This is a genomic window from Pseudomonas sp. GW821-FHT07F01, from assembly GCF_059418825.1.
In genome coordinates this window covers 230,440-323,172 of record NZ_JBWKQO010000007.1, presented here as the reverse complement: position 1 = coordinate 323,172, position 92,733 = coordinate 230,440, and the positions used below count along the sequence as shown (strand labels likewise).

Annotated in this window: 95 protein-coding genes and 1 pseudogene (1 of these 96 only partly in view); 41 read left to right on the top strand and 55 right to left on the bottom strand. The window is 63.4% G+C overall.

The features are described from left to right. The first annotated feature begins 344 nt into the window (after window positions 1-344). Window positions 345-1,319, top strand: a complete 975-nt coding sequence (locus AC07R1_RS26575) for a 2-hydroxyacid dehydrogenase (RefSeq protein WP_011059355.1) — start codon at window positions 345-347, stop codon at window positions 1,317-1,319. 89 nt (window positions 1,320-1,408) lie between these two features. Here AC07R1_RS26575 and AC07R1_RS26570 read toward each other — a convergent pair whose 3' ends face one another. Next, the gene (locus tag AC07R1_RS26570) at window positions 1,409-2,356 is read right to left on the bottom strand and encodes a DMT family transporter (RefSeq protein WP_015634221.1); all 948 of its coding nucleotides are present in this window, start codon (window positions 2,354-2,356) and stop codon (window positions 1,409-1,411) included. A 154-nt stretch (window positions 2,357-2,510) separates the two neighbouring features. Here AC07R1_RS26570 and AC07R1_RS26565 point away from each other — a divergent pair, with 154 nt between their 5' ends. The 3 genes from AC07R1_RS26565 to AC07R1_RS26555 all read left to right on the top strand — a co-directional run bounded on the left by AC07R1_RS26565 (window position 2,511) and on the right by AC07R1_RS26555 (window position 6,036). After that, window positions 2,511-3,386, top strand: a complete 876-nt coding sequence (locus AC07R1_RS26565; RefSeq protein ID WP_194237183.1) for an AraC family transcriptional regulator — start codon at window positions 2,511-2,513, stop codon at window positions 3,384-3,386. A 496-nt stretch (window positions 3,387-3,882) separates the two neighbouring features. Beyond that, a complete protein-coding gene (locus AC07R1_RS26560) occupies window positions 3,883-5,157 on the top strand; it encodes an OprD family porin (RefSeq protein WP_495111107.1) in 1,275 nt (424 codons plus the stop codon). Between the two features lie 51 nt (window positions 5,158-5,208). Beyond that, entirely contained in the window at window positions 5,209-6,036 is an 828-nt protein-coding gene (locus AC07R1_RS26555; protein WP_019093376.1) for an acid phosphatase, read from the top strand. Here the strand turns inward: AC07R1_RS26555 and AC07R1_RS26550 are convergent. The 12 genes from AC07R1_RS26550 to AC07R1_RS26495 form a co-directional block, all read right to left on the bottom strand. Continuing rightward, entirely contained in the window at window positions 6,033-7,082 is a 1,050-nt protein-coding gene (locus AC07R1_RS26550; protein ID WP_495111106.1) for a YncE family protein, read from the bottom strand. The genes AC07R1_RS26555 and AC07R1_RS26550 overlap by 4 nt on opposite strands. Continuing rightward, on the bottom strand, window positions 7,082-9,517 hold the full coding sequence (locus tag AC07R1_RS26545) for a TonB-dependent siderophore receptor (protein ID WP_015634217.1): 2,436 nt from the start codon (window positions 9,515-9,517) through the stop codon (window positions 7,082-7,084). Before AC07R1_RS26545 ends, AC07R1_RS26550 begins: the two co-directional genes overlap by 1 nt. A gap of 297 nt (window positions 9,518-9,814) precedes the next feature. Then, the gene (locus AC07R1_RS26540) at window positions 9,815-11,518 is read right to left on the bottom strand and encodes a bifunctional metallophosphatase/5'-nucleotidase (RefSeq protein ID WP_011059348.1); all 1,704 of its coding nucleotides are present in this window, start codon (window positions 11,516-11,518) and stop codon (window positions 9,815-9,817) included. 141 nt (window positions 11,519-11,659) lie between these two features. Further along, the gene (locus AC07R1_RS26535; RefSeq protein WP_011059347.1) at window positions 11,660-12,304 is read right to left on the bottom strand and encodes a MotA/TolQ/ExbB proton channel family protein; all 645 of its coding nucleotides are present in this window, start codon (window positions 12,302-12,304) and stop codon (window positions 11,660-11,662) included. A gap of 28 nt (window positions 12,305-12,332) precedes the next feature. After that, window positions 12,333-14,573, bottom strand: coding sequence for a TonB-dependent receptor family protein (locus AC07R1_RS26530; RefSeq protein WP_019093373.1), 2,241 nt, complete (start codon window positions 14,571-14,573; stop codon window positions 12,333-12,335). 43 nt (window positions 14,574-14,616) lie between these two features. Next, window positions 14,617-15,384, bottom strand: coding sequence for an energy transducer TonB family protein (locus AC07R1_RS26525; RefSeq protein WP_011059345.1), 768 nt, complete (start codon window positions 15,382-15,384; stop codon window positions 14,617-14,619). A 4-nt stretch (window positions 15,385-15,388) separates the two neighbouring features. Continuing rightward, on the bottom strand, window positions 15,389-15,796 hold the full coding sequence (locus AC07R1_RS26520; RefSeq protein ID WP_011059344.1) for an ExbD/TolR family protein: 408 nt from the start codon (window positions 15,794-15,796) through the stop codon (window positions 15,389-15,391). A 168-nt stretch (window positions 15,797-15,964) separates the two neighbouring features. After that, window positions 15,965-16,954: a FecR family protein gene (locus AC07R1_RS26515; protein ID WP_161466214.1), complete on the bottom strand. Its 990-nt coding sequence runs from the start codon at window positions 16,952-16,954 to the stop codon at window positions 15,965-15,967. Beyond that, window positions 16,951-17,529 (bottom strand): RNA polymerase sigma factor, encoded by a 579-nt coding sequence (locus AC07R1_RS26510; RefSeq protein WP_495111105.1) that lies wholly within the window; start codon window positions 17,527-17,529, stop codon window positions 16,951-16,953. The genes AC07R1_RS26515 and AC07R1_RS26510 overlap by 4 nt, the downstream gene beginning before the upstream one ends. An 11-nt stretch (window positions 17,530-17,540) precedes the next feature. Continuing rightward, window positions 17,541-17,867, bottom strand: coding sequence for a DUF3325 domain-containing protein (locus AC07R1_RS26505; protein WP_047283981.1), 327 nt, complete (start codon window positions 17,865-17,867; stop codon window positions 17,541-17,543). After that, window positions 17,868-19,451, bottom strand: a complete 1,584-nt coding sequence (locus tag AC07R1_RS26500; protein WP_495111104.1) for a PepSY-associated TM helix domain-containing protein — start codon at window positions 19,449-19,451, stop codon at window positions 17,868-17,870. It abuts the gene before it with no gap. Then, the gene (locus AC07R1_RS26495; protein ID WP_053149073.1) at window positions 19,448-19,753 is read right to left on the bottom strand and encodes a DUF3649 domain-containing protein; all 306 of its coding nucleotides are present in this window, start codon (window positions 19,751-19,753) and stop codon (window positions 19,448-19,450) included. Before AC07R1_RS26495 ends, AC07R1_RS26500 begins: the two co-directional genes overlap by 4 nt. A 219-nt stretch (window positions 19,754-19,972) precedes the next feature. Between AC07R1_RS26495 and AC07R1_RS26490 the strand changes: the two genes are divergently transcribed. From AC07R1_RS26490 to fecA, 3 genes are all read left to right on the top strand, one after another. Then, complete coding sequence (locus tag AC07R1_RS26490; RefSeq protein WP_019093370.1) at window positions 19,973-20,461, top strand: sigma-70 family RNA polymerase sigma factor; 489 nt, start codon at window positions 19,973-19,975, stop codon at window positions 20,459-20,461. A gap of 8 nt (window positions 20,462-20,469) precedes the next feature. After that, window positions 20,470-21,435 (top strand): FecR domain-containing protein, encoded by a 966-nt coding sequence (locus tag AC07R1_RS26485; protein WP_053156423.1) that lies wholly within the window; start codon window positions 20,470-20,472, stop codon window positions 21,433-21,435. Window positions 21,436-21,637: 202 nt separating this feature from the next. Next, window positions 21,638-23,998 (top strand): TonB-dependent Fe(3+) dicitrate receptor FecA, encoded by a 2,361-nt coding sequence (fecA, locus tag AC07R1_RS26480; RefSeq protein WP_495111103.1) that lies wholly within the window; start codon window positions 21,638-21,640, stop codon window positions 23,996-23,998. 70 nt (window positions 23,999-24,068) lie between these two features. Here the strand turns inward: fecA and AC07R1_RS26475 are convergent, their stop codons facing one another. Together AC07R1_RS26475 and AC07R1_RS26470 are read right to left on the bottom strand one after the other, a co-directional pair. Further along, on the bottom strand, window positions 24,069-24,476 hold the full coding sequence (locus tag AC07R1_RS26475) for an HPF/RaiA family ribosome-associated protein (RefSeq protein WP_011059335.1): 408 nt from the start codon (window positions 24,474-24,476) through the stop codon (window positions 24,069-24,071). Between the two features lie 213 nt (window positions 24,477-24,689). After that, window positions 24,690-25,637 (bottom strand): LysR substrate-binding domain-containing protein, encoded by a 948-nt coding sequence (locus AC07R1_RS26470; protein ID WP_011059334.1) that lies wholly within the window; start codon window positions 25,635-25,637, stop codon window positions 24,690-24,692. A gap of 135 nt (window positions 25,638-25,772) precedes the next feature. Here AC07R1_RS26470 and AC07R1_RS26465 point away from each other — a divergent pair, with 135 nt between their 5' ends. From AC07R1_RS26465 to AC07R1_RS26455, 3 genes are all read left to right on the top strand, one after another. Beyond that, the gene (locus tag AC07R1_RS26465) at window positions 25,773-27,149 is read left to right on the top strand and encodes an L-serine ammonia-lyase (RefSeq protein WP_093404674.1); all 1,377 of its coding nucleotides are present in this window, start codon (window positions 25,773-25,775) and stop codon (window positions 27,147-27,149) included. Between the two features lie 63 nt (window positions 27,150-27,212). Then, the gene (locus AC07R1_RS26460) at window positions 27,213-28,508 is read left to right on the top strand and encodes a serine/threonine transporter (RefSeq protein ID WP_401261465.1); all 1,296 of its coding nucleotides are present in this window, start codon (window positions 27,213-27,215) and stop codon (window positions 28,506-28,508) included. Window positions 28,509-28,726: 218 nt separating this feature from the next. Continuing rightward, window positions 28,727-29,044, top strand: coding sequence for a DUF3509 domain-containing protein (locus AC07R1_RS26455; RefSeq protein ID WP_011059331.1), 318 nt, complete (start codon window positions 28,727-28,729; stop codon window positions 29,042-29,044). Here the strand turns inward: AC07R1_RS26455 and AC07R1_RS26450 are convergent. Further along, window positions 29,041-29,541: a phosphate-starvation-inducible protein PsiE gene (locus AC07R1_RS26450; RefSeq protein WP_011059330.1), complete on the bottom strand. Its 501-nt coding sequence runs from the start codon at window positions 29,539-29,541 to the stop codon at window positions 29,041-29,043. The two genes, AC07R1_RS26455 and AC07R1_RS26450, sit on opposite strands and share 4 nt — an antisense overlap. 266 nt (window positions 29,542-29,807) lie before the next feature. Between AC07R1_RS26450 and AC07R1_RS26445 the strand changes: the two are divergent. Beyond that, window positions 29,808-30,062: pseudogene (locus tag AC07R1_RS26445) on the top strand (YebG family protein); the annotation flags it as partial. A gap of 135 nt (window positions 30,063-30,197) precedes the next feature. Here the strand turns inward: AC07R1_RS26445 and AC07R1_RS26440 are convergent. The 3 genes from AC07R1_RS26440 to AC07R1_RS26430 form a co-directional block, all read right to left on the bottom strand. Further along, the gene (locus AC07R1_RS26440; RefSeq protein WP_103289899.1) at window positions 30,198-30,650 is read right to left on the bottom strand and encodes a hypothetical protein; all 453 of its coding nucleotides are present in this window, start codon (window positions 30,648-30,650) and stop codon (window positions 30,198-30,200) included. A gap of 11 nt (window positions 30,651-30,661) precedes the next feature. Beyond that, on the bottom strand, window positions 30,662-30,916 hold the full coding sequence (locus AC07R1_RS26435) for a hypothetical protein (RefSeq protein WP_041774068.1): 255 nt from the start codon (window positions 30,914-30,916) through the stop codon (window positions 30,662-30,664). 79 nt (window positions 30,917-30,995) lie between these two features. Beyond that, the gene (locus tag AC07R1_RS26430; protein ID WP_011059327.1) at window positions 30,996-32,015 is read right to left on the bottom strand and encodes a Leu/Phe/Val dehydrogenase; all 1,020 of its coding nucleotides are present in this window, start codon (window positions 32,013-32,015) and stop codon (window positions 30,996-30,998) included. Window positions 32,016-32,197: 182 nt separating this feature from the next. Here AC07R1_RS26430 and AC07R1_RS26425 point away from each other — a divergent pair, with 182 nt between their 5' ends. Both AC07R1_RS26425 and AC07R1_RS26420 read left to right on the top strand, forming a co-directional pair. After that, window positions 32,198-33,001, top strand: coding sequence for a SirB1 family protein (locus AC07R1_RS26425; protein ID WP_011059326.1), 804 nt, complete (start codon window positions 32,198-32,200; stop codon window positions 32,999-33,001). A 229-nt stretch (window positions 33,002-33,230) separates the two neighbouring features. After that, complete coding sequence (locus AC07R1_RS26420) at window positions 33,231-33,698, top strand: GNAT family N-acetyltransferase (protein WP_019093362.1); 468 nt, start codon at window positions 33,231-33,233, stop codon at window positions 33,696-33,698. 13 nt (window positions 33,699-33,711) lie between these two features. Here AC07R1_RS26420 and AC07R1_RS26415 read toward each other — a convergent pair whose 3' ends face one another. From AC07R1_RS26415 to hmgA, 4 genes are all read right to left on the bottom strand, one after another. Then, complete coding sequence (locus AC07R1_RS26415) at window positions 33,712-35,079, bottom strand: MFS transporter (RefSeq protein WP_103289898.1); 1,368 nt, start codon at window positions 35,077-35,079, stop codon at window positions 33,712-33,714. A gap of 138 nt (window positions 35,080-35,217) precedes the next feature. Continuing rightward, window positions 35,218-35,856 (bottom strand): maleylacetoacetate isomerase, encoded by a 639-nt coding sequence (maiA, locus tag AC07R1_RS26410; RefSeq protein WP_019093360.1) that lies wholly within the window; start codon window positions 35,854-35,856, stop codon window positions 35,218-35,220. Window positions 35,857-35,868: 12 nt separating this feature from the next. Continuing rightward, window positions 35,869-37,173: a fumarylacetoacetase gene (gene fahA / locus AC07R1_RS26405; protein ID WP_011059322.1), complete on the bottom strand. Its 1,305-nt coding sequence runs from the start codon at window positions 37,171-37,173 to the stop codon at window positions 35,869-35,871. Window positions 37,174-37,176: 3 nt separating this feature from the next. Then, complete coding sequence (gene hmgA / locus AC07R1_RS26400) at window positions 37,177-38,481, bottom strand: homogentisate 1,2-dioxygenase (protein WP_011059321.1); 1,305 nt, start codon at window positions 38,479-38,481, stop codon at window positions 37,177-37,179. Between the two features lie 167 nt (window positions 38,482-38,648). Here hmgA and AC07R1_RS26395 point away from each other — a divergent pair, with 167 nt between their 5' ends. Further along, window positions 38,649-39,443 carry an IclR family transcriptional regulator gene (locus tag AC07R1_RS26395; protein WP_011059320.1) on the top strand — a complete coding sequence of 265 codons (795 nt, stop codon included), beginning with the start codon at window positions 38,649-38,651 and terminating at the stop codon, window positions 39,441-39,443. 10 nt (window positions 39,444-39,453) lie between these two features. Here AC07R1_RS26395 and AC07R1_RS26390 read toward each other — a convergent pair whose 3' ends face one another. The 9 genes from AC07R1_RS26390 to AC07R1_RS26350 all read right to left on the bottom strand — a co-directional run bounded on the left by AC07R1_RS26390 (window position 39,454) and on the right by AC07R1_RS26350 (window position 50,434). Beyond that, a complete protein-coding gene (locus AC07R1_RS26390; protein WP_495111102.1) occupies window positions 39,454-42,009 on the bottom strand; it encodes a LuxR C-terminal-related transcriptional regulator in 2,556 nt (851 codons plus the stop codon). Between the two features lie 261 nt (window positions 42,010-42,270). Next, the gene (locus AC07R1_RS26385) at window positions 42,271-43,638 is read right to left on the bottom strand and encodes a DUF1329 domain-containing protein (protein WP_495111101.1); all 1,368 of its coding nucleotides are present in this window, start codon (window positions 43,636-43,638) and stop codon (window positions 42,271-42,273) included. Between the two features lie 24 nt (window positions 43,639-43,662). Next, the gene (locus AC07R1_RS26380; protein WP_019093357.1) at window positions 43,663-45,453 is read right to left on the bottom strand and encodes a DUF1302 domain-containing protein; all 1,791 of its coding nucleotides are present in this window, start codon (window positions 45,451-45,453) and stop codon (window positions 43,663-43,665) included. A 497-nt stretch (window positions 45,454-45,950) separates the two neighbouring features. Then, window positions 45,951-46,310, bottom strand: coding sequence for a hypothetical protein (locus tag AC07R1_RS26375; RefSeq protein WP_019093356.1), 360 nt, complete (start codon window positions 46,308-46,310; stop codon window positions 45,951-45,953). Window positions 46,311-46,493: 183 nt separating this feature from the next. Continuing rightward, window positions 46,494-47,405 (bottom strand): SDR family oxidoreductase, encoded by a 912-nt coding sequence (locus AC07R1_RS26370; RefSeq protein ID WP_492617722.1) that lies wholly within the window; start codon window positions 47,403-47,405, stop codon window positions 46,494-46,496. Between the two features lie 138 nt (window positions 47,406-47,543). After that, the gene (locus AC07R1_RS26365) at window positions 47,544-48,446 is read right to left on the bottom strand and encodes an alpha/beta fold hydrolase (RefSeq protein ID WP_495111100.1); all 903 of its coding nucleotides are present in this window, start codon (window positions 48,444-48,446) and stop codon (window positions 47,544-47,546) included. Next, complete coding sequence (locus AC07R1_RS26360; protein ID WP_495111099.1) at window positions 48,446-49,228, bottom strand: class II aldolase/adducin family protein; 783 nt, start codon at window positions 49,226-49,228, stop codon at window positions 48,446-48,448. The genes AC07R1_RS26365 and AC07R1_RS26360 overlap by 1 nt, the downstream gene beginning before the upstream one ends. A gap of 143 nt (window positions 49,229-49,371) precedes the next feature. After that, window positions 49,372-50,058, bottom strand: a complete 687-nt coding sequence (locus tag AC07R1_RS26355; RefSeq protein ID WP_011059312.1) for an LrgB family protein — start codon at window positions 50,056-50,058, stop codon at window positions 49,372-49,374. Then, the gene (locus tag AC07R1_RS26350) at window positions 50,048-50,434 is read right to left on the bottom strand and encodes a CidA/LrgA family protein (protein ID WP_011059311.1); all 387 of its coding nucleotides are present in this window, start codon (window positions 50,432-50,434) and stop codon (window positions 50,048-50,050) included. The genes AC07R1_RS26355 and AC07R1_RS26350 overlap by 11 nt, the downstream gene beginning before the upstream one ends. A 98-nt stretch (window positions 50,435-50,532) precedes the next feature. Between AC07R1_RS26350 and AC07R1_RS26345 the strand changes: the two genes are divergently transcribed. Beyond that, entirely contained in the window at window positions 50,533-51,429 is an 897-nt protein-coding gene (locus AC07R1_RS26345) for a LysR family transcriptional regulator (RefSeq protein WP_011059310.1), read from the top strand. Here the strand turns inward: AC07R1_RS26345 and AC07R1_RS26340 are convergent. Continuing rightward, the gene (locus AC07R1_RS26340) at window positions 51,410-51,865 is read right to left on the bottom strand and encodes a flavodoxin (protein WP_015634186.1); all 456 of its coding nucleotides are present in this window, start codon (window positions 51,863-51,865) and stop codon (window positions 51,410-51,412) included. The genes AC07R1_RS26345 and AC07R1_RS26340 overlap by 20 nt on opposite strands. 154 nt (window positions 51,866-52,019) lie before the next feature. On the opposite strand from AC07R1_RS26340, the gene AC07R1_RS26335 reads away from it, so the two are divergent. Together AC07R1_RS26335 and AC07R1_RS26330 are read left to right on the top strand one after the other, a co-directional pair. Then, window positions 52,020-52,478, top strand: coding sequence for a PAS domain-containing protein (locus tag AC07R1_RS26335; RefSeq protein WP_011059308.1), 459 nt, complete (start codon window positions 52,020-52,022; stop codon window positions 52,476-52,478). A 68-nt stretch (window positions 52,479-52,546) separates the two neighbouring features. Beyond that, the gene (locus AC07R1_RS26330) at window positions 52,547-53,152 is read left to right on the top strand and encodes a hypothetical protein (RefSeq protein WP_093404705.1); all 606 of its coding nucleotides are present in this window, start codon (window positions 52,547-52,549) and stop codon (window positions 53,150-53,152) included. 11 nt (window positions 53,153-53,163) lie between these two features. Here AC07R1_RS26330 and AC07R1_RS26325 read toward each other — a convergent pair whose 3' ends face one another. Then, window positions 53,164-54,105, bottom strand: a complete 942-nt coding sequence (locus tag AC07R1_RS26325) for a MerR family transcriptional regulator (protein ID WP_495111098.1) — start codon at window positions 54,103-54,105, stop codon at window positions 53,164-53,166. Between the two features lie 211 nt (window positions 54,106-54,316). Here AC07R1_RS26325 and AC07R1_RS26320 point away from each other — a divergent pair, with 211 nt between their 5' ends. The 6 genes from AC07R1_RS26320 (at window position 54,317) to AC07R1_RS26295 (ending at window position 57,429) form a co-directional block, all read left to right on the top strand. Further along, window positions 54,317-54,886: an antibiotic biosynthesis monooxygenase gene (locus tag AC07R1_RS26320; protein ID WP_011059305.1), complete on the top strand. Its 570-nt coding sequence runs from the start codon at window positions 54,317-54,319 to the stop codon at window positions 54,884-54,886. Window positions 54,887-55,062: 176 nt separating this feature from the next. After that, the gene (gene folM, locus AC07R1_RS26315) at window positions 55,063-55,773 is read left to right on the top strand and encodes a dihydromonapterin reductase (protein WP_072443025.1); all 711 of its coding nucleotides are present in this window, start codon (window positions 55,063-55,065) and stop codon (window positions 55,771-55,773) included. A 23-nt stretch (window positions 55,774-55,796) separates the two neighbouring features. After that, window positions 55,797-56,357 carry a GTP cyclohydrolase I FolE gene (gene folE / locus AC07R1_RS26310; protein WP_047283950.1) on the top strand — a complete coding sequence of 187 codons (561 nt, stop codon included), beginning with the start codon at window positions 55,797-55,799 and terminating at the stop codon, window positions 56,355-56,357. Window positions 56,358-56,359: 2 nt separating this feature from the next. After that, window positions 56,360-56,740, top strand: coding sequence for a dihydroneopterin triphosphate 2'-epimerase (gene folX / locus AC07R1_RS26305; RefSeq protein ID WP_047283949.1), 381 nt, complete (start codon window positions 56,360-56,362; stop codon window positions 56,738-56,740). 60 nt (window positions 56,741-56,800) lie between these two features. Next, window positions 56,801-57,094 (top strand): DUF1244 domain-containing protein, encoded by a 294-nt coding sequence (locus AC07R1_RS26300; protein ID WP_011059301.1) that lies wholly within the window; start codon window positions 56,801-56,803, stop codon window positions 57,092-57,094. Continuing rightward, the gene (locus AC07R1_RS26295) at window positions 57,091-57,429 is read left to right on the top strand and encodes a HopJ type III effector protein (RefSeq protein ID WP_019093350.1); all 339 of its coding nucleotides are present in this window, start codon (window positions 57,091-57,093) and stop codon (window positions 57,427-57,429) included. The genes AC07R1_RS26300 and AC07R1_RS26295 overlap by 4 nt, the downstream gene beginning before the upstream one ends. Window positions 57,430-57,576: 147 nt before the next feature. Here AC07R1_RS26295 and trxB read toward each other — a convergent pair whose 3' ends face one another. Continuing rightward, the gene (gene trxB, locus AC07R1_RS26290) at window positions 57,577-58,539 is read right to left on the bottom strand and encodes a thioredoxin-disulfide reductase (protein ID WP_011059299.1); all 963 of its coding nucleotides are present in this window, start codon (window positions 58,537-58,539) and stop codon (window positions 57,577-57,579) included. A 310-nt stretch (window positions 58,540-58,849) separates the two neighbouring features. On the opposite strand from trxB, the gene cysZ reads away from it, so the two are divergent. Continuing rightward, window positions 58,850-59,599: a sulfate transporter CysZ gene (cysZ, locus tag AC07R1_RS26285; RefSeq protein WP_047284159.1), complete on the top strand. Its 750-nt coding sequence runs from the start codon at window positions 58,850-58,852 to the stop codon at window positions 59,597-59,599. A gap of 45 nt (window positions 59,600-59,644) precedes the next feature. After that, window positions 59,645-60,925 (top strand): glycosyltransferase family 4 protein, encoded by a 1,281-nt coding sequence (locus tag AC07R1_RS26280; RefSeq protein WP_047335715.1) that lies wholly within the window; start codon window positions 59,645-59,647, stop codon window positions 60,923-60,925. Here AC07R1_RS26280 and AC07R1_RS26275 read toward each other — a convergent pair. The 3 genes from AC07R1_RS26275 to AC07R1_RS26265 form a co-directional block, all read right to left on the bottom strand. After that, entirely contained in the window at window positions 60,922-62,025 is a 1,104-nt protein-coding gene (locus AC07R1_RS26275; RefSeq protein ID WP_011059296.1) for an NADH:flavin oxidoreductase, read from the bottom strand. The genes AC07R1_RS26280 and AC07R1_RS26275 overlap by 4 nt on opposite strands. Before the next feature lie 187 nt (window positions 62,026-62,212). After that, complete coding sequence (locus AC07R1_RS26270; protein ID WP_015634175.1) at window positions 62,213-62,695, bottom strand: glutathione peroxidase; 483 nt, start codon at window positions 62,693-62,695, stop codon at window positions 62,213-62,215. A 121-nt stretch (window positions 62,696-62,816) separates the two neighbouring features. Continuing rightward, window positions 62,817-63,302 carry an FKBP-type peptidyl-prolyl cis-trans isomerase gene (locus AC07R1_RS26265; RefSeq protein ID WP_047283947.1) on the bottom strand — a complete coding sequence of 162 codons (486 nt, stop codon included), beginning with the start codon at window positions 63,300-63,302 and terminating at the stop codon, window positions 62,817-62,819. Between AC07R1_RS26265 and AC07R1_RS26260 the strand changes: the two genes are divergently transcribed. Genes AC07R1_RS26260 through yihG form a run of 3 tightly spaced genes read left to right on the top strand, consistent with a single transcriptional unit; the run spans window position 63,271 to window position 66,671 of the window. Next, window positions 63,271-63,609 carry a DUF3565 domain-containing protein gene (locus AC07R1_RS26260; RefSeq protein ID WP_011059293.1) on the top strand — a complete coding sequence of 113 codons (339 nt, stop codon included), beginning with the start codon at window positions 63,271-63,273 and terminating at the stop codon, window positions 63,607-63,609. The genes AC07R1_RS26265 and AC07R1_RS26260 overlap by 32 nt on opposite strands. 56 nt (window positions 63,610-63,665) lie before the next feature. Next, window positions 63,666-65,765 carry a phosphate acetyltransferase gene (gene pta / locus AC07R1_RS26255; RefSeq protein WP_019096051.1) on the top strand — a complete coding sequence of 700 codons (2,100 nt, stop codon included), beginning with the start codon at window positions 63,666-63,668 and terminating at the stop codon, window positions 65,763-65,765. Next, window positions 65,766-66,671, top strand: a complete 906-nt coding sequence (gene yihG, locus AC07R1_RS26250; RefSeq protein WP_011059291.1) for a 1-acylglycerol-3-phosphate O-acyltransferase, YihG family — start codon at window positions 65,766-65,768, stop codon at window positions 66,669-66,671. It abuts the gene before it with no gap. Window positions 66,672-66,792: 121 nt separating this feature from the next. On the opposite strand, the gene cysN is transcribed toward yihG, so the two are convergent. The 3 genes from cysN to AC07R1_RS26235 all read right to left on the bottom strand — a co-directional run bounded on the left by cysN (window position 66,793) and on the right by AC07R1_RS26235 (window position 70,601). Further along, entirely contained in the window at window positions 66,793-68,691 is a 1,899-nt protein-coding gene (gene cysN, locus AC07R1_RS26245; RefSeq protein ID WP_495111097.1) for a sulfate adenylyltransferase subunit CysN, read from the bottom strand. A gap of 9 nt (window positions 68,692-68,700) precedes the next feature. Then, the gene (gene cysD, locus AC07R1_RS26240; RefSeq protein ID WP_011059289.1) at window positions 68,701-69,618 is read right to left on the bottom strand and encodes a sulfate adenylyltransferase subunit CysD; all 918 of its coding nucleotides are present in this window, start codon (window positions 69,616-69,618) and stop codon (window positions 68,701-68,703) included. Window positions 69,619-69,842: 224 nt separating this feature from the next. Further along, on the bottom strand, window positions 69,843-70,601 hold the full coding sequence (locus AC07R1_RS26235) for a Nif3-like dinuclear metal center hexameric protein (RefSeq protein ID WP_019093347.1): 759 nt from the start codon (window positions 70,599-70,601) through the stop codon (window positions 69,843-69,845). Between the two features lie 102 nt (window positions 70,602-70,703). On the opposite strand from AC07R1_RS26235, the gene algW reads away from it, so the two are divergent. The 3 genes from algW to AC07R1_RS26220 all read left to right on the top strand — a co-directional run bounded on the left by algW (window position 70,704) and on the right by AC07R1_RS26220 (window position 74,790). Then, window positions 70,704-71,858, top strand: coding sequence for a Do family serine endopeptidase AlgW (gene algW, locus AC07R1_RS26230; RefSeq protein ID WP_011059287.1), 1,155 nt, complete (start codon window positions 70,704-70,706; stop codon window positions 71,856-71,858). A gap of 85 nt (window positions 71,859-71,943) precedes the next feature. Then, window positions 71,944-74,049: a TonB-dependent siderophore receptor gene (locus AC07R1_RS26225; RefSeq protein ID WP_495111096.1), complete on the top strand. Its 2,106-nt coding sequence runs from the start codon at window positions 71,944-71,946 to the stop codon at window positions 74,047-74,049. A gap of 12 nt (window positions 74,050-74,061) precedes the next feature. Further along, window positions 74,062-74,790 carry a DUF4198 domain-containing protein gene (locus AC07R1_RS26220; protein WP_495111095.1) on the top strand — a complete coding sequence of 243 codons (729 nt, stop codon included), beginning with the start codon at window positions 74,062-74,064 and terminating at the stop codon, window positions 74,788-74,790. A 33-nt stretch (window positions 74,791-74,823) separates the two neighbouring features. On the opposite strand, the gene hisC is transcribed toward AC07R1_RS26220, so the two are convergent. The 10 genes from hisC to AC07R1_RS26170 form a co-directional block, all read right to left on the bottom strand. Next, the gene (gene hisC, locus AC07R1_RS26215; protein WP_011059284.1) at window positions 74,824-75,876 is read right to left on the bottom strand and encodes a histidinol-phosphate transaminase; all 1,053 of its coding nucleotides are present in this window, start codon (window positions 75,874-75,876) and stop codon (window positions 74,824-74,826) included. A 2-nt stretch (window positions 75,877-75,878) separates the two neighbouring features. After that, window positions 75,879-77,207 (bottom strand): histidinol dehydrogenase, encoded by a 1,329-nt coding sequence (gene hisD / locus AC07R1_RS26210; protein WP_011059283.1) that lies wholly within the window; start codon window positions 77,205-77,207, stop codon window positions 75,879-75,881. Window positions 77,208-77,361: 154 nt separating this feature from the next. Further along, window positions 77,362-77,997: an ATP phosphoribosyltransferase gene (hisG, locus tag AC07R1_RS26205; protein WP_011059282.1), complete on the bottom strand. Its 636-nt coding sequence runs from the start codon at window positions 77,995-77,997 to the stop codon at window positions 77,362-77,364. A 129-nt stretch (window positions 77,998-78,126) separates the two neighbouring features. After that, window positions 78,127-79,392: a UDP-N-acetylglucosamine 1-carboxyvinyltransferase gene (gene murA, locus AC07R1_RS26200; RefSeq protein ID WP_011059281.1), complete on the bottom strand. Its 1,266-nt coding sequence runs from the start codon at window positions 79,390-79,392 to the stop codon at window positions 78,127-78,129. Between the two features lie 22 nt (window positions 79,393-79,414). Beyond that, the gene (locus tag AC07R1_RS26195) at window positions 79,415-79,654 is read right to left on the bottom strand and encodes a BolA family protein (RefSeq protein ID WP_011059280.1); all 240 of its coding nucleotides are present in this window, start codon (window positions 79,652-79,654) and stop codon (window positions 79,415-79,417) included. Window positions 79,655-79,770: 116 nt separating this feature from the next. Further along, on the bottom strand, window positions 79,771-80,079 hold the full coding sequence (locus AC07R1_RS26190) for an STAS domain-containing protein (RefSeq protein ID WP_011059279.1): 309 nt from the start codon (window positions 80,077-80,079) through the stop codon (window positions 79,771-79,773). Continuing rightward, on the bottom strand, window positions 80,076-80,729 hold the full coding sequence (locus AC07R1_RS26185) for an MlaC/ttg2D family ABC transporter substrate-binding protein (protein WP_011059278.1): 654 nt from the start codon (window positions 80,727-80,729) through the stop codon (window positions 80,076-80,078). Before AC07R1_RS26185 ends, AC07R1_RS26190 begins: the two co-directional genes overlap by 4 nt. 11 nt (window positions 80,730-80,740) lie before the next feature. Beyond that, window positions 80,741-81,208, bottom strand: coding sequence for an outer membrane lipid asymmetry maintenance protein MlaD (mlaD, locus tag AC07R1_RS26180; RefSeq protein WP_011059277.1), 468 nt, complete (start codon window positions 81,206-81,208; stop codon window positions 80,741-80,743). Further along, window positions 81,208-82,005, bottom strand: a complete 798-nt coding sequence (mlaE, locus tag AC07R1_RS26175) for a lipid asymmetry maintenance ABC transporter permease subunit MlaE (RefSeq protein ID WP_011059276.1) — start codon at window positions 82,003-82,005, stop codon at window positions 81,208-81,210. Before mlaE ends, mlaD begins: the two co-directional genes overlap by 1 nt. Next, a complete protein-coding gene (locus AC07R1_RS26170) occupies window positions 82,005-82,814 on the bottom strand; it encodes an ATP-binding cassette domain-containing protein (protein WP_011059275.1) in 810 nt (269 codons plus the stop codon). The genes mlaE and AC07R1_RS26170 overlap by 1 nt, the downstream gene beginning before the upstream one ends. 264 nt (window positions 82,815-83,078) lie before the next feature. Between AC07R1_RS26170 and AC07R1_RS26165 the strand changes: the two genes are divergently transcribed. The 10 genes from AC07R1_RS26165 to AC07R1_RS26120 all read left to right on the top strand — a co-directional run bounded on the left by AC07R1_RS26165 (window position 83,079) and on the right by AC07R1_RS26120 (window position 90,149). Then, window positions 83,079-84,053 carry a KpsF/GutQ family sugar-phosphate isomerase gene (locus tag AC07R1_RS26165; RefSeq protein ID WP_011059274.1) on the top strand — a complete coding sequence of 325 codons (975 nt, stop codon included), beginning with the start codon at window positions 83,079-83,081 and terminating at the stop codon, window positions 84,051-84,053. Next, the gene (locus AC07R1_RS26160) at window positions 84,053-84,577 is read left to right on the top strand and encodes a KdsC family phosphatase (protein WP_011059273.1); all 525 of its coding nucleotides are present in this window, start codon (window positions 84,053-84,055) and stop codon (window positions 84,575-84,577) included. The genes AC07R1_RS26165 and AC07R1_RS26160 overlap by 1 nt, the downstream gene beginning before the upstream one ends. Window positions 84,578-84,586: 9 nt before the next feature. Continuing rightward, window positions 84,587-85,159: an LPS export ABC transporter periplasmic protein LptC gene (gene lptC, locus AC07R1_RS26155; RefSeq protein WP_011059272.1), complete on the top strand. Its 573-nt coding sequence runs from the start codon at window positions 84,587-84,589 to the stop codon at window positions 85,157-85,159. Beyond that, complete coding sequence (gene lptA, locus AC07R1_RS26150; RefSeq protein WP_011059271.1) at window positions 85,146-85,691, top strand: lipopolysaccharide transport periplasmic protein LptA; 546 nt, start codon at window positions 85,146-85,148, stop codon at window positions 85,689-85,691. Before lptC ends, lptA begins: the two co-directional genes overlap by 14 nt. After that, window positions 85,691-86,416: an LPS export ABC transporter ATP-binding protein gene (gene lptB / locus AC07R1_RS26145; protein ID WP_011059270.1), complete on the top strand. Its 726-nt coding sequence runs from the start codon at window positions 85,691-85,693 to the stop codon at window positions 86,414-86,416. Before lptA ends, lptB begins: the two co-directional genes overlap by 1 nt. A 182-nt stretch (window positions 86,417-86,598) precedes the next feature. Continuing rightward, window positions 86,599-88,092, top strand: a complete 1,494-nt coding sequence (locus AC07R1_RS26140; protein ID WP_011059269.1) for an RNA polymerase factor sigma-54 — start codon at window positions 86,599-86,601, stop codon at window positions 88,090-88,092. Between the two features lie 125 nt (window positions 88,093-88,217). Next, window positions 88,218-88,523 carry a ribosome hibernation-promoting factor, HPF/YfiA family gene (gene hpf / locus AC07R1_RS26135; RefSeq protein ID WP_011059268.1) on the top strand — a complete coding sequence of 102 codons (306 nt, stop codon included), beginning with the start codon at window positions 88,218-88,220 and terminating at the stop codon, window positions 88,521-88,523. A gap of 12 nt (window positions 88,524-88,535) precedes the next feature. After that, the gene (gene ptsN, locus AC07R1_RS26130) at window positions 88,536-89,000 is read left to right on the top strand and encodes a PTS IIA-like nitrogen regulatory protein PtsN (protein ID WP_011059267.1); all 465 of its coding nucleotides are present in this window, start codon (window positions 88,536-88,538) and stop codon (window positions 88,998-89,000) included. A gap of 2 nt (window positions 89,001-89,002) precedes the next feature. After that, window positions 89,003-89,860 (top strand): RNase adapter RapZ, encoded by an 858-nt coding sequence (rapZ, locus tag AC07R1_RS26125; RefSeq protein ID WP_011059266.1) that lies wholly within the window; start codon window positions 89,003-89,005, stop codon window positions 89,858-89,860. Between the two features lie 16 nt (window positions 89,861-89,876). Beyond that, a complete protein-coding gene (locus tag AC07R1_RS26120) occupies window positions 89,877-90,149 on the top strand; it encodes an HPr family phosphocarrier protein (protein WP_011059265.1) in 273 nt (90 codons plus the stop codon). 29 nt (window positions 90,150-90,178) lie between these two features. Here AC07R1_RS26120 and AC07R1_RS26115 read toward each other — a convergent pair whose 3' ends face one another. The 4 genes in view from AC07R1_RS26115 to AC07R1_RS26100 are tightly spaced (at most 34 nt apart) and all read right to left on the bottom strand, a layout consistent with a single transcriptional unit that may run on beyond the window. After that, window positions 90,179-91,072, bottom strand: a complete 894-nt coding sequence (locus tag AC07R1_RS26115; RefSeq protein WP_495111094.1) for a ZIP family metal transporter — start codon at window positions 91,070-91,072, stop codon at window positions 90,179-90,181. A 34-nt stretch (window positions 91,073-91,106) separates the two neighbouring features. Further along, window positions 91,107-91,718 (bottom strand): superoxide dismutase, encoded by a 612-nt coding sequence (locus AC07R1_RS26110; RefSeq protein WP_019095665.1) that lies wholly within the window; start codon window positions 91,716-91,718, stop codon window positions 91,107-91,109. A gap of 1 nt (window position 91,719) precedes the next feature. After that, window positions 91,720-92,169 (bottom strand): DUF2753 family protein, encoded by a 450-nt coding sequence (locus AC07R1_RS26105; protein WP_011059262.1) that lies wholly within the window; start codon window positions 92,167-92,169, stop codon window positions 91,720-91,722. A 28-nt stretch (window positions 92,170-92,197) separates the two neighbouring features. Next, window positions 92,198-92,733: the 3' end of a class II fumarate hydratase gene (locus AC07R1_RS26100; RefSeq protein ID WP_041115976.1), read on the bottom strand. The gene runs 841 nt beyond the window's last position; 536 of the gene's 1,377 nt are visible here — the last part of the coding sequence; the start codon falls outside the window, past its right edge; its stop codon occupies window positions 92,198-92,200.

Here is a 92,733-nt window from a genome sequence, read left to right as displayed (position 1 = left end):
AGCCAGCTCCTACACGATGTACGCCCCTCCCCCAAACGCCGGCCCATCCCCCGTAGGAGCCGGCTTGCCGGCGAAGAAGCCCGCACATCCTGTGCAAACCTGGATGCCGCCTTCGCTGGCAAGCCAGCTCCTACACGATGTACGCCCCTCCCCCAAACGCCGGCCCATCCCCCGTAGGAGCCGGCTTGCCGGCGAAGAGGCCCGCACGTCCTGTGCAAACCTGGATGCCGCCTTCGCTGGTAAGCCAGCTCCTACACATGCAGGCTCGTGGCGGGGTGCTTTGGTGGCGGCGGCAAAAATGTTAGCTTGCTTGGCATTCTCCCCGCCTGACGAGCCTTCGCGCGATGAAAAAGACTGTACTTGCCTTCAGCCGCATCACCCCCGAGATGACCGAACGCCTGCAACAGGATTTCGAGGTCATAGTGCCCAACCCCAAGCACGGGGACATCGCCGCGCAATTCAATGAAGCCCTGCCCCAGGCCCACGGCCTGATCGGTGTCGGCCGCAAGCTGGGCCGTGCGCAGCTGGAAAACGCCGCGCGCCTGGAAGTGGTGTCGAGCATCTCGGTGGGCTACGACAACTACGACCTGGCCTACTTCAACGAACGCGGGCTGATGCTCACCAACACCCCGGACGTGCTCACCGAAAGCACCGCCGACCTGGCCTTCGCCCTGCTCATGAGCAGCGCCCGCCGAGTGGCCGAGCTGGACGCCTGGACCAAGGCCGGGCAATGGCAGGCCAGCGTCGGCCCGGCGCTGTTCGGCTGCGACGTGCACGGCAAGACCCTGGGCATCGTCGGCATGGGCAACATTGGCGCGGCCATCGCCCGCCGTGGGCGCCTGGGCTTCGGCATGCCGATCCTCTACAGCGGCAACAGCCGCAAGGCGGCCCTGGAGCAGGAGCTGGGGGCGCAGTTTCGCAGCCTGGAGCAACTGCTGGCGGAGGCGGATTTCGTCTGCCTGGTGGTGCCGTTGAGCGAAAAGACCAAGCACCTGATCAGCCACCGCGAACTGGCGCTGATGAAGCCCAGTGCAATCCTGGTGAACATTTCCCGCGGGCCGGTGGTGGATGAACCGGCGCTGATCGAAGCCTTGCAGAAGGGCCAGATCCGTGGCGCCGGCCTGGATGTGTACGAGAAGGAACCGCTGGCGGAGTCGCCGCTGTTCCAGCTGAAGAACGCAGTGACCTTGCCGCACATTGGCTCGGCCACCCATGAAACCCGCGACGCCATGGCCGCGCGCGCCATGAGCAACCTGCGCAGTGCCCTGCTGGGTGAGCGGCCGCAGGACCTGGTCAACCCGCAGGTATGGAAGGGCTGACCACCCACGGCCTATCCCCTCTGTAGCCGCTGCCAAGCCTGCGAGGCTGCGAAAAGGTCCGCAGGACCTTCAGCGATAGCCCGGCAGAATCAGGTCGCCCGGTTTTGCGACGGCTGCGCCGCCGTTCGCAGCCTCGCAAGCTCGGCAGCGGCTACAGAGGCAGGCACAGCCTTGGGTTTACGGAACACCAGGACGTTGCCCAGCATCACCAGCACCAGCCCGGCCAGCGCCGGGGCGGTCCATTGGTAGCCTTCGACAAAGGCCGAGACGTTCAACGCCACTACCGGGAACAGCACGGTGCAGTAAGCCGCGCGCTCCGGGCCCATGCGCCCCACCAGGGTCAAGTAGGCGGTAAAGCCGATGACCGAGCCCGGAATCACCAGGTACAGCAATGAGCCGATGTAGCGGGTGCTCCACTCCACATCGAAGGCGATGCCCTGGAACAGGCAATACACCGCCAGCATCGTCGCGCCGTAGGCCATGCCCCAGGCATTGGTGGTCAACGGCTTGAGTCCGGCTTTTTGCTGCAGGCTGGACAGCATGTTGCCCGCCGAGAAGCACAAGGTGCCCAGCAGGGCCAAGCCCAGGCCCAGCAGGGTTTGCGGGCTGGCACTGTGGCCCACCAGCTCCGGCCAGAACAGCAGCCCCAGCCCCAGCAGCCCCAGGCCGCCGCCCAGCAGCACGTTGCGAGCGATCTTCTGGCCGAAGAACACCCGCGCATTCAGGGCGTTCCACAGGGTAGCGGTGGAAAACACCACCGCTACCAGGCCACTGGGAATCCATTGGCTGGCGTGCAAAAAGCACATGAAGTTGATGCAGAACAGGCACAGGCCCTGGGCCAGGCAGATCAGGTGACCACGACGGTTCATCGGCTGCAGCTTGCGGCTGAGCAGCAACAGGACGAACAGCACCAGGGCCGCCAGGGCGAAGCGATAGACGATGGACACCGGAATCGCCACCACCCCCAGTTGCAGTTTCAGGGCGATCCAGGTGGTGCCCCAGATCAGCACGGTCAACAGGTACAGCGATAGGTTCATGGCGCGACTCCTTTGTCAGGAGTGCAGTGTCACGCCCCGCCGGCCTTGCGCGCTTGCACAAACTTGCGCTTTTTATCCGCCCGGGGCTGGCAGCCCACGGGCTACGGAGTAGCATGCAGAACACCGGCAGCCGCACCCATGTTGACGCCCCACCATGCACGCACTGGATACCCTGCAAGTCTTCCAAGCCCTGAACCGCTCGCCCAATGCTCGCCTGGAGCACAGCGCCGAGCTCGGTGACGGCTTGTCCGCAGCCTTGTGGAGCAACCATCACGACGCCCAGGAGTACGAGGCCCCCAGCCATCACACCCTGTCCTGCTACCTGGCCGGCGGCACCGGCACCTTCCGCCGCGACCAGCCGGGCAGCAAGGGCGGCCCGGGCAAGTTGTGCATCCTGCCCGCCGAGCACCAGTCGGCCTGGGTGATCAACGGTGATATTCGCCTGGCCCATCTGTACTTCAGCCCGGAGCAGTTCGCCCTGGGCTGCGTCACCCTGCTGGATCGCGAGCCCCGGGAACTGCAACTGCGCGAAAGCACCTTTCTCGACGACCCCGAGCAGACCCAGCGCTTTGCGCAGTTGGTCCGCCTGAACTGGGACGAACCCGGCGAGCGCCTGCTGACCAGCAGCCTGGCCCACGAGATGCTCAGCCATGCCCTGCTCAATCAAGTGGGCCAGCGCCAGGGGGCCCGGCTCAAGGGCGGGCTGGCCGCACACCAGCGACGGCTGCTGGTGGACTACATCGACAGCCAGCTGGACGCGCCCCTGAGCCTGGGCCAGCTGGCGGGGTTGTGCGCCCTCTCCGAATACCACTTCGCCCGCATGTTCCGTGCAAGCTTCGGCCTGCCGCCCCACCAATACCTGCTAGCCCGACGCCTGAGCCGGGCCCGGCACCTGCTGCGCACCACCGCCCAGCCTCTGGGCGACATTGCACTGGCCTGTGGTTTTGCCAGTGCCAGCCACTTCAGCAATCGCTTCCGGCACGCCCTGGGGGGCACGCCGGGAGACTACCGCCTGGCGTTCCTGCGCTGAGGCCAGGGTTACCCAAAACCCGCCTCTGCATGCTCCTTCTTATGCCAAAGCCCAGGCTGACACGCCTGAGTCAGTGAACGGTTAAAGTTCCTTACTTAAATAAGACAATTCTTACAAGCCAATTAAAAACCCCCTACATATCTCTCTCAGAAAGATCACGCCCGGCAAGTTCTTATATGACACTCAAGAACATAACCAGGTAATTATTTTAATATTTTATTTATCACTTCATTCATGGAGCTGATGATTATTGTTTAAGCCCAGCTTCAACTTAGTCTTCGAACCTTGAGTGCCAGGCATTCCATAAATACCCACCCCCTTACAGGAGCCAATTACCTGAAATACCCGGCAGACTCTTGCCCACAACAATTGACACACAACTTTCACCACACCCCTGAGGCAATCCAACCTTCAACCATTGGGTCCTTGAACAAACCAGCAACAACTAAGCCGTTAATCGCCTTACTCCAAAACAACAAAAACAGAGGACGATGAAATGCTTTCACAAAGTTTGCCACGGCAATGGGTCAGACACTCGCCCCTGCTGTGTGCCTCGATACTGGCCATTCCGGTAAAAGCCGAACTGCTCGAGGACAGCAGCGCACGCCTGGAACTGCGCAACTACTACTTCAATCGGGACTACCGCGAAGGCACTGCCCCTACCCGTGAAGAATGGGCGCAAGGTTTCCTCTTGCGCCTGGATTCGGGGTTCACCGAAGGCAGCCTCGGCGTCGGTGCCGACGCCATCGGCATGCTCGGGATCAAGCTGGATTCCGCTCCTGGCCGGACCGGCACCGGGCTGTTGAAGGTGGCACGCAATGGCCGGGCAGAGGATGACTATTCGAAACTGGCCCTGGCCGGCAAGCTCAAGACCAGCAAGACCCTGTTCAAGTTCGGAACCCTGGTACCGCCGGTACTGCCGACACTCAGACCCAATGACGGCCGCCTGTTTGCGCAGATGTTCGAAGGCGGGCTGCTGACCTCCAATGAAATCGAAGACCTGGAGTTTACCGCCGGGCGTCTGAGCCGGGTCCTGCAGCGCAACGCCACGCAGTACACACCGCTGACCCTGAGCCCCTTGAACCGGCGCTTCGAGAAACTGGGGGCCACCGCGGAACACTTCGACATGGCGGGCCTCGACTATCGGTTCCGCAAGCAATGGCTGGCTCGCGTGCATGTCGCCCAGCTGCAGGATATCTACCGCCAGCAGGTCTTCACCCTGGTCAACAAGAGCCCCTGGGGAGCGGGGACGTTCAGCAGCGATCTGCGCTTGAGCCTGATGAACGACTATGGCAATGCCAAAGGCGGCAAGATCGACAACCGCGCCCTGCAGGGGTTGCTCGGCTATGCCTATAAAGGCCACAGCCTTGGCCTGACTTATCAGCGAATGTTGGGGGACACCGGTTATGCCAACATCCTGGGTACCGATGCCAACTTGATCAACTTATCCGTACTGGGTGACTTCGCCAATGCCAAGGAGCGCTCCTGGGCACTTCGTTATGGCTATGACTTTGCCAACCTGGGCTTGCCGGGCCTGACTATCAATAGCCGCTATATATCCGGCAGCCATGCCGAGATAACCGGCAGCCAAAGAATTGGCAAGTCATGGGAGCTGGATAATGAATTGCGTTATGTCGTGCAACAAGGCCCGCTGAAGAACTTAAGTGTACGCCTGCGCAGTGCGCTCTATCGCTCCAACTACGCCAAGAACTTCATTCGCGACACTGATGATACGCGACTGATGTTCAACTACACCTGGAATATCAAGTAAGCAGACCACCAGAACCGATGTAACGGATCAAATGCCTAGAGGACTATCTCCATGCAACGTCTATTATCGAAAAGTTTGGCCAGCCTGTTGTTTTTAAGCCTGTTCAACCCGGTCGCGGCGAAACAGCCCCTGCAAGCGCAAAGCGTCCCGGAGTTCCGACCGGGTTACTTGATCGGTTATCTGAAACAGCAGGATCTGCCCGACAGTCTGTCGCTGTTGCCGCCCCCTCCTGCGGTGGGGACCCCAGCCTTCGCTCTGGACCAGAGCATGGCCGAGAAAAACCAGGCCTTGCGGGGCAGCAAACGCTGGGAGTTGGCCGTCAGCGATGCCAACCTGAAGTTCCCTGCCGCCGCGCAGACATTCTCCTGTGCCCTGAATGCCCCGATCAGCGAACAGCTGACACCTACGCTGTACAGAGTCCTGCGGCGGACCCTGGCCGACGCCGGGCTGGCCACCTACAGCGCAAAGAAGCGCTACCAGCGCACCCGGCCCTTCGTCTACAACCAGCAACCCAGCTGCACCCCGGAAGACGAGGCGAAACTGGCCGCAGATGGTTCCTACCCATCGGGCCACAGCGCAATCGGCTGGGCCTGGGCGCTGTTGCTGAGCGAACTGTCCCCCGAGCACGGCAATGCGCTCTGGGCCCGCGGCCGGGCCTACTCGCAAAGCCGCATGGTGTGCAACGTGCACTGGTACAGCGATATCCGTGAAGGCCGTGAAATAGGCGCGACCACCGTGGCACGCTTGCACGCCGACCCGACCTTCCAGGCCGATTTCGCCGTCGCCCGGCAAGAGTTGCTGGCCGTTCGGGCCCAGGGCCTGACCGCCGGCGCTGACTGTGCAGCGCAAGCGCAGGCCCTGGCACTTGACGCCGACTAGGGTGCCAGGGTGAGAACCTTGAAGGTATTGGCATGAAACAGCGGGTCCGGCTTGGGTTCAGCCGGGCTCGCGGCCGGTTGGGTGAAGTCCATTGCCGCCAGGTAGACCCGCCGGGTACGCGGGTCGAACGCCATGTTGTAGGCCATGGGCTGGGTGCTGACGCTACCCAGGAGCTGGTAGCGGTCGGCATCGAGCTGGGCGACGACGCTGAGGTTGGCGTCCACCCCGCTGGCGATCAGCAAGCGCTGGGCCTGCGGGTCGTAGGCCAGGGCGTTGACGTCCCGGGTGATCGGCAGGCTGGCCTTCAGCGCACCGTTGTCGCGGTCGAGCACCAGCAGCACTGGCCGCTCACCACGGCAAGCGACGAACAACCGCCCCCGTTGTTCATCCTGGGCCAGGGCACTGGGCCGCGGGCAGTCGGGATACTGCCAGCGGTCCAGGACCTTGAAACTGCTGGAGGACAACCGCGCGACGATGCCCTCATCGCGCATCGGCAGAAAGAAACTGCCATCGCCCTTGAGCAGCAACGGGTCGATCTTCTTCACCGCCAGCTCATGGGCGGCGGTGATGCGCTCTTCTTTGGGATCGAAGACGAACAGGGTGGAACGGTCGGCCCGGCGCCCGCTGACAATGATCACCTGCCCGGTGTGCGGCTCGTACACCGCGCTGTTGAGGTTGCTCTGGGTCACGGTGATGCGCTTGAGCGGCTTGAATGTGGATAACTCCACCACCCCCAGGCTGCCGTCGGTGTTGAGCACCAGCAGGCGGTCCAGCTCCGGTACCAACACCACACCATTGGCGCCCCGGGACTGTTCGAGGGTGCGCACCGGGCGCTGCTTGTCCACATCGAACACGCTCAGGCCGTTTTCCCGGCGGGCCAGGAACAGGTAGGGCCGGGTCGGGTCCAGGGCGATGAAGCCCCAACTGCTGCCGGAACCCGGCAGCTGCACTTGCTGTTCGCGGTGGTACAGGCGCTCATCCGCCGGCGCGGCCGCCTGGGCCATGCCACAGAACGCCAGGAGCACACTCAGGGCCAGGGCTTTCATCAGAACTCCAGGGTGCTGGAGAGCGACACTTGGCGAGCGTCCCCCAGGGACACGAAGTACTTGCTCACCGAGGAGGTGTAGTAGGTCTTGTCGAACAGGTTCTTCACGTTGAGCTGAAACTTGACCTTCTGCCCTTCGACCTTGGTGTCGTAGGTGGCGAAGGCATCGGCCACGGTGTAGCCCGGCAGGTCGAAGCTGTTGGGCGCATCCCCGGCGCGCTCACCGACATAACGGGCACCGGCGCCGACCCGCAGGCGGTCACCGCCGATCAGGCTGCCGAAGTCGTAGACGGCCGACAGCGAGCCGGTGTTCTTGGCCACGTTCTGCAGTTGCTTGCCCTTGTACTGGGTGTCCTTGGTCACTTCGGCGTCGGTGTAGGCGTAGCTGCCGATCAGGCTCCACTGGTCGGTGAGCTGCCCGGTCAGGTCCAGCTCCAGGCCCTGGGAATGCACTTCACCGGCCACGCTGGTGACAGTCTCGGAGGCCGTGGCGGTGGTCACCAGCACGTTGCGCTTGGTGATGTCGAACAACGCCGCACTGGCGGTGATGCGCCCTGGAATGTCGAGCTTGGCCCCCAGTTCCCAGGACTTGGCTTCTTCCGGTGCGATGGAGCCGTCCAGCACCACGCTGCCGCCGGCCAGCTGGGCAATGCTGGAGTTGGGTTTGAACGACTCGGTGTAGCTGCCGTAGAACGACAGCTGGTCGGTGTAGCGGTACACCAGGCCGGCGCGGGGCACGAACTTCTGCCCGTTGCTGTCGGTATTGGCGTGGAACGGCCGGCCCTTGCCCGCGTACTGGTCGTATTCCTGGAAACGCCCGCCGCCCACCAGGATCCATTGGTCGGTGAGGTGGATGGCATCCTGGAAGAACAGCGAGTCACTGCGCAGCAGGTCGGTCTGGTCGCTGTCCGGGGCGCTGACGTTGGTCCCCGCCACTTGCTGGCCGTACACCGGGTTGAGGTAGTTGAAACTGGTGTTCTTGCCGCGGATCAGGTCGGCGCGGTAGATCTTGCGGTACTCGTCGTCCAGGCCGAACACCAGGTCGTGCTGCATCCCGCCCAGTTGCACCTTGCCTTCCAGGCTGACGGTGGCATAGCGGTCGGTGGTCAGGGCATTCTTGGTACCGTCCATGGTCCGGGTCAGGGTGCCGTTGGCGTTCACCGCAGTCAGGCGCACCTGGCTGGCGTCGTAGGTTTCACGGTTCCAGCTGTAGCCGAAGTGGGCCTTCCAGTCGTCGCTGAGCTCGTGATCGACCTCGAAACGATACAGATCCGAACGCCCTTCCATGTTGTTGAATGGCTCGTCCAGGCGCCGGGTGGCCGGGATGTCCAGCGGGTGGTTGGTCTTGGGGTCGATGGCCGTGCCGCGGTCGAACGGGGTCAGGAATTCGCGATGCTCATAGGCCAGCAGCACCTTGGTGCGCTCGCCGTACCAGGCCAGGGACGGCGCCACCAGGGATTCGCGGTGGGTGCCGAAGTTGCGCCAGTAGTCTTCGTCTTCGTGGTCCACGACCAGCCGGTAGGCCAGCCCGGAATCCCCCAGCGGCCCGGTGGTGTCCAGGCTGCCGCCGCTGCCGTTCTTGCCCGAGCCGTAGGTCGAGCCGCGCACGGTCAGGGCCGTGGACTGCTGCAACTCGGGTTTCTTGCTGACGATATTGATCACCCCGCCCGGGTCCTGGATGCCATAGAGCAGGGAAGACGGGCCCTTGATCACTTCCACGCGCTCGGCCGTGGCGTTCAGGGCACGGCCCTGCACCACCGGCATGCTGTCGCGCATGATCGAGCCGTTGCGGTTGTCGCCGAAGCCGCGCAGCAGCACCGCGTCCTGAGTGCCGCCCAGGGTGTTGGTCTGGGTGATGCCACTGACGTTCTTCAGGGCGTCATCCAGGTTGCGCGGGGTCTGGTCGCGCAGCACCTGGGCCGGGATCACGTTGATGATCTGCGGGATTTCCTGGTTCAGCGCCTGGGAGCGGGCCACCGAGGTGGTGGCCGGCGGCTGGTAGCTGGTGCTTTCGTCGACACCCTGGGTGGTGATGCTGGAAGTCCCCAGGTTCAGCCCGGCACCTTGGGGCAGGGGTTCGAGAACCAGGGTATGGGCGTCGCTGCGGCGATAGGTGAAACCGGAATTGCCCAAGAGACGCTGCAAGGCCTGCTCGGCACTGAGCTGGCCGGTGACGGCCGGGGCCTTGAGGTTGTAGGGCGCCTCGTCGGTGTAGACCACGCTGATCCCGGTGACCCGGGTGAAATCGCTCAGGGCCTGGGGTAGCGGCTTGGCCGCGATGGCGAAGTTGAACAGCGCACTGTGCTGCTCGCTGCCGGCCTGGGCCGCCAATGCCACGCTCAGGGGCAGCAGGGCCAACCCCGAAACCACCAGCGCCGAAGCGCCGAACCACCGTTTGACCGAACCGTTTACCGCCGAATTTGCCCTGGACTTCATGCTGGAGACTCGTGTGTAAAAGCACCGTGAATGCGAATTAGTCGCACTTTCAAGCACTACACGTATGTCGTAGGCAAAGACCTCAGCATTTTTTTGAAAATATTTTCAGGGCGGCGAAAACGCCCCCGCCCGATGCATCCCCTGTAGCCAGTGCCGCAGGCTGCGATCGGGCTGGGCGGCACTCCGACGAAGATCGAGGCGCTCGTGAGGCCGCAGGAGGTTTGACGGGAGACCGTCAAGCAAGGCCCTGCGGACCTTTTCGCAGCCTCGCAGGCTCGGCAGCGGCTACAGCGCTCGTTACAGGGATCGCTGGATGCGCCCGGCACTGGTGCTGGAGCCCACGGGCTTGCCCTGCTGGTCCATGTCCTTGAGGTAGTGCAGCATCGCCTCCAGGTCGCTGACCCCCAGGTCGCTGCGGTTCAGGCCGCTCTTGAACAGGCTGAAGCGGTCGCCGCCATCGGCCAGGAAGCCGTTCATCACCAGCCGGTAGTTCGCGCCGGCCTGCAGCGGCTTGCCGTTGAGGCGCACGCTGCCGGGGACGACACGGCTGTCCGGCGGGCGCTTGGGGTCCCAGCGATAGGTGAAGCCCTGGGACACTTGCAGGATGTTGGCATCGTCCGCGCCCTTCCATTGCTGGTTGAGCACCTGTTCGATCTGCCGGCCCGTGAGGTCGAAAGCGATCAGGTTGTTGTTGAACGGCTGCAAGGTCGCCAGTTGCCCGTAGTTGACCCGGGTCTGCCCGGGCTCCAGGGCCAGGTCGCTGCGAATGCCGCCGGTGTTCATGAAGGCGATCTGTGCGCCATTGGCCCGGCCGCCGGCCAGATGCGCGTCGGCAATCAGGTCACCGATGGGCATTTCCCCGGCCGCGTCGGCCCGCCGGGCAATCGGCGAGGCGGCAATCGCCCCCACCGGCTTGAGCAGCACCTGGTTGCTACGGGCCTCGACCTCCTGTTGCAACTGCGCCAGGGCCGGGTCCTGTGGATAACGGGCCGGATCGGCCAGCAGGTTGAGGGCCTGGATGCTCGCCACCCGGTGCTGGCCCGGGGTCACTTGCAGGGTCAGGTGGGTCAGCAGGTGGCCGTAGGAATTGCCCTGGGTCACCAGCAGCGGCCCGACCTTGCACAGGTAGCCCTGGTGCGAGTGGGCGCTGATCAGCACGTCCACCGCCGGGTCCAGGCGCTTGGCCACGTCGACGATATCGCCGCCGAGCTGCGAGCAGTCCTGCTTGTCGAACGGCTCCGGGGTCGAGCCGCCCTGGTGCACCACGGCGACGATGGCGTTGACACCCTGGGCATTGAGTTCGGGGATCAGCTTGTTGATGGATTCGGCTTCGTCGGCCACCTGCAAACCGCGCATGCCCTTGGCGCTGACCACCGAGGCCACGTCCCGCAGCACCGCACCGACAAAGGCCACCTTGACCCCGCGCACCTCTTCGATGCGGTAGGCCGGCAGCAACGGCTTGCCGGTGTCGCTGTCCAGCAGGTTGGCCGCCAGGTAGGGGAAGCCGCTGCCGGGGTAGTTCGGGCGGAACTGGCAGGCCTTGTCCGGCCGCGACGACTGGCAGCCGCCATTGAGCTGGCGCAGGAACTCGGCCTTGCCGTTGTCCAGTTCGTGATTGCCGATGGCGCTGAGTTTCATGCCCATCTGGCGCAGGGCGTCCAGGGTCGGCTCGTCGGCCCACATGGCCGACAGCGGCGGGCTGCCGCCCACCAGGTCGCCGGCGCCGATGAACAGCAGTTGCGGATCCTGCTGGCGCAGTTGGGCAAGCATGCCGCCCAGGGTAGCGATGCCGCCGGCCGCAAGCTTGCGCACGCCGCCCGGGGCCTGGGGGTCCTTGTAGCTGAAGGGGTTGGCTTGCAGGTAGCCGTGCAGATCGTTGATGGCGACGATGTTCACCGCCACCGGTTGCGGCGGTTCAGACAGCGAGCTGCAACCGGCCAGGGTGACCAGGGCCAGGGTCAGTGCCCCCAGCATCCGGGGCATGGGACGAAGACGGGACATGAAAGAAATCCTTGGTAGATCAGCGAAAAAAAGCCGCTGGCGCAGGCCGATCAGACAGAGAACAGCGCTGGGAACAGCGCCGGCTTCGCCGTCGATCGCAGCCCGTGCCCGCGGCAGCGGCAGCGGCTACAGGTCAGGTCATCAGGCAGGTTGCAGGCTGCCGTGGACCACCTGGGGTGCTGGCGGGGCCTTCAGCGCGGTGCCCATGCCGGCGCGCAGCAGCAGGATCTTCAGGTGGTCGGTGATGCGCTCGACCCGGTCCTGGAAGTGGTTGTGGAAGATCATGCTGCCCAGGGCAATGGCGATCCCCAGGGCCGTGGCATACAGCGCGGTGCCGATGCCCTTGGACACTTCGCCCGGGTCGCTGACGCCGGTCTCGGCCAGGGCCTTGAAGGTGTCGATGATCCCCAGGATGGTGCCCAAGAGGCCCAGCAAGGGCGCAGCGGTAACCACGGTTTCCAGCAGCCACAGGCCATGCATCAGCTTGCTGCGGGTGGCGATGTAGATCGACTCGCTGAGGTCTTCCAGGTCCTTGTGGCTGGCCAGCCCCTGCTTGTGGGCAAACAGCTCGGCGACCATTTCCAGGGGCAGGCTGTTGCGCTCGCGCAGCGGGGCGGGCAGATCGTCGACGCTGTGCATCTTCGGGTTGAGCACGGTCTCCAGTTTCTTCGCCTGGCGCAGGCTGAAGCTGAAGTAGATGCCCCGCTCCACCGCGATGAAGGCGGCAATCGCGGCAGCGCCGTACATGGTGTAGAAGGTGATGTCGTGCAGCAGATTCATGTCCATCGTCATTTCCTCTTGTGCCTGAATCGAATCAGAACGCAGCTTCCAGGGAGACCATCGCGGTGCGTTCTTCACCCACGTTGTAATAGGCGGTGCTTGGCGCCAGGCCATTGGTCCTTACCGAGTTGAAAGACACGGTGCGTACCGACGCCAGGTATTCCTTGTCGAACACGTTGAGCATCGAGAAGCGCAGGGTCGCGGACTTCAGCACCTTCTTGTCCACCGGCAGGTGGATACCGGCATTGAGGTCGAACACGGTGCGTCCGGAGATCTTCTCGTCGTTGGTCAGGTCGCCGTAGAAGGCGCCGACGTACTTGCCCACCACGTTGCCGTAGTAGAGCGAATCGTCGTAGCCCAGGCTCAGGTTGAACATGTTTTCCGGAACGTTGGTCAGCTGTTTGCCGGACGTCGGCAGCAGCACGTTCTTGTTGGTCAGGTCATCCATCTGCTCGGACTTGGTGTAGGTGTACGAGGCGTAGTAGTTGAAGTTGTGCGGCAAGCGGCCGCTCCACTCCAGCTCAAGGCCACGGTTCTTCACTTCGCCGACGTTGGCCACGACGTAGTCGCCATTGAGGTCGGTGGTGGAGATCTGCCGGTCCTTGAAGGTGATGTAGAACAGGGTCGCGCTCAGGGCCATGTTCTCCTCGCTGTAGCGCCAGCCCAGTTCCTGGTTCCAGCTCAGCTCGGGCTTCAGGCTGATGGAATCACCCTTGTTGTACAGCACGTAGTTGGGCGGCGTGCGCATGTTGCGGGTGACGTTGTAGAACGCCTGGTTGTTCGGGTCCACCTGGTACTTGGCGTTGAAGCTGGGCAGGAACTCGTGGTACTTGGCGTCGCGTTTTTCCGGCTTGTCGGTGAGGCTGCCCAGGTTGTTGCCATCGCGCTCAACGTACTGGTAGGCCAGGGCCCCGGTGAGGGTCAGGTCCGGGGTCGCCTGCCAGGTGTCCTGCACCCAGAGTTTCTGCGCCGGGGTCACGGTGTACTGGTGGCGGCCCTGGACCGTCGCGCCATTGCGGTCCACCAGTTGGTCGGAGCCGTTGTAGTCGCCCCAGACGTTTTCCGGAGCGCCGTTGCCCTTGATGCCGATGAAGGGCTGGGTCTGGCGCTGGCGGGCGCGCTCGTACCAGTAGCCGACGTCCAGGCTGTGCTCTTCGTTGAGGTCCCACTTGAGCTTGGTGGTCATGCCGGGGCGCCAGGTCTCGGTCCACGAAGGCCGGTAGTAGGTGCCGCTGGGCAGCCCGCTCAGGTCATAGTTGCCGGCCCGGCTGGAGGTGCTGGACAAGGTGGTGGCGGTCTGGCCGCTGAAGCTGCCGCCGTTGGACCAGACGTAGTACGGGTTGAAGGTCAGGCTCAGGTCGTCGCGCAGCTGGAAGCGCTGGGTCACCGAGGCGGTCACGCTTTCGAAGGGGTTGCGGTTGAGCTTGTAGGACTGGGACACGCTACCGTTCTTGAACACGGTGCTTTCCGAGTAGTCCAGGCGCCGGCCCTGGGTCTGGAACTGGGACTTGCTGACGCTGTTGTAGTTGTAGTTTTCCTGCAGGTTGTATTTGACGATGGCGTTGGTGGAGTTGCCGTTGCCGTCTTCGAACAGGGTGTTCCACTCGATCTTGTCGGCCCGCAGGGTGCCCTTGCCCTTCCACTTGTCACCTTCGGTATGGGACGCCGAGACCCAGGTCTTGAAGCCCCCAAGCTCGCCGGTGTTGAGGCGGGCAAAGGATTTGCGCAGGTTGTTGGAACCCACAGACTGCTTGACGAACACCCCGAAATCCTTGGTCGGGCGCACAGTCACCAGGCCGATGTTGCCACCGCTGGAACCGATGTGCGGGCCGTCGGCTTCGGACGAACCCTGGGTGACGAAGACTTCACTGAAGTTCTCCGGGTCGCCCATCAGGTTCGGGTAGATGCTGTAGTCCCCCGAGTCGTTGATCGGGAAACCGTCGGCGGAGAGCCCGACCTGGTCGGAGTTCATCCCGCGCATGGTGAAGTTGGTGCCGCTCAGGCCCGAGGCGTCGGTGCTGGAAACGTTGATCCCCGGGGTGTACTTGAGCTTGTCCACGGCGTTGGCGGTGGGGGCCATCTGATCCATGGCCTCCTTGGTCACGGTGGAGCGGCCCTTGGCGCTTTCTTCCTTGATCATGTGGCCGTTGCCCAGGGTCTGTTTACCGGCAACGTTCACCGAACCTACGTCCACGGTATCGTCGGCCAAAACCAGTGGCGCAAAACTGCCCAGGCCCGATGCCAGAAGCAGGGCATAAAGTTTATTGATTTTCACGGGTCAATCCCTTGCTTACAACTTTCGTTAATAGGTGATGGGTTTATTCCACGTTGTAACTAAAGGTCGCGGTAAAACGTTGCTTGTTCTTGCCGGAGAACGCGTCCGAGGGAAACGGCGAAACTTTCTCCACGCGGCGCAAACTGGTTTGCGCCGCGCGATTGAGCAACATGTTCGGCGCCTTGTTTTCGATGCCACTGTCGAGCACGTTGCCGGCCCGATCGACTTCCAGCCAGATCACCACATCGCCCTGGGGACGTTGCAGCGAGGCCTCGCGGCCGCTGGGGTATTGCTTGTGCTTTTCCAGTTCCTTGCGCAAAGCGGCGGTGTACAGACTTTCCTTGATTGCACTGCTGGGCGCCGCGGGCGCGGTGGCCGGAGCAGGTACGGGAGCCGGTGCGGCCACCGGTTTCGGCGCAGCGGCCACTGCGGGCTGCGGCGCGGTGGGGGCGTTCTGGGCCACGGCCGGGGCCGGCTTGGGTGGCGCAGGCTTGGCCACCATGGGCTTGGGCACCGGCGGCTTGGGCTTGACCACCGGCTTGGGTTTCGGCGGCTCGATCACCAGCGGTTCTTCCTCCGGCACCACCTGCGGCGGCTCGGGCTCGATGGGCAACGGCTCAGGCGGTGGCGGTGGTGGCTCGGCCGCCGCCAGCAGTTCGGCGGCATCGACCAGGGCGATTTCCACGGTGCTTTCGTCATACACCGGCTTGATCTGCAACTGCTGCAACTGGCTGGTATAGATCACCAGCAGCAACAGGCCAGCCGGCAGCAGGCACGCAAGCAACTTGCGAGTTCTATAGAGACTGAACATGGCGTCAGGACTTGCGTGTAGCGATGGAGACGGAAGAGAAGCCATTGCCCTTGAGCAAGTCCATCACCGAAACCAGGCGTTTAACTTCCACGCCCTGATCGCTGTTGATAATGATCACCAACTTTTCACTGCTGTCGTTCAACACTTTGAGTTGCGCCAGCAATGCACTTTCATCCAGGTCCTGGCCATCGAGTTGCAGGCGCTCTTGCAGACCCAGGGTAATCACTGCCTTGTTTTGCGGCTTCAACTGTTGCGCGGTACTGGCGACCGGCAACTGCGTCTTGATCCCTACGGCCGGGATCACGTTGAGGCTGATGAGTACGAAGAACACCAGCAGAAACATCATCACATCGATCATCGGAATGATCTCGATATGAGCTTTTTTCTTTTTAGCTACATCCCAGCTGCGCATCGTCTTGCTCCCGCTTCAGCTATCCCTCCCTTGTGAGAGCTGAATCACAACCCTCGCCGATCCTGACCATGTGCTCAGGAATGCGCAGATCATCCCCGTCTGATGTAACGGTTTGGTGACAGAACGGAGTGATAACGATGAATGTTCGGGAGCTCTGGGACGCGGTTCTCAGCGCAGGACGATGAACCTCCCGAGCACCCGATGCTGCTGGAAGCCGAGCACCGCCTGCAGTGAATCGAGGACCACCTGCGGGTCCTTGCTGGAGAAACTGCCACTGATGCGCCGCGCCGCCAGTTCATCGTTGAGCAGCAGGATACGCCCGGGGAAATAGCGCCGCAGGTCGTCCACCACCTCGGCCAGAGGCGCGTGGTAATAGTTCAGCCAGCCCTGGCGCCAGGCCAGTTGCGCCTCACTGTCGACAGCGTGCAGCGGGGCCGCAACGCCATGTCCGTAGGCCACTTGCTGCCCGGCGCCGAGCACCTGCTGCGCCGCGCCCTTGGCCGGCGTGACCCCCACCCGGCCGGACAGCACCGTGACCTGGGCCCCGCCCGGCTGCAGGCGCACTTCGAACTGGGTGCCCAGCACCCGCGCCTCCCCCTCTTGCGCGTCCACCACAAAGGGCTCGCCGGTGTGGCTGACGCTGAAGAAACCGGCGCCGCGACGCAGCTGCACATGCCGCTCGCCGCGGCTGAAATCCACGGCAATGGCGCTGTCGGCATCCAGGGTCACCTGGCTCTGGTCGGCCAGGATCAGGGTGCGCACCTGGCCCGGCGCGGAAACGTAGTCGGCCCCCAGGTCATCGACCCAGCGCCCGGGCTGCCAGCCGGCGCCCAGGGCCACCGCCAGCAATACACTGGCGGCCAGCGCCAGCCCCGCCGACCAGCGCCGCCGGGCCCGGCCCCTGGCAGCATCCATGGAACGCAGCAGGCCGTGCAGGGCAAAGGCGTCTTCATCGGCCAGGGTGCGCGCCGGCTGCTCGCTCAGCTCCCACACCACCTGGGCCTGGGCATAGGCCTCGATATGCGCGGGGTCGGCCTGCAACCACTGGCTGAAGGTGGCCTGGTCGCCACTGCTGGGCTGATCGTGGAGCAGGCTCAGCCAGGCCAGCGCGGCCTGCTCCTGAGCGGGCGTCGGGCAGATACTCGTGCGGTGGTTCACGGTGCATTCCTTGGCGTGCGCGTGCACGGGGCTTCCCGCAGGCTGGCCTTGCAGGCTTCGAGGGCGCGCATCATATGTTTTTCCACGGCGCTTTGGGACAAGCCCATGGCCTTGGCGATCTCGGCGTACTTGCGCCCGTGGATGCGGTTGAGCAGGAAGATCTGCCGGGTGCGCTGCGGCAGGCTGCGCAGGGCCGCTTCGACATGCCGCAAGTCTTTGCCGGCTTCCAGCGCCGCCAGGGGCTCGCTGCCCTGGTTGTCCTGCTGCTCTGGCAGCCAGCCTTCATTGACCCGCACTCGCGCGCCCTCGCTGCGCAGGTGGTCGATGGCGATATTGCCGGCGCAACGCAGCAGGTAGGTGCTGAGTTCCTCGACCTGCACCAGGGGCCGGCGCCAGAAGCGCAGGAACAGGTCCTGCACCAGGTCGGCGGCGGTAGCCCGGCAACCGACCCGGCGGCTGACCAGGGCCTCCATCTGCGAACGCTGGGACAGGAACACCTGGAGAAAATGCGCACGGCTGCCCTGCGGATCAGGGTGATCCCCCTCGGCAGGCTCCGGTGGCAGGGTGCTCATCATCGTCGGTCCGCTCAGAAGTGGGCCAGGGCCGCGACCGGGCTGGCCAGCAGGCTGGCCCCCGCCATCGTCAGCACCAGGCGCGGCCGATAGGGCAACAGCAGCACCAGCAGCAAGGCGCTGAACATCAGCACCGCGCACCACTGCACCAGCCCCAGGCTCCAGCCGGTGCCCTGCACTGCTGCTGCCAGCGACAGGCCCAGCAGCATCCAGCCGCCCAGACGCAGGCCGTGGCGGCGCAGGGCCGAAGGCTTGTGCCCGAGCAGCTCGCCGTGATGCCGGTCCAGGGACAGGCACAGGCCGGTAAAACCGGCATAACAGAGCAACAGCACCAGGAGCATTCAATTCACCTCGGTTTCAGGAGCCGGCGGGCGTTGCCGGGGCACCCGGGGCGTGGCTGTGGCGGCGGTCCCCGCGCGATGCAGCTTGCGCGCCGCCCAGGCCAGGAACAGGCCACTGCCCAGGCACGCCAGGTCGAAACTCGCCATGGCCCAGTCGCCCCGGACCATGAAGCCATCCATCAGGCTCGGGCTGGTGAGCACGCTGAGCACCGGCACCCCGGCGAACAGCAAGGCGCCAAGGCCCAGTTGTTCAACCCAGGCGCGACGGCCAGGGCGGACGCAGGCGTGCAACAGGCTCAGGCCCCAGGCCCAGAAGAAGCTGTTGACCTCCCAGTCGGCGCGTTCGGCGAAGCCTGCGGGCAACAGGCGGTTGGCCCAGAAGAACGCCGCCACCGCCAGCAGCAGCCCAGCCATGCTGGCGATGTTCAACACTTCCACCAGGCGCAGTTCGAAAGGCTGGGCGGCACTCTTGGCATGCTTGAGCTGGCGCTTGCCCAGCCAGATCACCAGCCCGGTGCCGATCATCGCGGTGCTGGCCAGCCCACAGAGGAAGTACAGCCAGCGCAACACCGGCCCGGCGAAGCGACCCATGTGCAAGCCATAGAAGCTGCCGCCGATGGCCAGCGGCAGGGATTGCTCGGCAGAGGCCTGCAACGGCTGGCCGGTCACGCCGTTGAACGCCACTTGGCTGCCGAAATCCCGGGCCACCCGGTCGGCTTCATGGCGAAACACCTGCACCGAGGCATTCAGGTCCCCCGGGTAACTGACTACCAGGCGCTGCGCATGGCCGCCCGACCAACGTTCCCGGGCCTGCTTCAGCATGGGTTCGAGGGGGGCCAGCGGGGCACTCTGCCCGGCGGCCGAGGCAGCGGCAGCAGCGGGCCGCAAGTCCTCGAAGAAGGCATCGGAATCCCCTTTGTAGGCCACCAGGATGCTCGCCGGCATGACCATGTACATGAAGATCACCAGGCTGCTGTAGGTGATCATCAGGTGAAACGGCAGCACCAGCACGCCCACCGCGTTGTGCCCGTCGAGCCAGGTGCGCTGGCCCTTGCGCGGGCGGAAGGTGAAGAAGTCCTTGAAGATTTTCTTGTGGGTGATGATGCCGCTGATCAGCGCCACGAACATCACCATGGCTGCCATCGTCGACAGCCATCGGCCCCAGGGATAGGGCATCTGCAGCTGGAAGTGGAAGCGGTAGAAGAACTCGCCGCCGCGGGTGTCGCGCACCTGCACTTCGCTGCCGGTGGCCGGGTCCAGCAGTTTCTCGGTGAAGGCACCGCGCTCGCCGGGTTTGCCGGGCGCCTGCCAGCCCACCGACAGGCTCGGCTGGCGGGCATCGGGCAGGCCGATGAACCAGCGTTGCGCGCCCTGGGCATGGCGTTCCAGGTAGCGTTGGGCCAGCCCCAGGCTGGCATCGGCATTCAGGACCCGGGCCGGCGCCTCCGGCTGCATCCAGTGGGTGATCTCATCCTTGAAGTAGGACAGGGTCCCGGTGAGGAAGATCGCAAACAGCAACCAGCCGAACAGCAGCCCGCTCCAGGTGTGCAGCCAGGCCATGGACTGGCGAAATCCTTCCTTCATAGCAGGGCCACCCAGTAGGCGCTGCCGGCGACCAGCGCCAGCACCAGGCTCGGCAGCAACAGACCCAGCCAGGCCTGCCAGGCACTGCGACAGGCAAAGCACCAGAGCACTGCCACCAGATAGAACAGGAAGGACGTCATCATTCCGCTGACCACGGCATCGGCCCTGGGCAGGGGCAGCAGCAAGGTCAGGCAGACACTGCCCAGCGCCGCCAGCAGATAGCCCCCCAGCACCGCGGCGAATACCCGCGAAGCCACCGCCAGACGATAGGAAGCGGAAAGACCGCCAGCCTTGCTTTTCATGTTTCGACCTTGACGCGAGGGGAGGTCCGGCACAGCACACAGGCGGCCGGGGGAAGTAGGCGGGCCAGTTTAATGATAAATATTCTCATATGCAAAAAGCAGCGACGAACCCGATGCAAACCCGTCGGTCCGGCCTGATTGCCGAATGCCATGTCGCCCCACTACAATGCGAACAATTCTTGTTCTCTTATGCGCCATCTCGGTGCAGGAGCGTCCGGCTTGTCCCACACCGCTACCGTCGAAGGCCTCTACCAGGCCCATCACAGCTGGTTGAACACCTGGTTGCGGCGCCGGCTCGGCTGCCCCCACAGCGCCGCAGACCTGGCCCAGGACACCTTCATCCGGGTACTCAGCGCCCGGGAAACACCGGCCCTGATCGAGCCCCGGGCGTTTCTCACCACCATCGCCAAGCGCGTGCTGTTCAACCACTACCGGCGCCAGGACCTGGAGCGGGCCTATCAGGAAACCCTGGCGCAGATGCCTGAACAGGTGGCGCCCTCCGAGGAAGAGCGGGCCATCATCCTGCAAACCCTGATGGATCTGGACAGCCTGCTCGACGGCCTGCCGCGGCCGGTCAAGCGAGCCTTTCTGCTGTGCCAGCTGGACGGCCTGACCTACGGCGAAATCGCCCGGGAGCTGAATATCTCCATCGCCACGGTCAAACGCCACCTGAACAAAGCGGCCATGCGCTGCTACTTCGCCCTGTGAGTGCCTCGATGAACCCACACCTCAATGGCCAGCCCGATTTCAGCAACCAGGTGGCCGAACAGGCCGTGCACTGGCTGATCGAAATGCAGGGCGGGCCCTTGAGCGCGCGCCAGCAACAGGCCTGGCAGCAATGGCACGATGCCCACAGCGAACATCAGCGGGCCTGGGAGCATATCCAGCGCGTCAACCAGCGCCTGCGTGGCCTGTCTTCGCCCCTGGCCCACGCCGCCCTGAACGCGCCGAAATCCGCCAGCCGGCGCCAGGCACTGAAGCTGCTGCTGATTCTCGGCGCCGGCTCGGCCGCCGCCTGGGGCCTGCGCGAACACAACCCGCTGCCGCCACTGCTGGCGGATTACCGCAGCCCCCTGGGGCAGCGGCGCAAACTGCAACTGAGCGACGGCAGCCAGTTGCAGCTCAATACCAGCAGCGCGGTGGATGTGCGCTTTGATGGCCAGCAACGGCTGATCCGCCTGCTGGAGGGCGAGATCATGCTCACCAGTGCCCAGGATGCCCGGCCGCTGCGGGTGCAGACCGCACAAGGGCAGGTAAGCCCGCAAGGCGCGCGGCTGAACCTGCGCCAATTCAAGGACTACACCCAACTGGCGGTGTTCTCCGGAACCGTCGGCGTGACGCCCCTGGACTACGCCACAACCCCGCCCCAGGTGGCGGCCGGGCAGCAACTGAATTTCACCGGCAACAGCTGGCAAGCTCCCCGGGCCCTGGATGCCGGCAGCGGCGCCTGGAGCGAAGGCATGCTGGTGGCAGCGCACATGCGCCTGGCGGACTTTCTCGACGAACTGGGGCGCTACCGCCGCGGCCAGCTCAACTGTGATGCGCAGGTGGCGGACCTGCTGATTTCCGGCAGCTACCCCCTGGATGACAGCGAGCGGATTCTCGACCTGCTGGAGATCAGCCTGCCGGTCAAGGTACGTCGCTTCACCCGCTATTGGGTCACCGTCCAGGCCCGCGCCTGACGGCACTCTGTCGCTGCTGCCGCGGGCTACAACCGGCTCCGCAGGGGACGCGCCCTTGACCCGTGCCGCACCCAAGCCCCCGCAAACCAATCGCCGCCCGCCCCGGCATCGAAAAAAAACCACCGCCCATGAGCCGTTTCCCCAGGTTCAAGTGACAGAGAAGGAAAGCCACCTTGATTCCCCCTTCTCAGGACCCACCTTCATGACCGAGCAACCCACCTGCCTCACGCCTCTGGCCCGTACCCTGCGCCACTTGCTGCTGGGGGCCAGCCTGAGCCTGGCCAGCCTGCCCCTGGTCCAGGCCGCCGAGGCCCAGGCCCAGAGTTATCACATCGCCCCGACCTCGCTGGAAAACGCCCTGAACCAGTTCGGCCGGCAAGCCGGGGTGCTGATCTCTTTCGGTTCACACGTCACCAATGGCGTGCAAAGCCGTGGCCTGCAAGGCCAGTACAGCCCGCAGGAAGGCCTGAACGTTCTGCTGCAAGGCACCGGCCTGCAAGCCCGGGCCGAGGGCAGCAATGCCTTCAGCCTGCAACCGGCCAGCCCCGAGGCCGCTGCGCAGCCGCTGCACCTGGGCGCCTCCAGCGTGGTCGGCGACTGGCTCGGCGATGCCCAGCAAAGCGATGTGTTCGAGCACCCAGGGGCCCGGGACGTGATCCGTCGCGAGGAGTTCGAACGCCAGGGCGCCACCCAGGCGCGGGACGTGCTCAATCGGATTCCCGGGGTCAACGCACCGGACAACAACGGCACCGGCAGCCACGACATGGCGCTGAACTTCGGCATCCGCGGCCTCAATCCGCGCCTGGCCTCGCGCTCCACGGTGCTGATGGACGGCATCCCGGTACCCTTCGCCCCCTACGGTCAGCCGCAACTGTCGTTTGCCCCCATCAGCATGGGCAACATGGATGCCGTGGACGTGGTGCGCGGTGGTGGCGCGGTGCGCTATGGCCCGCAGAACGTCGGCGGCATCGTCAACTTCGTGACCCGGGCAATTCCCGACGCGCCGACGGTCAAGGGCGGCTTCCAGACCGAAACCAGCCCCTCCTCCAGCCATGACGGCTTCAAGACCACCGGCAACCTGCTGGCCGGTGGCACCGCCGACAACGGGCTGGGCGGCGCCCTGCTGTACTCCGGCACCCGCGGCGGCGACTGGCGCGAACACAGCGACACGCAGATCGACGACCTGATCCTCAAGGGCAAGTACCAGCTCGATGAAGCCAACAGTTTCAATGCCATGGCCCAGTACTACGAAGGTGAGGCGGACATGCCCGGCGGCCTGAACGTGGCGGACTACAAGGCTGACCCGTACCAGTCGACCCGCCCCTACGACAAGTTCTGGGGCCGGCGCACGATGTTCAACGTCGGCTACCGCTACCAGGAAGACCGCCGCGAATTCACCGTCAACAGCTTCTTCACCAAGACCCTGCGCAGCGGTTACCTGGACCAGGGCAGCTTCCTCTCCCTGTCGCCTCGCGAATACTGGGTACGCGGCCTGGAAACCCGTTTCGCCCAAGGCTTCGACCTGGGGGACAGCAGCCACGAAGTGGGCGTCGGATACCGCTACATCAACGAAGCCGGTCATGAACTGCGCTATCGCACGCCGCTGACCGCCAACCAGCAACTGCCCACCAGCAACAGCCGCAATGACCGCGACACCCGTGGCGGCACCGAAGCCCATGCGTTCTTCGTCGATGACCGGATCGATATCGGCAAGTGGACCCTGACCCCGGGCATCCGCTATGAGATGATCGAGTCGCAGCAGAGCAACAACCTCACCCACGTCAAATACAAGGGTGACTACAACACCGCGCTGCCGGCGCTGAATGTGATGTACCACCTCAACGAGAGCTGGAACCTCTACGCCAACACCGAAGGTTCCTTCGGCAGCGTGCAATACAGCCAGATGCCCAACCGCGTGGCCAGTGGCGAGGTCAAGCCGGAGAAAGCCCGCACCTGGGAACTGGGCACCCGCTATGACGACGGCACCCTGCGGGCGGAGATCGGCGCTTTCCTGATCAACTTCGACAACCAGTACGACAGCAACCAGACCAACGACACGGTGATCGCCCGGGGCGAGACTCACCACCAGGGTATCGAGAGCAGCGTCAGCTACGCCCTGGATGGCCTGGCCCCGGCGCTGGCGGGCTTCGATGTCTACGCCACCTACGCCTATGTCGATGCCACCATTCGTGAAGACGGCCCGAACAAGGGCAACCGCGTGCCCTTCTCCTCCAAGCACAAGGGCACCCTGGGGGTGAGCTACACCGAAGGCCCGTGGAAGCTCAACCTCGACAGCAGCTACCAGAGCAGCCAGTTTGCCGACAATGCCAACACCCGTGCCGAAAGCGCCGATGGCAGCACCGGGCGCATCCCCGGCTACATGCTGTTCAGCACCCGCGCCGGGTATGACTTCGGCCCGCAACTGTCGGACCTGAACGTGGCGGTGGGGGTGAAGAACATCTTCAACCACCAGTACTTCACCCGTTCCTTCGACGACAACAACAAGGGCAAGTACGTAGGCGAGCCACGCACGCTCTATGTGCAGACCTCCGTGGCGTTCTGATTAATTTTCCCCAAAAAGCAAAACGGGCCTGCAATGCAGGCCCGTCCGGTTGGGGGGTGAAACTCGGCCGTCAGCTATTGAGTGCGGCCTGTTGGTTCTCCAGGAATTCTTCTTCGAGCAGGGCATCTGCCTCGCTGCCATCGGCTGTGGGCACCGCTGCCGCACGTTTGCCGCGCAATTTGCCGAACATGTGCTCCAGGGCACTTTCCAACTTGACGGTGGCGCCGTCGAGGGCCTGCTCCAGGGTGTCGGCCTTGTGGGTCACGGAAACCGGTTGGTGACCTTTCGGACGGGCTTCCAGCTGGCAGCGCATATCGTCCGGACCCGACTTGCCGCCGTTCTCGTCCCGCAGGTGGACCACTACCCGGGTCAGGTCTTCTTCGTAGCGTTCGAGCGTGCTTTCAACGGTGCTGCGCACCCACTCCTCCATCCGAAGGCTGCTTTGAATATGGTTATCGCTATGGACTTGGATTTGCATAGTTCTTCCCTTATTTCAGCTTGCTCGTAAGAGGGTCAAGGCAATGCGTATGAACCTGCATTTCGTGACCTCTTGATTACACAATTAGGCACGGCGACGAACATTTCAACCCCTTAAAAAAGATAAATATTCATACGCAAATAAAGCCGGACAAACCGCAAAGGCGCTGTTAAGGTCGGGAGTTAGCCCGCCCTATGCGTCAGTCAAAACCGCTCACAGCTGCCCCTCGCCCAGAGGGTGCAAGCCGCGAAAGATCTCCGCTTCCTCCACCAGCCAGTCATGCACCGCGCGTACGCCCGGATGGCTCAGTGCGCCCGGCGCATAGAGCAGCACGTAGCGTTTGTGGTTGGGCACCGCCAGGCCGAAAGGCACGATCAGGGTGCCACGCTCCAGTTCGTCATTGAGCAGGGTGCGCCGGGCAATCGCCACGCCCATGCCGGCAATCGCCGCCTCGATGGTCAGGTGGTTGCGATTGAAGGTATGGCCACGACGCACGTCCGCGCCCTCGAAGCCGATGGCATTGAGGTAGAACTCCCACTCGGCGTATTCATAGCTGCCGCGCCAGGCGGTGATGTCGTGCAACAGCGCAAAGTGCGCCAGGTCCGCCGGACCGTGCAGCGGCGGGCGCCCACGCAGCAGGCTCGGGGCGCACACCGGGAAGATCTGCTCGTCCAGCAACGCGGTGGACTGCAAGCCGGGGTAGCTACCGTCGTTCAGGTCGATGGCCAGGTCGAAGTCGCCCTCGTGCAGGGCCACGCTGCTGTCTTCGGCCACCAGCCGCAGCTGGATCTCCGGATAACGCTGCTGCAGGCGCGGCAGGCGCGGAGTCAGCCACTTGCCGAGAAACGACGGGATCGAGCGCAAGCGCAAGGTCCCCCCGATCATCCCCGCATCCAGGCGCCGCAGTTCCGCGTCGATGCTGCCGTAGGCCTCGCTCACCGTCAGCGCCAGCCGCTGGCCTTCGGCACTCAGTTCCACCCCCCGGGGCCGCCGGTGAAACAGGCGAAAACCCAGGCGTTCCTCCAATTGGCGGATCTGCTGGCTGACCGCCCCTGGCGTGATGTGCAGCTCTTCGGCACACCGGGTGAAAGACAGGTGCCGCGCGGCACAGGAAAACACATGCAGCCAGACATAGGTCTGGGCATGAAATTGTCGGCTCATCGTTTAGCCCTGCTAAAGGATCTCTTAGGAAGTTTCGTTGGTCAGTGCTGACCGAGGCGGGCAGTATCGCCGACATTGCGCTTGGCCTACAAAAAATGGCAGCGATCCACCTTCCATTGCTTGTAAGGCTTTAGCATGGCTATCAGTGTTTTCGATCTCTTCAAAGTCGGTATCGGCCCCTCCAGCTCCCACACCGTGGGCCCGATGCGCGCCGCCGCGACCTTCGCCCAGGCGCTGTTCGAGCAGGGCCTGCAAGACCAGGTGCAGCGGGTACAGATCCGTCTCTATGGTTCGCTGTCCGCCACCGGCGTCGGCCATGCCACCGACCGCGCCAGTGTCATGGGGCTGATGGGTGAATGGCCAGACAGCATCGACCCCACCAGCATCAACCCGCGCATCCAGCAGTTGCGCGACAGCGGCCAACTGCTGCTGGGCGGGCACAGCCCCATTGCCTTTGACTGGCAGCAGGACCTGCTCCTGCTGGACGAAAGCCTGCCCTACCACCCCAACGCCATGTCCCTGACCGCCTTTGGCGAGCAGGGCACGCTGCTGGAGCAGACCTACTACTCGGTGGGTGGCGGCTTCATCATCGAAGCGGCCCAGGTCGAGGCTGGTGCCGAAACCACCACCGGCGTCCAACTGCCCTACGACTTCAACAGTGCCGCTGAACTGCTGGCCCTGTGCAAGACCCATAAGCTGCGGGTCGGCGAACTGATGCTGGCCAATGAACGGGCCTGGCGCAGCGACGCCGAGATCCGCAGCGGCCTGCTGCACATCTGGTCGGTGATGCGCGAATGCGTGGAACAGGGCCTGCGCCACGAAGGCATCCTGCCCGGCGGCCTCGACGTACCCCGCCGCGCCGCCAAGCTGCACCGCAGCTTGCTGGAAATCGGCAAGCCGAATGTCATCACCTCGACCCTCTCGGCCATGGAGTGGGTCAACCTCTATGCCCTGGCCGTGAACGAGGAAAACGCCGCCGGCGGGCGCATGGTCACCGCGCCCACCAACGGCGCGGCGGGGATCATCCCGGCGGTGCTGCACTACTACATGAAGTTCAACCCGCAGGCCTGTGACGACGACATCCTCAACTTTTTCCTCGGTGCCGCCGCCGTGGGCATCCTGTGCAAGAAGAACGCCTCCATCTCCGGCGCCGAAGTCGGCTGCCAGGGCGAAGTGGGCTCGGCCTGCGCCATGGCTGCCGCCGGGCTGGCGGAGATCCTCGGGGCGACCCCGGAGCAACTGTGCAATGCCGCGGAAATCGGGCTGGAGCACAACCTCGGCCTGACCTGCGACCCCGTAGGCGGGCTGGTGCAGGTGCCCTGCATCGAACGCAACGCGATTGCCGCGGTGAAGGCGATCAACGCCACCCAGATGGCCCTGCGCGGCGACGGCAAGCACTTCATCTCCCTGGACCGGGTGATCCGCACCATGCGCGATACCGGCGCCGACATGCATGACAAATACAAAGAGACTTCACGGGGCGGCCTGGCGGTGAGCTGGGTGGAATGCTGAGGAGCCTTCCCTGACCGTCCGCACTACGTGAGCCCGAGCAAAAATAATAACGAGGCGATAACGATGACCGATGTACCGACACCTGCTGCCCAAAACCCTGCTGTAGCCACACCCCGCGACACCACCAGCGCCCGCCAGGGCTGGAGCAAGCACGACACCACCTGGATGCTCGGCCTGTATGGCACCGCCATCGGCGCCGGCACCCTGTTCCTGCCGATCAACGCCGGGGTTGGCGGCTTCTGGCCGCTGATCGTGCTGGCGCTGCTGGCCTTCCCCATGACCTTCTTCGCCCACCGCGGCCTGACCCGCTTCGTTCTTTCCGGGCGCTCCGGAGACATCACCGAAGTGGTCGAGGAGCATTTCGGGGTCGGCGCCGGCAAGCTCATCACCCTGCTCTACTTCTTTGCCATCTTCCCGATCCTGCTGGTGTACAGCGTGGCGCTGACCAACACCCTGAGCAGTTTCATGGAACACCAGCTGCACATGACTCCACCGCCGCGGGCGCTGCTGTCGCTGCTGCTGATCCTCGGCCTGATGGCCATCGTGCGCTGCGGCCAGGGCGTGATCGTGCGGGCCATGAGCCTGCTGGTCTACCCGTTCGTCGCCGCGTTGCTGCTACTGGCCCTGAGCCTGATCCCCAACTGGAACGGCGCGTTCTTCGCCTCGGCCGGCGAAGGCATGCCCCTGCCGCTGTTCTTCAAGACCCTGTGGCTGGCGATCCCGGTGATGGTGTTTTCCTTCAACCATTCGCCGATCATCTCGGCCTTCGCCCTGGATCAGAAGCGCCATTACGGCCCGCAGGCCGAAGCCAAGAGCAGCGGTATCCTGGCCACGGCCCACGGCATGATGGTGCTGACAGTGATGTTCTTCTGCTTCAGTTGCGTGCTGGCCCTGTCGCCGGCGGACCTGGTAGCGGCCAAGGAACAGAATATCTCGATCCTGTCCTACCTGGCCAACCACTTCCAGACCCCGGTGATTGCCTATGCCGCCCCGCTGATCGCCCTGGTGGCCATTACCAAGTCGTTCCTGGGCCACTACATCGGCGCCAGCGAAGGCTTCCAGGGCCTGATCGTGAAAAACCTGCGGGGGCGCTCGCTGTCCTCCAACAGCCTGGAAAAGATCACCGCGCTGTTCATGATCCTCACGTGCTGGGCCGTGGCCACCTTCAACCCGAGCATCCTGCGCATCATCGAGACCATGGGCGGACCGGTAATCGCCTGCCTGCTGTTCCTGATGCCGATGTATGCGATCCGGCGGGTGCCTTCACTGCGCCAGTATTCGGGCCAGTTGTCGAACCTGTTCGTGGTGCTGATCGGGCTGGTCGCACTGTCTGCGATCATTTATTCAGTCGTGCCCTGAATCGGACCGGGATAAAAAAAGCGGACCTCGTGGTCCGCTTTTTTGTCCCCGTATTCATTGCCCGGCGCGTTTCCCGGCATGTCCCTTGCTTTGTCCCGGGGGAGGAATACGGACGTTGGCCACCCTCGGCGAACGACTGGCCAGTGGTCCGGAATCGCGAACTAATTCCGCGCCCTGCCGGTCAATGACTGCACGATCCAATCAGGCGGTGACGCATCATGGACAACCCTTTTCAACTGATTACCGACACCTTCACCCCGCAATACCAGGTCAACCTGAGCATCCAGGGCCTGGACGGCAGCATCATGCTGACCTTGTCCGAAGGTGGCCGGGTGGTGGCCAAGCGCATGATCAGCGCGGCCCAGCGCAATGACCCGCAGCGCATCAAGCGCCTGGTGCAAAGCATTCAGTTTGGTATCGCCATCGAGCAGGGCCACAGTGCCGTGGCCATTCTCGAGGCCATGACCAACGGCGACAGCCTGGGCCTGCCGCCGCCCACCGGCCAGAAGCTCGCGCCGCCGGCCCTGAGGTTCTAGAGCTCGCCCTTCTCCACTTCCGGGTGTTCGCCGGAGCCCGCGCCGATCTTGCGCTGCGGATGCTCGATCTTCACCGAAGGGAACTGCGACGAGGCGTAGCGCACCACCAGGATGGCGAAGGCCAGCAACAGGATGCCGCCGCACAGGTAGATGATGCCCAGGTCCGGCGGGTTGTGGTGCGAGACGTTGGAAATCAGCAACCGGGTCAGCGCGGTGATCGCCACGTAGATCAGGAAACGCACCGGCATGTGGTTGGTCTTGAAGTAGATGCCGACCATCGCCCCCAATTCCAGGTAGATGAACAGCAGCAGGATGTCATCGATCTTGATGTGGCCCACCTCGATCATCTGCAAAAATTCCATCACCGCCGCCCAGGCGGTCACCGCACCGATGGCGAACAGCGCCAGGTAGTGGAACGACTCGACGAACAGGTTGCCCAGGGATTCGGCCAGCTGGTGGACGTTCTGCCGCAGGTTCTCGGCCCAATTGATTTTCACGATGGTTTTTCCTTAGGTCGTTTCGACCGGATGATGCGGATTGGACGTGACGGTTGTTCTGCATGCAGAAAAAAGGCCAGGAGCCTTCAATGAGATGGTGGCCGCCGGCAACGAGGCACGGCCTGGTAACAATCGGCCCGGGAAAAAAATTGCGTCTACATTAAAAAGCCACTATCCAAGGGAAAAGGTTTCGCCTATTCTCTCGACCTGTATATAGATACAGTGTTTATACAGACCCATTATCGTGAAGGCATGTGAGGTGGTGAATGGCCGTCGAAGTGGTATACCGCAGCAGCCGAGATCTGGAGCGCTTGTTCATGGATAAAGCCGAAGCTGACCGTCATGACAAAATGCTCGAACTGGCTGAATTGCTCGCTGAAGTGTTGCACAAAGCCGTGCCGTCGCTGAGCGAACAGCAGGTGGAAGAAGCCGGGATCTACATGGCGAAGAACCGCGATGTGTTCGCCAAGGCGTTCAAGAGCCAGCCGGACGCGTTGTCCGAGTTGCTCAGTGCCCCTGCTCCCGTAGTGGAGGCTGTGGCAGAGCCGCAACCTGTTGAAGCCGAGGCGCCAGCCAAACCGGCGAAAGCGGCCAAGGCCGCAAAATAGGCTTTACGCGAATTGAATAAGCCCTGTGCCCCTGGCACAGGGCTTTTTTCATGCCTGCGAGGGCAAGAGTGGCACTTGTGCGGTGGCCGGTTCAAGCGCTGTCGCCCCAGGCGGATCAGGCAATTCGATAGCGTTGCGATGCAGCAGGGAAGTGATCTTGCCCAGGAAGGCCAGGGGCATCTCAGTCGAGTCGCCATACAGGTCAACCATTCCCACCTCAACTGCGCTGTCAACGATGCAGGAGAACGCCTCGACCTCTTCAGGCGCTATCAAGGCGACAAGCTCCTGGGGCCAATCATCTCCGCGACCATTGAGTGCCAGCAGCGCCCCGGCTCTCTCCCACGCCAGTAGATCGCCCTTTGGCGGGTAGCCCTCAAGGTGCTTTATCAACTCATCGATGGACGGGTGAGCAATGCCTTTTCGTTCGCAGTAAACCGCCAGGCATGCCGCTGCGTACAACTGCAGTTGCCTGATGGAGCAGCCAGTCAATGGTGGGGCCATATCTGGCGCTGTCATTGCGCGACGTCCCAGACCCTGGAGCCTGCGGAACAAAAACCTGATGCGATATCCATGGCTTCCAGAATTCGGTCCTCCAGCTCTTCTGATGCGCCAGGGCGGAGTGATGCCAGATGCTTGTATACGGCCTCTGCGCAAAAGCCCTTGTCCCGGTATGCCACAAGAACATCACGAACCGCCTGAAAGTCCGCCCCCGCCCGCAACAGGCAGGACAACTGCTCATCCAGCCCGGTCTCCAGCGCTTCACGCATCGTCGATACATTCCTTGTCAGTGGGCACTTCGCAGCCGGATGGTACACAGAGCCTGGCCAAGGGTTAAGGCAAGAATGCCTAGCGGTACAGCACCCGTTCCGCCAGTTCATCGGCCACTCGCGCCGGGGAGCGCTTTTCGGCCTGGGCGTGGGCGAAGATTTCCGTCAGCCGCTGGCTGATCTTCGACAGGTGGGCGGTGATGACCGGCAGTTCCGTGTTGCGGTGCTTGAGGGACACATAGATCAGCCCCCCGGAATTGATCACGTAGTCCGGCGCATAGAGAATCCCGCGGCGCTCCAGTTGATCGGCCACCTGCAGGTTGGTCAGTTGATTGTTGGCCGAACCCGCCACCGCCGAGCAGCGCAGTTGCGCCACGCTGAGGCTGTTGAGCACCGCCCCCAGGCCGCAGGGTGCGAGGATGTCGCAAGGGGTGCTGAGCAGAGAATCGTTGGCGATGGGATGGGCGCCCAGTTGCTCCATGGCCAGTTGCACCTTGCCGGCATCGATATCGCTGACCAGCAACTCCGCCCCGGCAGCGTGCAACTGCTCGGCCAGGGCATAGCCGACATTGCCCAGCCCCTGGATCGCCACCCGCAGGCCTTCCAGGTTGTCGCTGCCCAGGCGCGCCATGGCGGTGCTGCGAATGCCGGCGAACACTCCCATGGCGGCATGGGGGGCCGGGTCGCCCGCGGCACTGGTGCTGGTGACGTAACGGGTCTGCTGGGCGATGCAGTCCATGTCGGCCACCGAGGTGCCGCTGTCGATGGCGGTGATGTAGCGCCCGTCCAGTTGCTCGACGCATCGGCCGAAGGCTTCGAACAGGGCGGCGCGGCTTTCCACATGGGCGGGGCGGATGATCACGGCGGTACCGCCCCCCTGGGGCAGGCCGGCCAGGGCGGCCTTGTAGCTCATGCCCTGGGCCAGGCGCGCGGCATCCGTCACGGCACTGCTGTCGTCGGGGTAGGCGAGGTAACGACAGCCGCCCAGGGCGGGCCCCAGGCGGCTGTCGTGGATGGCGATCACTGCCTTCAACCCGGTACAGGGGTCGACGCTGAGGTGCAGCGATTCAAGGCGGGTGCTGTGCATGAGAGCGAACATCGACGGGCTCCCGAATCACTTCTTGTAGACGCCAGTATAGGCTTGCGCCTGGAATTTGCTGCGCCGCGCAGGAATAAGCCCCGGGGTTTTGCAGGCTTTGGGAAATAACCTGCTACCACGCATTTCAACACTGGACGAAGCTTCGTCACGAGGCTAAAACGAGGCATCCGTCGGAGATCGAGATGAACCCGCGCCAAGCTTTTTTCGCCTGTCTGCACCGCTCGCCACCCGCCCTGCTGGAAGCTGCCCTGTGGATTGCCGCCGAGCATGATCCCCAGGTGGTGCCCGGCCTGTTGCTGGAGGAGTTCAAGCAACTGCAGCAGCAAGTGGGCAGCAGCCTGCCGACGCTGCCGGCGAACGAGCTTGGCCAACCGCTGTTGCGCCGGCTCAACGACCTGGGTTTCCAGCAGGACGAACACCTACCCCTGCGGCCCCAGGCGGCGCTGATGGACAAGGTCCTGGAGCGTCGGCGCGGCCAGCCCCTGGCCCTGGCCCTGATCGCTCTGGAACTGGCGCAGCGGCTGCAGGTGCCGCTGGCGGGGGTGAACTTTCCAGGGCACTTCCTGCTGCGGGTGCCCGGTGCCGACCACCTGCTGGACCCGTGCGGCGGGCGCCGGCTGTACCCCAACGATTGCCGGGAACTGCTGCAACGCCAGTACGGCGCCCATATCAAGCTCAGCGCCGAGCACCTGGCCAGCGCCGAACCGCTGCAGATGTTCCAGCGCCTGTCACGCAACCTGCGCCAGTTGCACCTGTCCTACGACGACCACCTGGGGGCCCTGATCAATGCCGAACGGGTCCTGGAAATCGGCAACGGCAGCGCCGCCGACTACCTGGCCCGGGCCAGCCTCTACCAGCGCCTGGAATGCCCGAATGCCGAACGCTTCGACCTGGAGCACGCCCTGCTGCTCAGCGACGACCCGATCCAGCGCCTGCGCCTGACCGAACGCCTGGGGCACCTGCCGCCCAACACCATCGTGCACTGAATCCCCCGCTGTTTCGCGCCTGCCGTGCAACAAGGCCCGCCGCCCTTCTGCCTGCTGCAAGGATGAAAAAGCATGAACAGCGCCGAACGCTTCCTCCAGGATTTCCACCCGCGCCACCCCGGCACCACGCCAACGGCTGGGGGCTGTTGCTGATCCAGGCCAGGGCCGCATGACAGCAGCGCCCGGGCTCTGGCAGGATGGGCGGCTAACCCCAGGGAACGGACACAGCATGCTCATCAGAAAAGCCCACGGCGCCGACGCACAACGGGTCTTCGACATTCGCAACCAGGCCATCAACCAGCAGTGCGCCGGCCACTACCCCGAAGCGGACCTCCAGGTCTGGACAGCTGGCGAACTGAGTGACTACTTCATCGAAGTGGTGGAAAACACCGGCCATGTCGCGGTCATCGACAATCAGGTGACCGCCAGCGGCATGCTCGACCTGGCGACCGGGCAGGTCGACGCGGTGTTCGTCGACCCGGCCTACATGGGACGCGGCATCGGCCGCAAGATGATGGAGTACCTCGAAGAACGGGCGCTGGAAGCCGAGTTGCCCCACCTGATCCTGGATTCGACCCTCAACGCCGCCGACTTTTATCGCCGCTGCGGCTTCGTCGGTGAGCGCATCGCCCAGTACCAGTCGCCCCGGGGCCTGACCCTGGCCTGCGTGCCGATGATCAAGCACCTGGCACGCTGAACCCCCCTGCCCCTCAGGACTTGAGCGGCGCCTGCCGTTGCGCGGCCGGCCCCGCCTCACCCGAGGCCGACGCCAGGGGCGAACGCACCTGGATGATCAACAACGCCGCAAGCAGGGCCGGAATCGCGCAGAAGAAGAAAATCTGCTGCACCGGAATATGCATCGCCAGCAGCATGCTGCCGAACAGCGGACCGAGGATCGAACCGAAACGCCCCACGCCCAAAGCCCAGCCGGTGCCGGTGGCGCGTACCTGGGCCGGGTAGAAGTTGCTGGCGAAGGCATTCAGGGTCAACTGGCCACCGATGATGCAGAAGCCCGCGGCAAACACGAACACCACCAGGTAGCGCGGGTTGTCGTGGTTCAACCCCAGTAGCACGGTGCACAGTGCGGCGGCGCTGAGCACCGCGGCCAGCAGGCGCACCTTGCGTTTCAGGCGGTCGGCGAACCAGGCCATGCAGATCGCGCCGAGGGTGCCAGCGAAGAGGAACATCGAAGTCACCAGGTTGGCCTGCTTCAGGGCCAGGCCACTCTCCAGCAGCAGCGTCGGCAACCAGCTGATCATGAAATACAGCAGGATCAGGCTGACGAAAAAGGTCGCCCAGATCAGCAAGGTCGGCCGTGCATAGCCGTGGCGGAACAACTCCAGCACCGTGAGCTTGCTGTCCGCCTGCTCACCGCTGTTGAGCACTGCGGCCGGCGGTTGCCAGTCCGGGAGCATCTGTGCGGTGACATTGCGCAACCGCGCATAGGGCGGCGCGTCCCGCAGCAGGCGCGGCAGCGATTCGGGCAGGCGCCAGAGCAGGAAAGGAAACAGCAGCAGCGGCGTGATGCCGCCGGCGAGGAACACCGCTTCCCAGCCAAAGCGATCGATGAAGCCGGCGGCAACGAAACCACCCGCCGCGCCGCCAAAGGAGAAACCGCAGGCGGCCAGGGTCACCATCAGGGTGCGCAGGCGCGGCGGCGAATATTCGGACATCAGCGCCATCGCGCTGGGCATCGCCCCGCCCATGCCGATGCCACAGATAAAACGGGCGGCCATCAGGCTTTCCAGGGAATTGGCGAACACCATCAGCACCGTCAGGCTGGCGTAGATCAGCACGCAAACGAGCAAGATCCGGCGCACGCCAAAACGGTCGGCCAGGGGCGTCACCGCCAGGGACCCCAGGGTCAGGCCCAGCAGGTTGGCGCTGAACACCGGGCCGAAGGCGGCCTTCTCCAGCCCCCAGTCCTGGGCCAGGGCCGGCACCACATAGCCCAGGACCTGGGCGTCGTAGCCATCGGTGACCAGCAGCAAGGCGAGAAGCAACAAGAGCAACCACTGGTAGCGGGACACCGGGCGGGCGTCGAGCGCAGCACGAAAGCTGGCAATCTGATTTTGCATCGCAAGGTACCTGTTCGGTTTTTTATGGTTATGGGCAGCAATGTTGCGCAGGTCACAGGCGGTGACCGCTCAGGCCCCGTTGCGGGGCCTGGGTGATGCGGATGCCACGCTGCCCCGGATACCGGGCAGCGTGCGGGTTCAGGCTGGCGTATCCGGCTGGTTGGCCGGGTGCGCGGCCTGGAACGCCGGGTGCTCGGCGGCCAGGGCCGCGACCCGGAGGATCCGCGGATAAGCGTCCAGGGACACCTTGAAACGCTCGGCCGCATACAGCTGGGGAATCAGGAACACATCGGCCAGCCCCGGCTCATCGCCAAAACAGAAGCCCTGGTCGCCGATCAGTTGCTCCAGGGCCGCCAGCCCCTGGCTGATCCAGTGGTCGATCCACACCAGCAGTTGCGCTTCCTCATGGCCCCATTCCCGTAGCAGGTTCTGGGTGCTGGAGTTGTGCAGCGGATGAATGTCGCAGCCGATGATCGCGGCAACCGCCCGTTCCCGGGCGCGGCTGACCAGGTCCGTGGACAGCAGCGGCACCTGTGGATAACGCTCCTCCAGGTACTCGATGATTGCCAGCGACTGGATCAGCAGGTCGCCGTCATCGGTCCGCAGGGCCGGCACCCGGCCCTGCGGGTTGATCTCCAGGTACTCCGGCTGGCGATTCGCACCGCCCTTGGGCACCAGCAGATTGACCGGTATGGCCTGGAACTCCAGGCCCTTGAGGGCCAGAGCGATGCGCACCCGGTAGGACGCAGTAGAGCGGTAGTAGGTATAGAGCTGCATGAGGGCTCTCCCTTAACGTGCCGGCTGGACCGTGCCGCGGCATTCGCCGAAGCCGATGGAGGCGAAACCCTCACGGCTGCAACGCCCGCGCAGGATGATTTCATCGCCGTCCTCGAGGAACTTGCGCACCTCGCCGGACGCCAGTTCGATGGGTTTCTTGCCGCCTTCGGTGATCTCCAGCAGGCTGCCGAACTGGCCGCTCTCTGGGCCGGACAAGGTGCCCGAACCGAACAGGTCGCCGGCCTGCAACTGGCAGCCGTTGACGCTGTGGTGCGCAACCATCTGCGCCACGGTCCAGTACATGTACCGGGTGTTGCTCAGGGTCAGGCGGTGTGCCGGCAGGCCCTGCTCGCGCATGGTGCGGGTGGTCAGCAACACTTCCAGTTCGATGTCGAAGCCACCGGCGGCCTGGTCGCGCTTGTCCAGCAGGTACGGCAGCGGTTGCGGGTCGCCTTCAGGGCGCGGGGCCTGGGCCTGGCGGAACGGCTCCAGGGCCTCGGCGGTCACCACCCAGGGCGAAATGCTGGTAATGAAGCTTTTCGACAGGAACGGGCCCAGCGGCTGGTATTCCCAGGCCTGGATATCCCGCGCCGACCAGTCGTTGAGCAGGCAGAACCCGGCGATGTGTTCGGCGGCGTCGCCAATGGCGATGGGCTCGCCCATCTCGTTGCCCTGGCCGATCCAGATGCCCAGCTCCAATTCGTAGTCCAGGCGCGCGCAGGGGCCGAAAGTCGGTTCGGACTGCCCGGCCGGTAGGGTCTGGCCCTTGGGCCGGCGCACGTCGGCACCGGAAGTACGGATAGTGGAGGCGCGACCGTGGTAGCCGATCGGCACGTACTTGTAGTTGGGCAGCAGCGGGTTGTCGGGGCGAAACAGCTTGCCGACGTTCTGCGCGTGTTCGATGCCCACATAGAAGTCGGTGTAATCGTTGATCTTGGCCGGCAGGTGCATCTGGCAGTCCGCGGCCAGGGGCAGCAGTTTCGCCCCCTGGGCCTCGATCTTGCCGCGCAGGCTGCTGCCTTCGCCGAGCAGTTCCAGCAGGCGTTCGCGCAAGGCGACCCGGGCCGGGCGGCCGAGTTCGAAGAACGCATTCAGCTGGCCGCCACGGGCCGCCTGCACCGCAGCCTGGGCCTGGCCTTCGAACAGCCCGGCATCCAGCGCCGCTTCCAGGTCGAAAATCTGTTCGCCAATGGCGACCCCGCTGCGGGGCGCCGAACCCTGGGTGCTGAAGACGCCCAGGGGCAGGTTCTGCAACGGGAAGTCGGGGTGACCGTTGGCGGACTCGACCCAGCTACGGGTGATGGTGGGCAAGGTCATGGGTTATCTCCGATTCGGGTTGAAGGTGACGGGCAGCGAGGCCCAGCAAGCATCGTAGTCGTTCTGCAGCTCTGGGCACTCCAGGGCGAACTGGCTCGGGCGCAGCACCTGGCTGGTCTCGAACATGAAGGCCATGGTGTTGTCGATCTTGGCCGGCTGCAACTGGGCGTTGATCGCCTTGGTGCAGGTCTCGCCGTCCGGGCCGTGGGCGCTCATGCAACTGTGCAGCGACGCGCCGCCGGGCAGGAAGCCTTCGGCCTTGGCATCGTAGGCGCCCTGGATCAGGCCCATGAACTCGTTCATCAGGTTGCGGTGGAACCACGGTGGACGGAAGGTGTTCTCGGCCACCATCCAGCGTGGCGGAAAGATCACGAAGTCCAGGTTGGCCAGGCCCGGCACGCTGGTGGGCGAGGTCAATACGGTGAAGATCGACGGGTCCGGGTGGTCGAAGCTGACGGTGCCAATGGTGTTGAAACGACGCAGGTCGTATTTGTACGGCACGTTGTTGCCGTGCCAGGCCACCACGTTCAGTGGCGAGTGGTCGAGCTCGCAGCCCCAGAGCTCGCCGAGGTACTTCTGGACGAGCGTGGTGGGCTGGCGCAGGTCTTCGTAATGAGCCACGGGGGCCAGGAAATCCCGGGGGTTGGCCAGGCCGTTGCTGCCAATCGGCCCAAGGTCCGGCAGGCGCAGCGGCGCACCGTGGTTCTCGGCGACGTAGCCACGGGCTTGCGGGTCCAGCAGTTCTATGCGGAATTTCAGCCCGCGAGGCAGCACGGCGATTTCCAATGGCTCCAGGTCCAGCATGCCCAGTTCGGTGACGATGCGCAGGCGGCCCAGCTCCGGCACCAGCAGCAGCTCGCCATCGGCATTGAAGAACACCCGCTCCATCGAGCGGTTGGCACGGTAGTGATAGACGCTGATACCCGCCGGCTTCTGCGCAGCCGAGTTGGCCACCATCGCCACCAGGCCGTCGATGAAATCGGTGGGCTCGCTTGGAATCTGCAGGGGGCTCCAGCGCAGTCGGTTGGGGGTGACCTCACCCAGGGGGCCGCCTGCCAGCTGGCGCGCAAGCTTGGCGAAAGCCGGGTGCTTGGCCGAGGGCTGGATGCGGTACATCCAGGTACGCCGGGCTTCGCTGCGGGTCATGGTGAAGGCGGTGCCGGAAAACAGTTCGGCGTACAGGCCATAAGGGGCTTTTTGCGGGGAGTTCTGGCCGACGGGCAGCGCCCCTGGCAGGGCCTCGCTGGCAAATTCGTTGCCGAAGCCCGATTGGTAGCTGAGGGCCGACGCCGAAGAATCGAGGTTCATGGAGCCTCCTGGAAGTTGGAATAGGCAGGGGCCCACCACTCCCTCACAAGAGCTATCGGCACGCCTGGGTTATTTTTATCGTAATCCAATTACGCATAACGTAATTTGATTGCCCAGGAGCGTCAAGCTATAAAGACCGCCACTTGTCACGGGACCCCAATGCCTCCATGGAAAAGCCGCGCAGCATCAGCGACAGCACCGGTAAACAGAAAGTCCGCTCGGCCGAGGTCGGTACCGACATCCTCAAGGCCCTGGCCGAACTGTCGCCGGCCACTTCCCTTTCGCGCCTGGCCGAACATGTGCAGATGCCGGCAAGCAAGGTGCATCGCTACCTGCAGGCCTTGATTGCCAGCGGCTTTGCCGAACAGAACAGCGCCACCAATCACTACGGCCTGGGCCGCGAAGCCCTGCGGGTAGGCCTGGCCGCCCTGGGCAGCATGGACGTACTGAAAGTCGCGACCCTGCCCCTGGCGGAACTGCGGGACGAATTGAACGAAACCTGCTTCCTCGCGGTGTGGGGCAACCAGGGCGCGACGGTGGTGCATATCGAACCGGCGGTGCGGGCGGTGACCGTGGTCACTCAACTGGGCTCGGTGCTGCCACTGCTCAGTTCATCCACCGGGCTGGTGTTCAACGCCTACCTGCCACAGCGCGAAACCCTCGACCTGCGCCAGCAGGAACTGGCAACCGGCAGCCCCCACGCCCTGGCCGACAAGCAGGTGCACGATGCCCTGGCCGAGCAGATTCGCCAGCGCGGGCTGCACCATGTCCACGGTTTGCTGATGCCCGGTGTCGATGCCCTGTCGGCGCCGGTGTTCGATGCCACCGGCAAAATCGCCGCGGTGCTGACCGTGGTAGGGCCGACGTCGCTGTTCCACGCCGATGAACATGGGCCCGCAGCCCAACGTCTGCTGGCGGCCAGCTCTGCAGTGAGCTGGCGCATGGGTTATCAGCCGCAATAACCGCTAGCGCTCAACTCATCAGCCCCAGGGCCTGGGCCTTGGCTACCGCCTGGGTACGCCGCTCCACCCCCAGTTTGCTGTGAATCCGGCGCCCGTGGGTCTTCACGGTATGCAGGGAAATGAACAATTGCTCGGCGATCTGCTGGTTTGAACAGCCCTGGGCGATCAGTTGCAGCACTTGCAGTTCCCGCAGGCTGAGCAGGCTTTCGCGGTTTTCCAGGGGGCCTGCCGATGACGGCGTCTGCAGCGCTTCCCCCGCAGCCAGCAAGAGTGGTTGCCGCAGGCGCAGTTCGTGCAGTGCCTGCGGCAGGTTGCATCGCTGCACTAGTGCCTGCCCGGCCTGCAATGCTTCCTGCGCCAGCGCCGGGTTGCCTTGCAGGTGGGCGACCTCGGCCAGGGCCAGTTGCACCTCGGCCTCCAACCCCTGCATGCCGTGGCGTTGGGCCCGGGCCAGCAGCCCCTGCAAGGTAGCGATCGGCGCCTGGGCCCGCCCCAGGTGCACCTCGGCCAGCACCAGCAGGTATTCGATCCCCGGAATCAACTCCAGGGTGGCCGGTGGCGCCTGTAGCGCCTGGGGGCCGCGAAAGTGCCGGAGCAAGCGGCTCAAGGCCTCCTGAGCCAGCTCCGGTCGCCCCTGTTGCAGCCAGAGCTGGCTGCTGACCTGCAACAGCACGCCCCGGTACACCGTGTCGGGAATCTGCCGCTGCTGCATCAGCCGCTCCGCATCCCGCAGGCGTACGAAGGCCTGGGCATAATCACCCTGGTTGGCCGCCAGTTGGGCCTGGCCGAGGAAACCATACAAGGCACGCTTGTCGTGGCTCAGCAGGCAATCCTCGAGGCCGCTGCGAAAGTAGCCGGCCGCCTGCTCTGCATGCCCCTGGCGCAAGGCCAGGCGACCGAGACGCAGGGCGATGCGACCGAGCAGCGGGGTCGCCCGCAGCGCCTGCATCGACAAGCGCTCACAGACCTGCTCCAGCAGGCTCTGGGCCCGATGCGGCGCGCCCCTTTGCTCCAGCAACTGGGCATGGTCCAGTTCCAGCAGGCCTTCGAACAGCTGGGCATCCTGGGCCCGGGCCAGGCACAGGGCTTCACGATTGAGGGCCTGGGCCACATCCAGCTCCGCACCCAGCAGGGCCTGCTGGGTCAGCCCCGACAGGCACAGCAGGCGGGTGGTCCAGGCGCTGTCCGCCAGCTCATCCAGGGCCTCGATAAAATGCTGCCGCGCCGCCGCCATCCGCCCGCTCAGGTGCAGCAGCCAGCCCTGCTGTGCCTGCCAGCGGGCCAGCAACTGACGCTGCTGCGCTGCCGAGGGCTGGGGGGCGAACCGGGCCATCTGCGCCATGCACTGCCCCGCCTGCTCGAAGCGCCCGGCAAACAGCATGGCCGCAACCAGCAGCCCCACCAGGTGCGGCGACACCAGCAAGAGTTCGCCACCGTGGCGCTCATGCAGTTGCAGCAACAGCAGCGCATTGTCCTGCTGGAACAGGAACTCGAAACTGAAATGCTCCAGCAGGCTGACCGCGACTTCATACTCTTGGGCCCGCAGCGCCTGCTCAAAGGCCGACTGCCAATCCTCCTGGGCAATGAACCACTGGCAGGCCCGGCGATGCCAGGAGCGCCCGCCCGGCCAGGCCTCGTCGCGCATCAGCCGGGCCAGCGGCGGAAACACCTGGAGCCAGTCGCCGCCACCGTCCCAGGGTTCGATGAAGCAGGCCATGTCCTGCAGGGTCCGCAGGTACTGGGCACCCTCCCCGACGCCGAACAGATGCTCGCACAGCTCGGCGTTGAAACGTGGCAGGTGCGCCAGTACTTGCCAGACTTGCGCCAGCTCCGCCGGCAGCACGCTGAACAGCTCGTGCTCCAGGTACTCCAGCAAGGTATTGGGGCGCCCCGGCTTGCAGGGCTGAATCGTCAGCTCGCTGCCTTCCAGCAAGGCAATGCGCACCCCGGCGCACCAGCCGCCACTGCGTTGCAGAATGCGACTGGCGGTCTGCGCACACAGGGGTTGCGGCAGCCGTTGCAGCAGTTGCTCGATCTCGGTCTGGCTGAATGCCAGTGCCGGGCCGTCCAGCTCGAACAACTGATCGTCCAGCAGCAGGCGTGGCCAGTTGCACAGGGGCCGGCGACGGCAACCCAGCCACCAGGTCAACTGCGGGTTGTCCAGGCTCAGCAGGCGATCGAGCAGCAGGTCCAGGTCCGCAGCCGCGACCCGGCAATAGTCATCGATGAAGATCCAGGCCGGCGCCTGCAGGTGCGCCAGGTGCTGCAGCACCGTGGCTTCGTCATCGCGCTCCAGCCCCAGGGCCTGGGCCAGGGCAGCGCACAGCCCCTGCGGGCTATGCCGCCCGCCGGACAACGGCAACCAGCTCACCCGGCAGGTCTCCGGTGCCTGTTGCAGGCACTCAGCCAGCAGCGCCGTCTTGCCGCTGCCGGCAGGCGCGCAAAGCAGCTTGACCCGCGCACCGGAGGCCAGCAACGGCGCGCTCAGGCGGCTGCGGGAAAAATGATGGGAGGACAAACGGGGCATGAACCCGGGACGCTCTGGACAACGAGTCATGGCGGTCATTGCGGCGTGCCTTTTTATAGTTTTAGCCAGCGTAGCCCCACCCTAGCCCCGACCTCCCGGCCAGTTGAAGAAGTATTCAGCAGGCTGATCAGCCCCCATAAAAAAACCGACCAGGCAGTCGGATAACTGCCAGTCAAGAGGAACGCAGTATTGCCGCGACTGTGGCGAGCAAGCTCGCTTGCCAGGACTGGCCGCCATAAAAAGCCGCACGCCCCAAGAGCGTGCGGCTCGACCATTGCTCCACTGCAACCCAAGAGGCGCCTAGCGCACTCCGCTGGCGCGCAGGGCCGCCGGGGTGTAGTCGGCCGCCTTGGCGGCAAAGCCGAACTCCAGGCTGTGCTTCTCTTCGTTCTTCATGCCCAGGGCCAGGTAACGGCCGGCGTTCAGGTCATACAGGGCCTCCAGGGTGTAGGCCGGTACCTGGTGGTCGTAGTAGTACTGCACATGACCTTCGGCTACCCGCCACAGTTGGCCGCGTCCGTCATAGTGGTCCACCAGGGCCACCTGCCAGCTGTCCTCGTCGATGTACATGTGCCGAGTGGCGTAGATGTGCCGCTGGTTGGGCTTGACCGTGCCCACCACTTCCCACACCCGGTGCAGTTCATAGCGGGTCAGGTCCTGGTTGATGTGCCCGGCCTTGACGATGTCGTCGTACTTGAGGCTCGGGGAATCCAGCTTGTAGCTGTTGTAGGGGATGTACATCTCCTTCTTGCCCACCAGCTTCCAGTCGTAACGGTCGGGAGCACCGGAGAACATGTCGAAGTTGTCCGAGGTGCGCAGGCCGTCGGCGGCGGTGCCCGGGCCGTCGTAGGCCACTTGCGGGGCGCGGCGCACGCGACGCTGGCCCGCGTTGTAGATCCATGCCGAACGCGGTTCCTTGACCTGGTCCAGGGTCTCGTGGACCAGCAGCACGTTGCCCGCCAGCCGCGCCGGGGCGGTCACCGACTGCTTGAAGAAGTTCTGCACGTTGGCCGCCTTGGCCGGATCCAGGTCCGGGATCAGTTGCGGCGCCGCCACCTCTTCCTCGAAACGGATCGAGGTGTAGCTGCCGTTGGTCTGCGGGGTGACCTGGGTGACGATGCGCTTCTGGTTGCCGCCGTGATAACGGGTCAGGTGGTTCCACAGCACCTCGATGCCGTTCTTCGGAATCGGGAAGGCGTAGTAGCGGTTGCCGGTAAAGTTGGCCAGGCCGTTGCCGTCGTTGGTAGTGGTCACGCTCAAGGCGCTGCGCTTGGCCGACTCGTAGATCTCGGGTGGCAGGCCGACGCTGCGGTGAGTGGGGTAGACCGGGATCCGGTAGCTGTCCGGGTAGCGCTTGAACATCGCCACCTGGCCGTCCGAAAGCTTGTCCTTGTATTTGTCCACCGTCGCCGCGGTGATGATGAACAGCGGTTTTTCATTGGCGAACGGGTCGGCGAGAAAGCCCTTGCTGTCCACCGCCCCGGCATTCTTGGGAATGCCTCCGGTCCAGGCCGGGATCGAGCCGTCGGCATTACCGGCTTTTTCCGCACCCACCGGGGTCAGGCTGGTTCCCAGCTTGGCGGCTTCTTCCGGGCTCACGGCGGCCATCAGGTTGGCCGCCCACAACCCCAGTGCCAGGGCGCTGCATTGCAGAATCATCTTGCGCATTCAAATGCTCCTTCTTGTGCCGGTTCAGAAGTTCACGCCAAAGCTCAACGCGAGGAAGTCCCGGTCGGTCAGGGTGTTGTAGCGCCCGCCAAAAAAGTCGGTGTAGCTGAGGCTGGCGGTGTAGGTGTTGCGGTAGTCGGCATCCACGCCAACGCTCAGGGCCTTGGCGCCCTGGTTGAACAGGCCGTTGGGACCGTAGCCGTTGACGTCATGGGACCAGGAAAGGTTGGGCTTGAAGTTGATGCCGGCGATCACGTTGCTGTAGTCGAGGATGGCCCGGGCGCGATAGCCCCAGGAGGTGGCCGTGACGAAACCGTCGGTGTCGCCCCCATAGCCGTATTGGCCGTACACCGAGTCCCGGCCGTAGCGCAGCTTGCTCTTGTCTTCCAGGCCTCCGACGTGGACCACTGCCGCCTCGCCCACCAGGGTCAGGCGGTCGGCCCCCAGCACCTGATCGAAGAACTGGGTCATGGAACTCTGGATCTGAGTGATTTCCTTGCGCCGGTAGCCGGTGTTGTCGGCCCCCATGGCGGTCTTGATCGGCGACGCCGCGCCCCCGGAAATAGGGTTGAGCAGGGCCAGGGTCAGGTCGTTGGTGTTGACCTGCACCGGCGCGTTGGGCCGATAGCTGATCTCGCCGGTCCAGGCGGTGCCGGTGGGCAGGGTGGTGGAGAAACTGGCGCCATACAGGCGGATGTCTTCCGGGTATTCGAGGTAGTACTGGCCACGGCCAAGCATCACGCTTTGCACCAGGCCACTGCCAGAACCCGGAACGATGCCGTTGGCGACGCCGGCAATCGCGCCCAGGGTCGCCGGACTCACATTGGCGGTGGTGGTACTCACCACCGGGCTGCGGGAGTGGTAGTTCATGAAGTACAGGCCGTACTCGGTGTCATCGCCGAGCCAGCGCAGGGCGGCGCCCCACTGCCCGGAGTCGCGGGCATCACGATCACCGCCGCGGGGCAGGATCACCCCTTCGCGGGTCACCTGGAAGCCCTGGCCGAAGGCCGCCGCCACCGGCTGCAACGGCGCGATGGCCGGGCTGCCGACGGTGTAGCCGGTGGTGCAGCCATCGGCCACCACGTCGTTGCCGAAGAAGGTGCCGCAGTTGTCCACCACGGTCTGGTCCCACTCCAGCTGATAGAAGCCTTCCACGGTCAGCTGGTTGGTCAGGCCCTGGGAAGCGAACAGCATGTTCACCGGCACCAGGCCTTCCTTGATTTCGGCGCCGGGGCGGCGAAAGGCCGAGACGTCCACAGGGTTGATGCTGTTGATGGAGTTGCCGATGAAGGTGCTCTCGCCCCAGCTGACCACCTGCTTGCCGGCACGCACGGTACCCGGCAGGTCGGCAATGGAATAGTTGTGGTAGACGAAGGCATCGAGGATCTGCGCCCCCGATGACTTGGCGCCCTCCTTGCGGTTGTGGTCGCTGATGGGCTTGAACTCGCGGTCTTCGTCCTTGAGCTCGAAGTCGTACCAGTACTTGCCGCGAACGAAGACCCCGGTGTCGCCGTACTTGAGTTCCAGGTCATGCAGGCCCTTGAAGATCTTCGAGAAGGTTTCGCCCTTCTTGAAGTTCAGGCGGCCATCGTCGCCGGTGGACGACTGGGCGGTACCGCCATTGACCGTTCCGACGAAGGCGCGGTCGGCATTGCGCATGCCCCAGCTGGCACCAACCGATAGCGACGAGTCGAACTGCCCTTCGATTTCCCCGATGTTGAACGACACCGCCTGCGCCTGGGCGCAGCAGCCCAGCGCCACCGCAACGGCCAGCGCCTGCGGTTTGAAGATGGCGCGCATTGTTATTCTTGTCATGCGTCTTCCCCGGTGAGTGACAGGAGGCCTCACCCTACTGCCGGGGTAGCACGGTCGATAAGCGCACCAAGGAGGTATTCGCGCTGTCACTCGAAGGGATTAGTGCCCTTGCCATCACGGCCGTTCAAGGGGTTATCCAGCGGCTGGATGCAGGCTTATCAGGGGCGTCGATGCAGGGGGATGACCGGGGCGAAAAAACGCTCAGACTGTTGCTCAGGCTGTAACAGTCCTTGTCCTGAATCGCTATTTTTCCGTACCCGGCCAGGGCTTATTCTTCACTCGCAGTCACGGCAAACAACCGCTTGCCACTGACCTTGCAAGTACCGGGCACGAACTGTTCCCGGGAATGATTTCCAGCCGCTTGAAGGCGTGTGATTCAAGCTGCTGCCCCTGGTTCACCGACGTTGATTTTGTAGCTCCTTGATCTAACGTCTTGCTTCGGCCGCTGCTCTTGCAGCGGCCTTTTTTATGCCTGGAACACCAGAGGAAAGTGGCAACTACGCCGCGTCGTCCTCGCTCTCGTCGTAATGAAACTTGTGCAGCAGACGGTGCGCCACTGGGGACAGGATCAAGCCCAGGGTGGCAGCGAAGACCAGGTTGGTATAAAGCCCGTAGCTGGCAAAAAACAGTTTGCCACCAGGGGTTTGCGGCATGTTGATGGGGCCGATGCCGCCGAGGATCATGGCCGCGTCATACAAGGCGTCATGGAAGGAAATGTCTTGTTCGAAGTACAGCAGGCCGCTGATACCCAGCAGCACCGAGAAGATGATCAGCGCCAGCACCACCAGCCCATGCATGCATAAACGGCGGATGAACAGCAGCCGCGACAATACCGGCTGATCCTTTGACTCATACATATGCAGCACTCCCTGTTCGTTCGCGGACCGTCGAGCATAGTGACGAACGCTGCAGGAGTAAAACCGCCGGGGCCAGGGCCCGGCGGGGTGATGCATCCAGTGCTGAAAACCCGGCGCACTTAGCGCTAGAAGCCGGCCCCTATCACCCTGGCACAGGCGATAGGGGATGGACAAAGGGGCGCTTCAGAGGGCGTACTTTTGCAGATTCTGCATCATCTCCTTCAACGCCTCGATATTGTCCTTGGGGTGAGCCGCGCCCTCGAAGTCGCAGATCTGCTGCCAGTGGGCCGCCACGTCTTCCGGGGAAAAGCCCTGGCGAGGATCGAAGCCGGCGCCCAGGCTGCGCTCCCAGCGCACCTTGCCGATCCAGCCGCCGCCCACTTCGAACAGGCCGGAGGTTTCCTGGCACTGCTCGCTGCCCAGGTACACCACCAGCGGGCTGACCAGTTCGGGCTTGAGCTGCTCGAACACCTGGGGCGGAATCAGCCCCTCGGTCATCCGCGTACCGCCGGTGGGCGCGATGGCGTTGACCAGGATGTTGTTCTTGCGCCCTTCGATGGCCAAAGTCCGGGTCAGGCCGTACAGGCCGAGCTTGGCCATGCCGTAGTTGGACTGGCCGAAGTTGCCATAGATGCCCGAGGTGGAAGCGGTGAAGATCACCCGGCCATACCCCTGGTCGCGCAGGTATGGCCAGGCGGCGCGGGTGACCTTGTAGGCCCCCTCGACATGCACCCGATACACCAGGTCCCAATCGGCGTCCTCCATCTTGTGGAAGGTCTTGTCCCGCAGGATCCCCGCGTTGTTGACCACCACATCGACCCGACCAAACACATCCAGGGCGTTCTGCACGATCTTTTCACCGTCGGTGACCGAGTCATGGCTGGCTTCGGCGATACCGCCGGCCTCGCGGATCTGCGCCACCACGCGGTCGGCGGCCGAAGCGCTGGCGCCTTCGCCCTGGGCCGAGCCGCCGAGGTCGTTGACCAGCACCTTGGCGCCGTGCCGGGCGAACAGCAGTGCATGGGCCCGGCCCAGGCCACCGCCGGCCCCGGTGACGATCACCACTTTATCTTCCAAGCGCACAGACTCACTCATACCGAACTCCAGCAGGGCCAATGGACAATGCTTCGAGTGTCAGGCAGCCAGCCTTTGGTCACAATAAAAACGTTTTGACCTGAATGGTGCGCAATAAGGCAGCGGGATAATCGCCTTGCCCGCTCAAGGCCGCGGGGTTCAGGAACACGCCAACCGTGATGATGGCGACAGCAGATTGTCGCGAAACTCCAGGTAATGCTTGAGCACCTCCAGGGGCGCTTCGATCTGCGGGTAATGCCCGATGCTCGGCAGCAGCACCGTGTCGGCCCGTGGGATCAATTGCCGATAGCGCTCCACCATGTGTGCCCCGGAAATCGGGTCCAGGGCACCATCGATCACCCGCAGGGGCACCTCGCCGCGCTGCATGGCACTGACCCAACGTTCACGCCGGGCCCGGCGTTCAGGGATATAGCCGATCAGCTTGTGCAGGATTCGCGGGCCATCGTTGCTCTGCACCAGGCTCCAGAAATCATCCAGCACCGACTCGCTGGGGCGGTTCTGGGGGCCGAATATCTGCCGGAAACTCTTGGCCAGGCCCTGGCGGCTGAACGTTCTCCCGAGCATCCAGCCCAGCGGGCTGAGCAGCAGCTTCTGGGTCAGCACCGGGCGATGGGTTTCCGGGAACAGGCCGCCGTTGAGAAACACGCAACTGGCGATATCGATCCGCTCTTCGTAGTGCCGGGCCAGCAACTCCTGGGCAACGCTGTCGCCGTAGTCGTGGGCCAGCAGATGCACCGGCTCGGTGATACCCAGATGGGCCAGCAGCGCCTGCTGCAGGTCAGCCTGCTCCAGCAGGCTGTAGTCATGCTCCAGGGGCTTGGCCGAATCACCGAAGCCCAGCATGTCGCAGGCGATCACCTGATGATGCCGGGCCAGGGGCTGCCACAGGTAGTGCCAGTCCCAGCTGGCGGTGGGAAAGCCATGGATCAGCAGCAGCGGCTCGCCCTGCCCGGCTACCCAGTAACGGATGCGCTGGCCGCGAAAGAGCAGGTCATGTCCGCGTGTACGCCACACGCACAGCGGGATCTCGGCAATAGGCATCAGAGCGTGTAACCCGGGTCGAGTTGATCGAGTTTGCGCAGCAGGGCCGGCCAGGCCAGAGCGCCGCCCATGCCCTGAGCGCTGCGGGTGACACCAGCGATCATCGCCCTGGCCCCGGCCAGGATCGGCGCAGGGATGGCAATCAGCTCGGCGCCGCCGTTCTGCGCCAGCACCTGGATCTCGCAGGCGCGCTGGAAGGTGAACATCATCAGGAAGGTGTCGGCGATGGTCGCGCCGCAGGTGAGCAGGCCATGGTTGTGCAGCATCAGGAAACTGTTGTCCCCCAGGTCGGCCTGCAGCCGGACCTTCTCCTCGGGGTTCAGGGCCACACCTTCATAGGGGTGGTAACCCAGGCTCGACAACACGAACAGCGACTGCTGGCTGATGGGCAACACGCCCTGCTTCTGCGCCGACACCGCAATCCCGGCCGCGGTATGGGTGTGCAGCACGCAAACCACATCGTGACGCACCGCATGCACCGCGCTGTGAATGGTGTAGCCCGCCGGGTTGATCTCGTAGGGGCTGTCCATCAGCTTGTTGCCGGCCTGGTCGACCTTCACCAGGCTCGACGCGGTGATCTCGTGGAACATCAGGCCAAACGGGTTGATCAGGAAATCTTCGGTGCCCGGCACCTTGGCGGATATGTGGGTGAAAATCAGGTCGTCCCAGCCATGCATCGCCACCAGGCGATAGCAGGCGGCCAGGTCCACGCGGGTTTGCCACTCGATGGCGCTGACCTGGTTTTTTACACTCGGTGTCGATTGAACGGGGGCTAGGCTCACGGCAAGGACCTCGGTGATGGTTCTTATAGGAAGAGGACCTCCAGAGTCTAGACAGCTCACGCCGCTGGCGGAGTTGCATTGGCAGCCAGCTTGATGGCCGTGCGGGTCAGCCGGGAATCAGGCCCTGGCCCGGGGCTTGCGCGTCAAAGCAACGACGCCAGCAAAGGCGCGGCGAACAGGTTCAGAAGCCCGGTCAGGACCATCACCAGCCCTGCCACCGAACCTTCTTCACCCCCCACTTCATGGGCCCGGCTGACCCCTGCACCATGGGCCCCGACGCCAAACAGGGCGCCGCGGGCCAGGGCGCTGCGCAGCGGCAGCCAGCGCAGCAGCACACCGCCGAGCATGGCCCCGAATACCCCGGTGAACATCACGAATACCGCGGTCAGCTCGGGTACGCCGCCCAGGTCATGGGCCAGGGGCATGGCGAACGGCGTGGTGATGGAGCGCGGCACCAGGGACAGGGTCACCGAGCTGTCCAGGGCCAGGGCCTTGGCCAGGCCGAACGAGCTGCCAATGGAAGCCGCGCTGCCCGCCAGCATGCCCAGCAGCAATGCCGACCAGTGGCGCATCAGCAGTTGCCGCTGCTGCCAGATGGGAATGGCGAAGGCCACGGTCACCGGCCCCAGTACCAGCATCAGCCAGTGGGTATTGGCGGCGTATTCGGCGTAGGCGGTGTGCAGCGGCACGGCGACCGCCAGCAGCAGGGCCGGCACCAGAATCAGCGGCGACAGCAGGTAGCGCCCGGTGCGCCGGTAGATCCAGCGGCTGAACAGGTAGGCGCCCAGGGTCAGGGCCAGCCAGAACACCGGCATGGCTTCAAGCTTCATGGCGCATCCTCCAGCGGCACACCAGTTCCACGGTCAAGGCTGTCACCAGCATCACCAGCAGGGTGCTGACGCCTATTACCAGCAGTATCCGCCAGCCGTCCTGGCGCAGCAGGCCGCCGTAGTCCAGCAGGCTCATGAGTGCGGGAATGAAGAACAGCAGCATCTCGGCCATCAACAGGCCGGCCCCCAGCTGCAGGGCCGCCGGCTTGACCCAGCCCAGGGCGAAGGCCAGCAGCAACAGCGCAAGGCCCATGACCCCGCCAGGAATCGGCCAGGGCAGCCAGCTGGCCAGTTGGCAGCCGAGAAAATAGATGGCCAGCAGCACCGCCAGTTCAAGAATCAGGCGGCCCAGGCGTTTGCAGGTGGAAATGTTCATGGTGGTTCGGTCCTCTCAGGGGCTTATTTTATGAAAAGCCCCATCATTACCGAAGCGAATTGTTAGACTGGAAGCCATTCCAATCTGGAATCACCGCCATGGATTTCAAACAACTGCGCAGCTTTGTCGAGGTGATCCGCCAGGGCGGCTTCACCCAGGCGGCCAGGACCCTGCACATCAGCCAGTCGGCGGTCAGCAAGCAGATCGCCCAGCTGGAACAGAGCCTCGGCACGCCCTTGCTGGAGCGCCAGGGTTCGCATATCCACCTCACCGCCGCCGGCAACGTGGTGCTGCAACGGGCCGAAGGCATGTTGCGCCTGCGCCACGAACTGCTCAGCGAACTGGACGACCTGAGCCAGCTGGCACGGGGAGAACTGCGCCTGGGGCTGCCGCTGCTAGGCAGTGACGCGCTGTTCGCCAGCCGTTTTGCCGAATACCGCCGGCGCTATCCGAATATCCAGGTGCAGTTGCTCGAAGGCGGCAGCCTGAATGTCGAACAGGCGGTGCGCAACGGCGAACTGGAACTGGGGGGCAGCCTGACCCCCAAGGACCCGGCGTTCGCCTACCAGCCCTTCTGCGATGAACCGCTGGATGCCTTGCTGCCCGCCGATCACCCCTTGGCGATGAACGCCCAGGTACGCCTGGAAGAACTGGCGGACACGCCGTTCCTCCTGTACCAGCGCAGTTTCGTGCTCAACGACCGGCTGTTGCAGGCCTGCCAGCAGGTGGGTTTCACCCCCAGGGAAGGCGGGCGCAGCGGCCAGGCGGATTTCCTGGCGGCGCTGGTGGCCGCCGGCCAGGGCGTGGTGCTGTTGCCCAGTGTGGTGGCCCGTGGCCTGGTGCGGCCTGGGGTGGTGCGCCTGACCTTGAAGGCGCCGGACTACCTGCGATGGGATATCGCCTTCATCTGGCGCCAGGGCGCTTATCTGTCCAAGGCAGCGCAAGCCTGGCTGGCGCTGCTGCGGGAACAGCCGGTCAGCCCCGCAGGGCGCTGATCAGCTCGGCCAGCCAGGGCTCGGCGTCGGTTTCCGGGGTCACGCTCTCGCTGGCGTCCAGGCGCAGCATGGGCAGCACTTCCTGCACGCCCAGCTCGGCGAACAGCTCGCGCATCTGCTCGCCACCGCCACAGAAGGTATCGCCGTAGCTGGAATCTCCCAGGCCGATGACCGCTCCGGGCAACCCGCGCCAGGCGGCGGGCAACTGATCGCGAATACTCGAATACAGCGGCAGCAGGTTGTCCGGCAACTCGCCCATGCCGGTGGTGGAGGTCACGGCCAGAAACGCCTGCGGGGCGAAGGCCTGAAGCTCGGCCAGAGTGGCGCGCGGGTTGTGCCAGGCCTCGAAACCTGCGGCGTTGAGGAGTTTGGCGGCATGCCGGGCGACTTCTTCAGCCGTGCCGTACACCGAGCCGGAAAGGATGGCGACTTTCATCAATCTGATCCTGAAGCTGACTAAAAGGCTGGGATATTAACAGCTACGGAGTAAAATCCCGCCTGTGCCGCCACCTCTGCTGCAAAGCGCTGGTGGACAGCGGGCCAGCCTCTCTTACACTCCAGCACTTGCTGATCGAAAGCGGAACTTCAGGATGATCAACGCTCATCTGCTGCAACGGATGATCAACGCCTCCAACGACGGGATTGTGGTCGCCGAGCAGGAAGGCGAAGACAACATCGTGATCTATGTGAACCCGGCCTTCGAGCGGCTGACCGGCTACAGCGCCGACGAAGTGCTGTACCAGGATTGCCGCTTCCTGCAATCCGGGGACCGTGACCAGCCAGGCCTGGAAGTGATCCGCCAGGCCCTGCGACAAGGCCGCCCGTGCCGCGAGGTGCTGCGCAACTACCGCAAGGACGGCAGTCACTTCTGGAATGAGCTGTCGATCACCCCGGTATTCAATGACAGTGATCAGCTGACCTATTTCATCGGCGTGCAGAAAGACGTCAGCGTCCAGGTCAAGGCCCAGCAACGCTTGCTCCAGCTGGAGCAGCAACTGGCCGAAGTGCAAGCTGAACTGGCCGCCCTCAAGGCGACCAGCGGCCACTAATAAATCGCGGAATTCGTGGTCGTAGGGATATTCCCCGCCGATTTGTCCTCCACCCTCCGAGCAACATCATGCAGCGTGACGCCCTCCTCACCCAGGATGAACTGGACTTCATCCAGACCATGCAGCACAACCCGCAGCTCAATGTGCGTGATACCACCTCGAGCCTGATGGTCAATGGCGGCGCGCAGATCCGTGACCTGCTGACGCGCCTGGCGGCCAATGAAAAGGTCACCATCCAGGCCCGTTTCGACAACCAGCAGATGACCTTCCCGCTGCAGCTGGTGGAAGACGAATTCCATGCCCTGCACCTGCGGCTGGGGGTGCCGAGCATCTTCGAGGATGGGCCCATGGTGCGCCCCTGGCGCCTGGCCCTGGAGCAGCCGGTGGCCCTGGAAAATGCCAGGGGCCAGCCTGGCCGCCTGTGGGTTCGGGAGGTCTCGTTCAAGGGGATATTGGTGGAGATCCGCAATGGTACCCGGCCACCGCGGCAGTTCGCCCAGTGGTTCAGCCCCTCGGGCTATGAACGGATTGCCCTGCACGGGCGCTTCGAGCGCCAGACCGAAGCCGGTTTCTACGCCTACCGCCTGGATCAGAGCGACCAGGAAGAAACCGAGCGCCTGCGCCAGTTCATCCTCCAGCAGCACCGCCACAGCCATCCGGCACTGCACGCCTGAAGGCTAGCGCCTCAAAGGAACCCGCGCAGGCGCTGCTGCATCAAGCGCCCCTCGTTACCCAGGCAAGCCACTGGCGAACCGACCAGGCTGTCCTGAGCCAGGTCCGCCGCGTCCCCGGCCAGCAGCAATGGGCAATCCAGGGTCAGTGCCAGGCGCTTGAGGCGCTTGGGCAACTCGGCCGAGGGTGCGTGATTGGAAAACACCACCAGGGCTACCGGCGCGACCTTTTCGCAGACCAGGGTCAGTTCCTCCAGCGGCACACCTGGGCCCAGCAGGCGCACACCGATCGGGTCTTGCCCGAGCATCAGCGCCGCCACCAACAGCTCCAGTTCGCGGCATTGCTCATTGAGCGCCGTCAGCAGCAGATAGCGGCTCTGGGTGGCGCGTTGCAACAGCAGGCGCTGGGTAATCCGCGCCCGCAGGAAGCCATCCAGGAACAGCCATTCGCTGGTCTGGCCAAAAGCCTCGCGCGCCAGCAGTAACTGCTTCCAGAACGGCAGGAAGATGTCCTGGAACACCACCGGCAAGGCATAGCTGGAGAAGATCTGCCCGTAGAGGCGCTCAAGCTGCTCCTCATCGAACGCGCTGACCGCCAGCTTCAATTGATCGCGCCACTGGCCGTATTCGCCCTGCAAGCCGCCATCCAACGGAGCCTTGAGCTGGGCCTGGGCAGCCCGGCCCTTGGCCAGGATCTTGCCCACTTTGCTCACCGCCACGCCGCGTTCGATCCAGCCGAGAATCTCACGCACCGCCTCAACATCGTGCATGGAGTACAGGCGATGCCCACTTTCGGTGCGTGTCGGCTGAATCAGACCGTAGCGTCGTTCCCAGGCCCGCAGGGTCACCGGGTTGATTCCGGTCAGGCGCGCCACCTCACGGATCGGAAACAACTCGTCCTGACGAACGGCTTCGGGGGCGTGAGGGGCGGGGGCAAGTTCAGTCATGACGGGCATCTGGGAAGAAAACACCGGGAAACAAAGTGGCGATCATTCTACTCCCCTCAGGTGGCGATGCTTCAAGCACGAGAAAAACCGACCGCCGTCATTGGTGCCTGGGCAGCAATCAGGAATAATCCTTGCTTGCTTCAGGCGCGGCCCGCCACCCCGGTGCCTCGTCAAGCGACTGCCTTACCCAGGCAGCGCATTGGTTTTACGGAGATACATAATGTCTACCTCACCCGTCACCCTGATGGTTGCCCGGCGCGTTGCCGACGGCCGTTACCAGGACCTGATCGCCTGGCTGCGCGAAGGCGAACAACTGGCCACCGACTTTCCCGGCTACCTGGGTTCCGGCGTTCTTGCGCCGCCCCCCAACGATGACGAATTCCAGATCATCTTCCGCTTCGCCGACGAATCCACCCTGCATACCTGGGAACACTCCGCCTCGCGTACGGCCTGGCTGGCCCGGGGCAGCGACCTGTTCGCCCACCCTTCGGAGCACCGGGTCAGCGGTATCGACGGCTGGTTCGGCGCCGCCGGCCATCGCCCGCCGCGCTGGAAGCAGGCCGTGGCCATCTGGCTGGCATTCTTCCCGGTGTCGCTGCTGTTCAACTTTGTCCTGGGCCCGTTGCTCGGCGACCTGAGCCTGCTGCCTCGGGTATTTGTCAGCACCCTGGCCCTGACCCCGCTGATGGTCTATTTCTTCATTCCGCTGTCCACCCGGCTGCTGGCCAACTGGCTCAACAGCACACCGGCCCGACCGCTGCCGGCCACCCCCTCGACGCAGAATCCGTGATTCGCCGGCAAGCCGGCTCCTACCACACCTCGCGCAATATTTGCGCCTACCGTAGAAGCTGGCTTGCCAACGAAAAAACCCCGCAAGATCGCATTCGCCGGCAAGCCCGTTGCCTGCAGGCACAGGGCCTTCCCTCGCTGGTATAGTTTTCCCACTACCCGCGACGCGAGCCCTTCATGAACACCTCTCCTGCCCCGATCCTGATCACCGGCGCCAGCCAGCGAGTCGGCCTGCATTGCGCCCTGCGCCTGCTCCAAGACGGGCAGCCGGTGATCGTCACCTACCGCAGCCAGCGCCCGGGCCTTGAGGCCCTGCGGGAAAAGGGCGCGACCCTGCTGTTCGCCGATCTCTCCAGCGAAACCGGGATCCTGGCCCTGATCACCGAGCTGAAAAACCGTACCCAGAGCCTGCGGGCCATCGTCCACAACGCCTCGGAATGGCTGGAGGAGAGCCCTGGCGACGAAGCAGCGGCCTTTGCCCGGATGTTCGGCGTGCACATGCTGGCGCCCTACCTGATCAACCTGCATTGCGCCGAGTTGCTGCAGCGCTCGAGCCCGGCAGACATCATCCACATCAGCGACGACGTGACTCGCAAGGGCAGCAGCAAGCACATCGCCTACTGCGCCAGCAAAGCCGGCCTGGACAGCCTGACCCTGTCCTTCGCAGCGAAATACGCCCCGACAATCAAGGTCAACGGCATTGCCCCGGCCCTGCTATTGTTCAACCCCGACGACGACGCGGCGTACCGCGCCAAGACCCTGGCCAAATCCGCGCTGGGCATCGAACCCGGCAGCGAAGTGATTTACCAGAGCCTGCGCTATCTGCTGGACAACCCCTATGTCACCGGCACCACCCTGACCGTCAACGGCGGGCGGCACCTCAAGTAAGCCGGCCCCTGTGAGGACCTTGCATGACCCTTTCCCTGCCCCAGCACTATCGCGAGATCCTCAAGGACCTGGGCGAAGACCCCGAGCGCGAAGGCCTGCTCGATACCCCCAAGCGCGCGGCCAAGGCCATGCAGTACCTGTGTCACGGCTACGGCCAGTCGCTGGAGGACCTCGTCAACGGCGCGCTGTTTGCTTCCGACAGCGATGAAATGGTGATAGTCGCCGACATCGAGCTGTATTCCCTGTGCGAACATCACCTGCTGCCCTTCATCGGCAAGGCCCATGTGGCTTATATTCCTACCGGCAAGGTCCTGGGGCTGTCGAAGATCGCGCGGATCGTCGACATGTTCGCCAGGCGCCTGCAGATCCAGGAAAATCTCACTCGGGAAATCGCCGACGCGGTACAGAGCGTGACTCAGGCCGCCGGCGTCGCGGTGGTGATCGAGGCCAAGCACATGTGCATGATGATGCGCGGCGTCGAGAAACAGAATTCCACCATGCACACCTCGGTGATGCTCGGCGCCTTCCGCGATTCGAGCACCACTCGCCAGGAATTCCTGCAATTGATTGGACGGAGCAAGTAGCAATGCCACAACTTCAGCCAGGAATGGCTCGTATCCGAGTCAAGGACCTGCTCCTGCGGACCTACATCGGAATCAACGAGGAAGAGATCCTCAACAAGCAGGATGTGCTGATCAACCTGACCATCCTCTACGCGGCCCAGGAGGCGGTGCGGGACAACGACATCGACCACGCGCTGAACTACCGCACCATCACCAAGGCGATCATTGCCCATGTCGAGGGCAACCGCTTTGCCCTGCTGGAGCGCCTGACCCAGGAGCTGCTGGACCTGGTGATGAGCAACGCCTCGGTGCAGTACGCCGAAGTCGAAGTCGACAAGCCCCACGCCCTGCGTTTTGCCGAGTCGGTGTCGATTACCCTCGCGGCCAGCCGCGCCAGCGCCTAGAAAACTGCCACAAGTGGCAAGTGCCCGCCTGGGTGCTTGCCCCTGTCCCGGAGAACCCCCATGACTGAACAACAACGCCTGGAACTGGAAGCCGCGGCCTTTCGCCGCCTGGTGGCCCACCTGGACAGCCGCAAGGACGTACAGAACATCGACCTGATGAACCTCGCCGGGTTCTGCCGCAACTGCCTGTCCAAGTGGTACAAGGCCGAGGCCGACGAACGCCAGATCGAGGTCAGCCTCGATGACGCCCGTGAAGTGGTGTATGGCATGCCCTACGCCGAATGGAAAAATCTCTACCAGAAAGAAGCCAGCGCCGAGCAGCAAGCGGCGTTCGCCAAAGGAAAACCCCAATGACTGACCTGAACACCCTGCGCGCCAGCCTGAACAGCGGTGAACACGCTTTTGCCGACACCCTGGCCTTTGTCGCCGCCGGCTATGACTACCAGCCCCAGGCCTTCAACAACGGCGGCGTGGAAAACGCCGCCGGGCAGAACGAAGGTTCGTGCAAGACCCTGGGCCTGGCCCTGCTGGAGGGCCTGAGCGACGAAGAGGCCCTGCTGGCCTTCGGCGAACACTACCGCTCGGTACTGGCCACCCCCGAAGGCACCGACCACGGCAATATCCGCGCCCTGATCGTTCACGGCCTGGCCGGGGTCAAGTTCTCCGCCCAGCCGCTGACCCGCCGCTGACCCGCATTCTGTAGGAGCGCTGGCTCGCCGGCGAAGGCGTCAGCACAGCGGCGCAAGGCTCGAGGGCCTGTTCGCCGGCAAGCCGGCTCCTACCGTGCAACATCCATAAAAAAACCGGCTTGCGCCGGTTTTTTTATGGGTAGCCAATCAGAACGAAGCGTTCTGCAGGCCGTCCAGGTAACGCTCGGTGTCCAGTGCCGCCATGCAGCCGGCGCCGGCCGAGGTGATGGCCTGGCGGTACACGTGGTCGGCCACGTCGCCGGCAGCAAAGATGCCCTCGACGCTGGTGGCGGTGGCATTGCCGTCACGGCCGCCCTGTACGACCAGGTAACCGTCCTTGAGGGTCAGCTGGCCTTCGAACAGAGAGGTGTTCGGGGTGTGGCCGATGGCGATGAACACGCCGTCGACCTTCAACTCGTCGAAGCTGCCGTCGTTGTTCTTCAGGCGGGCACCGGTCACGCCCATGTTGTCACCCAGGACTTCGTCCAGGTTGGCATTGAGCTTGAGGATGATCTTGCCTTCGGCCACCCGGGCGTTGAGCTTGTCGATCAGGATCTTCTCGGCGCGGAAGGTTTCGCGACGGTGGATCAGGGTCACGGTGCTGGCGATGTTGGCCAGGTACAGGGCTTCCTCGACCGCGGTGTTGCCGCCGCCGACCACTGCCACCGGCTTGTTGCGATAGAAGAAGCCATCGCAGGTGGCACAGGCGGAAACACCCTTGCCCATGAACGCTTCTTCCGAAGGCAGGCCCAGGTAGCGAGCGCTGGCACCGGTGGCGATGATCAGGGCGTCGCAGGTGTAGGTCGCGCTGTCACCGGTCAGGGTGTAGGGCTTGGCAGCGAAGTCCACGGCATTGATGTGATCGAAGACGATTTCAGTCTCGAAACGCTCGGCGTGTTCGCGCATCCGCTCCATCAGCGCCGGGCCGGTCAGGCCGTGCACGTCACCGGGCCAGTTGTCGACTTCGGTGGTGGTGGTCAGCTGGCCACCGGCCTGCATGCCGGTGATCAGCAGCGGCTTCAGGTTGGCACGGGCGGCATAGACGGCAGCGCTGTAACCGGCAGGGCCGGAACCGAGAATAATCACACGCGAATGGCGTACTTCAGACATGACTCACTCCTATCGACCGGCCCGGCTAGCCTGGCGCGGAACGCCGGATTGCCGGCTGGAATAAAAAAGGACGGCGAAACCTTGGGGAAGGCTTGAACTCGTCCGTCCAAAAAATAATGGATGAAGCGTATAGAGGGGGCGAAGATTAAGGAAATACGGTTTAACAATCCAGCTCATAGGCGGTCTCTATCCTCAGGAGGCCTATTTGAATGGGTCTTTGTTACCGTTGATGTCGACCGCTTCGCCGCGCTTTCGCCCCCAGGACAAAGCCGGTAAGGTCGGCGCGTTTTCATTCTGCTCGGAGCGCTCTATGCCCGCCCCCGTCCTGTCCGGCCCGCAATACCTGCGCGAAGGCCTGAAGCTGGTCCTCAGCCCCGGCCTGCGCCTGTTCGTGCTCCTGCCCCTGGCAATCAACCTGGTGCTGTTCGTCGGATTGATCTATTTCGCCGGTCATCAGTTCAGCCTCTGGGTCGATGCGCTGATGCCGTCCCTGCCCAGCTGGCTGAGCTTCCTCACCTATATCATCTGGCCCCTGTTCGTGGTGCTGGTGGCCTTCATGGTGTTTTTCAGCTTCACCATGCTGGCCAACATCATCGCCGCCCCCTTCAACGGCTTCCTCTCGGAAAAAGTCGAAACCGTGGTGCGTGGCACCGATGATTTCCCGCCCTTCAGCTGGGGTGAACTGATTGCCATGATCCCCCGCACCCTGGCGCGGGAAATGCGCAAGCTCGGCTACTTCCTGCCCCGGGCCATCGGCCTGTTCATCCTCTCGCTGATTCCGGTGGTCAACCTGATTGCCGCGCCGCTGTGGCTGCTGTTCGGTATCTGGATGATGGCTATCCAGTACATCGACTACCCGGCGGACAACCACAAGATGAGCTGGCAGGACATGCTCGCCTGGCTGCGCCAGAAGCGCTGGCAGAGCCTGGGTTTTGGCGGCATCGTCTACCTGGCGCTGCTGATCCCGCTGGTCAATATCCTGATGATGCCGGCCGCCGTGGCCGGTGCCACGCTGTTCTGGGTGCGTGAGCGCGGGGTGGAGAACCTGCCGGCCAAATAAGGCCGGGGCGTCATAAATCCATCATCGCAAGGTCACAATGGCGACATGGCCTCAACCGACACTGAGGCCATGACGACAGCTCTGCATATCACCCTCATCACTGAAACCTTCCCACCGGAAATCAATGGCGTGGCCAATACCCTTGGCCGCCTCTGCGAGGGCCTGCGTGCCCGTGGGCATCAGGTTGAGCTGGTGCGCCCGCGCCAGGGTTGCGACCAGAGCCGGGCCAGCGACGAAGCCCTGCTGCTGTGCCGGGGCTGGCCGCTGCCGGGCTACCCGGGGCTGCAATGGGGCCAGTCGTCGATGCACAAGCTGCTGCGGCGCTGGAAACGCCAACGCCCGGACGTGCTCTATATCGCCACCGAGGGGCCGCTGGGGCTGTCTGCGCTGCGGGCCGCCAAGCGCCTGGGAATCTCCGTGGTCAGCGGCTTTCACACCAACTTCCAGCAGTACTCCAGCCAATATGGCCTGGGTTTGCTGACCCGCCTGCTGACCCATTACCTGCGCTGGTTCCACAACCGCTCGCAACTGACCCTGGTACCCAGCACCAGCCAGCACCTGGAGTTGGAGCGCCGGCATTTCGAGCGCCTGGCCCTGCTGTCCCGGGGCGTCGACAGCCAGCTGTTCCACCCGGCCAAGCGGCTCGAGACGCTGCGGGCCGACTGGGGCCTGGGTGCCGATGACCTGGCGGTGATCCACGTCGGGCGCCTGGCGCAGGAGAAGAACCTGGGCCTGCTCAAGCGCTGCTTCGAACGCCTGCAGGCGACTTATCCACAGCGCAGGATGAAGCTGATCGTGGTGGGTGACGGCCCGCAACGTGGGGCTCTGGAAAAAAGCCTGCCCGAGGCCCTGTTCTGTGGCAGCCAGCGGGGCGAAGCCCTGGCCGCCCACTACGCCTGCGGGGATCTGTTCCTGTTTCCCAGCCTCACCGAAACCTTCGGCAACGTGGTGCTGGAGGCTCTGGCCTCGGGGCTCGCGGTGGTGGCCTACGATCAGGCTGGCGCAGCCCAGCATATCCGCCATGGCTACAACGGTGTGCTGGCCATGCCCGGCGACGAAAGCGCCTTCTGCGACGCTGCCAGCTGGCTGCTGGAAGAACCGGAAACCTTGCGCCGGGTACGCCTCAACGCCCGCCAGCATGCCAGCCGCCAGGGCTGGGCCGCGGTTATCGAGCAGTTTGAAGATCGCCTGCGCAGTGCCTGCGAGCATGGGCCGGCCGAGGATTACGAAGGGCTTATCGAAGCAACGGTCAAACCCCGCAGCACCGTGGAGACACTCGGCACGGCAAGGGGGCTGCCCCCCTCGCCGCCCGGAGCCGGCAGTTAAACCAGGGTCGTCAGCGCGTCACGGCTGAACGGCAGGATGTCCTGCTCGCGGCCTTCGCGGACTTTCTGCGCCCAATCCGGATCCACCAGCAGTGCACGGCCCACGGCCACCAGATCGAACTCGTCGTTGTTCAGACGCTGCAGCAGGTTTTCCAGGCTGGCCGGCTGCGCCACCTTGTCGGTGTTGACCATGAACTGCAAGAACTCGCCGTCCAGGCCGACGCTGCCCACGGTGATGGTGGGCTTGCCGGTGAGTTTGCGGGTCCAGCCCGCCAGGTTGAGGTCGGAACCTTCGAACTCCGGCTCCCAGAAGCGGCGGGTCGAGCAGTGGAAGATATCCACACCGGCATCCGCCAGCGGCTTGAGGAAGGCCTCCAGAGCTTCCGGGGTCTGCACCAGGCGCGCGCTGTAGTCCTGCTGCTTCCACTGGGAAAAACGCAGGATGATCGGGAAATCCGGACCGACGGCAGCCCGCACGGCCTGGATCAGTTCAATGGCGAAGCGCGAGCGCTGGGCCAGGTCGCCACCGTATTCATCAGTACGCTGATTGGTGCCTTCCCAGAAGAACTGGTCCACCAGGTAACCGTGGGCGCCATGGATCTCCACGCCGTCCATGCCGATGCTCTGGGCATCCTTGGCGGCCTGGGCGAAGGCTGCGATCACCTCCTGGATGTCCTGGTGGGTCATGCCGTGCACCAGCACCTTGCCATCCTTGAGCTTCTCGGTGGGGCCGTAGCCGGGCACGCTGGCGTCCGGCTCGGTGCCCAGGCGCCGCACATTGCCCACATGCCAGAGTTGCGGGACGATCTTGCCGCCTTCGGCGTGGACCGCATCCACCACCTTCTTCCAGCCGGCCAGGGCCGCCTCGCCATGGAACTGCGGCACATTGGGGTAACCATTGGCAGCCTGGTGCCCCACCGTGGTGCCCTCGGTGATGATCAGGCCGACACCCGCAGCAGCGCGGCGGCGGTAGTACTCGATGACCTTGGAGTTGGGCACGCCGCCAGGGGAAAACGACCGGGTCATTGGAGCCATCACCACGCGGGTCGGCAGTTCCAGCGCGCCGAGTTGAAAGGGTTTGAACAAGGCTTGAACAGGCATGCTGCACTCCGAGAAAAAGGCTTGAGTCGATATTCGACGCACAAGACTGCGCCAGGTACCGGCCCCGGCGCACTTATGATGGGGATAATATTCACCCCTCAATGCGCTGCACAGCACTATTGATTTGAGTGATTTAGATGCAAAAACGCCGCATTGAAGCGGCGTGAAACAGGGGCCCGGCGCGGGTTCAGCTCAAGGCTTTTTCAATGGCCTGGATCACTGTCGGATCATCGGGAGCGGTACGTGGCGAGAAACGCGCCAGTACCCGACCGTCCTTGCCCAGCAGGAATTTCTCGAAGTTCCAGGTGATGTCCCCGGGAAACTCTGCCCCTTCGCCCGCCAGCAGGCGGTACAGCTGATGGCGCTCGGGACCGTTCACGTCCAGCTTGCTGCTCAAGGGAAAGGTCACCCCGTAGTTGAGGCTGCAAAACTCCTGAATCTCCTGCTCGGTGCCCGGTTCCTGCCCGGCGAACTGGTTGCAGGGCAACCCCAGCACGCTGAATCCCTGGGCCTTGTATTGCTGGTAGAGATTCTCCAACGCCGCATATTGTGGTGTCAGACCACATTTGGAGGCGACGTTGACCACCAGCACGACGTGCCCCTTGAAGGGCGCGAGCGGCAGCTCCTGACCATCCAGGGCTTTCAATTTAAGGTCGTGAAAAGCACTCATGACGAACTCCAAATTCCTGTGTTCTTACAGAAAACAGCCTCTCGACAGTACAGCCAAAAGCCGCGGACTAAAAAGGCGCCCTCGGGCGCCTCTCCAGCAAACTTGAGCTTAGCGCAGAAAATCAGTGGTGATGGCCACCTTCGCCATGGACGTGACCATGGGCGATTTCTTCCTGGCTGGCGTCACGGATGGCAACGATCTTGACCTGGAAATTCAGGCGCTGACCGGCCAGCGGGTGGTTGCCGTCGACGGTCACGTCGTCGCCGTCCAGGTCACGGATGGTCACGATCTGCATCTGGCCGTCCGGAGCGGAAGCGTGGAACTGCATGCCCACTTCCAGCTCGTCGACGCCTTCGAACATGCTGCGGCTCAGGGTGCTGACCAGTTCGGCAGCGTATTCGCCGTAGGCATCTTCAGGTTCTACGCAGACTTTCAGTTCATCACCAACTTGCTTGCCTTCCAGGGCCTTTTCCAGACCAGGGATGATGTTACCTGCGCCTTGCAGGTAAACCAGCGGGGCGCCGCCGGCAGAGCTGTCGATGACCTCACCAGCGTCGTTGGTGAGGGTATAGTCGATGGAGACAGCCTTATTGGCGGCGATCAGCATGGGGCGGGACCTTTTGCATAAGAATGAAGAACGTCCAAGTTTAGCGAAGCAATCGCTCGAAAGCGAACGGAACCCGGACCAACGGAACGTGAAAAATCACTCGACAATCTGCGGTTTTCATCAGGATGAAGAAGGCCATTGGGTGGCTGAACTGTCCTGCGGGCATACCCAGCACCTGCGCCACCAACCGCCCTGGCAGTCCCGGGCCTGGGTCCTGGAGCCGCAGTTGCGAGCCAAAAAAATAGGCCAGCGCTTTGCCTGCGGCTGGTGTGCTCAAGCCCCGGATAACGATAACCTTAGCGCCTGACTTCAGGCAGACGGCCAAAGACCGTCGCCTTTGCCATGCACCTTCTGAGAATTCGCATGCAAACTTTTTTCATCGCGCCCACCGATTTTGGAGTGGGTCTGACCTCCATCAGCCTCGGGCTGGTGCGTACGCTGGAACGGGCTGGCCTCAAGGTCGGCTTCTTCAAACCCATAGCCCAACCTCACCCCGGTGACACCGGCCCCGAGCGTTCCACCGAACTGGTGGCGCGCACCCATGGCCTGAAACCGCCACAACCCCTGGGCCTGGCCCATGTGGAGCGGATGCTCGGCGACGGCCAGCTGGATGAGTTGCTGGAAGAAATCATCACCCTCTACCAGCAGGCAGCCATCGGCAAGGATGTATTGATCGTCGAAGGCATGGTGCCGACCCGCAGTGCCAGCTACGCCGCCCGGGTCAACCTGCACCTGGCAAAAAGCCTGGATGCCGAGGTGATCCTGGTATCCGCCCCGGAAAACGAAGTGCTCACCGAGCTGTCCGGCCGGGTCGAGTTGCAGGCCCAGCTGTTCGGCGGCCCGCGGGACCCGAAAGTGCTGGGGGTGATCCTCAACAAGGTGCGCACCGACGAAAGCATGGAGGCTTTTTCCGCGCGCTTGAAGGAACATTCGCCCTTGCTGCGCAGCGGCGACTTCCGCCTGCTGGGCTGCATTCCCTTCCAACCGGAACTGAACGCGCCGCGCACCCGTGACGTAGCGGACCTGATGGGCGCCCAGGTGCTCAACGCCGGCGACTACGAAAGCCGGCGCATGACCAAGATCATCATTTGCGCCCGCACCATGCGCAACACCGTGGAACTGCTCAAGCCCGGCGTGCTGGTGGTGACCCCGGGCGACCGTGACGACATCATCCTCGCCGTGAGCCTGGCGGCCATCAACGGTGTGCCCCTGGCCGGCCTGCTGCTGACCAGCGACACCCTGCCCGACCCGCGGATCATGGAGCTCTGCCGGGGCGCCCTGAACGCCGGCCTGCCAGTGCTTTCGGTGAGCACCGGATCCTACGACACCGCCAACCAGCTCAATGGCCTGAACAAGGAAATTCCCATCGATGACCGCGAGCGCGCGGAAATCATCACCGACTTCGTCGCCAGTCACCTGGACGCCAACTGGCTGCACCAGCGCTGCGGCACCCCACGGGAAATGCGCCTGTCACCTGCGGTGTTCCGCTACCAGTTGATCCAGCGCGCCCAGCAGGCCAACAAGCGTATCGTCCTGCCCGAAGGCAGCGAGCCGCTGACCGTGCAGGCCGCCGCCATCTGCCAGGCCCGGGGCATCGCCCGCTGCGTGCTGCTGGCCAAGCCCGAGGACGTGCACGCGGTGGCCCGGGCCCAGGGCATCGAACTGCCCGAAGGCCTGGAGATTCTCGACCCGGACCTGATTCGCCAACGCTATGTGGAGCCCATGGTGGCCCTGCGCAAGAGCAAGAGCCTCAACGCTCCCATGGCCGAGCAGCAGCTGGAAGATCCGGTGGTGATCGGCACGGTGATGCTGGCCCTGGATGAAGTCGATGGCCTGGTTTCCGGGGTCATCCACTCCACTGCCAACACCATCCGCCCGGCCCTGCAGTTGATCAAGACCGCGCCGGGCTGCAGCCTGGTGTCCTCGGTGTTCTTCATGCTGTTCCCCGAGGAAGTGCTGGTGTATGGCGACTGCGTGATGAACCCGCACCCCAGCGCCAGCGAGCTGGCGGAAATCGCCCTGCAGAGCGCCGACTCGGCAGCCGCCTTCGGTATCACCCCGCGCGTGGCGATGATCAGCTACTCCAGCGGCGACTCGGCCAGCGGCGAGGAAGTGGAGAAAGTTCGCGAAGCCACCCTGCTGGCCCACGAAGCCCAGCGTTCGCTGCTGATCGACGGGCCGTTGCAATACGACGCCGCGGCCAACGAAAACGTCGCCCGGCAACTGGCCCCTAACAGCCAGGTCGCGGGCAAGGCCACGGTCTTCGTGTTCCCTGACCTCAACACCGGCAACACCACCCACAAGGCGGTGCAACGCAGCGCCGATTGCGTGAGCCTGGGGCCGATGCTGCAAGGCCTGCGCAAGCCGGTGAACGACCTGCCCCGGGGCGCCCAGGTGGACGACATCGTCTACACCATCGCCCTTACCGCGATTCAAGCCGCCAACCGACCTATGGATGTCTAAATGCTGGAATTTCTACCTGCCGTGGTGCGCGGAGTCATCGCCTCGCTCCTGTTGGCGCTGAACACCATCCTGCTGTGCTCGTTCCTGTTCTGCGTGGCGTTGGTCAAGGCCCTGCCCTTCGCCCTCACCCAGCGCTTGAGCCTGTGGCTGATGAACCACACCCACGAAGCCTGGATCAGCAACAACAAGGCCTGGATGCAGTTGGTATGCCGTACCCGTTGGCACGTGCAGGGCCTGGAAGGCCTGGATTACCAGCACTCCTACCTGGTCACCAGCAACCACCAGAGCTGGGTCGACATCATGGTCCTGCAGTACGTGCTCAACCGGCGTATCCGCCCCCTGAAGTTCTTCCTCAAGCAGGAGCTGATCTGGGTGCCGGTGATTGGTCTGGCCTGGTGGGCCCTGGGCTTTCCGTTCATGAAGCGCTACTCCAAGGCGTACCTGGAGAAGCACCCGGAAAAGAAAGGCAAGGACCTGGAAACCACGCGCAAGACCTGTGCGAAGTTTCGCAACAACCCGGTGGGCATCTTCAACTTCGTCGAGGGCACGCGCTTTACCGACGCCAAGCACGCCCAGCAGCAATCGCCGTTCCGCTACCTGCTCAAGCCCAAGGCCGGCGGCATCGCCTTTGTCCTGGATGCCATGGGCGAGCAACTGCAGTCGATCATCGATGTGACCATCCACTACCCGGCGGGCCGCCCCGGTTTCTGGGACCTGCTGTGCGGCAGGGTCAAGGATGTGGTGGTGCGTTTCGAAGAGGTGCAGATCCCGGCGCAGTTCCTTGGCAAGAACTACGAGCAGGACACGGCCTATCGCCAGGAATTCCAGGGCTGGATCAACCAGCAGTGGCTGGACAAGGATGCGCTGCTCGAAACGCTGCATCGGGAGTATCCGGCAAGACCCTGAGGGCCTTTTCGCTGGCAAGCCAGCTCCTGCGGGTCTGCACCCTACTTACCGGCGAACGCTATCTGAAGCGCACAAAAAAGCCCGCAGCCGATCACTCGGCTGCGGGCTTTTTTGCTATGGCTTAGATCGCGCCGCGGCTGCGCAACAGGTCCAGCACCTGCTTGACGCTTTCTTCCAGCGACAGCGACTGGGTGTCGATCACCAGATCGGCATTCAGCGGCACGTCATAGGGGAAGGACTCGCCCGGGATGTTATCCCCGCCGGCCGCGTACAGGCCCTGCGGATCACGCTCGGCGCACACCGCAGGCGATGCCTGGACGTAGACCGTCAGCAGACGCTCCTTGCCGATCAGGTCCTTGGCCTGCTCGCGCCCTTCGGCACTCGGTGCCACGAACGCCGCCAGGGTCAGCAGCCCGGCTTCGTTGAACTGACGGGCCACATGGGCCGCGCGCCGCCAGTTCTCGGTACGCCCGGCACGGTCCTGGGGCAGGCCCTTGTTCAGGTCATGCCGCAGGTTCTGGCCATCGAGCACATACACCGCGCGCCCCATGTCGAACAGCTTGCGCTCGACCGCGTAGGCCAGGGTGCTCTTGCCCGCACCCGACAGGCCGCTGAACAGCACGGTAGCCGGTTGCTGGCCGAAACGCTGGGCACGCTCTTCGGTGGCTACATGAGCCAGCTTGCCGTGTTGGGTGACGCTGCCATGGGCCACCGGCTGGGCGATGATCATGCCGGCGCCGACGGTGCCGTTGGTCAAGCGGTCGATGACGATGAAAGCACCGGTGGTGCGATTGCTTTCGTAACCATCCAGGGCAATCGGCGCGTCGAGGCTGATCTTGACCTTGCCGATCTCGTTCAGTTGCAGCGCGCTGGCCGCGCCCTCTTCCAGGGTGTTCACATCGACCTTGTGATGGATGCTGGCAATCGAGCCCGGCACATAGCTGGTGGCGCGCTTGATGTCGTACTTCTTGCCCGGCAGCATCGGCTCTTCGGCCATCCATACCAGCATGGCTTCGAAGCTGTCGGTGACCGGCGGCACGTTGTCGGCATGCACCAGCAGGTCGCCGCGGGAGATATCGATTTCATCTTCCATGGTCAGGGTCACGGCCTGGCCCGGGCCGGCCTGCTCCAGTTCACCTTCGAAGGTGACAATGGACTTGACCCGGCTGCTCTTGCCCGACGGCAACACGACGATCTCGTCGCCCTTGTGCACGATGCCGCTGGCCAGGGTGCCGGCAAAACCACGGAAGTTCAGGTTCGGACGGTTGACGTACTGCACCGGGAAACGCAGGTCGGTGAAGTTGCGGTCGCCGGCCACTTCCACGGTCTCGAGGATTTCCATCAGCGACTGGCCGGTGTACCAGGGCGAGCGATCGCTCTTGTTCACCACGTTGTCGCCCTTGAGCGCCGACATTGGCACGAAGTGCAGGCTGGTGGGCTGCAGCTTCAGGCCCTTGGCGAACTTCAGGTAGTCGGCCTTGATCGATTCGAACACGCCTTCATCGAAGTCCTTGAGGTCCATCTTGTTGATGGCCACGACGATGTGCTTGATGCCCAGCAGGGAGGCGATGAAGCTGTGGCGACGGGTCTGGGTCTGCACGCCGTAGCGGGCGTCCACCAGGATGATCGCCAGGTCACAGGTGGATGCACCGGTGGCCATGTTGCGGGTGTACTGCTCATGGCCGGGGGTGTCGGCGATGATGAACTTGCGCTTGGCGGTGGAGAAATAGCGGTAGGCGACATCGATGGTGATGCCCTGCTCACGCTCGGCCTGCAGGCCGTCGACCAGCAACGCCAGGTCGATGTCGTCACCGGTGGTGCCGACCTTCTTCGAGTCCCGGGTGATGGCTTCCAGATGGTCTTCGTAGATCATCTTCGAGTCGTGCAGCAGGCGCCCGATCAGGGTGCTCTTGCCGTCGTCGACGTTACCGCAGGTCAAAAAGCGCAGCAGCTCCTTGCGTTCGTGCTGGCCCAGGTACGCGAGGATGTCCTCGCTGATCAAATCAGATTGATGCGACATGACAGCCCCTTAGAAATAACCTTGACGTTTCTTGTCTTCCATTGAGCCGGCGCCATCGTGGTCGATGACTCGGCCCTGGCGCTCGGAAGTTCGCGTCAGGAGCATTTCCTGGATGATGTCCGTCAGGCTCTCGGCCTCGGACTCCACCGCGCCCGTCAACGGGTAGCAGCCAAGGGTACGGAAACGTACTTTCTTTTTGACGATGCGGGCTTTCTCTTCATCGGACAGATGCTCGAGGATGCGCTCGTCATCGATCATGATCAGGGTGCCGTTCTTCTCGATCACTTCACGCTCGGCGGCGAAGTACAGCGGCACGATCGGGATGCCTTCGAGGTAGATGTACTGCCAGATGTCCAGCTCGGTCCAGTTGGACAGCGGGAACACACGGATCGACTCGCCCTTGTTGACCTTGCCGTTGTAGACGTTCCACAGCTCGGGGCGCTGGTTCTTCGGGTCCCAGCGGTGCTTGCTGTCGCGGAACGAGTAGACGCGCTCCTTGGCGCGGGACTTCTCTTCATCGCGGCGGGCACCGCCGAACGCGGCGTCGAAACCATGTTTGTCCAGAGCCTGCTTGAGGCCCTCGGTCTTCATGATGTCGGTGTGCTTGGCACTGCCGTGGGTGAAAGGGTTGATGCCCTGGGCCACGCCATCCGGGTTGACGTGGGTGATCAGGTCCAGGCCCAGCTCTTCGACCATGCGGTCGCGGAACTTGTACATTTCCTGGAATTTCCACTGGGTATCGACGTGCATCACCGGGAACGGCAGCTTGCCGGGGAAGAACGCCTTGCGAGCCAGATGCAACATCACGGCGGAGTCTTTACCGATGGAGTACAGCATCACCGGGTTGTCGAACTCGGCGGCCACCTCGCGGATGATGTGGATGCTTTCCGCCTCCAGCTGTTTCAGATGCGTCAGTTTGTCGACCATGGCTACTCACGAAAGCTTTCTTATGGACGGCCATCGGGCCGTGTTCGAGCGGGGCATGCTAGCACAGCGACCTGCTTCTAATCAGGGAGCCAACTAGAACGAAACGGTATATGAATATACCGCTCCGTTAGGCCCCAGGCGCCGCTCTGCAGGAGCTGGCTTGCCAGCGAAGGCGCTTTCAAGCGCACCTTCGGGCTGACCGGCAAGCCGGCTCCTGCCGGGGGTCAGATGGGGTTGGGGCAGTCGATGAACAGGTGCTCCAGGGCGAAGCGCCGAGCCAGGTAGTCACCCAGGGCCTGGACGCCATAACGCTCGGTGGCGTGATGGCCGGCGGCAATGAAGCTGATGTCGTTTTCCCGGGCACTGTGGAAGGTCTGCTCCGAGGCTTCGCCACTGAGGTACAGGTCGACGCCGGCCTGCACCGCCTGGTCGATGTAGCCCTGGCCGCCACCGGTGCACCAGCCGACCCGACGGATCATCTCGCTGCCTTCGATCAGCAGCGGCTCTCGCCCCATTGCCTCTTGCACCCGGCGGGCAAAGTCCCGCGCGGTCATCGGCTCGCCGAGGGAACCCACCAGGCCGACGACCTTGGGGTTTTCCGGGTCCAGCGGGCCTTCCACGGTGATGTCCAGCTGACGGGCCAGTTGCACGTTGTTGCCCACTTCCGGGTGCAGGTCCAGGGGCAGGTGATAGGCCAGCAGGCTGATGTCGTGCTTGAGCAGGGTTTTCAGCCTACGCTGCTTCATGCCGGTGATGCAGGGGTTCTCGCCCTTCCAGAAGTAGCCGTGATGCACCAGCACCAGGTCGGCCTTGGCCTCCACCGCAGCGTCCAGCAACGCCTGGCTGGCGGTCACCCCACTGACGATGCGCATCACCTGCGGGCGCCCTTCGACCTGCAGGCCATTGGGGCAGTAGTCGGCAATACGTGAACTGCCCAGGTAGCGGTCCGCTTCTTCCACCAGTGTGCTCAGGGCAACGGCCATAAAAGACTCCTAAATATCCCGTTCAGAGGCACGCGCGGCCTCGTATAATGCGCGACATTATGGGCCGTGCGCAGCCCTTCGTAACCACCCAGGACTTGCTCAATGCTCAAGGCTCTGCGTTTTTTTGGCTGGCCGCTACTGGCCGGCGTGCTTATCGCGTTGTTGATTATCCAGCGCTACCCGCAATGGGTGGGCCTGCCCAGCCTCGACGTCAATCTGCAGCAAGCCCCGCAAACCACCAGCACGCAACAGGGGCCGGTGTCCTACGCCGACGCCGTGGTGATCGCCGCGCCCGCGGTGGTCAACCTGTACACCACCAAGGTCATCAACAAGCCGGCTCACCCGCTCTTTGAAGACCCGCAGTTCCGGCGCTTCTTCGGCGACAACCTGCCCAAGCAGCAGCGCATGGAATCGAGCCTGGGCTCGGGGGTGATCATGAGCCCCGAGGGCTACCTGCTGACCAACAACCATGTGACCTCCGGTGCCGAGCAGATCGTGGTGGCACTCAAGGACGGTCGCGAGACCCTGGCCCGGGTGATCGGCAGCGATCCGGAAACCGACCTGGCGGTGCTCAAGATCGACTTGAAGAACCTGCCTTCGATCACCGTCGGCCGTTCGGAAAACGTCCGCGTCGGCGACGTCGCGCTGGCCATCGGCAACCCGTTCGGGGTCGGCCAGACCGTGACCATGGGCATCATCAGTGCCACCGGGCGCAACCAGCTGGGCCTGAACAACTACGAAGACTTCATCCAGACCGACGCCGCCATCAACCCGGGCAACTCCGGTGGCGCCCTGGTGGACGCCAACGGCAACCTGACCGGGATCAACACCGCGATCTTCTCCAAGTCCGGCGGCTCCCAGGGCATCGGTTTTGCGATCCCGATCAAGCTGGCCATGGAAGTGATGAAGTCGATCATCGAGCACGGCCAGGTCATCCGCGGCTGGCTGGGGATCGAAGTGCAACCCTTGACCCAGGAGCTGGCAGAGTCCTTCGGCCTGGCCGGGCGCCCGGGAATCGTGGTGGCGGGGATCTTCCGCGACGGCCCGGCGCAGAAAGCCGGGATGCAACTGGGTGACGTGATCCTCAGTATCGATGGCGAACCTGCCGGCGACGGCCGGCGTTCGATGAACCAGGTGGCGCGGATCAAACCGACGGACAAAGTCTCGATCCTGGTCATGCGCAACGGCAAGGAACTCAAGCTGACGGCAGAAATCGGCCTGCGACCACCGCCCGCGCCCGTCAAAGAAGAAGAGTGAAGCTGGGCCCGGCCATGCCGGGCTAACAGCATACATTCTCATTAGTCATGTTATATTGTTTCAATATCGCTATTGGAACAGCCCCATGACGTCCCGAAGAATCCTCCCCTTGGCAGGCCTGACCCTGGGCCTGCTGGCAGATCCGCTGCTGGCCAAAGAACCTGAGCCGCTGGAACTTGAAACCACCCGTATCAGCACCGAATACGAATCCGCCACGGGCCGGGTCAAGGGCTATCGGGCCACACGCTCGGCCAGCGCGACGAAGACCGATACGGCGATCCGCGACATTCCCCAATCCATCAGCGTGATCCCCGCCAGCGTGTTCAAGGACCTGGGCAGCAACAACGTCGAACGCGCCCTGGAGTTTGCCGGCGGGGTTTCCAAGCAGAACAACTTCGGCGGGCTGACCCTGTATGAATACAGCGTGCGCGGCTTCACCACCTCGGAGTTCTACAAGGACGGCTTCAGCGCCAACCGCGGCTATCCCAGCACCCCGGACGCCGCCACTGTCGAGCGCATCGAAGTGCTCAAGGGGCCGGCCGCCAGCCTCTATGGCCGTGGCGACCCCGGCGGCACGGTGAATATCGTCACCAAGAAACCCCAGCCCGAAGCCTTCGCGACCTTGCAGACCAGTGCTGGCAGCTGGGACCGCTACCGTACCGCCCTGGACCTCAACACCCCGCTGGATGCCCAGGGCAACCTGCTGTCCCGGGTCAACCTGGCCGTGGAGGACAACCACAGCTTTCGCGACCACGTGGACAGCCGCCGGGTGTTCGTCGCGCCTTCCTTCAGCTGGCAGTTGAACCCGGACACCAGCCTGCTGCTGGAAAGTGAATGGGTGCGCCACAGCTCGACCTTCGACCGCGGCATCGTGGCCCCGAACAATCGCTGGAGCGGCGTCTCCCGCTCGACCTTCCTCGGCGAACCCGATGACGGCAACATCGACAACCACAACAACATGCTCCAGGCCACCCTGGAACACCACCTCAATGACAGCTGGAAACTGCGTCTGGCCAGCCACTACAAGGAAGGCAAGCTCTGGGGCTTCGCCTCCGAAACCCGACCGCTGAACGCCGACCGGCACACGGTCAACCGGCGCTACCGCGAGCGCGACAACAACTGGCATGACAGCATCACCCAGCTGGAACTGCGCGGCCTGTTCGACCTCGGCAGTTGGCAGCATGAACTGCTGATCGGCAGCGAATACGAGAACTACCGCAAGAACGAGCGGGTCACCAGCATTGCCGGCGGCGCCTATGCCATCGATATCTACGACCCGATCTACGGTCAGGCCAAGCCCAACGGCAAACGCTCTGGCACGGACTTTTTCGAGCATGTCGAAAGCCAGGCCCTCAACCTGCAGGACCAGATCATCTTCACTGACCGCCTGCGAGGCATGGTCGGCGCCCGCTTTGAACACTTCGAGCAAAAGATCGACGACCACACCACCGGCAAGCGCAGCCGCCAGAACCACGATGCCCTGACCCAGCGCGCCGGCCTGCTCTACCAACTGACCCCGCAGGTGGGGCTGTTCGCCAACGCCTCCACCTCGTTCAAGCCCAACAATGGGCTGGATGCGGGCGGCAAGACCTTCAAGCCCGAGGAAGGCGTCGGCTATGAAGTGGGGATCAAGAGCGAGCTGTTCGACGAGCGCTTGAGCGCCACCCTCGCCGCCTTCCATATCGACAAGGAAAACGTCCTGGCCCTGGACCCCGGCACCGACTCCAGCCGCGCCATGGGCAAGGCCCGCAGCCAGGGCTTCGACCTGCAGTTCAGCGGCCAGTTGACCGACGCGGTGCGCGTGATAGGCGCCTATGCGCTGATTGATGCGAAAGTCACCAAGGGCGACCCGGCAATCCCCGCCGGCAGCCGCATTCTCGGCGTGGCCAAGCACAGCGCCAGCCTGCTGGGGGTCTATGAATTCCAGGACGGCCGGCTCAAGGGCTCGGACATCGGCGCAGCCCTGACCTATGTCGGCGACCGCTCGGGCGAGGCCGGAGGCCGCTTCGAGCTGCCCGCCTACCGCACCCTGGACCTGCTGGCCCACTACAAGGCCAGCGACAACCTGACCCTGGGCCTGAACCTGAACAACCTGTTCGACGAGAAGTACTACGAACGCTCCTACAGCAACTACTGGGTCAATCCCGGCGAACCGCGCAATTTCACCCTCAGCCTCACACTCAACCTGTAGAAGAGAGCCGCCATGCACAGCCTCAAATCCATTGCCCTGCTGGGCCTGCTCGCCACACTGGGCGCCACCCAGGCCTCGGCCCACGGCCTGTGGACCGAACAACGACGCGGCAATATCGAAGTGATCTACGGCCACGGCGCCGAAGACGACGCCTTCAAGGCCAAGAAAATCAGCGGTGCCTGGGCCTATGACGGCGCGGCCAGAATGATTCCGGTGACCGTGCAACGCCTGGCGGACCACGCACGCCTGCAACCGCTCAAACCACCGGCGGTACTGGCCGTGGCACTGGACAACGGCCCCTGGTCGCAAACCGCGGACAAGCGCTGGGTCAACCAGGGTCGCAGCAAGGTCCCGGGGGCCATCGCCTCGACTCACACCTACAAGTACAGCCTGGCGATCTATCAACCGGGAGCGAAGCTGCCCAAGCTGGAACAGCTCAAGCTGGTGATCCTGCCGGAAGTCGACCCGCTGACCGTCGGCCCGGGCAAGAACCTGCCGGTGCGGGTGCTGCTGGATGGGAAGCCGGTGGCCGGGGTGAAGTTGATTGGCGATTACCGCAATGCACCGAGCACCCTGAGCACCGAGACCGATGCCCAGGGACGTGCCCAAGTGCTGGTGAGGAACGAAGGCTTGAACGTGATTGCCGCAGAGCTGGAGGTAGTGCTCAAGGACAACCCGGATGTGGCCTCACGCGGCCTGTTCAGCTCCCTGACCTTCCTCGGCGAGCCGCACCACGAATGAAGGTACGGCCGCCTCGGAAGCCAGGCGCCTGGACTACAGCTCGCCCAGGCCGTCGATCAGCGCCTGGTTCTGTTCCTGTGTGCCGATGCTGATCCGCAGGAACTGAGCGATCCGCTGCTGCTTGAAGTGGCGCACTATCACCCCTTGCTCGCGCAGCTTGGCCGCCAGGCCGGCTGCGTCGTGCCGCGGGTGGCGGGCAAAGATGAAGTTGGCCGCCGACGGCAGCACTTCGAAGCCCTTGGCCTGCAACTGCGCCACCACCCATTCGCGACTGTCGATCACTTGCTGGCAGGTCTTGGCGAAGTACTCGCGGTCCTCGAAAGCCGCCGCCGCTCCGACGATCGCCAGGCGATCCAGCGGGTAGGAGTTGAAGCTGTTCTTGACCCGCTCCAGGGCCTCGATCAGATCCGGGTGCCCTACCGCCAGGCCCACTCGCAAGCCGGCCAGGGAGCGCGACTTGGACAGGGTCTGGGTCACCAGCAGGTTCGGGTAGCGATCCACCAGGCTGATGGCGGTCTGGCCGCCGAAGTCGATGTAGGCCTCATCCACCACCACGACGGAATCCGGGCTGGCCTTGAGGATCTGCTCCACCGCATCCAGGGCCAACAGGCAGCCGGTGGGCGCATTCGGGTTGGGGAAGATGATCCCGCCGTTGGGCCTGGCGTAGTCGGCCACGCGAATCTGGAACTGCTCGTCCAGTGGCACCGCTTCGTGCTCGATGCCATACAGGCCGCAATACACCGGGTAGAAGCTGTAGCTGATGTCCGGGAACAGCAGCGGTTTTTCCTGCTGCAGCAGGCCATGGAAAATGTGCGCCAGGACTTCGTCGGAACCGTTGCCGAGGAACACCTGGTTACCCTGCACCCCGTAGTAACTGGCCACCGCCTGCTTGAGCAGGTCACTGTTGGGGTCCGGGTACAGGCGCAGGTTGTCGTTGAGTTCGGCCTGCATCGCCGCCAGGGCCCTGGGCGACGGGCCATAGGGGTTTTCATTGGTGTTGAGCTTGACCAGCTTGGTCAGCTTGGGTTGTTCGCCCGGCACGTAGGGCACCAGGTTCTTGACGAACGGACTCCAGAATTTGCTCATGTTCATTGCCCCTGATCTTGGTCATCGACGATGCGGTATTCGGCGCTGCGGGCGTGGGCGGTCAGCGACTCGCCACGGGCCAGCACCGAGGCGGTGCGGCCCAGTTCAGAGGCGCCCTGCTCGGAGCAGAAGATGATCGACGAACGTTTCTGGAAGTCATACACCCCCAGCGGCGACGAGAAACGCGCGGTGCCGGAAGTCGGCAGCACGTGGTTCGGCCCGGCGCAGTAATCCCCCAGCGCTTCGCTGGTGTGGCGGCCCATGAAGATCGCCCCGGCGTGGCGGATCTGCGGCAGCCAGGCTTGCGGGTCGGCCACGGACAGCTCCAGGTGCTCGGGGGCAATGCGGTTGGCCACTTCAATGGCTTGCTGCATGTCACGGACCTTGATCAGGGCTCCACGGCCATTGATCGAGGTGTTGATGATTTCCGCGCGCTCCATGGTTGGCAGCAGCTTGGCGATGCTTGCCGCGACTTTATCCAGGAACTCGGCATCCGGGCTGACCAGGATCGCCTGGGCGTCTTCGTCGTGCTCGGCCTGGGAGAACAGGTCCATGGCGATCCAGTCCGGGTCGGTCTGGCCGTCGCAGACCACCAGGATCTCCGACGGGCCGGCGATCATGTCGATGCCGACCTGGCCGAACACGTGGCGCTTGGCGGTGGCTACATAGATGTTGCCCGGGCCGACAACCTTGTCCACCTGGGGCACGCTTTCGGTGCCGTAGGCCAGCGCGGCCACGGCCTGGGCGCCGCCGATGGTGAACACCCGATCGACCCCGGCGATGCAGGCGGCAGCCAGTACCAGTTCGTTGACCTCGCCACGCGGGGTCGGCACCACCATCACCACCTCGGTAACGCCCGCCACCTTGGCCGGAATCGCGTTCATCAGCACCGACGACGGGTAGGACGCCTTGCCCCCCGGTACGTACAGCCCGGCGCGGTCCAGCGGCGTGACCTTCTGGCCCAGCACCGTGCCGTCGGCCTCGGTGTAGGTCCAGGAGTCCTGTTTCTGCTTCTCGTGGTAGCTGCGCACCCGCGCCGCGGCCTTTTCCAGGGCTTCGCGCTGGGCCACGGTGATCCGGGTCAGGGCCAGCTCCAGGCGCTCGCGCGGCAGGATCAGGTCTGCCATGGAGGCCACTTGCAAGCCGTCAAAACGCTGGGTGAACTCCACCAGCGCCGCATCGCCGCGCTCGCGCACGGCCTTGATGATGTCCAGCACCCGCTGATTGACCGAATCGTCAGAGACACTTTCCCAGCTCAGCAGATGATCCAGATGACGGGCGAAATCCGGGTCGGCAGCGTTGAGTCGGCGAATTGCAGTCGGAGCGGTCATAGCGAAGGCCTCAATGATTGGCGAATGCACAAAAGGGCAAGCTTGGATTTGCAAAGCTCAGGCGCCGCAAGACTACCAAGCCATCCGCGTGGGCACCTGAGCATTCTGGCTATGACGCGGATAGATGGGCGCGGCTCAAGGCCACGCATGTGAATCAGCCGCGGTGTCGCGATTCCACTGCCTTGCGCAGGGTATCGATCAACGCCTGGATACGGGCGTGCTGCATCTTCATCGATGCCTTGTTGACCACCAGGCGGGAGCTGATGGTAGCAATCAGTTCCTGGGGTTCCAGGCCGTTGGCCCGCAGGGTATTGCCAGTGTCGACCACGTCGATGATCTTGTCGGCCAGGCCGATCAGCGGCGCCAGTTCCATGGAACCGTAGAGCTTGATGATGTCCACCTGACGACCCTGCTCGGCGTAGTAGCGCTTGGCTACGTTGACGAACTTGGTGGCCACGCGCAGGCGGCCCTTGGGTTCTGCGGCGCCAATGGCACCGGCAGTCATCAGCTTGCACTGGGCAATCTGCAGGTCCAGTGGCTCATACAGGCCCTGGCCGGTGTACTCCATCAGGACGTCCTTGCCGGCCACCCCGAGGTCGGCAGCGCCATGCTCGACATAGGTCGGCACGTCAGTGGCACGCACGATCAGCAGGCGGACATCGTCCTGGGTCGTGGGGATGATCAGTTTGCGGCTCTTGTCCGGATTCTCGGTTGGCACGATGCCCGCTTCAGCCAGAAGCGGCAGCGTGTCGTCGAGGATACGGCCCTTGGACAGTGCGATGGTCAACATGAGTAACGTAAGTCCTTATGCGGCGACTGATGCCCGGACGCAAACGGCGCCAGACATGCGTCGAGCCTGAAGACAGGCTCGACGTGGAACAGATTCGGCAGTGGGCACCTCCCTGTGCCCGTCATGCAACTAGCCCGGTACGCGACGGATCTTGGCGCCGAGCATCTGCAGCTTCTCTTCGATGCACTCGTAACCACGGTCGATGTGGTAGATGCGATCGATCAGGGTGTCGCCTTCGGCCATCAGGGCCGAGATCACCAGGCTGGCCGAAGCCCGCAGGTCGGTAGCCATGACAGGCGCGCCCTTGAGGATTTCGGTACCGGTAACGATGGCGGTGTTGCCTTCGACCTGGATCTTGGCGCCCATGCGGTGCAGCTCATAGACGTGCATGAAGCGGTTTTCGAAGATGGTCTCGATCACCGCGCCAGTACCTTCGGCAATCGCGTTCAGGGAAATGAACTGCGCCTGCATGTCGGTGGGGAACGCCGGGTACGGAGCGGTACGCACGTTGACCGCCTTGGGGCGCTTACCGTGCATGTTGAGCTCGATCCAGTCGCTGCCGGTGGTGACTTCAGCGCCGGCTTCCTTGAGCTTTTCCAGAACGGCTTCAAGGATGGTTGGATCGGTGTCCTTGACCTTGACGCGGCCGCCGGTGACGGCTGCAGCCACCAGGTAGGTGCCGGTTTCGATACGGTCAGGCATCACTTTGTAGATCGCCGAATGCAGGCGCTCTACGCCATCGATGGTGATGGTGTCGGTGCCGGCGCCGGAAATCTTCGCGCCCATGGCGATCAGGAAGTTCGCCAGGTCCACGACTTCTGGTTCGCGAGCGGCGTTCTGCAGCACGCTGCGGCCACGGGCCAGGGCTGCAGCCATCATGATGTTCTCGGTACCGGTCACGCTCACGGTATCGAAGAAGAAATTCGCGCCGCGCAGGCCACCCTCAGGCGCCTTGGCCTTGATGTAGCCGCCTTCGACGTCGATCACCGCGCCCATGGCTTCCAGGCCGCGGATGTGCAGGTCCACCGGACGCGAGCCGATGGCGCAACCGCCAGGCAGGGCCACTTCGGCTTCGCCGAAACGGGCAACCATCGGGCCCAGTACCAGGATCGAGGCGCGCATGGTTTTCACCAGCTCGTAGGGTGCCACCAGGGTCTTGATGGTACGCGGGTCGATTTCGACGCTGAGTTTCTCGTCGATCACCGGCTCGATGCCCATGCGACCGAACAGCTCGATCATGGTGGTAATGTCGTGCAGGTGCGGCAGGTTGGCCACGGTGACCGGGCCATCGCACAGCAGGGTTGCCGCCAGAATCGGCAGCGCGGAGTTCTTGGCCCCGGAAATGCGGATCTCGCCATCAAGGCGAACGCCGCCGGTAATAATCAATTTATCCATAACAGTCTCGACGCCCTTGGGCTCAGGTGCGCTCGGCCCAGGCCGCGCGGCTGAAAAATTTCATGGTGATCGCGTGGATGCTGCCATCGGCAATCCATGGATTCAAATGGGCATAGATGCTCTGCTGACGCTTCACCGGGCTCAAGGCCGACAGTTCGTCGCTAATCACGTTCAGCTGAAAGTTGCAGCCTTCGCCCTCAACTTCTACCTGAGCTCCGGGCAGCTTTCCCTCAAGAAAGCTCTTCACTTCGTTGGCCTGCATGCTCAACCTCAATCGGCGCCCTGTGCGCGCGGGTCGGACATCATACAAAAAAGCCCCGCGCCTGCGAACCCCGCATAGCAGGACTCTGACGGGGGGCTTCTATATAGAGATGTGGGTTATTGGGGATGGGCGAAGATTTCGGTGACTCCGGAGACCTCGGCGATCTCGCGCATGTCCTCGGGCAGCGCACGAACGCTCACCGCCTTGCCCAGTGCCTGGCCATCACGCATGAAGGCCAGCAGCAGCGCGAGTCCGACGCTGGAGGACTTCTCCACCGCCGAGCAATCGAGCACCAGCGCCGGTGCCTGGCTCGACTTGATCAGCGCCTGGCCCTGCTTGCGCAGGCCCGGGCCGCTGCGGTAATCCAGCACGCCGCTGATCAACAGTTCCCCGGCATCACCGAGGCGCACGGCCGATTCACTCATTGCGCAGCCTTTTGTGCAGCGTCTTCGGTCACTTCCTTGGCCTTGGCCACCTCACCGGCCCAGCCGTCGATGGTCTTGTCCAGGTTGTTGCCATTGCGCTGCATCGCGTCGGCGAACTGATCACGGAACAGCTTGCCGATATTGATGCCGTTGATGATCACGTTACGCACTTTCCACTCGTCGTTGATCTTTTCCAGGGTGTAGGACACTGGGTAGATCGCGCCGTTGTTGCCCTTGACCTGCATATCGACGCTGGTGCGGGTGCCGCTTTCATCCTTGGCCGGAGAAACCGTGATGCCCTGGTTGTTGTACTCCAGCAAGGCATTGCCATAGAACTGCATCAGGCTGCGCTTGAAATTTTCCTGGAAGCGCACCATCTGCTCCGGCGTGGCCTTGCGCGAATACTTGACGGTCATGATGCTGCGGGAAATGCCGTCGGCATCCACCACAGGACCGACGATGCTGTTCAAGGCATTGTAGAAGTCGTTCGGGCTTTGCTTGTACTTCTCTTTATTGGCCGCCAGGTCAGCGAGCAGACGGGTGGTCGTGTCCTGCACCAGATCATGCGCGGAAGGCGTGCTTGCCGCGTTGGCCAGCAACGGCAGAGCCGCCAGCAGCACCAACAGGCCACGTCGCAAGATAGAGATCATCGAAAAACTCCTCATTTGGCGTCTTTGCTAACGGTATTGAGCAGGAATTTACCGATCAGGTCCTCCAATACCAGCGACGACTGGGTGTCGTGGATGGTTCCACCATCCTTGAGCAAGGCTTCTTCCCCGCCCACGCTGATACCGATGTATTTCTCACCCAACAGGCCAGCAGTCAGGATAGATGCAGTGGAGTCAGTCGGCAGATTATCCACGCGCTTTTCCAATTGCATCGTTACCCGGCCAGTGAAGCTGTCACGGTCCAGATCGATCGCCGTGACCTTGCCGATGGTTACGCCGGCCATGGTCACTTTGGCTCTGACCGTCAAACCGGCGATATTGTCGAAGTAGGCGTAAAGTTTATAAGTATCGGTGCTCGCGGTTGGAGACAAGCCACTGACTCGCAGGGCAAGCAACAGCAAAGCCAGGATGCCGGCCAGCAGGAAAAGGCCGACACCGATTTCCAGGGTGCGGTTTTGCATCAGAAATCTCCAAACATCAAGGCGGTCAGAATAAAGTCCAAGCCGAGTACGGCCAACGAGGCATACACCACGGTCTTGGTAGTGGCACGGCTGATCCCCTCTGAAGTGGGCTCACAGTCATAGCCTTGGAAAACGGCGATCCAGGTCACTACAAACGCAAAAACAATACTTTTGATCACACCGTTGAGCACGTCACCACTGAAGGTCACGCTGTTCTGCATGTTCGCCCAGTAGGAGCCGTCGTAGACTCCCAGCCAGTCGACAGCGACCCACGAACCGCCCCAGATGCCCACCACGCTGAAAATCATCGCCAGCAATGGCAGGGAAATGAAGCCAGCCCACAGGCGCGGCGCAATGATGTACTTGAGCGGGTCGACACCGATCATCTCCAGGCTGGAGAGCTGCTCGGTGGACTTCATGTTGCCGATTTCCGCGGTCAGCGCCGAACCGGCACGCCCGGCGAACAGCAGCGCAGTCACTACCGGCCCCAGCTCCCGCAACAGGGTCAGGGCCACCATCTGCCCCACCGCCTGCTCCGAACCGTAGCTGGAAAGGATATTGAAGCCCTGCAGCGCCAGCACCATGCCGATGAAGATCCCGGACACGACAATGATCACCAGGGACATCACGCCCACTGAGTGCAGTTGCTTGACCAGCAGGCCAAAGCTGCCGCCGATGCCACCGCGGCCCAGCAACGCATGGAACAGGAACAGCGTGGAACGCCCCAGTACCGCCAGGACATCGATGCCTGAGCGACCGAAGAGGCGAACCCTCTCGATTAGCGATATTTTGCGCATCAGCGCTTCCCCAGAAGATCTGCGCGGTAGTCCGTCGCTGGAAAGTGAAACGGCACCGGGCCGTCGGGATCGCCCTTCATGAACTGACGGATACGCGGATTATCGGAGTCCATCAGCTCTTCGGGAGTTCCCTGGCCCAACACCTGGCCATCGCCCACTACATAGAGGTAGTCGGCAATGCTCGCGGTTTCCGCCAGGTCGTGGGAAACCAGGATGCTGGTGATGCCCAGGGCATCGTTGAGCAGCCGGATCAGGCGCACCAGAACGCCCATGGCAATGGGGTCCTGGCCCACGAAAGGCTCGTCGTACATGAGGATCTGCGGATCCAGGGCAATCGCCCGGGCCAGGGCGACCCGGCGCTTCATGCCGCCGGACAGCTCGTCGGGCATCAGGTCGACCGCGCCGCGCAAGCCCACCGCCTGCAACTTGAGCAGGACGATGTCACGAATCATTTCGTCCGGCAGTTGGGTGTGCACCCGCAGCGGAAAGGCCACGTTCTCGAACACGTCCAGGTCGGTGAACAGTGCGCCGCTCTGGAACAGCACGCCCATCTGCTTGCGCGCGTCGAACAGATCGCTGCGCGAAAGGCTCGGCAGATTCTGGCCATTGACCCACACTTCGCCGCTGCTGGGCCGCAACTGCATGCCCATCAAGCGCAACAGGGTGGTCTTCCCACAGCCGGAAGGCCCCATGATGCCGGTGACCTTGCCCCGCGGAATACGGATATCCACGTTATTGAAAATGCTGCGCGTACCGCGCTTGAAGGACAGTCCCTTCAGCTCGACCGCGTAGGCGTTATCGGCACTCATCTAAACTCCTTGCGATGCAGCCTATCACTCGGACGCTTGGCTCCCTGCCGGGAGTACATGCCCCTGGGCAGGCCGAACTGGCGGCGAACTATATCACTGCTGATACGGAGCCCCCAAGGCCGACGCCACCCCCGTTCAGGTCGACGACAGGCAAAAACCAGACTTTCCTCGCGCCCGGTAGACAAAGCCTGACGAACTTGCGTGAGGGATTTGTTCATTACCGCTATAATCGCCGCCTTTTCATCGGGCTATACGATTTCAGACATGAGCCAATCCAGCGACCTGATTCAATCAGCACAACGCACCATCCGCCTCGAACTACAGGCAGTAGAAGGCTTGCTGCCCCATATCGACGCAGATTTCGTACGCGCTTGCGAGATGATTCTGGCCAGCAAAGGCCGCGTAGTGGTGGTCGGCATGGGCAAGTCCGGGCACGTCGGCAACAAGATTGCCGCTACCCTGGCCAGCACCGGGACCACGGCTTTCTTCGTCCATCCTGCCGAAGCCAGCCATGGCGACATGGGCATGATTACCCGCGATGACGTGATCCTGGCCCTCTCCAACTCCGGCTCCACCAACGAAATCGTCACCCTGCTGCCCCTGATCAAGCGTCTGGGCATCCAGTTGATCAGCCTCACCGGCAACCCCGAGTCGCCGCTGGCCAAGGCGGCTGACGTCAACCTCAACGTCCACGTCGAGCACGAAGCCTGCCCGCTGAACCTGGCACCGACCTCCTCGACCACCGCCGCCCTGGTCATGGGCGACGCCCTGGCCGTGGCGCTGCTGGAAGCCCGCGGTTTCACTGCCGAGGACTTTGCCTTCTCCCACCCGGGTGGTGCCCTGGGCCGTCGCCTGCTGCTCAAGGTGGAGAACGTCATGCACGAAGGCAGCGATCTGCCCCAGGTGCAACGCGGCACCCTGCTCAAGGACGCGCTCATGGAAATGACCCGCAAGGGCCTGGGCATGACCGTGATCCTGGAGGCCGACGGCCGCCTGGCCGGGATCTTCACCGACGGCGACCTGCGTCGCACCCTGGATCGGGCCATCGATATACACCATGCCACCATCGATTCGGTGATGACCCCTCATGGCAAGACCGCACGTGCCGACATGCTGGCCGCCGAAGCCCTGAAAATCATGGAAGACCACAAGATCAGCGCCCTGGTGGTGGTGGACAAGGAAGACCGGCCGATCGGCGCCTTGAACATGCACGACCTGCTGCGCGCGGGAGTGATGTGATGAGTGCCGACCTGCTGCAACGCGGTAAAAACATCAAGCTGGCGGTATTCGATGTCGACGGCGTGCTGACTGACGGGCGCCTGTACTTCCTCGAAGACGGCAGCGAGTTCAAGACCTTCAACACCCTGGACGGCCAGGGCATCAAGATGCTCATGGCGGCCGGCGTGCAGACGGCGATCATCAGCGGGCGCAAGACCCCGGTGGTAGAGCGCCGAGCCAAGAACCTGGGGATTCCCCACCTGTACCAGGGCCGCGAAGACAAGCTGGTGGTATTGGACGAGCTTCTTGGCCAACTGGGCCTAAGCTATGAACAGGTCGCCTATCTGGGCGACGATTTGCCCGACCTGCCGGTGATCCGCCGCGTGGGGCTGGGCATGGCGGTGGCCAATGCCGCAGCGTTTGTCCGCGAACACGCCCACGGCGTCACGGTGGCCCGCGGCGGCGAAGGTGCCGCCCGCGAGTTCTGCGAACTGATCCTGCGTGCCCAGGACCGCCTTGAAGCAGCCAATGCCGCTTACTTATAGAGCCTTCCCATGCTGAGCAAAAAGATTCGCAACATCCTGATCTTCGGGACCATCGCCCTGCTGTTCGCAGCGGTCGGTTACTGGAACATCAGCCCGGAACGCTTCCTCGACAAGCCGGTGGCCCAGGTCGACGAAAGCGCCATTGACTACTACGTGATCAACGCCCGCAGCGTGCAGTACCTGCCCGACGGCAAACTGCAGTACGAAATGACCTCGGACAAGGTCGAGCACGTCAAGGCCAGCGAAGTGACCCTGCTGACCAAGCCGGACCTGCAGATGTACCGTGGCACCACGTTCCCCTGGCATGTCCAGAGCGAACGCGGCGAGGTCAACCCGGACGGCACCGAGGTCGAGCTGATCGATTCGGTACGGGTTTCCCGCACCGACGAGCACAACCGCAACCTGCTGATCACCACAACCCGCATGACAGTATTCCCGCAGAAGCAATATGCGCAGACCGAGCAAGCCGTTAGAATCGACGGCGCCGGCGGCGTGACTACGGCCAAGGGAATGAAAGCGTATTTGAAAGACGGCAGGATGAACCTGCTATCGAACGTAAGAGGACAGTATGAGGCTCGTTAAAACCCTCCCTATTTTGCTCAGTCTGGGCGCAGCACTGGGAAGCGTGAGCGCCTGGGCTCTGCCGAACGATAGCCAACAGCCGATCCGCATCCAGGCCGACGACGCCCAGCTGGACGACAAGAACGGCGTGGCCACCTACAAGGGCGATGTCATCATCACCCAGGGCTCGATGAAGATCACCGGTAACACCGTGACCATCACCCGGTCCAAGACCGGTGAAATCGACGTGGTGACCTCGGTGGGCAACCTCGCCTACTTCGAGCAACTGCAGAAGCAGACCGACCCGAAACCGGTCCAGGCCTACGCCGTGACCATCCAGTACCATGCCCAGCAGAACCGCATCGTGCTGATCGACAAGGCCAAGGTCATCAACGACGGTAATACCACCGAAGGCGAGAAGATCGTCTACGACACCGTCAAGCAGGTTGCCAACGCCGGTCGCGCCAATGGCAGCTCGGTTACCGCGCCGCGTCCGCGGATCGACATGGTCATCCAGCCGAAAAAGAAAACCGACGAGCAAAAGGCCCAGTAATGGCAACTCTGAAAGCTCAGCACCTGGCCAAGAGCTACAAGAGCCGCCAGGTCGTGCGTGATGTCAGCCTGTCCATCGACAGCGGTCAGATCGTCGGCCTGCTCGGCCCCAACGGCGCCGGCAAGACCACCTGCTTCTACATGATCGTCGGCCTGGTCCAGGCCGATCAGGGCCGCGTCCTGATCGACGACCTGGATGTCAGCCACCAACCGATGCACGGCCGAGCACGCGCCGGTATCGGCTACCTGCCCCAGGAAGCCTCGATCTTTCGCAAGCTGTCGGTGGCCGACAACATCATGGCCATCCTCGAGACCCGCAAGGAGCTCGACAAGGCCGGCCGTCGCCAGGAACTGGAAAGCCTGCTGCAGGAATTCCACATCAACCACATCCGCGACAACCTCGGCATGAGCCTGTCCGGTGGTGAGCGGCGCCGCGTGGAGATCGCCCGGGCCCTGGCCACCGCGCCCAAGTTCATCCTGCTGGACGAACCCTTCGCCGGTGTCGACCCGATCTCGGTGGGCGATATCAAGCAGATCATCCACCACCTCAAGGCCAAGGGCATCGGGGTGCTGATTACCGACCACAACGTCCGGGAAACCCTGGACATCTGTGAGACCGCCTACATCGTCAACGACGGGCAACTGATCGCCGAAGGCGACTCCGAGACCATCCTGGCCAACGAACTGGTCAAGGAAGTCTATCTGGGCCATGAGTTCCGCCTGTAAGGGCTGATGTGTTGGGCTGGACGCCAGGGCGCCGGGAACAATAAAACCCTACAAACTTTATTGTTACAGCGCTCTAGGCAAACACTTCAGTTTCAGGCATATAATTTGCTTATGTTTGGCGCTCCGGCGCCCTGTAGTGGATGGCGCATGTGCGCCGGCAAATAAGGTGTTAAGCCCCTGCCATGAAACCATCGCTAGTCCTTAGAATGGGCCAGCAGCTGACGATGACACCGCAGCTGCAACAGGCCATCCGCCTGCTCCAATTGTCGACCCTGGACCTGCAACAGGAAATCCAGGAAGCCCTGGAGTCCAACCCGATGCTCGAACGCCAGGAAGAAGGCGACGACTTCGACAACAGCGACCCCCTGGCCGACAACACCGAGTCCAAACCCAATACCGAGATCCAGGAGCCCTCCTACCAGGAAACCGCCCCCACGGTGGACAACCTCGAGGACGGTGAGTGGAACGAGCGCATCCCCAACGAACTGCCGGTCGACACCGCCTGGGAAGACGTCTACCAGACCAGCGCCAGCAGCCTGCCCAGCAGCGATGACGACGAGTGGGACTTCACCACCCGCACTTCCGCGGGCGAGAGCCTGCAGAGCCACCTGCTCTGGCAACTGAACCTGGCGCCGATGTCGGACACCGACCGCCTGATCGCCGTGACCCTGATCGACTGCATCAACAATCAGGGCTACCTGGACGAAACCCTCGAGGAGATCCTCGAAGCCTTCGATCCGGAACTGGACATCGAACTGGACGAGATAGAAGCCGTCCTGCACCGCATCCAGCAATTCGAACCTGCGGGCATCGGCGCCCGCAACCTGGGCGAGTGCCTGTTGCTGCAACTGCGCCAGCTGCCGGCGAAAACGCCCTGGCTGGGCGAGGCCCAGCGCCTGGTCAGTGACTACATCGACCTCCTGGGCAGCCGCGACTACAGCCAGCTGATGCGGCGCATGAAGCTCAAGGAAGATGAGCTGCGCCAGGTCATCGAGCTGGTGCAGAGCCTCAACCCCCGCCCCGGATCGCAGATCGAATCCAGCGAAGCCGAATACGTGGTCCCGGACGTCATAGTGCGCAAGGACAACGAACGCTGGCTGGTGGAACTGAACCAGGAATCCGTGCCGCGCCTGCGGGTCAACGCCCAGTACGCCGGTTTTGTACGCCGCGCCGACACCAGCGCCGACAACACCTTCATGCGCAACCAGTTGCAGGAAGCCCGCTGGTTCATCAAGAGCCTGCAAAGCCGCAATGAAACCCTGATGAAGGTCGCCACCCAGATCGTCGAGCACCAGCGCGGCTTTCTCGAATATGGCGATGAAGCGATGAAGCCGCTGGTTCTGCACGATATCGCCGAGGCGGTGGGCATGCACGAATCGACGATTTCCCGGGTGACCACGCAAAAATTCATGCATACCCCACGGGGCATATATGAGCTGAAATACTTTTTCTCCAGCCACGTCAGCACTTCGGAAGGCGGTGAATGCTCGTCCACGGCGATCCGCGCGATCATCAAAAAATTGGTGGCCGCGGAAAATCAGAAAAAGCCGTTGAGTGACAGCAAGATCGCTGGTTTACTGGAGGCACAAGGCATTCAGGTAGCCCGTCGTACCGTCGCCAAGTACCGCGAATCCCTTGGGATCGCGCCTTCCAGCGAACGTAAGCGGTTGATGTAGCCGCAGGGCTGGCCACAGCGTTTCAGAGTGTGTTTGAAAAGGGCCCGGTGCCGTTTTCAAACGTAGTCTAGGTGGCAGGCAACCCAGCCTGCCGCGTTATGCACTGGCAACGAAGGAGAAGCTGTATGCAAGTCAACATCAGTGGACACCAACTCGAAGTGACTGAACCCCTGCGCGTCTACATCGGCGAAAAACTCGACCGGCTGGAGAGGCACTTCGACAAGATTACCAATGTGCAGGTCACCATGGCTGTCGAGAAGCTGAAGCAGAAAATCGAAGCCACCCTGCACATCCACGGTGGGGAGGTCGTTGCCAACGCAGAACATGACGATATGTATGCCGCAATCGACCTGCTCACGGACAAGCTTGACCGCCAACTGAAAAAGCATAAGGAAAAGCAACTCCACCTTCTCCAAGGCACGGGTCGCTAACACTCCCCTCCCATGATCCGACTTGAAAGCATCCTGACCCCCGGCCGTTCCCTGGTGAACGTGCCGGGCGGCAGTAAAAAACGCGCCCTCGAACAAATTGCCAACCTGATCAGCCGTGAAGTGCCTGATCTGGAGATGCAGGATGTCTTCGAGAGCCTGATTGCCCGTGAAAAACTCGGTTCCACCGGTTTTGGCAACGGCATCGCCATTCCCCACTGCCGCCTCAAAGGCTGCGAGTCGCCCATCAGTGCGCTGATGCACCTGGACGCTCCGATCGATTTCGACGCCATTGATGGCGCACCGGTCGACCTGCTGTTCGTCCTGCTGGTTCCGGAAGCCGCGACCGATGCACACCTGGAACTGCTCCGGCAGATCGCCAGCATGCTCGATCGCAAGGAAGTCCGTGACCGGCTGCGCAGCGCCACCAGCAACGAAGCCTTGTATCAGGTCGTTCTGGACGAGCAAAACGGTCAGTAATCATGCGTTTGATCATCGTCAGCGGCCGCTCCGGCTCAGGTAAAAGCACCGCCCTCGATGTTCTCGAGGACCACGGCTACTACTGCATCGACAACCTGCCAGCCGGCTTGCTGCCGGAACTGGCTGAACGTGCGTTGATCCACACCGAACTGGCGCAACCGCTGGTGGCGGTGTCCATCGATGCCCGCAACCTGCCCAGTCATCTGTCGCGCTTCCCCGAATTGCTGGAAGAAGTGCGCAGCCGGCATATCCAGTGCGATGTGCTGTACCTGGATGCCGACGAAGAGACCCTGCTCAAGCGCTTCTCCGAGACCCGTCGGCGCCACCCGTTGAGCAGCGCCAACCGCTCCCTGGCCGAAGCCATCCACGATGAAACCCAACTGCTGGGGCCGATCGTCGACCTGGCCGATCTCAAGGTCAACACCACCAACCTGAACCTTTACCAGCTGCGCGACACCATCAAGCTGCGACTGTTGAACCAGCCGGAACCCGGTACCGCGTTCCTGGTGGAGTCCTTCGGCTTCAAGCGCGGCATGCCGGTAGATGCAGACCTGGTGTTCGACGTGCGCTGCCTGCCCAACCCGTATTGGAAGCCCGAGTTGCGCGCCCAATCAGGCCTGGATGCGCCCGTGGCCGAGTATCTGGCGGCGCAACCCGATGTCGAGGAAATGTTCCAGGACATCTCCAGCTACCTGCTCAAATGGCTGCCACGCTTTGCCGCCAGCAACCGCGCCTATGTGACCATCGCCATCGGCTGCACCGGCGGGCACCACCGCTCCGTGTACCTGACCGAGCGCCTGGGCCAGGTCCTGCAAAAATCCCTGAAGAACGTCCAGGTTCGCCACCGCGACCTTAGCTGAAAGGATCTACCCCGCGATGCCAGCTCTGGAAATCGAGATCATCAATAAACTGGGCCTGCATGCCCGTGCCTCGGCCAAGTTCGTCGGCGTGGCCGGGCAGTTTCCCTGCCAGATCCGCGCCGGCAGGACCCCGGACTCCATGGTCGACGGCAAAAGCATCATGGCCATGATGATGCTGGCCGCCGGCAAGGGCACCAGGATCCACCTGAAGACCGAAGGCGAGCAGGAACAGGAAGCGATGGATGCGCTGGTGGCACTGATCAACAACTTCTTCGACGAAGGCGAGTAGGCCCGGGCGGGCCCCTCACCATACGGCTCTCAGGCGAGTGCCGTATCCATGACCATCATCAGGCAGAAACCGATACACAGGCCAAGGCTGGCAAGCTTGTCATGGCCATTGCGACGCGACTCCGGAATCACTTCATGAGTGACCACCAGCAGCATCGCCCCCGCCGCCAGGGCCAGGCCCAGGGGCAGCAATACCTGCGCCAGGCTCACCAGCCAGGCGCAGAGCAAGGCAAAGACCGGTTCCACCAGACCTGAAGCCGCACCAATCAGGAATGCCTTGACCCGCGACATCCCCGCCCCCGCCAATACCAGGGCAATCACCAGGCCTTCCGGTACATCCTGCAGGGCAATGCCCATGGCCAGGCTGTCCGCATCCGGCATGCCGCCTCCGGCCGACACCCCCACCGCCATCCCTTCAGGAATGTTGTGGGCAATGATGGCGAAGACGAACAGCCAGATACGCGGGGCAATCACCGGATGCTCTGGCGTGCCCACCAGCACCTCCGGGCAGCCCCCCGAGACCTTGAGATCCACCAGGAACAGGCCAAAGGCCCCGAGCATGATGCCGGCGCAGATCAGGCCGCTGGAGCCCCAGGCAGACAAGCCCAGGTCCTGGGCCGCAGCGATGCCGGGGACGATCAGCGAAAATGCCGTGGCCGCCAGCATCACTCCGGCACCAAAGCCCAGCAGGGTGTCGCTCACCGCCACCGGCATCCGCCGGATCACCAGCACCGGGACCGCCCCCAGCGCCGTGCCCAGCGCGCAGATCGAACCGCCCTGCAAGGCGCGCAGCAAGCGCGGCTCCAGGTTCAGCCAGCTCAACCCTTGAGCCACCAGCAACGCCGTGCCCGCCAACAGCAACAGCGAACCGAAGGCATAACGAAACATTCGCCCGCTGCTGATTGCCAGTGTTTCAGTGCCCATAGTCGGCCTTAGATCTTGTTTTGATGGAAAGGTATCAAGCCATCGCGGCCTGGTAGCGCTGAGCGACTTCCGGCCAGTTGATGACGTTGTAGAAGGCGTTGATGTATTCCGGGCGGCGGTTCTGGTAGCGCAGGTAGTAGGCGTGCTCCCACACATCCAGACCGAGGATCGGCGTATTGCCGTTCATCAGCGGGCTGTCCTGGTTACCGCTGCTTTCCACCACCAGTTTCTTCTCCGGTGTCACGCTGAGCCAGGCCCAGCCACTGCCGAAACGGGTGAGTGCGGCCTTGGTGAACGCTTCCTTGAAGCTCTCGAAACCACCCAGTTGCTGCTCGATGGCTTGCCCCAGGGCGCCTTGGGGATGACCGCCACCGGTGGGTGTCATCACCGCCCAGAACAGCGAATGGTTGGCATGCCCGCCACCCTGGTTGATCACCGCAGCACGCAGTTTTTCCGGCAGTTGCTGAACGCTGGCTACCAGCTTTTCCACCTCCCACCCTGCCCATTCGGTCCCCTCGACGGCGGCGTTGAGGTTGTTGATGTAGGTCTGGTGATGCTTGGTGTAGTGGATTTCCATGGTTTGCGCATCGATGTGCGGTTCCAGGGCGTCGTAGGCGTAAGGCAGTGCAGGCAAGGTAAAGGACATATCAATGGGCTCCGTAAGAGGGGCTGTCTGGTTGCGGGCTGTCGGCTGACAGGCCCGCGACGTTGCTGTCCAGCAAACGATGAGTGCGCGGGTATTCGCCGTGATCACCGATGAAATTCAGCAGTTCGACGTAGGTCTTGCTGCTTTGGCGCAAGGCCGCTTCCCGCAGGGCTGTGGGCAAGCGGCTGTCCTGCATGGTCTGCAACAACCGCTGATGGATGGCGCAGAGGTATTCCGCGCTCTCCTCCGGCTGATTGAGGCGCAGGTGCAGGTCTGCCAGGTTGTGATGGGAAATCACACAGGCCGCCACCGCTTCGTCGGCATCCGACCAGCGCTCGAACAGCACCTGGGCCAGGGCCAGCGCCTGCAGGTAGAACTCGCGAGCATCCACCAGTTCGCCCTGCATAAAGAGGCGATTGGCCCTTTCGATCGTGCGTTTCCAGTGCTCCATGGTGAGCCTCCAAAGCGGTGTCGGTGGGTTACACGCCGCCGGCAGTGAGCTTTTCCGGGTCCAGCAGGACCTCCAGCTGGCTGCGTGGCAGATCGGTATGTTCAAGGGCCACGTCGATCACCGGGCGCCCCTGCTTGTAGGCGGTCTTGGCGATTTCTGCAGCCTTCTGATAGCCGATGATCGGGTTCAGCGCCGTGACCAGGATCGGGTTGCGCGACAGCGCTTCCTTGAGCTTGGGTTCGTTGACCTTGAAGCTGGCGATGGCCTTGTCCGCCAGCAGGCGGCTGGAGTTGGCCAGCAACTCGATGCTGCTCAGCAGGTTCTGGGCAATGATCGGCAGCATCACGTTGAGCTCGAAGTTGCCCGATTGCCCGGCCACAGTGATGGTGCTGTCGTTGCCGATGACCTGGGCTGCGACCATCGCGGTGGCTTCAGGAATCACCGGGTTGACCTTGCCGGGCATGATCGACGAACCGGGCTGCAAACCTTCCAGCTCGATCTCGCCGAGCCCGGCCAGCGGGCCGGAGTTCATCCAGCGCAGGTCGTTGGCGATCTTCATCAACG

What these genes read in the sequence shown, in the direction of transcription:
- AC07R1_RS26575 (WP_011059355.1), top strand. Translation starts at nt 345, where the DNA reads ATGAAAAAGACTGTACTTGCCTTCAGCCGCATCACCCCCGAGATGACC.
- AC07R1_RS26570 (WP_015634221.1), bottom strand. Translation starts at nt 2,356, where the DNA reads ATGAACCTATCGCTGTACCTGTTGACCGTGCTGATCTGGGGCACCACC.
- AC07R1_RS26565 (WP_194237183.1), top strand. Translation starts at nt 2,511, where the DNA reads ATGCACGCACTGGATACCCTGCAAGTCTTCCAAGCCCTGAACCGCTCG.
- AC07R1_RS26560 (WP_495111107.1), top strand. Translation starts at nt 3,883, where the DNA reads ATGCTTTCACAAAGTTTGCCACGGCAATGGGTCAGACACTCGCCCCTG.
- AC07R1_RS26555 (WP_019093376.1), top strand. Translation starts at nt 5,209, where the DNA reads ATGCAACGTCTATTATCGAAAAGTTTGGCCAGCCTGTTGTTTTTAAGC.
- AC07R1_RS26550 (WP_495111106.1), bottom strand. Translation starts at nt 7,082, where the DNA reads ATGAAAGCCCTGGCCCTGAGTGTGCTCCTGGCGTTCTGTGGCATGGCC.
- AC07R1_RS26545 (WP_015634217.1), bottom strand. Translation starts at nt 9,517, where the DNA reads ATGAAGTCCAGGGCAAATTCGGCGGTAAACGGTTCGGTCAAACGGTGG.
- AC07R1_RS26540 (WP_011059348.1), bottom strand. Translation starts at nt 11,518, where the DNA reads ATGTCCCGTCTTCGTCCCATGCCCCGGATGCTGGGGGCACTGACCCTG.
- AC07R1_RS26535 (WP_011059347.1), bottom strand. Translation starts at nt 12,304, where the DNA reads ATGGACATGAATCTGCTGCACGACATCACCTTCTACACCATGTACGGC.
- AC07R1_RS26525 (WP_011059345.1), bottom strand. Translation starts at nt 15,384, where the DNA reads ATGTTCAGTCTCTATAGAACTCGCAAGTTGCTTGCGTGCCTGCTGCCG.
- AC07R1_RS26520 (WP_011059344.1), bottom strand. Translation starts at nt 15,796, where the DNA reads ATGCGCAGCTGGGATGTAGCTAAAAAGAAAAAAGCTCATATCGAGATC.
- AC07R1_RS26510 (WP_495111105.1), bottom strand. Translation starts at nt 17,529, where the DNA reads ATGATGAGCACCCTGCCACCGGAGCCTGCCGAGGGGGATCACCCTGAT.
- AC07R1_RS26505 (WP_047283981.1), bottom strand. Translation starts at nt 17,867, where the DNA reads ATGCTCCTGGTGCTGTTGCTCTGTTATGCCGGTTTTACCGGCCTGTGC.
- AC07R1_RS26500 (WP_495111104.1), bottom strand. Translation starts at nt 19,451, where the DNA reads ATGAAGGAAGGATTTCGCCAGTCCATGGCCTGGCTGCACACCTGGAGC.
- AC07R1_RS26495 (WP_053149073.1), bottom strand. Translation starts at nt 19,753, where the DNA reads ATGAAAAGCAAGGCTGGCGGTCTTTCCGCTTCCTATCGTCTGGCGGTG.
- AC07R1_RS26485 (WP_053156423.1), top strand. Translation starts at nt 20,470, where the DNA reads ATGAACCCACACCTCAATGGCCAGCCCGATTTCAGCAACCAGGTGGCC.
- fecA (WP_495111103.1), top strand. Translation starts at nt 21,638, where the DNA reads ATGACCGAGCAACCCACCTGCCTCACGCCTCTGGCCCGTACCCTGCGC.
- AC07R1_RS26475 (WP_011059335.1), bottom strand. Translation starts at nt 24,476, where the DNA reads ATGCAAATCCAAGTCCATAGCGATAACCATATTCAAAGCAGCCTTCGG.
- AC07R1_RS26470 (WP_011059334.1), bottom strand. Translation starts at nt 25,637, where the DNA reads ATGAGCCGACAATTTCATGCCCAGACCTATGTCTGGCTGCATGTGTTT.
- AC07R1_RS26465 (WP_093404674.1), top strand. Translation starts at nt 25,773, where the DNA reads ATGGCTATCAGTGTTTTCGATCTCTTCAAAGTCGGTATCGGCCCCTCC.
- AC07R1_RS26460 (WP_401261465.1), top strand. Translation starts at nt 27,213, where the DNA reads ATGACCGATGTACCGACACCTGCTGCCCAAAACCCTGCTGTAGCCACA.
- AC07R1_RS26455 (WP_011059331.1), top strand. Translation starts at nt 28,727, where the DNA reads ATGGACAACCCTTTTCAACTGATTACCGACACCTTCACCCCGCAATAC.
- AC07R1_RS26440 (WP_103289899.1), bottom strand. Translation starts at nt 30,650, where the DNA reads ATGGCCCCACCATTGACTGGCTGCTCCATCAGGCAACTGCAGTTGTAC.
- AC07R1_RS26435 (WP_041774068.1), bottom strand. Translation starts at nt 30,916, where the DNA reads ATGCGTGAAGCGCTGGAGACCGGGCTGGATGAGCAGTTGTCCTGCCTG.
- AC07R1_RS26430 (WP_011059327.1), bottom strand. Translation starts at nt 32,015, where the DNA reads ATGTTCGCTCTCATGCACAGCACCCGCCTTGAATCGCTGCACCTCAGC.
- AC07R1_RS26425 (WP_011059326.1), top strand. Translation starts at nt 32,198, where the DNA reads ATGAACCCGCGCCAAGCTTTTTTCGCCTGTCTGCACCGCTCGCCACCC.
- AC07R1_RS26420 (WP_019093362.1), top strand. Translation starts at nt 33,231, where the DNA reads ATGCTCATCAGAAAAGCCCACGGCGCCGACGCACAACGGGTCTTCGAC.
- AC07R1_RS26415 (WP_103289898.1), bottom strand. Translation starts at nt 35,079, where the DNA reads ATGCAAAATCAGATTGCCAGCTTTCGTGCTGCGCTCGACGCCCGCCCG.
- maiA (WP_019093360.1), bottom strand. Translation starts at nt 35,856, where the DNA reads ATGCAGCTCTATACCTACTACCGCTCTACTGCGTCCTACCGGGTGCGC.
- fahA (WP_011059322.1), bottom strand. Translation starts at nt 37,173, where the DNA reads ATGACCTTGCCCACCATCACCCGTAGCTGGGTCGAGTCCGCCAACGGT.
- hmgA (WP_011059321.1), bottom strand. Translation starts at nt 38,481, where the DNA reads ATGAACCTCGATTCTTCGGCGTCGGCCCTCAGCTACCAATCGGGCTTC.
- AC07R1_RS26395 (WP_011059320.1), top strand. Translation starts at nt 38,649, where the DNA reads ATGGAAAAGCCGCGCAGCATCAGCGACAGCACCGGTAAACAGAAAGTC.
- AC07R1_RS26390 (WP_495111102.1), bottom strand. Translation starts at nt 42,009, where the DNA reads ATGACCGCCATGACTCGTTGTCCAGAGCGTCCCGGGTTCATGCCCCGT.
- AC07R1_RS26385 (WP_495111101.1), bottom strand. Translation starts at nt 43,638, where the DNA reads ATGCGCAAGATGATTCTGCAATGCAGCGCCCTGGCACTGGGGTTGTGG.
- AC07R1_RS26380 (WP_019093357.1), bottom strand. Translation starts at nt 45,453, where the DNA reads ATGACAAGAATAACAATGCGCGCCATCTTCAAACCGCAGGCGCTGGCC.
- AC07R1_RS26375 (WP_019093356.1), bottom strand. Translation starts at nt 46,310, where the DNA reads ATGTATGAGTCAAAGGATCAGCCGGTATTGTCGCGGCTGCTGTTCATC.
- AC07R1_RS26370 (WP_492617722.1), bottom strand. Translation starts at nt 47,405, where the DNA reads ATGAGTGAGTCTGTGCGCTTGGAAGATAAAGTGGTGATCGTCACCGGG.
- AC07R1_RS26365 (WP_495111100.1), bottom strand. Translation starts at nt 48,446, where the DNA reads ATGCCTATTGCCGAGATCCCGCTGTGCGTGTGGCGTACACGCGGACAT.
- AC07R1_RS26355 (WP_011059312.1), bottom strand. Translation starts at nt 50,058, where the DNA reads ATGAAGCTTGAAGCCATGCCGGTGTTCTGGCTGGCCCTGACCCTGGGC.
- AC07R1_RS26350 (WP_011059311.1), bottom strand. Translation starts at nt 50,434, where the DNA reads ATGAACATTTCCACCTGCAAACGCCTGGGCCGCCTGATTCTTGAACTG.
- AC07R1_RS26345 (WP_011059310.1), top strand. Translation starts at nt 50,533, where the DNA reads ATGGATTTCAAACAACTGCGCAGCTTTGTCGAGGTGATCCGCCAGGGC.
- AC07R1_RS26340 (WP_015634186.1), bottom strand. Translation starts at nt 51,865, where the DNA reads ATGAAAGTCGCCATCCTTTCCGGCTCGGTGTACGGCACGGCTGAAGAA.
- AC07R1_RS26335 (WP_011059308.1), top strand. Translation starts at nt 52,020, where the DNA reads ATGATCAACGCTCATCTGCTGCAACGGATGATCAACGCCTCCAACGAC.
- AC07R1_RS26330 (WP_093404705.1), top strand. Translation starts at nt 52,547, where the DNA reads ATGCAGCGTGACGCCCTCCTCACCCAGGATGAACTGGACTTCATCCAG.
- AC07R1_RS26325 (WP_495111098.1), bottom strand. Translation starts at nt 54,105, where the DNA reads ATGCCCGTCATGACTGAACTTGCCCCCGCCCCTCACGCCCCCGAAGCC.
- AC07R1_RS26320 (WP_011059305.1), top strand. Translation starts at nt 54,317, where the DNA reads ATGTCTACCTCACCCGTCACCCTGATGGTTGCCCGGCGCGTTGCCGAC.
- folM (WP_072443025.1), top strand. Translation starts at nt 55,063, where the DNA reads ATGAACACCTCTCCTGCCCCGATCCTGATCACCGGCGCCAGCCAGCGA.
- folE (WP_047283950.1), top strand. Translation starts at nt 55,797, where the DNA reads ATGACCCTTTCCCTGCCCCAGCACTATCGCGAGATCCTCAAGGACCTG.
- folX (WP_047283949.1), top strand. Translation starts at nt 56,360, where the DNA reads ATGCCACAACTTCAGCCAGGAATGGCTCGTATCCGAGTCAAGGACCTG.
- AC07R1_RS26300 (WP_011059301.1), top strand. Translation starts at nt 56,801, where the DNA reads ATGACTGAACAACAACGCCTGGAACTGGAAGCCGCGGCCTTTCGCCGC.
- AC07R1_RS26295 (WP_019093350.1), top strand. Translation starts at nt 57,091, where the DNA reads ATGACTGACCTGAACACCCTGCGCGCCAGCCTGAACAGCGGTGAACAC.
- trxB (WP_011059299.1), bottom strand. Translation starts at nt 58,539, where the DNA reads ATGTCTGAAGTACGCCATTCGCGTGTGATTATTCTCGGTTCCGGCCCT.
- cysZ (WP_047284159.1), top strand. Translation starts at nt 58,850, where the DNA reads ATGCCCGCCCCCGTCCTGTCCGGCCCGCAATACCTGCGCGAAGGCCTG.
- AC07R1_RS26280 (WP_047335715.1), top strand. Translation starts at nt 59,645, where the DNA reads ATGGCCTCAACCGACACTGAGGCCATGACGACAGCTCTGCATATCACC.
- AC07R1_RS26275 (WP_011059296.1), bottom strand. Translation starts at nt 62,025, where the DNA reads ATGCCTGTTCAAGCCTTGTTCAAACCCTTTCAACTCGGCGCGCTGGAA.
- AC07R1_RS26270 (WP_015634175.1), bottom strand. Translation starts at nt 62,695, where the DNA reads ATGAGTGCTTTTCACGACCTTAAATTGAAAGCCCTGGATGGTCAGGAG.
- AC07R1_RS26260 (WP_011059293.1), top strand. Translation starts at nt 63,271, where the DNA reads ATGGAGACAGCCTTATTGGCGGCGATCAGCATGGGGCGGGACCTTTTG.
- AC07R1_RS26265 (WP_047283947.1), bottom strand. Translation starts at nt 63,302, where the DNA reads ATGCTGATCGCCGCCAATAAGGCTGTCTCCATCGACTATACCCTCACC.
- pta (WP_019096051.1), top strand. Translation starts at nt 63,666, where the DNA reads ATGCAAACTTTTTTCATCGCGCCCACCGATTTTGGAGTGGGTCTGACC.
- yihG (WP_011059291.1), top strand. Translation starts at nt 65,766, where the DNA reads ATGCTGGAATTTCTACCTGCCGTGGTGCGCGGAGTCATCGCCTCGCTC.
- cysN (WP_495111097.1), bottom strand. Translation starts at nt 68,691, where the DNA reads ATGTCGCATCAATCTGATTTGATCAGCGAGGACATCCTCGCGTACCTG.
- cysD (WP_011059289.1), bottom strand. Translation starts at nt 69,618, where the DNA reads ATGGTCGACAAACTGACGCATCTGAAACAGCTGGAGGCGGAAAGCATC.
- AC07R1_RS26235 (WP_019093347.1), bottom strand. Translation starts at nt 70,601, where the DNA reads ATGGCCGTTGCCCTGAGCACACTGGTGGAAGAAGCGGACCGCTACCTG.
- algW (WP_011059287.1), top strand. Translation starts at nt 70,704, where the DNA reads ATGCTCAAGGCTCTGCGTTTTTTTGGCTGGCCGCTACTGGCCGGCGTG.
- AC07R1_RS26225 (WP_495111096.1), top strand. Translation starts at nt 71,944, where the DNA reads ATGACGTCCCGAAGAATCCTCCCCTTGGCAGGCCTGACCCTGGGCCTG.
- AC07R1_RS26220 (WP_495111095.1), top strand. Translation starts at nt 74,062, where the DNA reads ATGCACAGCCTCAAATCCATTGCCCTGCTGGGCCTGCTCGCCACACTG.
- hisC (WP_011059284.1), bottom strand. Translation starts at nt 75,876, where the DNA reads ATGAGCAAATTCTGGAGTCCGTTCGTCAAGAACCTGGTGCCCTACGTG.
- hisD (WP_011059283.1), bottom strand. Translation starts at nt 77,207, where the DNA reads ATGACCGCTCCGACTGCAATTCGCCGACTCAACGCTGCCGACCCGGAT.
- hisG (WP_011059282.1), bottom strand. Translation starts at nt 77,997, where the DNA reads ATGTTGACCATCGCACTGTCCAAGGGCCGTATCCTCGACGACACGCTG.
- murA (WP_011059281.1), bottom strand. Translation starts at nt 79,392, where the DNA reads ATGGATAAATTGATTATTACCGGCGGCGTTCGCCTTGATGGCGAGATC.
- AC07R1_RS26195 (WP_011059280.1), bottom strand. Translation starts at nt 79,654, where the DNA reads ATGCAGGCCAACGAAGTGAAGAGCTTTCTTGAGGGAAAGCTGCCCGGA.
- AC07R1_RS26190 (WP_011059279.1), bottom strand. Translation starts at nt 80,079, where the DNA reads ATGAGTGAATCGGCCGTGCGCCTCGGTGATGCCGGGGAACTGTTGATC.
- AC07R1_RS26185 (WP_011059278.1), bottom strand. Translation starts at nt 80,729, where the DNA reads ATGATCTCTATCTTGCGACGTGGCCTGTTGGTGCTGCTGGCGGCTCTG.
- mlaD (WP_011059277.1), bottom strand. Translation starts at nt 81,208, where the DNA reads ATGCAAAACCGCACCCTGGAAATCGGTGTCGGCCTTTTCCTGCTGGCC.
- mlaE (WP_011059276.1), bottom strand. Translation starts at nt 82,005, where the DNA reads ATGCGCAAAATATCGCTAATCGAGAGGGTTCGCCTCTTCGGTCGCTCA.
- AC07R1_RS26170 (WP_011059275.1), bottom strand. Translation starts at nt 82,814, where the DNA reads ATGAGTGCCGATAACGCCTACGCGGTCGAGCTGAAGGGACTGTCCTTC.
- AC07R1_RS26165 (WP_011059274.1), top strand. Translation starts at nt 83,079, where the DNA reads ATGAGCCAATCCAGCGACCTGATTCAATCAGCACAACGCACCATCCGC.
- AC07R1_RS26160 (WP_011059273.1), top strand. Translation starts at nt 84,053, where the DNA reads ATGAGTGCCGACCTGCTGCAACGCGGTAAAAACATCAAGCTGGCGGTA.
- lptC (WP_011059272.1), top strand. Translation starts at nt 84,587, where the DNA reads ATGCTGAGCAAAAAGATTCGCAACATCCTGATCTTCGGGACCATCGCC.
- lptA (WP_011059271.1), top strand. Translation starts at nt 85,146, where the DNA reads ATGAGGCTCGTTAAAACCCTCCCTATTTTGCTCAGTCTGGGCGCAGCA.
- lptB (WP_011059270.1), top strand. Translation starts at nt 85,691, where the DNA reads ATGGCAACTCTGAAAGCTCAGCACCTGGCCAAGAGCTACAAGAGCCGC.
- AC07R1_RS26140 (WP_011059269.1), top strand. Translation starts at nt 86,599, where the DNA reads ATGAAACCATCGCTAGTCCTTAGAATGGGCCAGCAGCTGACGATGACA.
- hpf (WP_011059268.1), top strand. Translation starts at nt 88,218, where the DNA reads ATGCAAGTCAACATCAGTGGACACCAACTCGAAGTGACTGAACCCCTG.
- ptsN (WP_011059267.1), top strand. Translation starts at nt 88,536, where the DNA reads ATGATCCGACTTGAAAGCATCCTGACCCCCGGCCGTTCCCTGGTGAAC.
- rapZ (WP_011059266.1), top strand. Translation starts at nt 89,003, where the DNA reads ATGCGTTTGATCATCGTCAGCGGCCGCTCCGGCTCAGGTAAAAGCACC.
- AC07R1_RS26120 (WP_011059265.1), top strand. Translation starts at nt 89,877, where the DNA reads ATGCCAGCTCTGGAAATCGAGATCATCAATAAACTGGGCCTGCATGCC.
- AC07R1_RS26115 (WP_495111094.1), bottom strand. Translation starts at nt 91,072, where the DNA reads ATGGGCACTGAAACACTGGCAATCAGCAGCGGGCGAATGTTTCGTTAT.
- AC07R1_RS26110 (WP_019095665.1), bottom strand. Translation starts at nt 91,718, where the DNA reads ATGTCCTTTACCTTGCCTGCACTGCCTTACGCCTACGACGCCCTGGAA.
- AC07R1_RS26105 (WP_011059262.1), bottom strand. Translation starts at nt 92,169, where the DNA reads ATGGAGCACTGGAAACGCACGATCGAAAGGGCCAATCGCCTCTTTATG.